The organism is Micromonospora taraxaci, from assembly GCF_007830095.1.
GTDB classification, from domain to species: Bacteria; Actinomycetota; Actinomycetes; order Mycobacteriales; family Micromonosporaceae; genus Micromonospora; species Micromonospora taraxaci.
The window spans coordinates 5,708,403-5,820,037 of the sequence record NZ_VIWZ01000001.1 but is presented as its reverse complement, the minus strand read 5'-3'; the positions used below and the strand labels follow the sequence as shown (position 1 = coordinate 5,820,037).

Below are 111,635 nucleotides of genomic sequence, written 5' to 3'. Positions count from 1 at the left end.
GAGCACGTGAAGCCCGCCGAGACGGTACGCGTGCGGTACACCGTCACCAACAACGGAAGTAGGGCCGAAACGGCCATCGTGGTGGTCGGCGGCGGCTTGCGCTGCACCTCCGGATGCCGGGTCGAGCCGAAGCTCGGGCCGGGCCGGAGCCAGACCTTCGATACGACGCTCGTCGCCCCCGACGCTCGCCCGGGTGAGATCACTGGCCTCAACATCTCGATCGGCGTGCGGCTCGCCGGGCAGAACAGCTATGACCACAGGATGGTCTACGTCCACGGCCCGGGTGCGCCCTCGCCCGGCGGGGACAAGCCGGCTTCCGGGGTGAAGGGGGTCTCCGGTCGGGTCCGCGATGCGGGCGGAAAGGCAATCAGCGGCGTCGCCCTGACCATCCAGGACAGCGCCGGCCACGAATACCGGACGACCAGTAGCCGCACCGGCCAGTTCTCGATCACGGCGAGCGCCGCTAAGACGATCGCGGCGGGTCCCATCACCGTCCGCGCATCCAAGGACGGCTACGGCAACGCCCGCACGACAGTACGAGGGGCCGCCGGTGACGTCGCGACAGTGGGGTTGACCCTGACTGCGGTGGCAGCGCCCACCACGGCGTCGGCGTCACCCGCCGAGGAGGCAGAACCTGTCGCCGCGGCGGACGAGGGCACCGCCGAGGCAGCGCCGCCCAGCCTCAAGGCCGTCAGCGACGAGGGAGGCAGTTCGGTGCCGTTCCTCCTGGGCGGCTTGCTGGTCGCCGTCGGCCTGGGCGCGCTCGCACTGGTGGTGATGCGCCTGAGGAACACACCGGGCGCGGTGGCGGCGACGGATGTTCCCTCGACGCCCCAGCCGTGGGCGCCGGCCGGGGGGAGCATGACCGACGCTCCGACCGCGGTACTGCGCGTCGTGCCGGAGGGCGGGTACCCGGGCTCGTACGGCGCGCACCCGCAGGGTGGTGTCGACCAGAACGGCTACCGAGGCTGACCGTCGCCCTACCCGCCGTGTTCGCTCCGGTGCCGGCCCCTCCCTAGACTGCGGCGGTGACCGGAGAGCGGAAACCCCTGGCCGGCCGGCCGCTCACCGAGCCGCACCCGTCCCGGCTGTCGCCGGAGCACCCCGACCGGGCCCGGATCCTCGCCGCGCACGACGCCGCGCTCGCCGCCGGCGAGGCCGGTTACCTCGACCCGGCGAGCGGGTTGTTCGTGCTCAGCGCCGGATTCCTGGCCCGTCGAGGCACGTGCTGCGGGCGGGGTTGCCGACACTGCCCGTACGTGGACGATCCACCGTCCGGATAGGCGTGCACGAGGACTTCCGCCCGACCCGGACACCCCGTACGGTTTCCGACGGACATCCGGCGGGCGCCTACCGCCGTTGGTCGGCGAGAGGGTGGAACGTGCGCGGGCTGATCGTGGTCGCCGGGATGGCGGGGCTGCTGGTGAGCGGGTGCGCCGCCGAGGCCGAGCCGGTGGCGGTGCCGCCGCCGGTGCCGATCGCGGTCGAGGTGGCGGCCGCCTCCTCGGGTGGGGCCTGCCGACTGCTGGACTTCGCGGTGATCGAACAGCTGTTCAAGGTGCGCTTCGACGTGGCCGCGGCCAGCGAACAGGGCGACACGTACACCTGCGTGGTCCGGGCGGCGGGCCCGGCCCTGCCGGACCTGACGTTGAGTGTGTCCAAGACCACGATCGACAAGGCCACCTTCGCCGCGGAGGTGGTGCCCGACAAGGCGGCGAAGGTCACCGGGCTGGGCCAGCAGGCGTACCGGCGTACCCTCGCTGCCGCGAGCGGGCGCGGACCGGTCGCCGAGGTGGGCTGGCTGGCCGCCGACGGGCGCTTGGCCACGGTGAGCTGGACCTCGGCCCGGGGCAGCGAACGCTCGGTGGTGGAGAAACTGACCGGCGACCTCACCACACTGGCGAAGAAGGTGAACACCCGGGCGTTGTGACGCCCGGGTGTTCGCTTGGTCAGTTGGCGGCGACGAAGACCCGCGAGGCGACCTCGCGGGGCAGCCGCACCCGGTCCCCGGAGCGGTCGATGGACACCCCGTCGCGCTCCTGCGCCACGGTCACCGTCGCGCCGGGGTCGACACCGGCGGCGTGCAGTTGACGCAGCACGTCACCGTCGGTCTGCACGCTCTCGCAGATCCGGCGGACGACGACCGGCCCGGAGAGGCCCGGGAAGGCCAGGTTGCGCTCACCCTCGGCGACCTCGGTGGCTTCCGCCTCCGGTGAGCCCAGCTCTTCCAGACCCGGGATCGGATTGCCGTACGGGGAGCGGGTCGGCCGGTTGAGCAGGTCGTAGACCCGCTTCTCCACGGCGTCGCTCATCACGTGCTCCCAGCGGCAGGCCTCCTCGTGGGCCTCCTCGTAGGGCATCCCGATGACGTTGACCAGCAGCAGCTCGGCGAGGCGGTGCTTGCGCATCACGGACACGGCGGTGCCGCGACCCAGTGCGGTGAGGGTGAGGTGTCGGTCACCTTCGACGGTGAGCAGGCCGTCGCGCTCCATCCGGGCGACGGTCTGGCTCACTGTGGGACCGCTCTGCCGTAGCCGCTCGGCGATGCGGGCACGCAGCGGCGGCACCCCCTCCTCTTCGAGTTCGAGGATGGTGCGCAGGTACATTTCGGTCGTGTCGACCAGGTCGTGAGACTTCATAACGTCAGCGGCCCTCCGATGCACGATGTTACCTCGGTGAACGACTGACGACCGCCGCCGAACCGCGTGCCGTCGACACGGATGGTGTTTGATGGTCGCCATGTCCGGTCCCCAGGAGCCGTTGGTCGAGGTCGACCGGCTCGCCGCCGCGCTCGACGACGTCGATCCGCCCACCCTGCTCGATGTTCGCTGGCGGCTCGTCGGCGCGCCCGGCCGTGACGACTACCTCGCCGGTCACCTGCCCGGCGCGGTCTTCGTCGACCTGGACACCGCGCTCTGCGGCGCGCCGGGTGCCGGAGGTCGGCACCCGCTGCCCGACCCGGCGGCGTTGCAGGCCGCGCTCCGGGCTGCCGGCGTCCGTGCCGATCACCCCGTGGTGGTGTACGACGGCGGCGACGGCATGGCCGCCGCGCGGGCCTGGTGGACGTTGCGCTGGGCGGGGCACCGGTCGGTGCGTGTGCTGCACGGCGGCTACCCGGCCTGGGTCGCCGCCGGTCTGCCCGTCTCCACCGACGCGCAGTCCCCGACCACCGGCGACGTCGTGGTGCGGCCCGGTGGGCTTCCGGTCCTCGACGCGGGGCAGGCCGCCGCCCTGGCCGCCGTGGACGACGCCGTGCTGCTCGACGTACGGACTGCTCCCCGCTACCGGGGCGAGGTGGAGCCGATCGACCCGGTCGCCGGGCACGTGCCGGGCGCGGTCAACCTGCCCGCCGGCGAGTACGTCGGCCCGGACGGGCGCTTCCCGGCCGCCGACGTGTTGAGCGAGCGGTTCGCTGCCGCCGGGGTGACCGAGGCGGGTGCCGTCGGGGCGTACTGCGGCTCCGGAGTGACCGCCGCGCAGGCGGTGCTGGCGCTGCACCTGGCGGGCCGCACGGACGCGGCGCTCTACGTTGGATCGTGGAGCAACTGGGTGGTCGATCCGGTCCGTCCGGTCGCCGTCGGGGAGACACCTGGCCGTTGACCAGCGCGTGCGGTGGGCCGGCGGCGGTCCCCGTGCGACGATGGGCTCATGTCCGACGACACGGTGGTGGTGTGGGACGAGTCGCTGCTCGCCTACGACATGGGTGACCATCCGCTCGACCCGGTCCGGGTGGAGTTGACGTTCGCGCTCGCCCGCGAGCTGGGCGTCCTGGACCGTCCCGGGGTGCGCATGGTCAAGCCGGAGATCGCCGACGACTCGGTGCTCACCCGGGTGCACGACAGTGCCTACCTGGCCGCGGTGCGGGCCGCGCCCCGTGACCCGCTCTTCGCCGGTTACGGGCTGGGCACCTCGGACAACCCGGTGTTCGAGGGGATGCACGAGTCCAGCGCGTTGATCGCCGGGGCGACGGTTGCCGCCGCCGAGGCGGTCTGGCGCGGGGACGCGCGGCGAGCGGTGAACGTGGCCGGCGGCCTGCACCACGCGATGCCCGCCCGGGCCTCCGGCTTCTGTGTCTACAACGACCCCGCGGTGGCCATCGCCCGCCTGCTCGACCTGGGTGCCGAGCGGATCGCGTACGTGGATGTCGACGTGCACCACGGCGACGGGGTGCAGCAGATCTTCTGGGACGACCCGAGGGTGCTGACGGTCAGCCTGCACGAGACTCCGCTGGCGCTCTTCCCGGGCACCGGCTTCCCGGACGAGACGGGTGGGCCGGGCGCGCAGGGCACCGCCGTCAACATGCCGCTGCCACCGGGTGTCGACGACAGCGGCTGGCAGCGGGCCTTCCACGCGATCGTGCCATCGGTGTTGCGTGCGTTCCGGCCGCAGGTGCTGGTCAGCCAGTGCGGCGCGGACGGGCACCGACTGGACCCGCTCGCCGACCTGAACCTGACGGTGGACGGGCAGCGGGCAACCTACCTGGCAATGCGGGCACTCGCCGACGAGCTGTGCGACGGTCGTTGGGTGGCCACCGGCGGCGGTGGGTACGCGCTGGTCGAGGTGGTGCCCCGGGCCTGGAGCCACCTGCTGGCCGTGGCCACCGGAGCCCCGATCGATCCGGCCACGCTCACCCCGCCCGGGTGGCGGGACCTGGTCGCCTCCCGCCGTCTGGGCCGGGAGGTGCCGTTGCGGATGACCGACGACGCCGACCCGTCGTACGAGCCGTGGCAGCCGACCGGTGAGCCCAACGCGGTGGACCGGGCGATCGCGGCCACCCGCAAGACGGTCTTCCCGTTGCTCGGGCTCGACCCGCACGATCCGCGGGACTGAGCCGGGCCGTTCCGGTGACGACCGTGGACCAGCCGGTGGACGTGCTGCTCAGCGACGGCAGCACCGTCCAGTTGCGACCGATCGACCCGGCCGACGCGCCGGGCATCGTGGCGATGCACAGTCGCTTCTCCGAGCGCACCCGCTACCTGCGCTACTTCTCGCCGTACCCGCGCATCCCGGAACGGGATCTGATCCGTTTCGTCACCGTCGACCACCGCGACCGGGAGGCGTTCGTGGTGTTGGCCGCCGGGCAGATCGTCGCGGTCGGCCGGTACGAGCGGCTGGGCCCGCAGGCCCCGGAGGCGGAGGTGGCCTTCGTCGTGGAGGACGCCTACCAGGGCCGGGGCATCGGCTCGGTGCTGATGGAGCACCTGGCCGACGCGGCCCGCCGCAACGACATCATGAGCTTCGTCGCCGAGGTGTTACCTGCCAACGGGACGATGCTGCGCGTCTTCGCCGACTTCGGCTACCAGGTCCAGCGCGAGTACGCCGACGGCGTGGTGCACCTGAGCTTTCCGATCGCGCCCACCGAGGCGACCCTCGAAGTGCAACGCGGCCGGGAGCACCGCACCGAGGCCCGCTCGATCGCCCGGCTGCTCGCCCCACGGGGCATCGCCGTCTACGGCGCCAGCGCCACCGGTCAGGGTGTCGGCGCGGCGGTGCTCGGGCACCTGCGGGACGGCGGCTTCACCGGCTCGGTGGTGCCCGTGCACCCGAGCGCGTCGACAGTGGCGGGCCTGCCCGCGTACCCCTCGGCTGTCGACGCCGGCACACCGGTGGACCTGGCGGTGGTGGCGGTGCCCCCGGAGGCGGCGACCGCTGTGGTCGCCGACGCGGCCACGGCGGGGGCGCACGGCCTGGTGGTCATCTCGGCCGGCTTCGCCGAGGCCGGGGCGGAGGGCGCGGCCACGCAACGGGCGCTGGTCCGCGCGGCACACGCCGCCGGCATGCGGGTGATCGGCCCGAACTGCCTGGGCGTGGCCAACACCGATCCGACGGTACGCCTCAACGCCACCCTCTCCCCGGCACTGCCGCCGGCCGGACGGGTGGGCATCTTCAGCCAGTCCGGCGCGTTCGGGGTGGCGTTGCTCGCCGAGGCGGACCGGCGTGGCCTCGGGCTGTCCAGTTTCGTGTCGGCCGGTAACCGGGCCGACGTCTCCGGCAACGACCTCCTCCAGTACTGGCAGGACGACCCCGGCACCGACGTGATCATGTTGTACCTGGAGACCTTCGGTAACCCGCGCAAGTTCGCCCGGCTGGCCCGGCGGATCGGTCGCGCCAAACCGGTCGTCGCGCTCGCCTCGCCGGCCCGCCCGGTCGGGGTCGGTGACACCGCCGGGCCGGACGAGGTGGCGGTGGCCGCCCTCTTCGCCCAGTCCGGGGTGATCCGGGTGGACACCGTGCCGGAGCTGCTCGACGTGGGTGTGCTGCTGGCCAACCAGCCGCTGCCGGCCGGCGGTCGGGTCGGCGTGGTCGGCAACTCCTCGGCCCTGACCGGCCTCGCCGCCACCGCCTGCGTCGGGCAGGGCCTCACCGTGGCCGACGGCTATCCCCGCGACGTCGGGCCGAGCGCCGGTGCCACCGAGTTCGCCGCCGCTCTCGCTGAGACGGCCGGCGACGAGCGGGTGGACGCCCTGGTGGTGGTCTTCGCCCCGCCGCTGCCCGGGCAACTGACCGCTGTGGACGCCGACGTGACCGCCGCGCTACCGGCCGCTCTGGCACTGGGCAAGCCGACCGTGGCGACGTTCCTGGTCGGACGGCTGCCACCGGGCGTGCCCGCGTACGGCGGCGTGGAGGAGGCGGTACGCGCCCTCGCCCGGGTGCACCGGTACGCCGAGTGGTTACGCCGTCCGCCCGGCATCGCGCCCGAGCTGCCCGACGTCGACCGGGCCGCCGCCCAGGCCGCGCTCCGCGCCGACGGCGCCGACCCGGGCGCGCTGCTGGCCGCGTACGGCATCGAGGTGGTGGCCTCGGTGACTGTCGACTCGGCCGACGCGGCGGTCGACGCGGCGGCGCGGCTGGGCTTCCCGGTGGCGCTCAAGGCGGCCGCCCCCGGGCTGCGGCACCGGCTCGACCTCGGCGCGGTCCGCCTCGACCTGCCCGACGAGCCGACGCTGCGTCGCGCGTACGCCGAGCTGGCGGCGACCTTCGGAGCGGAGGCGCTGGTCCAGCCGATGGTGCCGCCCGGCGTGGCCTGCGTGGTGGAGTTGGTGGAGGATCCGGCGTTCGGGCCGGTGGTCGGCTTCGGCCTCGGTGGGGTCGCCACCGAGTTGCTGGGCGATCGGGCCTGGCGGGCGGTGCCGCTGACCGACACCGACGCCGCCGAACTGGTCGACGAGCCCCGGGCGGCGCCGTTGCTGCGCGGACACCGGGGTGCCGCACCGGTCGACCGGGCCGCCCTGGCGGACCTGCTGCTGCGGGTGGGTCAGCTCGCCGACGAGCAGCCCCGGGTGCGTTCGTTGACCCTCAACCCGGTGCTGGCCCGTCCGGGCGGCATCTCCGTCCTGCACGCCCAGGTGCGGGTGGGTGGCGTCGCCGCCCGCCCGGACACCGGCCCCCGCCGCCTCTGAACGCGGCCGGTCAGGCCCGGCTGGAGATCTGTTGGACGGCCCAGGAGTTGCCGTCCGGGTCACTGAAGAAGACGAAGCCGACGTTGTCGAGCGGGTGCGGTACGGGTCGCGGGTTGACGCCCAGCACCTGGACGTCGCTGACCTGCACGCCACGGTCGACCAACTCCGCGTGGGCCTGCTCGATGTCGGGCACCACCAGTTGCAGGCCCTTGAGCGAGCCCGGTGGCATCTCCGGGACGGCACCCTTACCGATCACGATCGAGCAGCCGGAGCCGGGCGGAGTGAACTGGACGATGCGCGCCTCGTCGCTGATCACCGTGTCGTGATCGACGGTGAAGCCGAGCTGGTCGGCGTAGAACGCCTTGGCCCGGTCCAGGTCGGTGACCGGCACGATCACCACTTCCAAGGTCCAGTTCATCGTTGCTCTCCTCCTGTCGTCGTTGTCGATCGCAGCAGCTCGGCGAGGCGCGTGAAGCTCTGCCCGACGCCCCGGGTCATCGGGTAGCGCAGCACGACGTCCCGGCCCGCCGGGGTGGCGTAGCGCAGCGTGGTGGTGACCGTCGTCCGGCCGGCCAGTTCGCTGAACTCGTGGCTCACCAGCGTCTCGCCCGGGTAGGACTGGTCGTCGAACAGTTCGGTGCAGACCAGCCGGTGCGGTGGCTCGATCTGCCGGTAGGCCCCAGCCTGGACCATCCGCGTGCCCTCCGGGCCCCGCGACACGAACCGCCACCGCCCGCCGACCCGCAGGTCGACGTCGCACTCCACAAGGCTCCAGCCGCGCGCGCCGTACCACCGCATCAGCAGTTCGGGTTGGGTGAAGGCGGCGAACACCAGCCGCGCCGGTGCCTCGAACAGTCGGCTCAACACGATCTCCCGATCACCCGGAGTGTGGACGACGAGCGGGTCGTCGATGCCACTCACCCGCGCGACCCGTCCGGGTGGGAGTGTCGACCGGCGGTGTCGGTCTGGTTGACGGCCTGGATCTCGTCGAGCAGCGCGTCGAGGCGCTGATAGCTCTCCGCCCAGTAGCCGCGGTAGTCGGCGAGCCACGCTGTCGCCTCCCGCAGCGGGCGGGCCTCCAAGCGGCAGGGGCGACGCTGGGCGTCCCGCCCCCGGCTGACGAGGCCGGCGCGTTCCAGCACCTTGAGGTGCTTGGAGATGGCCGGTTGACTCATCGCGAAGGGTTCTGCCAGCTCCGTCACGCTCGCCTCCCCGGCTGCGAGCCGCGCGAGGATGGCCCGTCGGGTCGGGTCGGCCAGCGCCGCGAACGTCGCATCCAGCAGTTCGGTGCTCGCCACGTATAACCTCCTGGTTGTATAACCATGTGGTTTCTATCGTGGATCGACGTCACGGTCAAGAACCCTGGCAGCATGAAAGGCCCCAGCGAACCGCCAGGGCCTTCCATGGGAACCGGATGCGTCAGCAGGCGTACGCCTCCAGGCGCTGGGCCCGCTCCGGTGCGCGCAGCTTCAGCAGCGTCACCTTCTCGATCTGCCGGATCCGCTCCCGGGACAGCCCGAACTCGCGGCCGACCTCGTCCAGCGTGCGCTGCCGGCCGTCGTCAAGACCGAACCGGAGCCGGATGACCGCCTGCTCGCGCTGGGACAGGGTGGCCAGCACGACGCTGACCTCGTTGCGCAGCTCACCCTGGGCGGCGGCGTCACCCGGCTCGGTACGCGGGTCCACCGAGGCCACGAAGTCACCGAGGGCGCTCTCGCCGTCGTCGCCGACAGCCTGGTCCAGGCTGACCGGCTCCCGGTCGTAGGAGATCAGCTCGATGACCTGGATCTCGGGGATCTCCAGGGCCCGGGCGACCTCGGCGACAGTGGGTTCGCGGCCCAGCGTCACCGCCAGCTCGCGGCGGGCACGGACCATCCGGTTGACCTGCTCGACCATGTGCACCGGGATGCGGATGGTGCGGGCCTGGTCGGCCATCGCGCGGGTGATCGCCTGGCGGATCCACCACGTCGCGTACGTGGAGAACTTGTAGCCCTTGGCGTAGTCGAACTTCTCCACCGCGCGGATCAGACCCAGGTTGCCCTCCTGGATGAGGTCCAGGAACGCCATGCCGCGACCGGTGTAGCGCTTGGCGATGCTGACGACCAGCCGCAGGTTCGCCTCCAACAGGTGGTCCTTCGCGGCGCGGCCCTCCGCGACGATCAGCTCCAGGTCGGCCCGCAGCTCGGCGGAGACCGGGGTGCAGGTCGCGAGCTTCTCGTCGGCGAACAACCCGGCCTCGATGCGCCGGGCCAGGTCGACCTCCTGCGCGGCGGTCAGCAGCTTCGTCCGACCGATCCCGTTGAGGTACGCCCGGACCAGGTCGGTGGAGATGCCACGCTCGTCGGTGGCGTCCAGGTCGGTGAGGACCTCGGAGGTCCCGTCGGGGTCGGTCGTGGTGGCCGGACGCGTCCGGTGTTCCGTCATCTGCAGGACCATCTCTGTCTCTCCCCGTTTCCACGTCTGTGCCGTGTCTCCGGCCCAGCGGTGCCGGTGTGAGACACAGCTTGGCGGGCGGGGCGTAAAACGGGAGTGAGGCGATCGGGCACCCGACAGGAATTGGGTCGGGTCGCTGGTGCGGTGTGTCGTCCGGGTGTGCGGTTGCCCGCCCCGGTTACGTTGCGGACGGTCGGCCAGCTCGGGTCGGCGAGGACGAGAATTGGAGGACGGCGTGGTCTTCAAGCGGCTCATGAAGGCGATGGGCGTCGGCGGCCCGTCGGTGGAGACGGTGCTGGCCAACCCGAACTGCCGCCCGGGTGGCCAGTTGGAGGGGCGCATCCAGGTGGTCGGCGGCGACCATCAGGTCGACATCGACCAGGTGAGCCTCGGCCTGGTCACCCGGGTCGAGGTGGAGAGTGGCGACAACGACTACGACACCACCCAGGAGTTCCACCGCCAGCAGATCACCGGCGCGTTCCGGCTGGAGCCGGGGCAACGCCACGACATCCCGTTCCGCTTCGCCGTGCCCTGGGAGACACCGGTCACCGAGCTGTACGGGCAGCACCTGCACGGCATGACGATGGGTCTGCGTACCGAGTTGGAGGTCGCCCGCGCCGTCGACAAGGGTGACCTGGACGCCGTGTCGGTGCATCCACTGCCCGCGCAGGAGCGACTGCTGGACGCGTTGCTGCGACTGGGCTTCCGGTTCGCCCGCGCTGATGTGGAACGTGGGCACATCTACGGCGTACGACAGACGTTGCCGTTCTACCAGGAGATCGAGTTCAACCCGGCGCCGCAGTACGCCCGCTCGATCAACCAGTTGGAGGTCACCTTCGTTGCCGACGCGCAGCAGATGCAGGTGGTCCTGGAGGTCGACAAGCGCGGCGGCGTCTTCAGCGAGGGCCGGGATGCCTTCGGCCGCTTCACGGTGGACCACGCCACCGCCGACCGCACCGACTGGACCGCCGAACTCGACAACTGGCTCCGCCAGTCCCTGTCCCGCCGAGGCCTCTTCTCGTAACCCAACCCACCCGGCGGGGGAGGAGGGCTGGGGTTAGAGGTCTAGGAGGAGGGTTTGGGGGCCTACGTTGACGCTTTCCACGAGCATGTGGGCGCGGAAGCGGCCGGTCTCGACAGGTGCTCCGCGCTCGCGCAGGGCGTCGACCACAGCGGTCACCAGTGGTTCGGCCAGCTCGGCGGGGGCGGCCGCCGTCCAGCTTGGACGGCGCCCCTTGCGGGCGTCGCCGTAGAGGGTGAACTGACTGACCACCAGGATCGGCGCGCCGGTGTCGGCGGCGGACCGCTCGCCGTCCAGGATGCGCAGCTCGTGCACCTTGCGGGCCATCGTCTGAGCGGTCTGATCGGTATCGGTGTGGGTCACCCCGAGCAGCACGAGCAGGCCGTTCTCGATCGCGCCGACCACCTCGTCGTCCACTGTCACGCTGGCCCGCCCGACGGTCTGCACCACGGCCCGCATCAGGCGGGCACCCGCTCGATGAAGCCGCGCTCCACCAGGTGCGCCACGATCGGGCCGGCGGCCTCAGCCATCTCGTCGGGCTCGACGTCGTGTGCGGCGGCGAGCAGGGCGAGCTGGTCGCGCAGGGGCAACCGGCCGTCGGCGCCACCGACCAGCGCCAGCACCAGCGGGTCGATCTCCTCGGTCCAGCGCAGGCCGTTCGGCATCGCGAGGACCTGCCGGTCCACCCCCCAACCCTCATCGCCCATGGTGGCCTCCTGCCGCAGCTGGAGGCCCTCGGCGGCCCGGTAGCGCTCGGCGAGCAGCGCCTCGGTGTCGCGTACCCGGAGAAAGTCCTGGCGGTCGAACCAGGCCGCGATCTGGTCGCCCAGCGGTGGCTGCACCCGCTGGCGCAGGTCCTCCACCCGGACCACCGGGTCGGCGTGACCGCCCCGGCGCAGCGAGACGATGCCGAAGCCGATCCCCTCCACCTTGTGCGCGTCGAACCAGTCCAGCCAGGCGGCCATCCGCTGCGGGTCGGCGGTCTCGCCCACGTCGGTGAGCCACAGGTCGACGTACGCCATGGGGTCGGCCACCTCACGCTGGATGACCCAGGCGTCCAGGCCGGTCCCGGCGAACCAGCCGGCCACCCGCTCGTCCCACTCCTCACCGGCGACGTGCACCCAGTTCGCCAGGTACTGCATGGTGCCGCCCTCGGTGAGCAGATCCGGGGCGGCGGCGGCCAGCTCGGCGCCGATCGCGTCACCGACCCGGCCGGAGTCGCGGTAGACGTGCGTGGTCGTACCCGGGCCGACCACGAACGGCGGGTTGCTCACCACCAGATCGAAGCGCCGGCCCGCGACCGGGGCGACCAGGTCGCCGCGCAGCAGCTCCCAGTCCTGACCGTTGAGGGCGGCGGTGGTCGCGGCGAAGCGCAGGGCCCGCTCGGAGAGGTCGGTGGCGGTCACCGAGGCGGCATGGGTGGCCAGGTGCAGGGCCTGGACGCCGGAGCCGGTCCCCAGGTCCAGCGCGGTGCCGACCGGCCGGCGCATGGTGGCGCCGATCAGGGTGTGGGTCGCCCCGCCGATGCCGAGCACGTGCTCGGCGTGCAACGGGCGACCCGGGCGGGCGCTGGACGGCACGTCGGCGAGCACCCACCAGTCGTCCCCGTACGGTTCCAGGTCGACGCCGGCACGCAGGCCGTCGCCGTACCGCTCGACCAGCCCGCCGGCCAGCGCCTCCTCCAGGCTCAGCGGCGTCAGCGCGGCGGCCACCGCGGCCTCCGACTCGGTCTGGTCGCAGATGAACACCCGGATCAGGGTGCCGAGCGGGTCGCCGTCCTCGGTGGCGCGCAACGCGGCGCGATAGTCGTTGCGGGCGACCGCGGCGGTTGCCTGCGCGCCCAGCCTCTCGGCGATGCCGTGGCTGGTGAACCCGGTCCGGGCCAGCGCGGTCCGCAGCGCGTCGACACCGGCGGGGGAGAGCAGCATGTCGTGTTCGTCCACGCAGCCATCCTGCCTTCCGCCGCGACGTCGGGCGCGGCCACCCGCCGGATCGAACCCGGAGCGTCGGTGGTCGTCCGCAACAGGCGGCCGGGCAGGATGGAGCCATGACGCTCGTACTCCCCATCGACCCCGAGGCCAACCGGTTGCTGGAGCGCAGCCCGCTGGCCCTGCTCCTCGGCATGGTCCTCGACCAGCAGGTGCCGATGGAGAAGGCGTTCTCCTCGCCGTACGTGCTGACCCAGCGGCTCGGTCATGACCTGGACGCGGCGGAGCTGGCCGGGTACGACCCGGAGGCTCTCGTCGCGCTCTTCGCCCAGCCGCCCGCGTTGCACCGGTTCCCGAAGGCGATGGCGGCCCGGGTGCAGGAGGTCTGCCGGGTGCTGGTGGAGCGCTACGACGGTGACGCGGCGTTGCTCTGGTCCGACGTCGCCGACGGGCCGGAGCTGCTGCGCCGGGTTTCCGGGCTGCCCGGCTTCGGTAAGCAGAAGGCGCAGATCTTCGTGGCCCTGCTCGGCAAGCGGTTCGGGGTGACCCCGCAGGACTGGCGACAGGCTGCCGGCGGCTACGGCGATCCGGGCGCGTACCGGTCCGTGGCCGACGTCACCGACGTCGATTCGCTGCGCCAGGTGCGGGAGTACAAGCAGCAGATGAAGGCCGCGGCCAAGGCTGCGGGGGGATAGATCAGGCGGCGGTGGGGTGCGCCAGGGAGGCCAGCGCGCGCCGGACGTCGGCGAGCGAGACTGTCGCCGAGTCGTCCAGGTCGGCCAGGCCGGCCTCGATCCACTGGCGCATCAGGGTGGTGACCCCGATGCCTCGGGCGTCGGCGGCGGAGCGCACCCGCTCGTAGGTCTCCAGCGGCAGCCGGACCGACCTGCTGACCATCGGCACGTCGGTGTCGGGGGTGGGAAGGTCCACCGCCGGGCTCTCGTCGATCAGCTCGGCGATCCGGTCGTCGCCGCTGTGGAACTGCTTGGTCGCGTCGTTCCGGTGCATCGTCACGGCCTCCTCATCGGCGAGATCTCCGCACGGCCTCGTCGTAGCGCTTGGACTCGGCGTCGCTCAGCTCACGAGCGGAGAGGATGTCCCAGTCGTTGTCGGTGCCATCGGCCTCGGCGAGCAGCACCGCCAGTCGGCGGCCCCGACGGGCGGCGGCGTAGACCACCATCACGTCGTCGCCCAGATGGCGGATGACCCGTCGGGCGCTGTGCAGCGCCTCCCAGACTTCCCCGGGCGTGACGTCGTAGACCCTCAGGTTGGCCAACGCCTCGTCGGTGAAGCTGAACCTGCTGCCCACGCTGGCGAGCGTACCACGCACGTAACACGTGGCGTGATGACTCGAAGTTCGCTGATCACGGCCTCGCGGTGACAGGATGAGGGGTAATCCCCTCGTAGGAGGTCCATGGTGAAGCGTCAGGCGTACCAGCCGATTCTCATCACCGACGCCTCGCGCAGCCAGGACGATCAGCTCAACAGTCGCCAGCGCCGCTATGTCCTGATGATGGGCATCCGGGTGCTGTGCATCATCGTCGGCGCGATCCTGGTCGGTGCGAACGCCCCACTGCTCTGGCTCTGGCTGCCGCTGTGCGGCCTCGGCATGGTGCTCATCCCCTGGCTGGCCGTGCTGCTGGCCAATGACAGGCCGCCCAAGGAGGAGCACCGGCTCGCCAACCGGTTCCACCCCCGCCGGCAGGACGACACGCCGCCGATGAGCCTCACCGCCGAGGAACGCCCGCACAAGGTCATCGACGCCGAACCCTGACCCGCGAACGGGCCAGGGTTCGTAACCGTCAGGGCTGCGGACGTGCGCCGGCGGTGGAGACGGCCATCGCCCCCAGGTCGGTGGCGCGGCTCAGCGCCGCGGCCGGGGTGGCACCCGCGAGCCACGCGGTGAGCAGGCCAGCCGCGAAGGCGTCGCCGGCCCCCGTGACATCCACCACCGCCGTCCGGCGGGCTGAAGCCACGTGGACCGCCCCGGTGCGGTCCACCCAGACCGCGCCGGCCGCCCCGCGCTTGACCACCACCCGCCGGGCCGTCGCCGACAACACCCGCCCCTGCGCCGCCGGGTCCAGCCCGCCGGCCAGCGCCGTCGCCTCGTCCGCGTTGACCAGCAGCAGGTCGATGTCGCGTACCCAACTCAGGAACACCGCCGCGCCGACCCGCCGCAGCGGCGCCGCGGACGCCGCGTCGACGCTGATGGTGAGCCCACGCTCGCGCGCCGCGGCCAACGCCCGCAGCCCCGCGCCGCGCGACCCGGCGTCCAGCAGGGTGTACGCGGACAGGTGCAGATGCCCGGCGTCGGGCGCCCCAGCGACGGCCCGCTCGACGTGCGCGCCGCTCAGCCGCAGGTTCGCGCCCCGCTGGCTGACCATGGTCCGCTCGTCGTCGGCCGCCAACACGATCACCGTGCCGGTGGGTACGCCCTCGATCCGCTCGACCGCGCAGTCGACGCCCGCCCGGGTCAGTTCGGCCACCCGGTCCCGCCCCGCGTCGTCGTCACCGACCGCGCCGACGAGCGTGACGTCCACCCGTTGTGCGGCGACCCAGGCAGCGGTGTTGGCCGCCTGACCGCCACCGCCGAGACTGATCTCCGCCCCGGTGTCCGAGCCGGCCGCGAGGGGCCCGGACAGCACGGCGACCACGTCGGTGATCACGTCGCCGACGACGACCACCCGGGCCGGTCGCGTCACGCCGGGGCGGTGGTGCTGCGGGCCGCCGCGGCGACCGCGATCCGCGCGGCCAGGTCGGCGTTACGCAGGATGATCCGGACGTTCACCGCCAGGCTCGCACCCTCGGTGGCCGAGTGGAAGTGCGCCAGCAGGTACGGCGTGACGGCCTTCCCGGTGATGCCGTCCCGATCCAGCAGGGCCAGGCCCTCGGCGAGAGTCCGGTCGTGCAGCTCCGGGTCGAGCTGCTCGTCGACCGGCAGCGGGTTGGCGACGAGCAGTCCGCCGGTGTGCACGGCGTGCTCGTCCCGGGCGGCCAGCACGGCGGCGACCTGCTCCGGCGAGTCCACCGACCAGTCCAGGTCGAAACCGGCGTCGGTGAGGTAGAAACCGGGGAACCGGCGCGTGCGGTAACCGACCACGGCGACGCCGAGGGTCTCCAGGCGCTCCAGCGTCGCGCCCACGTCGAGGATCGACTTGACTCCGGCGCAGACCACAGCGATCGGGGTCTGGGCCAGGGTGGTCAGGTCCGCCGACTCGTCGAAGGTGTGCGCTGCCTCCCGGTGCACCCCACCCAGCCCGCCGGTGGCGAACACCCCGATCCCGGCCGCGGCGGCCACCGCGCTGGTCGCTGCCACTGTCGTCGCGCCGTCCGCGCCTGTCGCCGCCGCCACCGCGAGGTCGCGGACCGAGAGCTTGGTCACTCCGTCGACGGTGGCGAGGCGGGTCAGCTGCGCGTCGTCGAGGCCGACCACCACCTCGCCGCGGATCATCCCGATCGTGGCCGGAACGGCCCCGGCGTCCCGAACCGCCTGCTCGATCTCCCTGGCCACCCGCAGGTTCTCCGGCCGGGGCAGGCCGTGCGAGACGATGGTGCTCTCCAGGGCGACGACGGGTCGGGCGTCGCGGAGGGCTTCGGCGACCTCGGTGCCGTAGCTGATGCGAAATTCAGTCACATTGGCACCGTACGGGGTCGGGTGTCCGCCGGCCTCAAGTGGACCCGGCCGTCATGACCTGCCAAACTTGTCGGTCGGAGGTGCAGACGTGAGCACAGAGGTTCTCGAGCGTCCGGAGCTGAAGGACGCCGACACCGGTCCTGAGATGTTCCACTACGTCCGCAAGGAGAAGATCGCCGAGAGTGCCGTCATGGGCACCTTCGTCGTCGCGCTCTGCGGCGAGACGTTCCCGGTCACCAAGGCGGCCAAGCCGGGTTCGCCGGTCTGCCCCAAGTGCAAGGAGATCTACGACTCGTACCGCTCGTGAACGCGGGCCGGCATCCCGGCCCGCGACGTAGCCTGCGGCGGTGACCACCTCCACCGCCCTGCTCCTCGCCGACCTGACCGGGGTGGCGGTCTTCGCCGCGTCGGGTGCCTCGGCGGCGGTGGCGAAGCGACTGGACCTCTTCGGCGTCGCCTTCGTCGGCTTCGTGGCCGCCCTCGGCGGTGGGATCCTGCGGGACCTGGTCATCGATGAGGTCCCGCCGCTGGCCTTCGCCGACTGGCGGTACGCGGCCACCGCCGCGATCACCGCGCTCGCCGTCTTCTGGCTGCACCCCCAACTGGCCCGACTGCGCACCGTAGTCCTGGTGCTGGACGCGGCCGGTCTGGCGCTGTTCACCGTCACCGGCACGCTCAAGGCGCTCGACGCCCAGGTGCCGGCAGTCGGCGCCTGCCTGATCGGCATGCTCACCGCGATCGGCGGCGGGCTCGGCCGCGACCTGCTCACCGCCGAGATCCCGGTGGTGCTGCGCCGGGAGATCTACGCGGTGGCCGCGCTGGCCGGCTCGATCCTGGTGGTGGTCCTGTACGCCACCGACCAGACCGGGCCGGTGCCGCTCACCGCCGCCGCCGTCCTGGTGTTCGGGCTACGCCTGATCGCACTACGACGACGGTGGTCCGCCCCGGTGGCGACGCTGCGCCCGCCACGCACCGGTGACCCTGAGTGGTGAGGCCCCTTCCGCCGGGGTGACAGATGTGACCAGCGTGGCGTCGCCTGGGACGTCGGGCCGGCGCTGGTTATGCTGAGTCGGCCTTCGCGGCAGCTTCTGCGCGGAGGCGTTTTCATGGGCGGCGGTCACCGTGGCCCTCGCCCCGGATCCGCCGTCGTGCGGTCGGAGAGGAGCTTCGCGTGGCAGCCCGGACGCCGGTGCTCGAGACGTTCCCGGCGCTGCGCGCCTGGCAGCGTAAGGCCCTGGTCGAATACCTGCGCCGGCGTACCGAGGACTTCACCGCGGTCGCCACCCCCGGCGCCGGTAAGACCACCTTCGCCCTGCGGATCGCGGCCGAACTGCTCGGTGACGGCACCGTCGAGGCGGTCACCGTTGTCGCGCCGACCGAGCACCTGAAGAACCAGTGGGCCGAAGCCGCGGCCCGGGTGGGCATCCAGCTCGACGCGGCGTTCCGCAACGCCGACGTGCACTCCGCGGCCGACTTCCACGGGGCGGTGGTCACCTACGCGCAGGTGGGAATGGCCCCGCAGGTGCACCGGCGGCGCACCATGACCCGACGCACCCTGGTCATCCTCGACGAGATCCACCACGCGGGTGACTCCCGATCCTGGGGCGACGGGGTCAAGAACGCCTTCGAACCCGCCGTACGCCGGCTGATGCTCACCGGCACCCCGTTCCGCTCCGACGACAACCCGATCCCGTTCGTCAGCTACGAACGGGGCGGGGACGGGCTGCTGCGCTCCCGCGCCGACTCGGTGTACGGCTACTCCGACGCCCTCCGCGACGGCGTGGTCCGGCCCGTGCTCTTCCTGGCGTACTCCGGGGAGACCCGCTGGCGAACCAACGCGGGGGAGGAACTGGCCGCCCGCCTCGGTGAACCCATGACGCAGGATCTGGTGGCGCAGGCCTGGCGCACCGCCCTGGACCCTGCCGGCGACTGGATGCCGCAGGTCCTGCGGGCCGCCGACGCCCGACTCACCGTGCTGCGCAACGCCGGCATGGCCGACGCCGGCGGGCTGATCATCGCCACCGACCAACAGACCGCCCGCTCGTACGCCAAGCTGATCGAGCAGGTGACGGGCGAGAAGGCCGCCGTGGTGCTCTCCGACGACCAGGGCGCTTCCGCGCGGATCGCGACCTTCGCGGCGTCCGACCAGCGGTGGTTGGTCGCGGTGCGGATGGTGTCCGAAGGGGTCGACATCCCGAGACTTGCGGTCGGGGTCTACGCCACAAGTGCCAGCACGCCGCTCTACTTCGCCCAGGCGATCGGCCGGTTCGTCCGGGCCCGCCGGCCCGGGGAGACCGCGTCGGTGTTCCTGCCCAGCGTGCCGCACCTGCTCGGGCTGGCCAGCGAGATGGAGACCGAGCGGGATCACGTACTCGGCAAACCAAAAGAATCCGATGGCTTCGACGACGACCTGCTGGAACGAGCGCAGCGCGACGACCAGGCCAGCGGCGAGTTGGAGAAGCGCTTTGCCGCGCTCTCGGCCACCGCCGAGCTGGACCAGGTGATCTTCGACGGCGCGTCGTTCGGCACCGCGGCGCAGGCCGGCACCCCCGAGGAAGAGGAATACCTCGGCCTGCCCGGTCTGCTCACCGCCGATCAGGTGTCGCTGCTGCTGACCAAGCGGCAAGCCGCACAACTCGCCGCCCAGCGCCGCCGTACCGCCGACGGGCCCGCTCAGCCGGCCGCTGCGCCCACCGCAGCGCCGCCGGCACCCATGAGCGCCGCCCAGCGCCGCGTGGCGCTACGGCGCCAACTGAACGCTCTGGTGGCGGCCCGGCACCACCGCACCGGCCAGCCGCACGGCAAGATCCATGCCGAGTTGCGCCGCCTCTGCGGCGGCCCGCCCAGCGCCCAGGCCACCATCGAGCAACTCGAGGAACGCATCGCCACCGTTCAGACCCTCTAGACCCACCGACACCATCCGCCCCCCGCCCGACGCGCCCGCTCGCCTCTGCGCCCCGGGCCCGGGCCAAGATCGTGCTCGAACATGGTTGTCGTGGTGTCGGCGCGCCTGTGAGGCCACTACTTCCTGGTTCAAGCGCGACCTTCGGCGCGGAGCGCTCAAGATCCGCACAACGTCGGTGATGTTGCTGCCTCGGAGACCCGGGAGGCAGCAACATCCGGGAAAGTGCGCGGATTTTGGCGGACGTTCCGGCCCCGTGACCCGGGCGTGTGCGGAGTGCCCCGGCACCGAGCACGCCGGGGCGAAGGGTTCGGGTCTGGGCACGGAAAAGCCGGCCGGAGACACCCTCGGGGTGCCTCCGGCCGGCTATGTCGGTTTGCGGATTTAGTTCGCCATCAGATCGGCGCCACGCCAGCTGAAATCGGGCTCCGTCGCGAACCGCTCGGTGATCTTCACGAGATCCTCCGCGTACTTGTTCGCATGGTGCCCGCAGAACACCAGCTCGCTCCCACCCGCCAGAGTGATCCGGAGCTTCCCGGCAGCATTGCAGCGGTCGCACCGTTCATCGGCGGCTGGGGGCGCCACCGTCTCGGGCGGCGGCGTGAGGGTCGGGGTCATCGCCTTCCTCCTCTGGTCGTCACCGATGAACAATCTCTTCGGTCGTTGCTCACCTATCGTGCAACACCCTTACTAGGCACTGCCTTCCCTGTGTGCCCGCGGGGGACCGAGGTCACACCTGGCAGGGACAGTGTGCCGTGCACCCAGGGTGCCACGTCAACGATCACATTCGTGCATCCGGACGATCACCATCTGGTGTTGCACACCAGGTGGTCAAAACGACACGTTCGGTTGACGAAACCCGGTCAGTCCAGGTAATCCCTGAGGACCTGCGAGCGGGACGGGTGGCGCAGCTTGGACATCGTCTTGGACTCGATCTGCCGGATCCGCTCCCGGGTCACCCCGTAGACCTGGCCGATCTCGTCCAACGTCCGTGGCTGGCCGTCGGTCAGGCCGAAGCGCAGACGTACCACACCCGCCTCACGCTCGGAGAGCGTCTGCAGCACCTGCTGGAGCTGGTCCTGCAGGAGCGAGAACGAGACCGCGTCCACCGCGACCACGGCCTCGGAGTCCTCGATGAAGTCACCGAGCTGGCTGTCGCCCTCGTCACCGATGGTCTGGTCCAGCGAGATGGGCTCCCGGGCGTACTGCTGGATCTCCAGCACCTTCTCCGGTGTGATGTCCATCTCCTTGGCCAGCTCCTCCGGAGTGGGCTCACGGCCCAGGTCCTGGAGCAACTCGCGCTGTATGCGGCCGAGCTTGTTGATGACCTCGACCATGTGCACCGGGATGCGGATGGTGCGGGCCTGGTCGGCCATCGCGCGGGTGATCGCCTGCCGGATCCACCAGGTCGCGTACGTGGAGAACTTGTAGCCCTTGGTGTAGTCGAACTTCTCCACCGCGCGGATCAGACCGAGGTTGCCCTCCTGGATGAGGTCCAGGAACGCCATGCCGCGACCCGTGTACCTCTTCGCGAGGGACACCACCAGTCGGAGGTTCGCCTCCAGGAGGTGGTTCTTGGCCCGCTCGCCGTCGCGGGAGATCCAGCCCAGGTCACGGACCATGTCCCGGACGAGCTTCTCCTCGCCCTCGTCGGCGGCCCGCAGTCGCTCGGCGGCGTAGAGCCCGGCCTCGATCCGCTTGGCCAGCTCCACCTCCTGCTCGGCGTTGAGCAGCGGAACCTTGCCGATCTGCTTCAGGTACGCACGGACCGAGTCGGCGGAGGCGGTGAGCTCGGCGTCTCGCCGGGCCTGCTTGAGGGCCTCGGACTCCTCGTCGTCCCATTCGAAGTCGTTGTCGGTCGCCGAAGCGGCCGCGTCGGTCTCGGCAGCCTGGGTCAGCTCGGCCGGCTCCTCGACCACCACGTCCTCGATGGCCGCGGCCAGCTCCTCCGGGTCGATCTCGCCCTCGGCGCCCTCACCCTTGGCCTTGGTGCCGGCCTTGGCGCCAGCGGCGGCGACCGTCGCCTTGGTGGCCCGGGTCGACTTGGTGGCCTTCGCCGCGGCAGCGCCGTCGGCGGGGGTGCCGGTGGCCTTGCGTGCGGCCACCTTGCGTGGGGCCGGCGCGGACGGCGTGTCGTCGGAGGCGGGCGCCTGCTTCGGGGCGGGCGCGGCGGCCTTCTTGGTGGTCTTGGCGGTGGTGGCCCGGGATGCCGGCGTGGTCGAGCGGGCCGCGGCGACGCGGCGGCGGGTGCTCGCCGAGCCGTCGACCACCACTGTCACCCCCGCCTCGGAGAGTGCCCGCAGAATCTTCTTGGCCTGGGCCGGAGTCACCTCGGCGGACTCGACGGTGCGCGCGAGCTGGGCCGACGTGAGCTGACCGCCGGCGCTCTGCGCGTGGGCGATCAGGGTGTCGGTGAGCGAGCGAACGTCGGCGCCGGTCTGGCGGGGTTCTGTCACGAATGACCTTCCGGAGGCGAAGAGCGGGCACGGCCGGGTTGTCCGGCACAGCGAGGGGCAACCGGGCCGGGCGATGTGGTTGAGGGACCCTCGTGTCTCGGGCCGGCCGGTGGTCGGCGGTCCGTGGCGCGTGGGCAGGGGTGAATTGTAACGCCGTCTGCGGCGATCATCCTGCGCCGCACTGCGTAACGGCAGTAGGACCGCCGATTCGGCGCTGATGTGGACTTTGTAAGGATGATACTCGCGCGGGGCCCCGAACGCCCCGGTCGTGCGGGAAGGGGACGTTGGGATGGACCGTTCGGCGCCGTCACCTCGGGAACTTCTGGCGGTCGCGCTCGGCGTCGCCCGGGACGCGGCGGCCACCGCGTACCGGATGCGGGTCGAGGGTGTTTCCGTGGCGGCGACCAAGAGCACCGTCACCGACGTGGTCACCGCGGCCGACCGGGCGGTCGAGCGGCAGGTGCTGGACGCGTTGCGGGAGTTGCGACCCGACGACGCGGTGCTCGGCGAGGAATACGGTACCCGCGACACCGGGCCGGTCGCCCCGGGCGGGGTGCGATGGATCGTCGATCCGATCGACGGGACCGTCAACTACCTCTACGGGCTGCCGCACAGCGCGGTGTCGTTGGCGGCCGAGGTGGACGGGGTGGTGGTCGCCGGGGTGGTGCGCAACGTGCACACCGGCGAGGAGTGGACAGCCACGGTCGGGGGCGGGGCCTGGCGCGACGGTGTCCGGTTGCGTTGCTCCGGCGAGGTCGATCTGGGGCAGGCGCTGGTCGGCACCGGCTTCGGATACGACGCCGGTCGTCGCGCGCACCAGGGCCAGGTGGTCGCCGGGCTGATCGCTCACGTACGGGACATCCGCCGGTTGGGTGCCGCCGCCCTGGACCTGTGTCTGGTCGCGGAGGGCCGGCTCGACGCGTACTTCGAAAAGGGCCTCGCGGCCTGGGACCTGGCGGCGGGCGGGCTGGTGGCCGCGGAGGCGGGGGTGCGGGTCGGCGGCCTGTCCGGTGCGCCGCCGGGGCCGGACCTGGTCGTCGCGGCCCCGCCGGCGCTCTTCGGGCCGCTGCACGACCGGCTCGCGAAGCTGGACGCCGCAGGTGGCCCCTGACCGGCTGGTCAGACCGGCCCGGCCGTCACTTGGCGACCGGGGAGGGGCAGGAGCCCTTGGGTGCGCGGGGCGCGCCGATGTCGCCCAGGGACTGGTTGACCTCGGTCGTGGTGGCGAGCTGCTGGAAGCCGCTGCCCAGCACCACGTCCACGGTGTCGTCGGTGCGCTTCGGGTCGTAGCCCGGCACGGCGTTGTTCAGGAAGTACGCCTGGAGCAGGTGCGCGGAGCCGACACCCTTCGGGCCGTACCGCAGCACCGCCACGTCGTCGATCCCCTTGCGTTCGTTGCCGACCTTCTTGACCTGGAACTTGCGGTTGCGGAAGTCGTCCGCGACGGTGCCGGCCCGGCCGGGCTCGTCGGTCGCGTTGAACACGTTGATCTTGACGTCCTTGGGCTCGTGCAGAGTCACGTCGGCCAGCGGCCAACCCTCCGGGCAGCCCTCGGCCGTGCCGGCCTTCCCCTGGGTGTCCCGGATGATCGCGGTCACCACGAATGCCAGAGCCAGCACCCCCAGCAGGCCGACGACGACGAGTGCTCGCACCCGCGCAAAACTCATCTGAGCACTCCCGGGACCTCAGGTGGATGACGGCGGCCGGCAGCGATCGGACTGGCCGCCGGCCGTCGAATACGCCGCTGAGGTTAACGGTTGTCCGGCCGTCGCGTGGAAACAGCCCGACATGCCGGCGCGCCGACCGCGAACCGGGTACTACTACCCCTATCTTCGTGTCGCCTGAATCACATTGGGAACAACTTCGCGTGCGGGGGCGTACATCTCAGCCGCAAGGGCGGTATACATGCCTCGCCCAAGGGGGGGGTAAGGTTCCGCGCTCGCAGGGGAGTCGCCCCAGCGAGCTCGACCCGTTCGGTCCTCGGGTCGGGTGCCCGACACAAGTGGTGGCCGGCCAGCGGAACCGAAACAGCGTCGTCCGGCGTTACAACCGGAAGCGACAACATCGATATGGGAGAGTGAAACCGATGGCCACCGACTACGACGCCCCGCGTCGCGACGAGGTCGACCTCGGCGAGGACAGCCTGGAAGAGCTCAAGGCACGGCGCGTCGACTCACAGTCGGGCGCGGTGGACGTCGACGAGGCCGAGGTCGCCGAGAGCTTCGAGCTGCCTGGTGCCGATCTGGCCGACGAGGAGCTCACGGTCAAGGTGCTTCCGATGCAGCAGGACGAGTTCCGGTGCGCCCGCTGCTTCCTGGTCCACCACCGTAGCCAGCTGGCAGTCGAGCGAAACGGCGAGTTGATCTGCCGCGAGTGCGTCTGACAATCACGACATCGGCGGCGGCCTCCTGAACGGGGCCGCCGCTGCCGGTGTAGGCATGCGCCACCGGTGGGTACCTGCTTGACTCGTAACGGGTACCCACAGCACCGGGAGGTCCGATGAGCGATCGAGGCGGCACCACCGACGGCAGCGCGGGCGACCTCGGTGCCGGCGGCGCGGACGACCTCGGTGCCACCGTCGCGGCGTTGACCGCGGACGACATCGCACCGGCCCGACGCCGTCAACTGCTGACCCGGATGGTCGGGCAGGCCCGCGCGCGGGGCATCTCCGACCTGTTCAAGCCGCGTGCCGCCGTACGCTGGATGGTCGACACCGTCGCCGAGATCGCCCCGCACGTCCCGGTACGCGACCTGGACACCCTGCGTCGGCATTTTCCCGGTCTGGACGACGCGGCCCTGGCCGACCGGCTCGTCCGTAACGCGTCCCGGACCACCGCTGCGATCGGCGCGGCCGGAGGGGGAGTCGCCGCCGTCGAGTGGACTGTCGCACCGACCCTGCTCTCCGCGCCGGTGCTGCTCGCCGCCGAGACCGTCGCCGTGGTGGCGGTGGAGCTGAAACTGGTCGGCGAGCTGCACGAGATCCACGGGGTGGCGCTGCCGGACGCCGGCAGCCAGCGGGCGGTCGCCCTGGTGCACTCCTGGGCCACCCAGCGGGGGGTCAACCCGATGGTGCCCGGCGTCGGAGTGGGCGCGGTGCTCGGCACCGCGGCGCGCAAGGAGCTGCGGGAGATGCTGCTGCGACGGTTCGGGCGCAACCTGACCACACTCGGGCCGTTCCTGACCGGCGCGGCGGTGGCGAGCTTCCTCAACCGGCGGGCCACCCAGCAGATGGCCGAGCAGCTTCAGGTGGACCTGCGGCGGCGGGGCATCGCCCGGCCCGCGCCACCGACTGCCCTGCCGGGCCCACCGACGGGCACCTGAGCGGGTCGGGTCAGCCCTGCTCGTTGGCCGGGCCGGAGAACGCCAGCGCGTCCCGCGCGGCCAGCACGGCCTCGGCCAGCTCGACGGGATGCCGCGTGCTCACCACCCAGAACGGGGTCGGGTCGGCCGGGTCGTCGAGCACCACCTGCACGGCGCCGCCGATCCACGGGCGCTGCACCACGAACGCGAGCGGGTCCGCGCCGACCCCGAGCACCTCACGACGGCCGGCCACGTCCAGCGGCACCACGTCGGCCACGAAGCGGACCGGCAGGCGGGCGTCGTCCACCCGCAGCTCGGAGCCGACGACCGCGACCCGGATCCGGCCCAGCCACCACAACCCGACCGCGGTGAGTGGCAGCAGCACGGCGAACGGCAGCCAGGAGCGGACGCCGGGGGCGCCCATCCAGATCTCGACGGCCAGCAGCGCGGCGGCCACCAGCCCGGCCAGCCACAGCCACCAGGGCAGGTCCAGCCGTTCGGTGTACGCCGTGCGGGCGTCGACCGGCGGCTGATCGGCGGACGGAGAGGGCGACATGCTCACTCCTGCGAGGGTACGGCGCACGGCGGCTCGACGAACCGGCAGGATGGCAGGGTCACCCCGAGAACCGGACGGAAGAGGGGACCCGTGACCGACGTCGTACCCGTGCCCGTGCAGCTGCTCGACTCCGAGCTGCCGCTGCCCACGTACGCCCACCCCGGCGACGCCGGGGCCGACCTGGTGGCGGCCGCGGACGTGGAGCTGCCACCCGGCGGCCGCGCCCTGGTGCCCACCGGTGTGGCCATCGCGTTGCCGGAGGGGTACGTGGGTCTGGTCCACCCCCGTTCCGGTTTGGCGGCCAGGCTCGGCGTGACGGTGCTCAACGCGCCCGGTACGGTCGACGCCGGCTACCGGGGTGAGATTCTGGTCAACCTGATCAACCATGATCGGGATGTGCCGGCGAAGATCTCCCGCGGCGACCGGATCGCACAGCTCGTGATCCAACAGGTCGCGCGGGCGCGGTTCGAGCCGGTGGTCGAGCTGCCCGCATCCCGGCGTGGCACCGGCGGGCACGGTTCCACCGGCGGGCACGCTGGGCTGGTGCCGTCGCCGACGGGCCAGGACCGGGTCGAGCGGCGGCCGGACGAGCCGGGCCGCGGGCAGACGGAAGAGATGGCAGGGTGAGTGTGAACAGCGGAGGGTGGGCGCAGTGATCTTCTCCCGAAAGCGGGCCGATGCCGAGCGGCAGACCCGTGACGAGCGGGCCACCCAGGTCCCGGACCAGGGCGATGCGGCGCCGTCGTTGGAGCGCGGCCCGTACGACATCTCCGAGAGCTACGACGATGTGCAGCGGCTCGATCTGGGCAGCCTGCACATCCCGGCGATCGCCGACGTCGAGGTGCGGGTGCAGGCCGACCCGCAGGGCGTGATCCAGCAGGTCGTGCTGGTGCACGGCGACAACGCCCTCCAGTTGGGCGTGTTCGCCGCCCCCCGGTCCGAGGGGATCTGGGACGAGGTGCGCGAGGAGATCCGCCAGTCGCTGCTGCGCGACGGCGCGAGCGCGCAGGAGGTCGACGGCGAGTACGGCCCGGAGCTGCACGCCCAGGTGCGTACCCCGGACGGCCCGACGAACCTGCGATTCGTCGGCGTCGACGGGCCGCGCTGGATGGTCCGCGGCGTGTTCCAGGGCCCGGTGGCCACCGACCCGGCCCTGGCCGGGCCGCTCGTGGAGTGCCTCGACGGCCTGGTGGTCGACCGTGGCCAGGAGGCGAAGCCGGTCCGCGAGCCGCTGCCGCTGCGCCTGCCCCGGGAGGTCGCCGACCAGGCCGCCGACCAGGCGGGCGACGCTGTCGCCGAGCCGCGCCAGGTCTGACCCCGCGCCCACCGGCACGCCGGAACCGGCCTCGTCGGCGTACGCTGGCGGCACGGTTCCGGCGCCGCCGGTGCCGGCCGGGGACGGCGAGCGTGGAGAGGGTGACGCGGAGGTCATGATGACCGACGAGGGCAGGGTGTCGCTGCGGCGACTTCTGCAACGGTTCACCGCCAGCGAAGCCGAGATCGACGCCCAGGAGCTGCGTCGGGAGAGCGCCGAGTGCGGCGGCATCCCGGCCCAGATGTGCTCCCGGGGCCAGTTGGTGTCGGTCGCCGGCCGGCTGCGCACCGTGGTCTACACGCCGCGCACCAATCTGCCCACCCTCGAAGCCGACCTGTACGACGGCACCGACGTGGTGACCCTGGTCTGGTTGGGCCGACGGCACATCGCCGGGATCGAGCCGGGTCGGCACCTGACCGCCCGTGGTCGGGTGGCCGTCCGCGACGACCGCAAGGTCATCTACAACCCCTACTACGAGCTGGACTCGCCGAAGTGACGGCGCTGCGGACGGAAGGCCGGCGATGACGACGGGACAGGACCGGGCGGCGCAGCCGGAGATCGACCCGCAGGACGAGCCGCTGCCGACGATCGCCGAGCAGATGGCCGACCAGCTCGGCGGCTGGCGGGGCCTGGTCGAGTCGAGCATCCCGGTCGTGGTCTTCGTCCTCGCCAACATCATCGGCGAGTTGCGGCCTGCGGTGATCGCCTCGGTCTCCGTCGCGCTGCTGATCGCCGGGGTGCGGCTGGCCCAGCGTCGGCCGATCCGGCACGCCGTCAACGGTCTGTTCGGCGTCGGCGTGGGCGCGGCCATCGCCTGGCGCACCGGCGACGAGCGTGACTTCTACCTTCCCGGCATCCTGTACGGCATCGGGTACGGCATCGCCCTGTTGATCTCGGCGGCGATCCGGCAGCCCCTGGTCGGCTGGATCTGGTCGGTGCTGGTCGCGAAGGGCCGCTCGGAGTGGCGGGCCGACCCGAAGCTGGTGCGCACCTTCACCCAGCTCACCGTGCTGTGGGGGGTGGTCTGGCTGGCCAAGGTGGGCGTGCAGGCCGGGCTCTACCTGGCCCACCAGGACACCGCGCTGGGCGTGGCCCGGCTGGCGCTGGGCTACCCGCCGTACGCGCTGCTGCTGCTGATCACGGTCTGGACGGTCCGCCGGGTCACCCGGGAGGCTCCGCCGACCCCGGTGCCCGGCGCCTGAGCGCGGCGGGGCAGCCGGGGACGGCTGCCTGTCGGGTCAGCGGGAGCTGCGGGTCCGTTCGACGCTGTCCGGCCCGAGGATCACCACGCGGACCTGGTCCTCCACCTCGGCGGTGCAGACGAAGATCAGTTCGTCGCCGGCCTCGATCGGGTCGTCCGGGCTGGGCACCAGGACCCGCTTACCGCGCAGGATCGCCACCAGTGCGGCGTCGCGGGGCAGTGGCACGGCGTGGATGGGCTGACCGACGTACGGCGCGGTCGGCGGCAGAGTGATCTCGACCAGGTTGGCCTCACCCTGGCGGAAGGTCATCAGCCGGACCAGGTCGCCGACGGTCACCGCCTCCTCGACCAGCGCGGCCATCACCCGCGGCTTGCTCACCGCGACGTCGACGCCCCACTGCTCGGTGAACAGCCACTCGTTCTCGGCCCGGTTGACCCGGGCGACCACGCGGGGCACCGCGAACTCGGTCTTGGCCAACAACGACAGCACCAGGTTGGTCTTGTCGTCGCCGGTCGCCGCGACCACCACGTCGCAGCCCGCGACGTTGGCCTCCTCCAGGCTCGCCACCTCGCACGCGTCGGCAAGGACCCACTCGGCGGCCGGCACCCGGTCCGGGCGCAGCATCTTGGGTTGGCGTTCGATCAGCATCACCTGGTGGCCGTTGTCGATCAGCTCCTGGGCGATCGAGCGGCCCACGTTGCCCGCGCCCGCGATGGCGACCCGCATGGCTCAGTGCCCCCCTTCCGGCGGCGCCGCCGCCACCGACGTGACCGTCGCCACGATGTCATCGCTGACCAGCATGAACACCTGGTCACCCTCCTGCACGACGGTGGAGCCGGTGGGCAGCGTGCCGATGCCGAAGCGGATCAGGTAGGCCACCCGGGCGCCGGCCGCGTCCTCCAGGTTGCGCACCGACCGGCCGATCCAGTCCTTGTGCACCGGCACCTCGACGATCGACACCGTGCTGGTGGGGTCACGGAAGATCTCCACGTTGCCCTCCGGCACCAGGTGCCGGAGCATCCGGTCGGCCGTCCAGCGCACCGTCGCGACGGTGGGAATGCCCAGCCGCTCGTAGACCTGCGCACGGCGCTGGTCGTAGATGCGGGCGGCGACCCGGGACACGCCGAACGTCTCGCGCGCCAACCGGGCCGAGATGATGTTGGAGTTGTCGCCGCTGGACACGGCCGCGAAGGCGTCCGCGCGCTCGATGCCGGCCTGTCGGAGCACCTCGCCGTCGAAGCCCGCCCCGGTCACCGTGATCCCGGCGAAGTCGGGGCCGAGCCGGCGGAAGGCGTCGGCGTCCTGGTCGATCACCGCCACCGAGTGCCCTCGGGACTCCAGGCTGTGGGCGAGGGTCGACCCGACCCGGCCACATCCCATGATCACGACGTGCACGCTGTCCCTCCCAAGGTGCGTACCGCCCCCGCTGCCGGTGGCCCTCCGAGTGCGAGCCTGCCACGTTCCGGTGGGGAGCGGGGACCGACCGTACCCCGTCGTCGCGGGCAGCGGTGATCGCCCACCCCCGCGTTCCCGCCGTGGTGGTCGTACTCTTGGCGTTCGTGGCCAGTCCCACCTCGCTGGTGAAGCGACTTCTCCTCGGTCGACCGTTCAGGTCCGACCGGCTCCAGCACACCCTCCTGCCGAAGCGCATCGCGCTGCCCGTGTTCGCCTCCGACGCGCTGTCCAGCGTCGCGTACGCGCCCGACGAGATCCTGCTGACCCTCTCCATCGCCGGGGCCTCCGCGTACGTGTTCTCGCCATGGATCGCCCTTGCGGTGGTCGTGGTGATGCTCACCGTGGTGGCGAGCTACCGGCAGAACGTCCACGCCTACCCCTCCGGTGGCGGCGACTACGAGGTGGCCACTGTCAACCTTGGCCCGAAGTTCGGCGTCGGGGTGGCCAGCGCGCTGCTTGTCGACTACGTGCTCACGGTGGCGGTGTCGGTCTCCTCCGGGGTGGCCAACCTCGGCTCGGTGGTGCCGTTCGTGGCGACCCACAAGGTCCTGATCGCGGTGAGCGCGGTGGTGCTGTTGACCGCTGTCAACCTGCGCGGTCTGCGCGAGTCGGGCACCGCGTTCGCCATCCCCACCTACGGCTTCGTGATCGTGATGGGTGGGATGCTGTTCACCGGGCTGTTCCGGGTGTTCGTGCTGGGCGACGAGCTCCGCGCGCCGAGCGCCGACCTGGTGATCCAGGCCGAGCACAGCGTGACCGGTTTCGCGCTCGTCTTCCTGCTGCTGCGGACGTTCAGCTCGGGTGCCGCCGCGCTCACCGGTGTGGAGGCGATCTCCAACGGAGTGCCGGCGTTCAAGGCGCCGAAGAGCCGCAACGCCGCGACCACCCTGCTGCTGCTCGGCACCATCTCGGTGAGCATGCTGGTCGGGATCATCTGGCTGGCCCGGCTGACCCACCTGCAGTTCGTCGAGGACCCGGGTCTCCAGATCATCTCCGGCCCCGACGGGTACGTGCAGAAGACGGTCACCACCCAGCTCGGCGAGACGGTCTTCGGCTCCGGCTCGATCCTGCTCTACGTGGTGGCCGGAATGACCGCCCTGATCCTCTTCCTGGCCGCGAACACCGCGTTCAACGGGTTCCCGGTGCTCGGCTCGATCCTCGCCCAGGACCGTTACCTGCCCCGCCAGTTCCACACCCGGGGCGACCGGCTGGCCTTCTCCAACGGCATCAGCTTCCTCGCCCTCTTCGCGATCGTGCTGATCGTCGGCTTCCAGGCCGAGGTGACGAAGCTGATCCAGCTCTACATCGTCGGGGTCTTCGTCTCGTTCACCGTCTCCCAGGCCGGCATGATCCGGCACTGGAACCGGCGTCTGCGTACCGAGCGGGACCCGGAGGCGCGCCGCCGGATGTATCGCTCCCGGGCGATCAACACCTTCGGCGCGGGTCTGACCGGTACGGTGCTGGTGATCGTCCTGATCACGAAGTTCCTGCTCGGAGCGTGGATCGCGATCGCCGCGATGGCGGTGATCTACGTGCTGATGCTCGCCATCCGCCGGCACTACGACCGGATCGCCGTCGAGCTGACCCCGCCGGACGAGGGCCGGGCCGTGCTGCCCGCCCGCAACCACGCGATCGTGCTGGTCAGCAAGCTGCACCAGCCGACGCTGCGGGCGATCGCCTACGCCCGGGCCACCCGGCCGGACACGCTGACCGCCGTCACCGTGAACGTGGACGAGAACGACACCCGGGACCTGCAGGCCGACTGGGAGCGGCGGGAGATGGCCATCCCGCTCACCGTGATCGACTCGCCGTACCGGGAGATCACCCGGCCGATCCTGGACTTCGTGGCCTCCACCCGCCGTAAGTCACCCCGGGACGTGGTCACCGTCTTCATCCCCGAGTACGTGGTCGGCCGCTGGTGGGAGAACCTGCTGCACAACCAGAGCGCACTGCGCCTCAAGGGCCGGCTGCTCTTCGAGCCGGGGGTGATGGTGGTCAGTGTGCCGTGGCAGCTGGCGTCGACGGCGAGCAAGAACCTGGACCGGCTCGACGCCACGCTGTCGCGGACACCGGCACGCGGGCCACGCGGCACGGTGCCGCCGGTCTCCGACCCGCCGCCGGTCTCGGCGGCGCCGGTCTCCGCCCCGCCCGGCGAGGGCGGCCCGGCGGGCGGCGGAACGGGAGGCAGTGGCCGTGACTGAGCCCAGCGAGCGTGGACTGGCCGAGGCGGAGCGGGTCGAGCTGACCGTCGACGCGGTCGCCCCCGGCGGGCACTGCGTGGCCCGGGTGGACGGGCAGGTGGTCTTCGTCCGGCACGCGCTGCCCGGTGAACGGGTGATCGCCGAGGTGACCGAGGTGCACCGCGGGTTCGTCCGGGCCGATGCGGTGACAGTGCTGGACCCCTCACCGGATCGGGTCGAGCCGCCCTGCCCGTACGCGAAACCGGGTGCCTGTGGTGGCTGCGACCTGCAACACGTCGCCCCGGACGCGCAACTGGCCTGGAAGACCGCCGTGGTGCGCGAACAGTTGGTCCGCCTCGGCGGGCTGACCGACGTCGAGCTGGACCGGCTCGACGTCCGGGTCCAGGCGTTGCCCGGCGGGCTGCTCGGCTGGCGCTCCCGGGTCCGCTACGCCGTGGACGCCGCGGACCGGGCCGGTCTGCTCAAGCACCGTTCGCACGAGGTGGTGCCCATCGACCGCTGCCGGATCGCCCACCCGGCCATCCAGCAGTTGCCGGTGCTCACCCCGACCGGCGCGCGCTGGTCGGCCGCCGAGGCGGTGGAGACCGTCGCCAGCACCGGCGGCGACGTGACCGTCACGGAGATCCGTGCGGGCGTACCCGCCCCGGTGAGCGGGCCGGCCGAGGTCCGCGAGGTGGCCGCCGGACGGGACTGGACGCTGCCCGCGTCCGCGTTCTGGCAGGTGCACCCGGCCGCGGCGAGCACCCTCTCCACCGCGGTGCTGGACCTGCTGGACCCGCAGCCGGGCGAGATCGCGTGGGACCTGTACGGCGGCGCGGGGCTGTTCGCCGCCGGGTTGGCCGAGCGGGTCGGTGCGACCGGCCGGGTGACACTGGTCGAGGCGGCGGGGCAGGGTGTCGCCGCAGCCCGGGAGAACCTCGCCGACCTGCCCGCCGTCGAGGTCGTGTCGGCCCGGGTGGAGACCGCGCTGGCCCGTCGGCGGATCACCGGCCCGGTCGACGTGGTGGTGCTCGACCCGCCGCGCTCCGGGGCCGGCGCCCCGGTGGTCCGCGCCCTGGCCGCCGCCGGCCCGCGCGCGATCGCGTACGTGGCCTGCGACCCGGCGGCGTTCGCCAGGGACGTGCGTACCTTCGCAGGGTTGGGCTGGCGGTTGGCCGCGTTGCGGGGCTTCGACCTGTTCCCGATGACGCAGCACGTCGAGCAGGTGGGGTTGCTGCTCCCGCCGACCGCCTGACTAGCCTGGCCCGATGAAGATCGTCGGGTTGATGTCCGGGACGTCGTACGACGGGGTGGACGTCGTCGCGGCGGAGTTCGAGGTCGAGGGGGACACCCTCTGGCTGCGGCCGTTGGGGCACCGTGGCCTGGACTACGACGAGGAGTTGCGCGCCGAGATCGCGGCGCTGCTGCCCCCGGCGACCACGACCGTCGAGGCGGTCTGCCGGCTCGACAACCGCCTCGGCGAGGTGTTCGCCGACGCGGCGGCGGTCGGCCTGGAACTGGCCGGTGGGCGGGCCGACGCGGTGGTCTCACCCGGTCAGACGGTGTTCCACTGGGTCGCCGACGGGGTGGCCCTGGGCACTCTGCAACTGGGCGCGGTGGCCCGGGTGGCCGCCCGGGTCGGCGTACCCGTGCTCAGTGATCTGCGCTCGGCGGACATCGCCGTCGGCGGGCAGGGCGCGCCGCTGGTGCCGGCCTTCGACGCGTTGCTGCTCGACGCCGCCGCCGGGCCGCGCGCGGCGCTGAACCTCGGCGGCATCGCCAACCTCACAGTGGTCGCCCCGGGCGCTCCGGTCCTCGGGTACGACGTGGGCCCCGCCAACGCCCTGCTGGACGCTGCCGCCCGGCGTTTCCTCGGCCAACCGTGCGACGTCGACGGCGCGCGGGCCGCGGCCGGTCGGGTGCACCCCGGGTTGCTCGCCGCGCTGCTGGCCGAGCCGTACTACGCGGCGGCGCCGCCCAAGTCCACCGGCAAGGAGCTGTTCCACGCCGGCTACCTGGACCGGCACCTCACCGCGCTCGGTACGCCCGTGCCGGTGGACGACCTGCTGGCCACGCTGACCGAACTGACCGCACGGGTGGTGGCCGCCGAGTGCGACAGGCACGGCGTGGCCGAGGTGATCGCCGCCGGCGGTGGTGTGCGCAACCCCACCCTGCTGCGGCGGCTCGCCGCCCTCGGCGAGGGCCGGTGGCAGCTGCGCGGCACCGACGAGTTGGGCGTACCCGCGCAGGCCAAGGAGGCGTACGCCTTCGCGCTGCTGGGTTGGCTGTCCTGGCACGGGCTGCCCGGGTCGATCCCGTCGGTGACCGGTGCCACCCGGGGTGCGGTGCTCGGGTCGTGGACACCCGCCGGGCCGGCGTACCCGGGCCGCCCGACCGAGCCGCCCCGGCGGCTGCGGATCCGGCCCTGATCAGGCGCTCAGCTCGCGGCCGCGGGTGCGCCGGGCTCGGCCCGGGCTGCGGAGTACCACAGGGCCGATAGACTCTCCGGTCATGAGTGTTGAAGAGGACACGGCCAACCACGGCCGGCTGCTCGGGACGGTACGCGGTCCGCAGGACGTCAAGCGGATGTCCGGCGAGGAGCTGGACGTCCTCGCGGCCGAGATCCGGGACTTCCTGATCGCCAAGGTCTCCCGCACCGGTGGGCACGTCGGGCCCAACCTCGGTGTGGTCGAGCTGACGCTGGCCATGCACCGCGTCTTCGACTCGCCCCGGGACCGGCTCCTGTTCGACACCGGCCACCAGGCGTACGTGCACAAGATCCTCACCGGGCGTCAGGCCGGCTTCGACAAGCTCCGCCAGCGCGGTGGCCTCTCCGGCTACCCCAGCCAGGCCGAGAGTGAGCACGACCTCATCGAGAACTCGCACGCCTCCACCGCGCTCTCCTACGCCGACGGCCTGGCCAAGGCGTACGCCCTGCGGGGTGAGCAGCGCAGCGTCGTGGCCGTGGTCGGCGACGGCGCGCTCACCGGCGGCATGTGCTGGGAGGCGCTGAACAACATCGCCACCGCCGGCAACTCGCTGGTGATCGTGGTCAACGACAACGGCCGTTCCTACTCGCCCACCATCGGCGGGCTGGCCGACCACCTCTCCTCGCTGCGGCTCAACCCGGGCTACGAGAAGGTGCTCGACACGGTCAAGGACGCGCTCGGCTCCACCCCGCTGGTCGGCAAGCCGATGTACGAGGTGCTGCACGCGGTCAAGAAGGGCATCAAGGACGCCGTCGCGCCGCAGGCCATGTTCGAGGACCTCGGCATCAAGTACGTCGGCCCCGTGGACGGGCACGACGTGGCGGCGGTCGAGGCGGCGCTGCGCGCGGCGAAGAACTTCGGCGGCCCGGTGATCGTGCACGCGGTCACCCGCAAGGGCTACGGCTACCGTCCGGCCGAGGAGGACGACGCGGACTGCCTGCACGGCCCGAGCAGCGCCTTCGACGTCGAGACCGGCGCCCTGCTGGCCGCGCCGTCGGTGAAGTGGACGCACGTCTTCGCCGACGAGCTGCTGGCCATCGCCGACGAGCGCCCGGACGTGGTGGGCATCACCGCCGCCATGGCCGAGCCGACCGGCATCGCGAAGCTGGCCCGCAAGTACCCCGAGCGGGTGTACGACGTGGGCATCGCCGAGCAGCACGCCGCCACCTCGGCGGCCGGGCTGGCGCTCGGTGGTCTGCACCCCGTGGTCGCGGTCTACGCCACCTTCCTCAACCGCGCGTTCGACCAGGTCCTGCTGGACGTGGCGATGCACAAGCTGCCGGTGACCTTCGTGCTGGACCGGGCCGGCATCACCGGCCCGGACGGTCCCAGCCACTACGGCATCTGGGACATGTCGGTCTTCGGGGTGGTGCCCGGTCTGCGGATCGCCGCCCCCCGCGACGCCGCCACGCTGCGGGAGGAGCTGCGCGAGGCGATGGCCGTCGACAACGGCCCCACAGTGCTGCGCTTCCCGACCGGTTCGGTCGCCGCGGACCTTCCGGCGCTGCGCCGGGTCGGCACCGTCGACGTGCTGGCCGAGTCGGCGCGTACCGACGTGCTGCTGGTCGCCGTCGGCTCGTTCGGCCAGCTGGGCATGGAGGTGGCCGCCCGGGTCGCCGAGCAGGGCTACGGAGTCACCGTCGTCGACCCGCGCTGGGTGCGTCCGGTCCCGGCGGAGCTGGTTGACCTGGCCGCCCGGCACCGGCTCGTGGTCAGCGTGGAGGACGGCGTGCGGGTCGGCGGGGTGGGCGACGCGCTCGCCCAGGCGATGCGCGACGCCGACGTCCGGGTGCCGCTCAAGGACCTGGGCGTACCGGCCGACTGGCACCCGCACGGCACGCGGGCGCAGATCCTCGCCGACCTGGGCCTGACCGCCCAGGACGTGGCCCGCGACGTCACCGGTTGGATCTCCGGCCTGGACGCCACGCCGGACCGCCTCACGCCGAGCGACGCGGCCGCGCAGAACTGACCCGACAACGACGGCGGGCGCCCCCTCCCGGGGACGCCCGCCGTCGCGTTGTGCGGGTCGGGGTGGGTCAGTTGGCTGGTTCTATTGAGCGGTAGTGGGTCTTGTCGGTGTTGGCGAGGCTGTAGGTCTGGGAACGGGACGGGCTGGGGACGACCGCCAGACCGGGTCGTTCGACCAGCAGGGGAGTCCCCGGCGGCACGGACAGGGAGCTGTCCCGGGTGGGCCGCCAACTGAGCACCACCAGCGGTTGACCGGGTACCGGCAGTTGGTACGCCTGCAACGGGGTGGCCCGGTCGGCGGGCGAGACGACGGGGGCGCCTCCGTCGGCCGGCCGGTAGACCACCGCGGTCATCGCGCCGGCGTCGGTGTCCCAGCTGAGCTGCTGCAACTCGGCCGCCTCGCCACCTCCGAGGGCGACCTCGCCGAGCGAGCGGACGGTGAGCTTCGCCATCGGCCAGGACGTCGGCACCGAACGCGGCGCGTCCCGGTCGCCGATCCGGCGGGGGATGCTGCCGAACGGACCCCGGTCGCCGGCCAGCACGCAGGTGTCCAGGCCGGTGAGTGCCCGCCGTCCCGTGCCCGACTCGTCGCGGACCAGCGGATAGCGCGGATCGACGGTGCCGGTGCCCAGGTCGAGCAGCCGGTCCGCGGCCCGCCCCCGAGGCAGCGACTCGGTGGTGCGCAGGGTCGCTGTCACCCCGACCGCCGTGCACGACGGCACGTCCACCGGCGCGCTGAGGCCGTCCGTGACGGTCAACGTCCGATCCTGTGGCCCGACCAGCGTCTGCACCCGGGCGGAGACCAGGTAGCGCCGGCCGGCGGCGGTCTGCACGGGCAGCACGTCGGAGTAGACGAGGTAACCCGGGTCGGTGTACTCGGTGGCGCGGGTCACCGCGTAGCGGTCGCCGTCGCGGGTGAGTTGCAGCAGCCAGGAGGCGCTCTCGCCGGGCACGTCGGCGGCGACGAGAGCCACCGGGGCGCCGTCGACCCGACCGGAGAAGAGGATGCCGGACGAGGGCAGGTGCGCCCGGTCGTCGTCCGGTGAGCGCCAGTCGCGGACGGCCCGGGTGACAGCTGTCGTCGCCGTGGCGTCAGTCGACAGGTCGCCCCGGGGCGGCCACACGGCCAACGACCCGTCCAGGCTGTCGTACCCGACCCGCAGGTCCTGCGACTTCCTCTCGGCCACAGGACCGCAGGCCGTGCTGGCCAGCAGTGCGCTGAGCAGGACGGGGAGCGCCCTGCCGTACCGACGGCCTGGAGTCACCTGGCCCGCCCCCGATCGCCTCACCGTCGCTGTCGGAAAGCGCCATAGTACGAGATGTCCGACGCGAGGCCCCAGTTGCCCGCCGCTGCACTCACCACATTGGACCACACCGGGGCTTTAGTGCGTTTTCGTTGCTCCGGTAGACTCCGCCGACTGTGACGCCTGCCGAGTCCCGCGCCCTGTCCGCGCCGCACCCGGAGGCCGCAGCCGGCCCCGACGAACTGGTGAGCTATCGCACACCGGTCGGCATCCTCGCCGGCCCCGCCGCCCTGACCGGAAGGTCCACCGCCCCGGCCGACTCCCAGGGCACTGCCGGCGGCGCACCCGTCGCCCCAGCCGAGGCCGCCGCACCGGCCCCCACCAAGACGCCCATCGAGCCGGACGTGCCGGACATGCCGGTCGAGCCGGAAGAGCCGGTCGAGCCGGCTCAGGACGCGGCACCGGTCGAGCCCGAGACGGCTGCCGACGACGCGGAGGCGGCACCGACCAGGCGGTGGTGGCATCGTCTTCCCCGGCGGAGGCAGCACCTCGCGGTGGGCGGGTTGTTCCTGCTCGCCGCACTCTGGGTCACCAGCCGGATCTGGCTGGACCCGTCCGGTCGGGTGGCCTCGCTCTACACCGGTGACCCGGCCCAGGTGCAGTTCTTCCTCGCCCACTCGGTACGCGTGGTGCTGCACGGCGAGTACCCGTTCTACACCGAGCAGTTCAACTATCCGGACGGCGTCAACCTGATGGCCAACACGGCCGTGCTGGCGCTGGGCATTCCGATGGTCCCGGTGACGCTGCTCTTCGGGCCGGCGGTCTCCTTTGTGGTGCTGGTGACGCTCGGCCTCGCCGGCACCGCGATGGCCTGGTACCTCATGCTCTCCCGCCACCTGGTGCGTACCCCGCTCGCGGCGGCGGTGGGCGGCTGGTTCTGCGGTTTCTCGCCCGCGATGCTGTCGCACGCGAGTTGGCACCCGAACATCATCAGCCAGTTCCTGCTGCCGTTCATCGTCTGGCGCGTGCTGGTCCTCACCCGGTCCCGTCGGCCGATCCGGGACGGGGCGTTGCTCGCCCTGCTGGTCACCGCGCAGGCGTTCATCAACGAGGAGATCCTGCTCTTCACGGCCCTGGCCTGCGGGGTGTTCCTGCTGGCGGTGCTCGCTCAGGAGCCGGCCCGCTGGCGGGCGGCGTGGCGACCGCTCGGCGCCGGCGTGGTGACCTGCGCGCTGCTGGCCGGGGCGCTGCTGGCGTATCCGCTGTACGTGCAGTTCGCCGGGCCGATGGCGTACCACGGGCTCAGCGACGCGGTGCGGGACTACGGCAACGACATCGCCGCGTTCTTCGCCCAGGGCTCGCCCACCCTCGGCGGCAACCAGCGGGCCAACATCAACCTGGCGCCGAACTACTCCGAGGAGAACGCCTTCTTCGGCTGGAGCCTGTCCCTGATCGCCATCGGCATCGTGGTCTGGCTGCGCCGGGAGTTGATCGTGCGGGCGCTCGCGGCGACCGGCGTGTTCTTCGCCGTGCTCTCCCTCGGCGAGCGGGTCTCCTGGTGGGACCGGGAGTTGTTCACCGGGCCGTGGCAGTGGCTGGTCCACCTGCCCCTGCTGGACGCGGTGGTGCCCACCCGGTTCGGTCTGATCACCAGCGTGGTGATCGGGTTGCTGCTCGCGCTCGCCGTCGAGCGGGCCTGGGCGCTGCGCCCGGCCGAGCGGAGAACCGTACGGACGCTCACCGCCGCCGGCCTGGCGTTCGCGCTGCTGCCGATCGCTCCGATGCCGCTGCGGATGGTCTCCCGACCGCCGGTGCCGGACTTCATCACTGCCGACCGCTGGCGGGCGTACGTCGGGCCGGACCAGACGCTGGTGCCGATCCCGGTGCCCAGCATGGGCAACACGCACGGCATGCGCTGGGCGGCGGCCACGAACCTCGACTTCAAGATCCCCGGCGGTTACTTCCTCGCCCCCCGCAACGGCAACACCGGTGACGCGGGCCGGTTCGGCGGTCGACCCAGCGGTGTGGGTCAGATGCTGGAGGAGGTGGCGACCACCGGGCGTACGCCGAAGCTCGACGACCGGCAGCGCCGCCGCTTCAGCGACGAACTGCGCCACTGGCGGGCCGCGATCCTGGTGCTCCCGGTCCGTCAGCAGAACTCCGAACCGCTGCGACGTGCCGTCGAGGACCTGGTCGGCCCCGGCCGCCAGGAGTTGGACGTCTGGGTGTGGGACGTCCGGGCGCTGACCGACCGTTCGGTCTGATGACCACCGGGACGACGTCCCCGACCACGTCGCCCCCGCCGACGGTCCGCCCCTCCCGTGCGGGCCGGCTCCGGGACCTGCTGGTGGTGGCCGGTTACCTGGCCCTGGCGGTCGTGCTGACCAGCGCCCAGTGGGGGCACCCGTGGCGGCTGTTCCACCAGGCGGGCGACCAGATCCTCTTCGAGTGGATGCTGGCCCACGCGGCGCACGCCGTCGTCGACGGGCATAACCCGCTCTTCAGTGCCGGGTTGAACGCCCCCGACGGGGTGAACCTGATGGCGAACACCTCGGTGCTCGGTCTGGGTGTCCCGTTGACCCCGGTGACTCTGCTCTTCGGCTCGCAGGTCGCGTTCTGCGTGGCGGTCGTCTGCTGCCTCGCCGGCACGGCCGCGGCCTGGTACGCGTTGCTGCGCCGCCGCCTGGTCACCACCCGGTCCGCAGCCGCGGTCGGTGGCCTGATCTGCGGTTTCGCTCCGGGCATGATCGCCCAGGCGGGCGCGCACCTGCACATCGCCGCGCAGTTCCTGGTGCCCGCGATCCTCGCCCTGGTGTTCCGGCCCGCCCCGGAGGCGGCGCACCGACTCGCCGGAGTGTGGCGACCCGGAGTGGTCCTCGGGCTGCTGCTCGTCTGGCAGGTCTTCATCGGCGAGGAGGCGCTGGTCTTCCTGGCGCTCGCGGCCGGCGTGTTCGCGCTCGGCTACGCGCTCGCCGACCGGGTGGCCGCCCGGCGGCTCGCGCCGGCCCTGTTCGGCCGGCTGGCGGTGGCTGCCGGGGTGGCGGGCGTGCTGCTCGCGTACCCCCTGTGGTTCCAGTTCTATGGCCCGCAGCACTACGCCGGGATGGCGTTCGCCGCGCATGCGTTCCAGTTGGACGCCGCGTCGTTCACCGCGTCGGCACGGCAGACCGTCCTCGGTGACGACTGGTTGCCGGGGTTGCTCTCGCCGAACCCGACCGAGGAGAACTCCTTCTTCGGCCCCGGCTTGCTGGTGCTCGCCGTGGTGATCGTGGTCTGGCTGTGGCGGCGGCCGTTGGTCCGCGCTCTGGCCGGCTGTGGGCTGGTGTTCGCGCTGCTCTCCCTCGGCGTCGAGGTGCGGGTCGACGGCACCGCCACCGGTATCCCCGGGCCGTACCGCCTGGTCGCTGGGCTGCCCCTGCTCGACCTCGCGGTGCCGGCCCGGTTCGCGCTGGTCTGCGTACCGGTGCTGGGGGTGCTGGTGGCGCTCTCCGTGGACCGGGTGTGGGCGGCGCGCAAGCTGTCGGCCGTCGCCGGGGTGCCGGTGCGGTTGCTGTGGGCCGGAGCGGTGGCCGCCGCGTTGCTGCCGCTGGTGCCGACGCCGATCCGGGTGGTACCGGTCATGCCGGTGCCGGGGTTCGTCGCGGACGGCGGGTGGCGGCCCCTGGTGCCGCCGGGCCGGACGGTGGTCGCCGTACCCCCGGTCACCGGTGCGGCGCGCAGCCCGGTGATGCTCTGGTCCGCCCGCACCGGCCTGGCGTTCAGCGCGCCGGGCGGCTACTTCATCGGTCCGAGCGGCCCGGACGACCCGGCCGCCCGCTGGGGCGCGCCGGACCGCCCCACGTCCGTGCTGCTGCGGCGGGTGGCGGAGACCGGTGCGGTGCCGGTGCTGACCGACGCCGACCGCCGCAGCGCGGTCGAGGACCTGCGGCACTGGCGGGCCGCCGTGGTGGTGCTCGGCCCGTTGACGAACGGCGACCCGGTCCGTCGCACCGTCGACGACCTGCTCGGCCCGGGCCGCCCGGTGGACGGCGGTTGGGTGTGGGACGTCCGGGACCAGGTCGGCTGATCAGCCCACCAGGGCGCGGACGTCCCAGACCCAGACGTCGTCGACGCGCTGCGGCGGCCCGATCAGACCGGTGACCAGCTCGCGTAGCACCGCCTCGTCGGGGTGCGCACCGAGCACCACCACTGACGCCCGCCAGAACCGCAGGTCCTCGACGGCTTGACGGCGGTTCTCGTCGGTGAGCGCCGGGACGGCGTCCTTGTCCATCGTGGAGTAGATGAGCGTGCTGGTGGGCCGGTTCGGCGCGCCGAAGACGCCTTCGCCGACCTCGTTCGGGCCGATGAAGTAGCCGCCCGGGATGGGGAACTCCTGCCCGGTCAGCGCGCTCCAGCGCAACGTCGGAAGGCCGTGAACGTTGCTCGGGATCGGCACCGGCACCAGGGTCCGGCCCGCCGGCACGTACGGCCGCCAGCCACCCGCGGTGATGAAGTGCGGTGGCGGGTCGATCTGCTGGGCGGGCAGCGGCCGGGGGAAGAGCGGCAGCACGGCGAGGGCGACCGCCGCGTACCCCACCGGGCGCAGCCAGCGACGACGCGCCGCGACGGGCGCGGGATCGTCCGTCGCCGCCGGCTCGTCGGCGACCGCCGGGGCCGCGTCGCCCGTGCGCTGCGCCGGCACCCGCGGCTGGTCGACCACCGGCCGTCCCTGGCGGTGCGCGGCGTCCCAGGCGAGCGCGAGGAGTACGCCCACCGCGGCGCCCACCACCAGCGTCAACCGGGTCGGCATCATCATCTCGACCAGCGGAAGGTCGTCCGACACGTACGACCACGGGCCAAGCACGCCCGTCTCCACGCCGTTGAACCGGACCCGTGGCCCGATCGAGGCCACGGTGAAGACGACGATCAGCACCGCGGCGATCCGCGCGGGAAGTGAGCGGCGGACGAGCAGCACGAGGGCGACCACCGAGAGCAGCACCAGCGGCCAGCCGAACCAGGTGTTCTGCTCGGTCAGCCCGATCGTCTTCTCCACCGCCGGGTCGCCGGCCCAGGTGTCGCGGGCGAAGGTGACGAAGGCGACCAGGTCCTCACCCCAGTTGTGGAAGACGCCACCCTGTAGGCCCCGGTAGGACTGGGGGCCGTTGAACTGGAACCAGATCGGGTACGCCGCGAGCGCCAGGGCCAGTCCGCCGGCGACGCCGAGCCCGGCCAGGAACGTGCCGGCGGCGGCCCGGGTGGCGGCCGGGCGCTGCACGGCGTACGCCAGCACGATGACCAGGCAGGCCAGGGCGGTGAGGAGCAGCATCTCCTCGTTGATGAAGATCTGGTACGTCACCAGCGCGCCGAGCACGAGCCCGTTGCGCCGCCACCGACCCGGCTCACCGAGGCGCAGCACCCGCACCACGATCAGCGGCAGCAGGAAGTTGGACACGAAGTTGGGTTGGCCGTTGGCGTGGTGGATGATTCCCGGCGCGAAGCCGAGGAACGCGCCGCCGACGAAGGCCGCCGCGCGCGAGCGCACCAGGTGGCGGGAGAGCATCCAGTAGCCGGTGCCGGCGGTGGCGGCCAGCGCCCCACCCAGGTAGAGCGCGTACATCACCTGGGGGCCGAGCAACATGGTCAGCGGGGCCAGCGGCAGGGTCACCCCGAGCAGCGAGGTGTTGGCGATCATGTTCACCCCGTCCGGGGCGTTCTGCCGGGCCGTGAACAGCGGGTTCTCCAGGTGCCGCACCGAGTACGCGCCGTGCGCGAACAGCCATTCGAACCAGCTGTGGTCGGTGGGCAGGTGCGAGGAGACCCGGCCGTTGATGTCACCCCAGTAGTTGAGGCAGACGAATATGCCCAGCAGCACATAGGCTCCGAGGGCCAACAGGTCGGCTCGGGCCGGGCGGCGTCGAGGCCGTCGAGTCGACTCGGCCTCGGCCGGGTCGGCGTCGGTCAGGGAATTCAGCGAAGGGTCTACCACCGGCACGGCCACGACGGGCCATCGTACAGGCGCGGTTCCGTCGCTTTTGCCGGCCCGGTGCACCCACGGCCGGTTTGCCGGACGGTGACCCATCGGTGACGGAAGGACGATCGTTGTCGATCATCGAGCTGGGCGAGGTTCGGGACGAGCCCGCGTCGACGCCTGTGGCTCGTCGACCGCGCGCCGCCGGTCGACCGCTGCGCAGCGCGGCGGTGCTGGTCCTCGCCCTGGTGATGCTGAGCGCTGCGACACCGCAGCCGCGGCGGGCGGTGAGCGTGGTGCCGGCGTCGCCGACGTCCACTGCCTACCTCGGCGGGGACAGCGTCTTCGTGGTCGACCCGCCGGCACCCGAGGGCGACCGGTACCTGACCGCGTACGCCCAGCCGTCCCCGACCCGCACCGGTGTGCGCCGACGGTGGCAGGCCCCGCTGGCCCGCCTCGGTGACTACCTCGACGTCCGGGTCGAGCAGGGGCTGGTGTTGGCGATGGCGGTCAACGCTCCGGGCCGGGTGTTCCAGACGATCGCCTTCGACATCGGTTCGGGCGAGCAACGCTGGCAGCTTCCCGGGGCGCCCCAACCGACCGCCGACGACGGCCTGCTGCTGACCGACGTCCGGGACGACGGGTCGGGCGCGCTGAACCGGATCGAGCCCGACACCGGCCGTGTGCTCTGGTCCGTGCCGATCCCCGCGGCCGCCAACCACTCCTACCACCTCCAGGAAGGCCTGGTCGACAGGTTCGTGCTGCTCCTGGCGACCGGCGAGGTGCAGGTGCACGACGCCGGCACGGGCCGCCTGCTTCGCAGCGTCGACACGCTGCCCGGTGACCGGGAGGCGTACCAGCGGGCACAGGTCGTCGACGACCTGGTGCTGGTCGTCCCACCCGGCAGCACCCGGCTGGTGGGCTACGGGCTGACCGAGCTGGAGCCACTGTGGACGGCCGAGGTGCTGTTGATCTCCTACGTGGTCAGCTGCGCCGGTCTGCTCTGCGCGGTACCGCAGACCGGTGGCCTCCAGGTGCTCGATCCGGCCACCGGCGTCGTACGGTGGTCGGACTCCGGTCCGGACATCCTGGCGGACGTTCGGCAGGGTCAGCTGCTGATGGCCAAGCCCGGCCGAGGGTACGAGGTGTGGGATGCGGCGACCGGTCAGGTGCGCACCGGGTTGGGTGAGTGGGCTCTGATGCAGGTGCTCGGGCCGGGCACCCCCCTGGTCGGGGTGCGGCCGGGTGACGACGGGCGGGTGGTCGTCGCCGAGCTGGATCTCGTCGCCCGCCGGTCGCGGATCGTCGACGTGTTGCCGGCCATCGCCGGCAGCTGCCAGGCGTCCCTGCCGATGCTGCTCTGTCAGCGTCTCGACGGCACCACCGCGCTGTGGCGGTTGACCCGGTGAGCGACTCGGTGATCGACCTCGGTGTGCTGCGGCACGGCCCGGACCCGGACCCGTTGCCCCGCCCACCCCGCGCAGACGGTCGGCAATTGCGTGCCGCGCTGCTCGCGCTGCTTGCGCTGCTCACGCTCGCCGCCGCCGGCGCACCGCCGCCCCGGCGGGCCGTGGTGACGCTACCGGTGCGGTCCGGGGCCGACGTGCTCGTCGACGGCGACCTCGCCGTGGTCATCGAGCCGACCAGCACGTCCAATCCGCAACAGCGACGACTGGCGGCGTATCGGCTGCCCGGCGGCGAGCCGGTCTGGCAGCTGCCACTGTCGGCGGAGGCCCGGTACTGGGGGATCTTCCCGCTGGGTGAGCTGCTGATCCTCACCGGGTACGAGATCGGCCCGCAGGGCCGGGACACGACGACAATCGCGCTGGACCGGGCGACCGGTGCGTACCGGTGGCAGCAACCGGGGAGCGCCAACCGACTGGTCGACGGCAACCTGCTGCTGCGCTCCGGCGGCGAGAGCGAGCCGAGCGTCCTGCGGGTGGTCGACCCCTGCTGCGGCACCGTGCGCTGGCAGTTGCCCGCCACCACAGCCGGAATCAGCCCGCGCGAGACCGAGCGTGGGGTGGATCGGCTGATCCTCAGCCCGACGGACGGGCCGGTCGAGGTACGCGACGCGACCACCGGAATCGTGCTGGCCCGTGCCGACCTGCTACCAGCTGACGGTGGGCGATTCGGGCTGGAGGTGTTGGACGACCTCCTGCTGGTCATCGACCGAGGCTCGGGCACTGTCACCGCGTACGGCCTGGACCAGCTCGACCGGCGCTGGATCCGCCCGAACGTGACCGTCGACTTCGCGCTGGACTGCGGCCTCGTCCTGTGTCTGCGCACCGGTTCCAACGCGTTGCAGGCGCTCGACCCGGCCACCGGCGAGGTGCGCTGGCGCAGCAGTCGCTGGGGGTGGGCGTGGGCGACCGGGGATCGGCTGCTGGCCAACGTGCTGGGCGGCGGGGACTCGCCCGAGCATTTCGTTGCGCTCGACGCGCTCACCGGTCAGGAGGTGGCCGACCTGGGCCGGTGGGACCTGTACCAACTGCGCCAGGGCGGCCTGCTGATCGGCACCCGTAAGCATCCCGACGGCGGGGTGCTCGTCGGCGAGCTGGACGTCCTGGCCGGGGAGGTACGCGTCCTCGACGTGATGCGCGATGCCACCGGGGAGTGTCAGGTGATCGACCGTCGCCTGCTGTGCGTGAACCCCGACGGCACGTACCGGCTGTGGCAGTTGCCCGACTGACTACCAGTTCGCCTGGGCGGGCGGCGGGGGCAGCGGCACCGACGGGGGCCGCAGCACGTACGCCACGCCGCCGCTGCCGCGCTGCCAGACCGCCTCGAACCGCTGCCGGGGCACGGTACGGCGGACCGCGTCGTCGTCCGGGGCGTACGGGTCGTTGAGCACCGGGTCGCCGTCGGCGGTGAAGCCGACCAGGACCATGAGGTGCCCCCGGGTGTCGTAGGCAAGCCCGGGCACCTCGTCGGCGCGGAACGCGGCGGACACGATCAGCGGGATGCCGGCCGCGACGAACGCCTCCGCCTCGGCCAGGGACCGGAGCCGGGTGACGAACGCGTCCACCCCGAACCGACCGGCGTAGGCGGTGTTGAACGGCCAGTTGCCGGCCCCGGCGTACGCGTGGTCGTAGCAGTGCCGGGCGGCGTGCACCACCACCGGGCGCGGGCCGGGCGGCTCCACCCAGGCGTAGTGCTCCTCCGTCGGCCCGAGACCCCAGTAGGCGAGCACCATTGAGGTGCAGGTGGGGCTGCACCAGGAGTCGCCGCCCCCGCCCCACTGCGGGTACTGGCCGGCGTGCAGCCGCTGCGAGTAACGGGGGACCTCCAGCACCCGCCCGCGGGCAGCGGACGAGGCGGGCGCTGGCGCGTCGGTCGGGCCGGTCAGTGCGGGGCCGGTGGCGACAGCGCCGAAACTGCGCAGCACCGGGCCGCTCGGGCTGCCGGTCGGTTGGCACACTGTCACCCGCGCCTGCCAGCCGGTGACCGTCGCCCCGTTCACGATCAGGGTGTCGGTGTCGACAGCGGCGTCGCCGTCGCGCTGCCCGGGTACCGAGGTGCGTTGTACCGCCCGGTCGTCGGCCGCCCAGCGGGCCAGCTGGTACCAGCCGGTGGCGGGGGCGTCGTCGTGCCAGCCGCGCAGCTCGACCTCGATCCAGCAGCCGTCGGGGGTGTCGGCGGTCCAGGACGGCACCACCTCGGCGACGGCGAAGCCCACCGGCACCGGAGGCGACGTCCAGGTGCGCCGCCCGTCGACACCGCCCTCGTCGCTGTCGAACGCGCCGTCGGCCGGCAGGTGGAAACCCCGGTAGGCGATGTCCCGCCGGGTGGGTGGTGCCGCGATGGTCATTCCAGGTCCGTCCGTCGCTCGGTGCCGCCGGACAGCATCGCGTACGCCGACCGGGCCCGCAACGCCGACCGGCGCGGGCGGCGAGGGACGATGGTTGCCGGCCGGCACTAGGTTGTCGGTGGTCAGCAGCGAGGAGGCCGGGATGCGGGTACTGGTGGTCGAGGACGAGCGCAACCTCGCCGACGCGATCGCGCGCGGGTTGCGCAAGCGGGGGATGGCCGTCGACGTGGCGTACGACGGCGACGCCGGCCACGAGGCGGCGTTCGTAACGCGGTACGACGTGGTGGTGCTCGACCGTGACCTGCCGGGCGTGCACGGTGACCAGATCTGCGCCGACCTGGCCGCCTCCGGCGCGCTGACCCGGGTGCTGATGCTCACCGCGAGTGGCACCGTGGCCGACCGGGTGGAGGGGTTGCAGCTCGGCGCTGACGACTACCTGCCCAAACCGTTCGCCTTTGACGAGTTGGTCGCCCGGGTGCAGGCGTTGGGCCGACGGGCCACCCCGGCCGCCCCGCCGGTGCTCGAACTGGCCGACCTGGTGCTCGACCCGGCCCGTCGGGTGGCCACCCGCGCCGGCGTGCCTGTCGACCTCACCAACAAGGAGTTCGGGGTGCTCAGCGAGCTGCTCAAGGCTCGCGGCGCGGTGGTCTCCAGCGAGGAGCTGCTGGAACGGGTGTGGGACGCCAACACCGACCCGTTCACCACGATCGTCCGGGTCACCGTGATGACGCTGCGCAAGAAGCTCGGGGACCCGCCGCTGATTGAGACGGTGGTCGGCGCGGGTTACCGCACCGCCGAGGTGAGCGCATGAGCCGCCGGTTGCGGCCCACCCTGCGGTTGCGGCTGACACTGCTCAACGGGGTGCTGCTGATCGGCGCGGGGGCGATCCTGGTGCTGCTGGCGTGGCTGCTGGTCCGGGACGCGCTGCGCCCCACCGACGAGCTGCTGCCCGGCACCGTCGTGCTGCTCGCCGACGGCGAGTCGATGGACGCCGCCCAGTGGCAGCGGCAACTGGTCGACGCCGCCTCCGGGGAGCTGCTGGCGAAGGGGCTGGTCGCGCTGTTGGCGGTGAGCGTCGTCGGGGTGGCCGGCGCGTACGCCGTGGCCGGTCGGGCGCTGCGCCCGTTGCACCAGGTCACCGCGACCGCGCAGCGGCTCGGTGAGGCGACACTGGACCAGCGGATCGGCTACTCGGGCGCCGACGACGAGGTGGCCGAGCTGGCCAAGACGTTCGACGCCATGTTGGACCGGATCGCGTCCGCCTTCGAGGCGCAGAAACGTTTCGTGGCGAACGCCTCGCATGAGCTGCGTACCCCGCTCGCCGTGATGCGGACCGAGATCGACGTGACGCTCAGCGACGACGACGCGGACGCCGCCGAGTACCGTCGGATGGCGACAGTGGTCCGGGACGCCTCGGAACGCGCCAACGGCCTGGTGGACGCGTTGCTGGTGCTGGCCCGCAGCGAGGCGCAGGCCGGGCGGCAACTGGGTCGGCGGACCGAGTGTGACCTCGCCGCCGGCACTGTCAACGCCTTGTCGGCGATGCGCCGCGAGGTGGAACGGATCGGCCTGCGGGTGCAGACGTCACTGGAGTCCGCGCCGGTCGTCGGTGATCCGGGGTTGCTCGACCGGCTGGCCGGGAACCTCATCGAGAACGCGGTCCGCTACAACCACCTGCACGGCCGGCTGTGGGTGCGTACCGGCACCGACGGCGTCCGGTCCTGGTTGGTGGTGGGCAACACGGGTTTCGAGGTGGACCAGGCCGACGTGCCGGGGCTGTTCGAGCCGTTCCGGCGCGGTGGCCGGGAACGCACCGGCGCCCGCGGCTCCGGGCTGGGTCTGTCCATCGTCCGGGCGGTCTGCACGGCGCACGGCGGGACGGTACGGGTGATCGCGCAGCCCGGGGGTGGTCTGGAGGTGACCGTCACTCTGCCGTCGGCGGACGCCCCGGCGGTGTCCGGGCCGGTGTCGACAGCCAGCTGAACGGGATTGCGTGCGGCGTTCTGCCGATGGCAAGATCACCGGGTCAGCTCGGTGAGTGAAGGGGGGTGCGTCGATGTCCACCAGTCAGGGCTCCGCACCCCGGGTATTCGCAGGCTGACCCCGGGCGGCGGAGCGTCCCCATCCGACCATGGAGGGACCACCCGTGTATCCACGGATCCGCACCATCAGTTTCGACTGCCACGACACGTACACCCTGGCCGGCTTCTGGTCGGCGGTGCTCGCCGAGTGCCGCTTGCTCCGCAGCGCCGGGGAACGTGTCGCCACCACCACTGTGGAGGACCAACCGTGAGTTCGATCATTCACAACATCAGCATCGACTGCCACGACACGTACGCCCTCGCCGGCTTCTGGGCACAGGTCTTCGACTGCCCCCGGCAGCCCGACGACTTCCCCGGCGACCCGGAGGCGATGCTCCTGCCGCCGGGTGGTCCGGAGGTGCTGTTCATCGCGGTGCCCGAGGGCAAGACGGTGAAGAACCGGCTGCACCTCGACCTGCAACCCGCCGACCGTACCCGGGCCGAGGAGGTCGAGCGGCTGCTCGGCATCGGCGCGACCCTCGTCGCCGACCAGGTCAGCCCGACCGGCAGCGGGTGGGTGGTGCTCGCCGACCCGGAGGGCAACGAGTTCTGCGTACTCGGTAACAAGGCTGAGCGCGCGGCGGCAGCGGCGGCGCGGGCCGCGGCGCAGGGCAACGAACCGGCCTGATCGTCGGCACGAGGCCCCGGCCACCTTCGGGTGGTCGGGGCCTCGGTCGTCGACGGTCAGGAGCGCTGCTCGACCTGGCCCCGGATCGTGACGAACTCGGCCTTCGTCTGGTCGGCGGTCTTGAAGTAGATGACCACCATGCCCAGGCTGCCCCGGTCGGCCCACACGCAGACCCCCAGGGGCACGCTCTCGGCCTTGCCGTCGCCGCACTTCGCGTCACCGCCGAGCGGACCAGGATCGACGGTCGCCAGGTTGGTCAGCGTCAGCTCGGTGGAGAGCCCGTTGATCGCGTCGTCCAGCTCCTTCTTCGGGTCCGTCATCAGGCCGGACGCGCCAACGATCATCACGAGGTCCTGCTTGGCCGGGTCGCCGTAGAAGGCGCCGACGGTGCTGGTCTCGTTCTGCACATCCGCCTTCATCTCGGTGACCATCTGGTCGGCGGCCGCCTGCAGGTCCGGCTCCGTGATCTTCGGCCGGCCGGCGAGGGTGGCCGGCGCGACCAGCCGGGTCTTGGTGGCGTCGACGACGTCGCCCACGTCGTCCTTGACCGTGAACCAGATGGCCGCCGCGCCGCCGAGGCAGACCACCAGCAGCACGGCCAGCACGATCAGGACGATCTTGCCGACGTTCGACTTCTTCTTCGCCGGCGGCGGGCCCGCGAACTGGTGGGGATCGCCGTACGGCTGACCCGGCTGTGCGGGCGGGAACCCCTGCTGCTGCGGGGGCGGCCAACCACCGGGCTGCTGCGGCTGGCCCGGCTGGCCGGGCTGCTGCGGCTGGCCCGGCTGGCCGGGCTGCTGCGGCGGGTTGGAGGAATCGTGCGGCGGGCCGTAGGGACTGGCCGGCGGCTGGGACATTCAGTCAGCTCCAAGATGGGGGTGCAAAGCGCGTGATCCTAACCCGCTGAGAAGCCCGGCGTTGTCCCTGCTGAAAGCACCTCCAGCCGTGATTGATCACAAACGGTCGCGGTGGCCGGGCCGCCCACGAGGGACGGTCCGACCACCGCGACCGGTGGTACTGCGATCGGTCAGGCCGGCAGGCTCGCCGCCCCGCGCGGCAGGAACCGCTGACCGGTGACTCGCTCGGACGTGCCGGTCCGGTCCAGGTACGGCGTGACACCACCCAGGTGGAACGGCCAACCGGCGCCGAGGATCATGCACAGGTCGATGTCCTGCGCCTCGGCGACCACACCCTCGTCCAGCATCAGCCGGATCTCCTGCGCGAGCGCGTCCAGCGCGTTCTGTCGTACCTGCTCGGCGGTCAACGGCTGGTCACCGACGACGAGCAGCTTGGCCACCTCGTCGTTGACCTGGTCGTCGACCACGATCGGCTGCCCCGAGTCGGCGATCCGCTTGAGGTTCTCGCTGACCCCGAACCGGTCCGGGTACGCGGCGTGCAGCGTGCCGCCCACGTGGTACGCGACGGCCGGCCCGACCAGTTGGAGCAGGGCGAGCGGGCGCATCGGCAGACCCAGCGGGTCCAGGGCGCTGTTCGCCACGTCCAGCGGCGTGCCCTGGTCGACGGCGGCGAAGACGGTGCCCAGGAACCGGGTGAGCAGGCGGTTCACCACGAACGCCGGGGCGTCCTTCACCAGCACGCTCGACTTCTTGAGCTGCTTGCCTACCGCGAACGCGGTCGCGAGCGTGACGTCGTCGGTGCGCTCACCCCGGACGATCTCCAACAGCGGCAGCACCGCCACCGGGTTGAAGAAGTGGAAGCCGACCACCCGCTCCGGGTGCTCCAGTTCGGCGGCCATCTCGGTGATCGACAGCGAACTGGTGTTGGTGGCGAGCACCGCCTCCGGGGAGACGATCTTCTCCAGTTCGGCCCAGACCTGCTTCTTGACGCCCAGGTCCTCGAAGACCGCCTCGATGACGAAGTCGGCGTCCGCGAAGGCGGTCTTGTCGACCGAGCCGCTGACCAGCCCGTACAGCTTGGCGGCGGTGCCCTTGTCCATCCGGCCCTTGGTGACGGCCTTCTCGATCTGGGTGTGCACGTAGCCGACGCCCTTGTCCACCCGGGACTGGTCGAGGTCGGTCATCACCACCGGCACCTGGAGGCGGCGGGCGAACAGCAGCGCCAACTGGCTGGCCATCAGGCCTGCGCCGACGATGCCGACCTTGGTGATCGTGCGGGCGAGGCCCTTGTCCGGGGCGCCGGCCGGCCGCTTGGCCCGCCGCTGCACCAGGTCGAACGCGTACAGGCCGCTGCGCAGCTCCTCGGAGAAGACCAGGTCCGCGAGGGCCTCGTCCTCGGCGGCGGTGCCGGTCGCGAAGTCCGCGTCCTTCGCCGTCTCCAGCAGGTCCAGAGCCTTGTACGCGGCCGGGACCGCGCCGTGCAACCGCTGGTTGAGGGTCTCGCGGGCGAAGTAGAGCACGCCCGCCCACATGTCCTTGTCGACCTCGGGCCGGGTCACCGTGACCTGACCCCGGACCACCCCGGCGGCCCATTCGAGGGACCGCTCCAGGAAGTCGGCCGGCTCCAGCAGCACGTCCGCGATGCCCAGCTCGGCGGCCTGCTTCGGCTTGAGCATCTTGTTCTGCATCAGCGGGTTCTGGATGATCACCTGAGTGGCGGCGGGGATGCCGATCAGGTTCGGCAGCAGCTGCGTGCCGCCCCAGCCCGGCACCAGACCGAGGGAGACCTCGGGCAGCGCCAGGGCCGCGGCCCCACCGGAGAGCGTCCGGTAGTGGCAGTGCAGGGCCAACTCCAGGCCGCCGCCCATCGCCGCGCCGTTGACGAACGCGAACGTGGGCACGGTGCTGTCCTTGAGTCGGGCGAAGACCCGGTGGCCGAGCCGGCCGATCTCCAGCGCCTGTGCCCGGTCGGCCAGCTGCGGCAGACCGACGATGTCCGCGCCCACACAGAAGATGTACGGCTTGCCGGTCACCGCGATGAACGCCGGGTCGGCGGCGAGCGCGGCGGTGATCGCCTCGTCGAGGCTGGCCAACCCGCCGGGGCCGAAGGTGTTCGGCTTGGTGTGGTCGAAGCCGTTGTCCAGGGTGATCAGGGCAGCGGGCCGGTCCAGGCCGGGCACGTTCACCTGGCGCAGCAGCGCACGGGTGACGACCTCGTTCGGTGCCTTCACTTGTCGCCACCTTCCCAGTTCGGGTTCTCCCAGATGACAGTGCCGCCCATGCCGATGCCGATGCACATCGCAGTGAGGCCGTAGCGGACCTCGGGGTGCTCGGCGAACTGGCGGGCCAACTGCGTCATCAGCCGCACGCCGGACGAGGCGAGGGGGTGACCGATGGCGATCGCGCCGCCCCACGGGTTGACCCGCGCGTCATCGTCGGCGATGCCGAAATGGTCGAGGAACGCGAGCACCTGCACGGCGAACGCCTCGTTCAGCTCGAACAGGCCGATGTCGTCGATGGTGAGCCCGGCGAGGCGGAGCGCCTTCTCGGTGGACGGGATCGGGCCGACACCCATCACCTCCGGCTCCACCCCGACGAACCCGAACGACACCAGCCGCATGGCGATCGGCAGCCCCAGCTCGCGGGCGGTGGCCTCGTCGGCGAGCAGGCTCGCGGTGGCGCCGTCGTTCAGGCCGGCGGCGTTGCCCGCGGTCACCTTGCCGTGCGGGCGGAACGGGGTCTTGAGGGTGCCGAGCTTCTCCAGCGAGGTGTCCCGCGGGGCCTCGTCCACGGTGGCCAGGCCCCAGCCGCCCTCCGCGTCGCGGATCGACATCGGCACCAGGTCGTCCTGGAGCTTGCCGTTGGCGTACGCCTTGGCGGTCTTCTGCTGCGAGGCGAGCGCGAACGCGTCGGTGCGTGCCTTGGTGATGTGCGGGACCAGGTCGTGCAGGTTCTCCGCGGTGGCGCCCATGACCAGCGCGGACGGGTCGACCAGCTTCTCCGCGACGATGCGCGGGTTGGGGTCGACGCCCTCGCCCATCGGGTGACGGCCCATGTGCTCGACGCCGCCGGCGATGGCGACGTCGTACGCGCCCATCGCGATGCCGCTGGCCACAGTGGTGACCGCTGTCATCGCGCCGGCGCACATCCGGTCGATGGCGAAGCCGGGAACGGTCTTGGGCAGGCCGGCCAGCAGCGCGGCGGTGCGGCCGATGGTGAGGCCCTGGTCGCCGATCTGGGTGGTGGCCGCGACGGCGACCTCCTCGACGCGCTCCGGGGGCAGCTGCGGGTTGCGTCGCAGCAGCTCACGGATGCAGCGGATCACCAGGTCGTCGGCGCGGGTGTTGGCGTACATGCCACCCGCCTTGCCGAACGGGGTACGGACGCCGTCGACGAAGACGACATCCCGAACTTCACGGGGCACTTGAGCCTCCTTCTCGACCACCATTCGGCCCGCGCCGCTGGGCGGCGGTCCGGACTGAACGAGGGTCGGCCAACACGGGCATGTTCCCCCGAATGCTACTCGCCAGTAACCAACCCGTCCCGACCCCCCGCTGTGGCCCACCCCACACCGTGACCCCTGGGAGCCCGCACCCCCTAGGGAGTGGGGTCCAGGGCCTCGGTCAGGTCACGGATGAGGAGACCGATCTGCCACTCCCGGGCGTTGAGACCGCGCAGGGTCTCCGCGACCGACTCCTCGGTCACCACCTCGGGTGGGGTCCAGGCCAACCGGCGAACCGAATCCGGCGTGATCAGGTTTTCCGGCGGCAGGTTGTGCTCGCCGGCGATGCGGATGACCACCTCCCGGCACCGGGCCAGCCGGCCGGCGGCCACCGGGTCCCGCTCGGCCCAGCGGTGCGGTGGGGGCGGGCCCTCGACAGTGGGGGAGACCGGCAGCGAATCCTCCGCGAGCTGCCGGGCGTCGTCGAGAGCGGCGAGCCAGGTGCGGGCCAGCCGCCGCACCGACCGCCCGCCGAAACCGGGCAGGGTCAGCAGGGTCTTCTCGTCCTTCGGGTCCAACTCCGCTGCGGCGATGATCGCCGAGTCGGGCAACACCCGACCGGGGGCGGCATCCCGCCGGGCCGCGATCTGGTCCCGGGCGTACCACATCGAGCGCACCCGGGCCTGGGCCCGCGCCCCGCGCAGCCGGTGGATGCCGGACGTGCGCCGCCACGGCTCCGCGCGCACCCGCGGCGGGCGTGCCCCGGTGCGGACCAGCGCGGCGAACTCCTCCGCGGCCCAGGCCGACTTGCCCTGCCGGGTCAACTCGGCGTCGAGCGCGTCGCGCAGGTCGGTGAGCAGCTCCACGTCGAGAGCGGCGTACGTCAACCACGACTCGGGCAGCGGCCGGCTCGACCAGTCGGCGGCCGAATGGTGCTTCTCCAGCGTGAACCCGAGCAACTGCTCGGTGAGCGCCGCCAGCCCGACCCGCTCGAAACCGGCCAGCCGGGCAGCCAGCTCGGTGTCGAACAGCCGGCGTGGGCGCAGCCCCACCTCGGCCAGGCAGGGCAGGTCCTGGCTGGCCGCGTGGAGCACCCACTCGGCCTCGCCGATAGCGGCGTCCAGCGTGCTGAGGTCCGGCAGCGGCAGCGGGTCGATCAGCGCGGTGCCCGCACCGGCGCGGCGGAGCTGCACCAGGTACGCGCGTTGGCTGTAGCGGTAACCGGAGGCCCGCTCGGCGTCCAGGGCGACCGGGCCGGTGCCGCCTGCGAAGCGGGCCACCACCTCGGCGAGCTCGGCCGGGGCGGCCACTGGTTCGGGAGTGCCGTCACGCGGGGCGGTCAGCGGAACGGGCCCACCGTCGGCCGGGTTGGCGCCCTCGCCCACCAGCTGCGGCTGGGCCGACGGCGGGTGCTCGGGTGCGTTTCCCGGAAGGTCTTCGGCGGGCCGACGGCGCAGGGGTGGTTCGTCGGTCACCTGCCAACCCTAGTGCGCGTGGAGATCGAGCGGGTGCAGCCGGTCCGGCGTGTGTCGATCACGTGTCCAGAGGATGTCCGAGCGCACCCGTTCCGGTGCAGTCGATCATGCAGTTGTGGTGTCCGACAAAAGCCGCGCCGAGGAGCAATCCACCCACCACAACTCCATGATCGACCCCTCGAAGGGGTGGGGGGTGGGGTCAGGCCGCGCCGGCGGGGCGGCGGTCGGACAGGGCTGTCACACCGGGTGGGGGGAGGCCGGCCGTGTCGGCGAGGAGCGCGCACCAGCCGAGCAGGTGTGCGGTGAGGTCGTCGTTGACCGGCGTCCAGGAGGCGCGGATCTCGATGTCACCGACGGTCGGTGGGCCGGCGAGGTCGCCGAACCGGGTCGACATGGTCTGCGTGACGGTGCCGCCGATCGCCCGGTGGCCGGCGTCCTGGGCGTCCAACGCGTCGGTCAGCCACGTCCAGCCGACCCCGGGCAGCAGCGGGTCGGCGGCCAGGTCGACCTCCAACTCGGCGGTCACGTAGGTGACCAACCGCAGGGTGCCCTGCCACGCCTCGTGCCCGGCCGGGTCGTGCAGCAGGATCAGCCGCCCGGTCGCGACCTCGTCGCCGTCGCGCAGCACTGTCGCGGCGAGCGCGAACGCGTACGGGGCGAGTCGTTGGGGCGCCCCGACCTCCTCAAGAGTGATCTCCGGGCGGGGCGTCGCCGATCGCAGCCCGGCGACCGCGCGGGCGAACGCTTCCGGGAGCGCGATCGGGGGGGCCATGTCGGCAGCCTATGCCGCCGTCCGTCGCCCGCTTCGACGGCGCGCCGACGCTCATGAAGGGCACCGGGGGTAAGGAACGGTGCCCTTCCTCTCACCCCCACCCGGTTTCCGGTGGTGGGCGTGGCACGATTGCGGCGATGACCACGGACACCACGGGCACTGTCGCCCGAGACGGAGAATCCCGCCCCGGCGGACCGGCCGACTCGCCCTTCATCAGGGCCTGCCGACGCCGACCCGGGCCGCACACCCCGGTCTGGTTCATGCGCCAGGCCGGCCGCTCCCTGCCGGAGTACCGGGAGATCCGGGCGACCGTGCCGATGCTGGAGTCGTGCCGCCGTCCGGACCTGGTCACCGAGATCACCCTCCAGCCGGTGCGTCGGCACGGCGTGGACGCGGCCATCCTGTTCAGCGACATCGTGGTGCCGGTGGCCGCGGCGGGGGTCGACCTGGACATCGTGCCGGGCACCGGCCCGGTCGTCGCCGAGCCGATCCGCACCGCCGCCGACGTGCAGCGGATCCGCCTGATCACCCGCGAGGACGTGTCGTACGTCGACGAGGCCGTCCGGCAGTTGGTGGCCGAGCTGGGCGACACCCCGCTGATCGGTTTCGCCGGCGCGCCGTTCACCCTGGCCAGCTACCTGGTCGAGGGCGGTCCGTCGCGGACCCACGCGAAGACCAAGGCCCTGATGTACGGCAACCCGGAGCTGTGGCACGCGCTCTGCGGCCGGCTGGCCGAGGTGACACTGGCCTTCCTGCGGGTGCAGATCGACGCGGGCGTGTCGGCCGTGCAGCTCTTCGACTCGTGGGCGGGCGCGCTCTCCGAGGCTGACTACCGCCGTTTCGTGCTGCCGCACTCGACCGCCGTGCTGAGCGGGCTCGCCAACGCCGGGGTGCCCCGGATCCACTTCGGGGTGGGCACCGCCGAGTTGCTCGGCGCGATGGGCGAGGCCGGCGCGGACGTGGTCGGCGTCGACTGGCGTACCCCGCTGGACGTGGCCACCGGTCGGATCGGCCCGGACAAGGCGGTGCAGGGCAACCTGGACCCGACAGTGCTGCTCGCGCCGTGGCCGGTGGTCGAGGCCGAGGTGCGTCGGATCCTGGAGCAGGGCAGGGCGGCCCCCGGGCACGTGTTCAACCTCGGCCACGGGGTGCTGCCGGAGACCGACCCGGAGGTGCTGACCCGGGTGGTCGCGCTGGTGCACGAGGTGTCCAGCCGCCGGGCCGACCAGGGCTGACCGGCGATGCGGCGGCCCTGGCGGGTGGCGGTGGTCGGCGGCGGGATCGCCGGGCTGGCCGCCGCGGTCCGCCTGCGCGACGGCGCGCCGGCCGACACCGAGATCACTCTGTACGAGCAGTCCGGCGCGTTGGGCGGCAAGCTGCGTACCGGTGAGGTGGCCGGCCAGCCGGTGGAGTTCGGCGCGGAGTCGTTCCTGATGCGCGACCCGATGGGCGCCGAGAGCGCGGCGGTGGCCCTGATCCGCCGGCTCGGGCTGGCCGAGAAGATCGTGCACCCCACCGTGGGGCAGGCCGCGCTCGTGGTCGACGGGGGGCTGCGCCCCATCCCGGGCGGCACGCTGGTGGGCGTACCCGGGGATCTGGATCGGGTGACCACTGTCGCCCGCCCGCTCGCGGACGCCGACACCGACGGTGGTCGGCCGCTGATCGGGCCCGACGCGGACGTGTCGGTGGGTGCGCTGGTCCGGTCCCGCTTCGGCGACGAGGTGGTCGAGCGGCTGGTCGACCCGATGCTCGGCGGTGTGTACGCGGGCCGCGCCGACGACCTGTCCCTGGTCACCACGATGCCGGCGCTGGCTCGCACGGCCCGGGTGGAGCACACCCTGACCGGCGCGGTCCGGGCCGCCCAAGCCGCTGCGCCACGGGCACCCGGCACTCCCGTCTTCGGCACCCTGGTCGGTGGGCTGAGCAGCCTGGTCGAGGCAGCGGCGGCAGCCAGCGGCGCGACGATCCGGCGCGACGCGGCGGTGCGCGAGGTGACCCCGGCCGGCTCCGGCTGGCGGCTCACCGTCGGCCCGACCCGCGACCCTGCGCTGGTCGACGTGGACGCCGTGGTGTTGGCGGTGCCGGCCCGGCCGGCGGCGCGGTTGCTCGCCGGCCCGGCCCCGGAGGCCGCCGCAGCCGTCGGGGAACTGGACTACGCGAGCGTCGCGTTGGTGACCCTGGCGGTGCCGCAGCCCCGACTGCCCGAGCTGTCCGGCTTCCTGGTGCCCAGCACCGAGGGCCTGCTGACCAAGGCCGCCACGTTCTTCACCACCAAGTGGGGGCACCTGCGCCGGCCGGACGGTATGGCGTTGCTGCGCGCCTCGGTCGGCCGGTACGGCGAGGAGGCGCACCTGCAACGCCCCGACGCGGACCTCGCGGCCACCGTGCACCGGGAGTTGTCGGCGGTGCTCGGCACCCCGCTGCCCGCCCCGGTCGACGGACACGTGCAGCGGTGGGGCGGGGCGCTGCCCCAGTACGCCCCGGGGCACGCCGGCCGGGTCGGCGCCGCACGCGCGGCGTTGCGGGCCGCGTACCCCACAGTGGTCCTCGCGGGCGCCGGTTACGACGGCGTCGGCATCCCGGTCTGCGTCCGCTCCGGCGAGACCGCGGCCGAGGAGATCATCACAGCACTGGGAGGATCGGCGAGATGACCGAGCAGACCAACGCGGCCCGGTTGCGGGAGCTGAACGACAGCATCCGCTACACCATGTGGTCGGTGTTCCGGGCCAACAGCCCTCTGCCGTCGCTGCGGGACAACGTCACCGGCGAGGTCGTCGCCCTCTTCGACGAGCTGGCCGGCAAGGACGTGGTGGTCCGGGGCGTGTACGACCTCTCCGGTCTGCGCGCCGACGCGGACGTGCTGATCTGGTGGCACTCGGCGTCCAGCGACGCGTTGCAGGACGCGTACCTGCGGTTCCGTCGCACCACTCTGGGTCGGGCGATGACCCCGGTCTGGTCGCAGATGGCGTTGCACCGGCCGGCGGAGTTCAACAAGAGCCACATCCCGGCGTTCCTGGCCGGCGAGGAGGCCCGCCCCTACATCTGCGTGTACCCGTTCGTCCGCTCGTACGAGTGGTACCTGCTGCCCGACGCCGAGCGGCGCGAGATGCTCGCCGAGCACGGGAAGATGGCCCGGGGCTATCCCGACGTACGGGCCAACACGGTGGCCTCGTTCGCGCTGGGCGACTACGAGTGGATGCTCGCCTTCGAGGCCGACGAGCTGCACCGGATCGTGGACCTGATGCGGGACCTGCGCGCGTCCTCCGCCCGCAGGCACGTCCGGGAAGAGGTCCCGTTCTACACGGGCCGCCGCCGCTCGGTGGCGGAGATCGTCAACTGCCTGGTCTGAGTCCCGCCGTCCGGCGCCGCACCCCCGCCCGGGTGCGGCGCCGGCCGGGGATCAACTGGTCGTCGTGCAGGTGACCAGCGGAACCGGGTTGCTGCCGTTCCACGAGCCGAGGAACCCGAAGGTGGTGCTCGCTCCGGCGGCAAGGCTGCCGTTGTGGTTGACGTTGCGTGCCGTTACCTGCGTGCCGCTGGTGCTGACGGTGGCGTTCCAGGACGAGGTGACCTGTTGGCCGTTGCCGTAGTTCCAGCTCACCGACCAGCCTCGGGTCGGTGAACCACCAGCGGTCACCTTCACCTCACCCTGGAAGCCGCCGGACCACTGGCCGGTGACCTGGTAGGTAGCCGTGCACGCCCCGGCCGGCGGCGTCGTCGGGGGCGGGGTGGTGGGTGGGGGAGTCGTGGGCGGTGGGGTGGTCGGCGGCGGAGTGGTCGGCGGCGGAGTGCTCGTTCCCCCGCCGAAGTCGACGTCGCTGCACAGGTAGTACGACTGGTCGAAGTGGCTGGCCTGCCAGACGGTGTAGACGATGTGCCGTCCGGTGCGTCCGGGCGCGCTGACCGGGATCTGGATCGAGACGCCGCCGGTGTCCTTGTCCCACTGGGAGGCCGGGGTGTTGCCGATCTGGCCGGCCAGCTCCAGGTTGCCCCAGCCGAGCGGCTGGGTCGCCGCGTTGAAGCCCTGCTTGGTCACGTACACCCGGATGTAGTCGGCGCCGTGGCTGGCCTGGTCGAAGAAGCGGAGCCGGAAGTTGTTCGACACCGCTGTGGTCTTCCAGGCGCCGACGGTGTCCAGCGAGTTGTAGCGAGGGCTCTGGGTGCGGCCGCCGCTGCAGAGCTGGCCGTCGGGAACGGCGCCCTGGTGGTTGCCGCCCACACCCTCACGGAACAGGCCGTTCCAGTTCCACATGGCGGCCGGGTCGGCCTGCCAGGCCTGCCAGCACATCGGGTCCTCGGTGGCCATCCGAGGGTTCTGGAAGTCGCCACCCCAGCGCTGCCAGCAGCTGTAGTTGCGCGAGGCCGGGTCGACGACCGAGCCGTGCGCGGAGGCGGGCTGGGCCACGATCGTGGTCAGCGCTGTGGTCAACAGGAGCACGGCGGCCGTCGCGACGGCGAACAACCAGAACACGCGTCGTGATCGGATGAAAGTGGACATGGAGCCCCCGGGGGGATGAGGTCGGACGACGACACCCGGACCGACGGGAGTTGCCCACTCCCGTGCCTACTCGCTGGCTCCTGCGATGGCTCTACCCGGCACCATGCCAGCTCGATCGTCAGGCGTCAATGGCACCACGCCGCATCGGCGTGTGCGGGATGCCGTCCTCGACGTACTCCGGGCCGCTGACCGCGAAGCCGTGCCGACGGTAGAACCCGACCAGGTGTGACTGGGCATCCAGCACGCTGGGCCGGTCGCCCACCACCTCCAGGGCCGCGGTCATCAGCCGGCCGGCGTGCCCACCGCCACGCGCCTCCGGCGCCACCACCACCCGACCGATCCGGGCGGTGCCGTCCGGGTCGGCCAGGATCCGCAGGTACGCCAGCGGCGCGCCGCCGTCGGTCAGCCAGAGATGCCGCGTGCCCGGCTCGACGTCGCGACCGTCGAGTTCCGGGTACGGGCAGTTCTGTTCGACCACGAACACGTCGATGCGCAGCTTGAGCAGGTCGTGGAAGGTGTGGGTGTCCAGGTCGGCGAAGGAGGACGCCCGGACTTTGGTGGTCTGCGAGGGCATCCGACGATCCTAGGCCGCCTCACCTGGTGCCCGCCCGAGGTGCCAGGTAGGTGGCGGCCACGGCGCTGAGTAGCACGACGCCGCCGACGACCACCGGAAGCGGCAGCGGCTCGTGCAGCAGTGCCACCGCCAGCACCGCGGCGGTGAGCGGTTCGAGCAGGGTCAGTACGGCGGCCACGCTTCCCGGGGTGGTGCGCAGCCCGGCGTTGAACAACGCGTACGCCACCGCTGTGGTGATCACGCCGAGGTGCAGCAGCAGCGCCACGGTGTCGAGGCGTACCGGCACGCCGATCCCGGATACCAGGGCGAACGGCGCCAGGGTGAGCGCGCCGACCGCTGTGGAGATGGTGGTCAGCGTCATCGGTGTGGTGTGCTGCGACGCGTGTCGGCTGATCAGGGTGGTCACCGCGTACCCGAGGCCGGAGCCGGCCGCCGCGAGCAGGCCGAGCAGCGGGGCGGGTGCCGAGGCGCTGGGGTCCGCTGTGGCGGTGGTAATCAGCACGAGACCGGTGACGGCCGCGACCAGCGTGCCGAGGCGCACCGGGCCGGGGATCTGGCGGGCGCGTGCCGACTCCCAGGCGGCGGCGAGCACCGGGGCCACGCCCAGGCTGACGACGGTGGCCACGCTGACGCCGGCCCACGCCACGGCGGCGAAGTAGAGCGCCTGGTACAGGCCGAGGCCGACGCCGGTGAGGAGCAGCGGTACGGGTGCCGCGCGCAGGGCGGCCAGGATCGTGCGGAGTCGACCGGCGGTGCACGCCAGGAGGACGAGCGCGGCGATCGCGAGGCGGTGGAATCCGATGCTCACCGGGCTGAGTCCGGTGCTGTCGCGCAGGAGTTGCACCGCCACACCGGTGGTGCCCCACAGCACTCCGGTGACGGTGATCTGGATCAGGCCGGTGCGGGCCTGGTCGACGACCGGCGCCGGGGCGGCCGGGCGCGCGGTTCGGGAAAGGGACACGAGGGCGCTCCGAGGGTGAGCCGTTGACGGGACGACGTCGACGGAGCGCGTACGGCGGGACGGCCGACGGGGTCAGTCACCCGGTCGGCGAGAGCGCGGCGCTCCGTTCAGGAGCGCGGCGGGGGGAGGACGCCCAGCAGTGGCCGCATGGCGACGACCGTACCGCAGGAGGGCGGCCGGGCCGGGCGGAGCGTTGGCGCGGTCAGGCCGGGCGTGCCCCGACGGCGTCGCGGATCTCGGCACCGACCTCGCCCTCGACGGCGCGGGCGCAGTGGCCGCAGCAGAAGAAGCGGCCGTTGACCTCGACGCCGTGCCCGACGATCTTGATTTGGCAGTGCTCGCAGATCGGTGCCAGCCGGTGGATCGCGCACTCGAACGAGTCGAAGGTGTGCACGTCGCCGCTGACGGTGCGCACCTCGAACGCCATCCAGTAGTCGTTGCCGCAGACCTCGCAGGTTGCCACGAGAAACCCCCATATCAGGACATGTGCCTACAGGTTGCTCTCGATCCGGCACGTTGTGTGGCGGATTGTCGATGTTCGGGCCGGTAGGCGGCGTGTCGGTCCCGGCGTGTTGTCCGTTATGCCGGGTGAACCGCCGCGACCCCCGGAGGATCACATGATCAAGCGCAACAAACTCTTCGGCAATCAGACCCGGGTGACCTTCTGCCTGCCCCGGGACGCCCCGCCCGGCCCGGTGAGCGTCGTCGGTTGCTTCAACGGCTGGGAGCCGGGCCGGCACGAACTGGTGGCCCGCCGCGACGGCACTCGGACGGTGACCGTGAAGTTGTCGCCGGGGGAGTACCGGTTCCGCTATCTCGGCACCGGTGGCGTCTGGCTGGACGACGAGTCGGCCGACCAGGTCGACGATCGGGGCAGCCTGCTGCGCCTCTGACGAAGAAAACTGCCACCATCGATGGATTTATCGATGGGAGTCTTTACTGTTAACAATGTTTAAATTACCTTGAGGGCACCCACCGGACCCCGGAGAAGGAGCTGCCCCCATGCGTCGAAGAATCACCGTCCCGCTGGTGGCGGCAGGTGCTGTCGCCGCCACCCTCACCGTCGCCGCCCCCGCGCAGGCCCACGGCTACGTCTCCGCCCCGCCGAGCCGGCAGGCGCTCTGCGCGCAGGGCCGGGTCCCCGACTGCGGGCAGATCAAGTACGAGCCGCAGAGCGTCGAAGGCCCCAAGGGTCTGCGCAGCTGCAACGCCGGAATCTCCCACTTCGCCGTCCTCAACGACGACAGTCGGGGCTGGCCGGCCACCTCGGTCGGCAGCTCGCTGACCTTCACCTGGGTGAACACCGCCCGGCACGCCACCGCCAACTGGGAGTACTGGATCGGCAACACCCGCGTCGGCGTGGTGAACGGCAACGGCCAGCAGCCGGGTGCCACCGTCTCGCACAACGTCAACCTCGGTGGCTTCTCCGGTCGGCAGAAGATCCTCGCGGTGTGGAACATCTCCGACACGGCGAACGCCTTCTACTCCTGCATCGACGTGCAGATCGGCGGTGGAGGCTCGAACCCGACCCCCACGCCGACCCCGACGGCCACCCCACGACCCACCCCGACCCCCACGCCGACGACTCCGCCCGCACAGGGCGGCACCTGGGCGAGCGGCCGGGCGTACCAGGTCGGCGACCAGGTCACCTACGGCGGAGCCACCTACCGCTGCCGGCAGGCGCACACCGCGATCCCCGGCTGGGAGCCGCCGAACGTGCCGGCGCTCTGGCAGCAGGTCTGACCGTGCGGGTGCGGCCCCTCGGGTCGCACCCGTCGCCGCCCCCCGCGTGAACGGAGCACCGGCATGCCCCGTACCCCTCTGGTGGCAGTGCTCGCGGCCCTGCTGCTCACCAGCGCCTGCGCCGGGTCACCCGACCCGGGCGGGCCGCAACCGGCCCCCGCGCCCCCGGCCGGCTCCACGGCCGTGGGTTCGGCCTCCGTGGGTTCGGCCTCCGTGGGTTCGGCCTCCGTGGGTGAGCTGAGCGGCATCGACGTGGTGTTCCTCAGCACGATGGTCGGGCACAGCGAACGCACCCTGCAGATCGTGCGGTCGTCCCGGGACCGGGTGCGCGACGACGCGCTGCGCACCCTGGCCGCCGCCATCGAGGCCACCGAGGTCGACGAACTGGTCGCCATGCGGGGCTGGTTGCCCACCACCGGGCCGGGCGCCAGCGCGGCCGCGCACCACCACGAGGGGCATGGCGACGACGCGGCGCTCGACCGGCTGCGCAACGCGCCCGCCCCGGACGTCGACCGGGTGCTGCGCGAGGTGCTCGCCGACCACCAGCGGTCGGCCGCCGACCTGGCCCGGGCCCAGGTCGGCGTCGGCCGCAACGAGCGGGTCCGCGACCTGGCCCGGCGGATCGAGCAGTCCCGGACCGCCGAGGTCGAGCTACTCGGGGGTACGCCCTGAGTGGCTCATCGGCTCCGTGGTCAGCTCAGCGGGGTTCGAGGCGGACCGAGATGGAGTTGACGCAGTGCCGGGTGTCCTTCGGGGTGAAGCCCTCACCGTGGAAGACGTGCCCGAGGTGACTGTCGCAGCGGGCGCACCGGATCTCCGTACGCGCCATGCCGAGGCTGCGGTCCTCGATCTCCTTGACCCGGCCCGGGATAGCGTCGTCGAAGCTCGGCCATCCGCAGTGCGAGTCGAACTTGGTGTCGCTGGAGAACAGCTCCAGACCGCAGGCGCGACAGTGGTAGACCCCCTGGGTCTTCGTGTCCACGTACTCGCCGACCCAGGGGCGTTCGGTGCCGTGCTCCCGCAGGACGTGGAACTCCTCGGGGGTCAGTCGGACCCGCCACTCGTCCTCGGTGCGGGGCAGCTCGTTGTCATCAAGACTCACCCGTCAACGGTACGTCGAACGTCGGGGGCGTGGCATATGGTCGCGAGATGGCGGGCACCAAGGCGGCGGTCACCGAGGTCGAGGTGGCCGGGCACAGCGTACGGCTGAGCAGTCCGGACCGGGTGATCTTCCCCGAGCGGGGGTTCACCAAGGCGGACGTCTTCCACTACTACCTCGCGGTCGGCGACGGCATCATGCGCGCCCTGCGGGACAGGCCCACAACGCTGCAACGCTTCCCCGAGGGCATCGGTGGTGAGGCGTTCTTCCAGAAGCGGGTGCCCACCCGGGGGGTGCCACCATGGGTCACCACGGCGGAGATCACCTTTCCGAGCGGTCGGAACGCGGCCGAGCTGTGCCCGGCCGACCTGGCGCACGTGGCCTGGGCGGCGCAGATGGGCACCATCGTCTTCCACCCCTGGCCGGTGCGCGCCACCGACGCCGACCGGCCCGACGAACTGCGCATCGACCTCGACCCGCAGCCCGGCACCGACTTCGCCGACGCGGCGCGGGCCGCCGGTGAGCTCCGGGCGCTCCTCGACGAGCTGGGCGTCACCGGTTGGCCGAAGACCTCCGGCGGTCGGGGCGTGCACGTCTACCTGCGCATCCAGCCCCGCTGGACGTTCACCGAGGTGCGTCGGGCCACCATCGCGCTCGCCCGGGAGGTGGAACGCCGCCACCCCGACCTGGTCACCACCGCCTGGTGGAAGGAGGAGCGCGGCCGCCGGGTCTTCATCGACTTCAACCAGATGGCCCGGGACCGCACGATCGCCTGCGCGTACTCGCTGCGGGCCAACGCGCGGGCCACCGTCTCCACCCCGGTCACCTGGGACGAACTGCCCACCGTCGACCCGGACGACTTCGACCTGCGCAGCGTCCCGGCCCGGCTCGCCGAGCGCGGCGACCCGCACGCCGGCATCGACGACACCCCGTGGGACATCACCCCGCTGCTCGAATGGGCCGAACGCGACGCCGCCGCCGGCCAAGGCGACCTGCCGTACCCGCCGGACCACCCGAAAATGCCCGGCGAGCCGAAGAGGGTGCAGCCCAGCCGCGCCAAGCGCACCCCCGACGGTCCCTGAACGACCTTCCGCGTTCACGGGTACGGCTGGGCGATCACCAGTCACCGGAACGTCCCGGATCCGATGGCCGATCTGGTGCAGGGAAAGGTCTGGCGGACGTCGGACGTCGGACGTCGAGACGCGGGCTCGGGAGCACCGCCCAGAGCGGGCGGGTGATTGACAATCTTCCAGGGGTGGCTCGCCCTGCTGCGGCGGTGCTGGCCGATCACTCGTCAGGCGACGCGCGCACAGTTCGCCCGCCGGCCCCGCTCCGCCTCCCGCTGAGGTCCGCGCCGGACCCCGATGCCACGCCCAAGATTCGGGCAACTTCCCGGATGTTGCTGCCTCCGATGCGTAGGAGGCAGCAACATCGCTGATGTTGTGCAGATCTTGGCGGTGTGTGCTCTCGGTGGGGGGTGGTCGCTTCGGTTTCTGGTTTTGCGCGGCCGAAAGTTGTCGTACACCTGTTCTAGAATTTGCCTGTGATTGATGAGTTGGCGCGGGCGGATCGGGCGGTGGCGAGCTGCGCCGACGCCGCTGCCTGGGTCCTCTCCGAGCACGATCTGATCGCGGCGCTCGACGCCACCCACCGGTTGCAGCAGCGGCTGGCGGCGGTGCAGTTGGCGGTCGTCCGGGAGTTGGACGGGCGGGGCACCGCAATCGCGCAGGGCGCGTCCTCGACGACGGTGTGGCTGCGTCATCGCCTGCGGCTCGACGTCGCCGCCGCCCGTCGGCTGGTCGGGCTCGCGGCCTCGGTCGACGTCGCCCCACCCGCGGTGCGGGAGGCATTGGCGGGCGGGGCGGTCAGCGTGGAGCAGGCTCGGGTCATCGCCGACACGGCCGCCACGGTGACGGCCTCGGCGGGCGCCGAGGTGGCCGACAAGGCGGTTGGCGTGCTGGTCGAGTGGGCGGCGCAGTTCGACCCGTCGTTGCTGCGTCGGATGGGCACCCGGATTCTCGACCACGTCGCGCCCGACCTTGCCGACGCCGCCGCTGCCGCGGCCCTGGCCGCTGAGGCCGCCCGCGCGACCCGTGACCGGCACCTCACCATTTCTGAGCAGACCGACGGTCGGCTGCGGCTCAGCGGCACCCTCGACGCCGAGGCCGCCGCGTTGGTGCGCGCCGCCATCGACCCGCTGAGCGCACCCGCCGGCCCCGACGACACCCGCTGCGCCGGGCAGCGCCGCCACGACGCTCTCGCCGACGTGTGCCGCCTCGCCCTACGCACCGGCGACCTGCCCGACAGTGGCGGTGACCCCGCCCAGATCGTCGTCACGACCAGCTACGACGGGCTGACCCGACAGCTCTCCGCCGGCGCGCTCGACATCGGCCTGCGACTCACCCCCGACACCGTGCGCCGACTGGCCTGCGACGCCACCATCCTGCCCGCCGTCCTCGGCGGCGCAGGCCAGGTCCTCGACGTGGGTCGACAACGCCGGCTCATCACCGGCGCGCTGCGTCGTGCCCTGGTGCTGCGCGACGGCGGATGCGCGTTCCCCGGCTGTGACCGGCCGCCACGCTGGTGCGCCGCCCACCACATCCGCCACTGGGCCGACGGCGGGCCGACCAGCCTCGACAACGCCGTGCTGCTCTGCGGCCACCACCACCGACACGTCCACCGGGGCGAGTGGACGGTGCGGCTCGGCGACGACGACCATCCGGAGTTCATCCCGCCCGCCTGGCTCGACCCCGAGCAACTGCCGCGCCGCAACCACTACCACCGGCGGACGTAGCTCACGTCGTGGCCCCGGCCTTCGCGATCGTTTCGGTGTCCCGCCTTTCGGCGGCCAGCAGCGACCAGACCTCTACGTCGTGTCGCTCGCCGCCGAGCGGGAAGGCCTGCCGCAGAACGTCGTCACGGTGTTCGCGGTGATCGATGCTGTTGACTCCCTCGATACCCTGCGGGGGTCGGTCGGGGAGAGGTCGCTGATGCTCAAGGACGTCACGTCGGTACGTGTGGTCGCCTACTTCCCGTGTCAGCTCTCCGCCGAGACCGGCTCCCAGCCTGACGCGCCGGCCGGCTGGCGCGTCACCGACGGGCTCACCGACCTCGCGTTGCAGCCCTACGGCCAACGGCTCCTCGACGAGCTGCTCGGCAGCATGCCTCGGCCGACCATGGAGATCAGCGGTGGCCCGGAGATCCTGCGGGCAGCCGGCGAGGAGGTCGAACCCTCTCTGCTGCCCACGACGGCCTCTGGCGCGTGGCAGGTGCTCTCTGCCCGGGTCAGCCTCTGGAACGTCGACTGCGGTCTCCTGTGCATCACCTACCAACTGCCGGACGGCATCGTCAGTGGCACCGGGGACGTGGTCGACGAGGTGGCCCCGCCGGTGCAGCGGATGGTGCCCGCGGTGACCCGGCTCCTGCGCGCCATCCTGCCGGCGGCGGTCGGTGAGGACGAGGTGTTCGTGCTCTGGGCCAACACCACCTTCGCCGTCCGAGTGGACCCGGACTGCGATCCGGCGCGGCGGCGCGCCATCGCCGAGGCATTCACCCCGGACGGTGTGGACTGCACGCCCGACGGAGCCCGGGGTGGCGTGCTGCGGGTCGGCTCGCACACCACAGCGGTGGTCAACGACTTCGGGTCGCGTCCGGCCCTGCTGTTGGCGCGGTTGACCGGGGTGCACCACGTCTGCTGGGCTGCGGCCCTGCGCTACGACGCGGTGCTCTCGGCCGAGCTGTCCCAGATCGACCCGGGGCGCGCGGACCTGTCGATGAGTGCTCTCGAAGACCAGGCCAAGCGCATCCTGCGCGGTTACCACCGCATCCGCCTGTTCCGGCTCGGCTATTCGTCGGTGGAGGCGCACCTCGACGCGGCCGGCGGCACCGTCTGGAACGCGCTGGAGCAGCAGTGGAAGTTCCGGCTCGTCCTCACCACGTTGGACGAGCGGCTCGACTTCGTCCGAACGCTGCACCAGCAACTGGTCGGTCGTCTCCAGGACCGTCGTTCCCGCCTGCTCAACGAACTGGTGCTGGGTTTCACCTTCCTCAACATCTTCGCCATCGTGCTCGCCGCACTGACGTTCGTGGCACTGCCGAGCCTCGACGTGGGACTCCTGGCCTCGGTGATCGGGATGGTGATGCTGCTGGTGAACCTGACCGCGTACCTCGCCTTCCGGCGGCAGATCAACGACCCGGGTCGGAACCCGAGGGCGTCGGCCCGCCCGTGACCGGCTGCCGGCATGAAGAGGGTGCGGTACGCCCTGTCACTGCGTCGCCAGGCGGTAGACGATCGCGCCCGAGAAGAGCGCGAACAGTGCGAGCGCCATCCACCAGTCGGGGAATCGGCTGCGAGAGCGGGGTGAGCCTTCGGCGGTCTGCCGCTCGTCGGCGATCGTGCCGAGACGGTCGACCAGGTTCTGACCTCTCGATCCTCGGGTGCCCAGCAGCGAGTCGGCCAGACCCCACGCATGGTCAGGTGCGCGCTTCCGGCCCCGGCCAATGTGGATCATCTCGTACTAGTGTCTGCCGTATGGCTTTGCGACCGGACGAGTTCTACGACCACGCGCTCGCTGCTGCCGACGGCGAACACCGTCTTCCGTTGGCACGCATGACGGGTTGGGACATCAGCCCGTTCGACCCGGACGGACTTCGGGTGGCGCCGTTGCGGCCGCCGGTGCTCCCGGAGCCGGACCGGCACGGCGAGGACCCGTCGGACTGCGATGCCTGCCGCAACCGGAATGAGGGGATCTGGTTCAACGAGCGCTGGCGGCTGATCCGGATCAAGGGCGTCGGCGTACCGCTGGTGCTCATGCTGATGCCGCTCGAACACCACGACATGGAGGATCTGCCCGACGAGTTGGCCGCCGAACTGGGGTTGTTGAGCACCCGGATCGCGCGCCACGTGCAGGCGCTGCCGCACATCTCGCGGGCCCACGTCTACCGCTTCGGGGACGGCGGAGCACACCTGCACATCTGGTTCTTCGCCCGGCCGGAGGGGCAGGCCCAGTTGTTCGGGTCGTGGCTGGTCGTCTGGGACGACCTGCTGCCGGAGTACCCGGCGGACGTGGCCGACGCCGATGCCGACGTCGTGGCGGACGCGTTGGTCGAGTCCCACGGTGGCCACCGGCTGTCGGACCCGGGGGATAGCCTGCCGGCATGACGAGCGCCGAGCTGGCTGAGTTGGTCGTGGCGGATGCCGACGGGTTGCGCACCTGGTTGTCGGCCAACCACACCTCGTCGCCCGGGGTCTGGCTGGCCCTGACCAAGAAGGGCGGCACGGTCACGACGCTGACCTGGCAGCAGGCGGTCGACGAGGGCCTGTGCTTCGGCTGGATCGACGGGCAGGCCCGCAAACGGGACGAGGGGTCCTCGTGGATCCGGTTCACCCCGCGCCGGCCGCGCAGTTCCTGGTCGCAACGCAACGTGGCGAACGTGGCCCGGCTGGAGGAGTCGGGGCGGATGATGCCGGCGGGGCGTGCCGCGGTGGAGGCGGCGAAGGCGGATGGTCGGTGGGCGGCGGCCTACGCCCCTCCGTCGGAGGCCGAGGTGCCGGCCGACCTCCTCGCCGCCATCGCCGCCGAGCCCGCCGCGCAGGCGATGCTCGACGTGCTCACCAAGGCCAACCGGTTCGCCCTCATCCACCGCCTCAACGCGGTGAAGCGGGTGGAGACCCGCGAGCGGAAGATCGTCGAGTTCGTCGCCATGCTGGCCCGGCACGAGACGTTCTACCCGCAGAAGGCGAGACCGTTGCCGGCGGATGACGTCGTCGCGCCAGGGAGGGCCAGCGACCGGACCGATTGACTTTCGATAGGTAACGAGCGAAACTCGATGCATGGTTACAGAGCATCGAGCGGTAGCCGCTCTCAGAGTCTTTCTCGTGGTGCTGTTCGGGGTCCTGGTCGTGTTCCAGACCCTCTCGCTGCCCGGTCAGTTCGCGTACATGGCCGAACAGTCGCCGGAGGACGCGCACCTGCGCTGGCCGGCGACCGCCGTGACGGTGTTCTGGGTGCTGTGCGTCCAGGTGGTCATCGTCGCGACGTGGCAGTTGCTCAGCCTGGTCAAGAACGACCGCATCTTCACCGAGGCGTCGCTGAAGTGGGTGGACGCCATCGTCTGGGCGATCGCCGCCGCCTGGGTGGTGCTCGTGGGGGTCTTCCTCTGGGTCGGCTTCAACGCGGACGACCCGGGAGTGCCGCTCCTGCTGTTCCTCCTGACGGTGGGCGTCACCGTGCTGGGGCTTCTCATGGTGGTGATGCGTGCGCTGCTGCGGCAGGCCACCACGCTGCGCAGCGACATGGAAGCGGTGATCTGATGCCCATCGTCGTCCGCATCGACGTCGAGCTGGCCAAGCGCAAGATGAGCGTCGGAGAGTTCGCCGAGCGCGTCGGGCTCACGCCGGCCAACGTGGCGGTGCTCAAGAACGGCCGCGCCAAGGCGGTCCGCTTCAGCACCCTGGAGGCGATGTGTCGGGTGCTCGACTGCCAGCCCGGAGACCTGCTCGAATGGGTGGAGGAGGAAACCCCATGAGGTACGCCCTGATCGTTGCCGCAGTCCTCGGGGTGGCGCTCGGCATCGCCGCCGTCGTGCTCGGAGGGGCCGACGACTCCCCGGGCCTACAGCTCATCGGCGTCGTGCTGGTGAGTGTTCGGCATCCGCAACCTTCGACGCGGCAGCTAGCCGCCCGGCTTCGGCCGACCCTCCCGTAGTAACGATCAAGTAACGGGCGCGAACCTTTCCCGGTAGGTCGCCTGTCTTGATGGTCGTCGGCCCGCCAGGGCCAGGGGAGGCGTCGGATGAAGCTGGTGTGGAGGCGGGCCCGCGAGGCGCGAGGGCTGTTGGTCGCGGCGGTGATCGCCGCCCTCGTCGCCGTCGCGTTGGTCACCGGGCTGTCTGACTACAACCGGCGGGCGGTGGACGCCGGGCAGCGAGCTCTGGTCGCCGCCTCGCCGGCCGAGGAGCGCGGGCTCCTGGTCAGTGGGTCCGGTGGACGTGACGCGGCGGAGTTCGCCAACCGGGACAAGGCGGTCCGCGCGGAGTTCGCCGACGGGCTGGCGGGTGCCCCGGTCACCGTCGCCGCCGGCCGGTACGGCACCGGCCGGGAGCTGACCGGCGACCTCGGGCAGGTTCCCCGTCCGGACGACGAGCCGGTCTTCGCGAACCTGGCCACGCTCGAGGACCTCGCCGGCCACGCGGAGTTGACCGCCGGAGCCTGGCCCCGCCCCGGCGCGAACCCCGTCGAGGTGAGCCTGCCGGAGCGGGTCGCCGGCACGCTGGGCCTCACCGTCGGCGAACGCATCCCGGTGCGTGACCGGGCCACCGAACGGCGCGGTGAGCTGGTGCTCGCCGGCACCTGGCGGCCCCGCGACCCGACCGACGCGTACTGGCTGCTGGCCCCCGGGGTCGGAGCGGGCAGCGCCGGTTCCGGCACCTCGTACGGGCCGTTCACGCTCGACCCGGCTGACTTCGTCACTACGTTCCCGGGCTCGGTGTCGGCGTCCTGGCTGGCCCAACCGGACCTCGGCGGCGTCGACACCGCCGACCTGCCCGCCGTGCGGAAGGCCCTGACCGAGGCGACCACCGCGGTGCCCGAGGCAGCTCAGCTCGGCAGCTCCGGGCAGGCGGCGACGAAGATGGAGACGCTGCTGGACCGGATCGGCCGCGCCGATCTGGTGGGTCGTTCCTCGCTGGCCACCCCGCTGTTGCTGATCCTGGTGCTCGGTGGGTACGCGCTGGTGCTGGTCGCAGCCCTCCTGCACGAGGACCGCCGCCCGCAGACCGCGCTGCTGCGGGCCCGCGGCGCCGCCCGCCGGCAGTTGGCCGGCCTGGCCGCCCGGGAGGCGACCCTGGTGGTCGCCCCGGCCGCCGTGCTCGGTCCGCTGATCGCCGGTGAGGCGCTGCGGTACATCCGACCCGGCGGGTCGGCGTCCCTCTACACCGCTGGCGGCAACAGCACACTGGTCTGGGCGGCAGCGGCGGCCACCGCAGCCGGCTGCCTGGTCGCCATGGTCCTCCCGACGCTGCGCGGCGCCGGCACGTACGTCGCCGACATGGCGGCCCGATCCCGGCCGAACCGGTCGGCGAGCGTCCAACGCGCGAGCGTCGACCTGGTGCTCGTGGCGCTCGCCGTACTCGCCTGGGTGCAGCTCCGCCGGTACGCCTCGCCGCTGGCCGGCTCGGGTGGCCAGCTCGGGCTCGACCCGCTGCTGGTCGCCGCCCCGACGCTCGGCGTACTGGCCGGTGCCGTGCTGGCGCTGCGGGTGCTCCCGCCGCTCACCCGGTTCGCGGAGCGCTTCGTCGACCGACGCCCCTGGACGGCCACCATGTTCGGCATGTGGCAGGCCGGTCGGCGTCCGCACGCCGGCCCGGTCCTGCTGCTCGCCCTCGCCGTCGGCGGCAGCACCCTGGCCTGGTCGCTGATCAGCACCGGCGAGCGGTCCCAGGTCGAGCAGGCCGGATACACGGTCGGCGCCGACGTCCGGATTACCGAACGGGCCGGCGTCGCCCCGCCGAACAGGGCCGCTCAGCTCGCCACGCTGCCGAGCGTGGACCGGGTGCTGCCGGCGTGGCGGGACGAGGTGCGGGTCGGTCGGCAGAACGTGCCGGCGACCGTGATCGGTGTCGACCCGGCCAACGCACCCGGGACCGTGCGCCTCGCCGACCGCCTCGCCGACGGGCCGGCCTCGGAGCAGTACCAGCGGATGGTCGGCGCGCGGGCAGCAGCCGGGGGCGTCGAGCTACCCGAAGGCACCCGCACGATCACCGGCACGGTCCGTACGCCGGTGGGTAACGCGTACGAACCGCACCAGATCTCGGTGGCGCTGCTGGTCACCAGCACGGAGGGCCTCGCCTTCCGGCTGCCGGCGGTTGCCGCCCCCAGCGACGGGCGGGCCACCCGCTTCACGGTCCAGCTACCCGACGTGGGGGGAGCGCGGCTCCGGGTGGCCGGGTTCGAAGCCGACGGCGGGCGGGTGGCCGGCGACTCGTACGGGTTGCAGGTGAGCGATCTGAAGGTGGTCGACGCGGCCGGTACGGCTCGCCCTGCCGACCTCACCGGTGAGTGGGCGACGACCTGGGCCCGCGGACCGCGCCTACCGGTGACGGTGAGCGGCAGCGGATTCGTGACCACCCGCCCGGCGGAACGGCAGCCGGAGTGGGGGCGCATGGACCAGGAGTCGACCCGGTTCGTTGTCGTGCCGGCCCCGAAGGCGGCCGTACCGGTGCTGATGACCCCTCAGGTACGCGAGGCGCTGAGCCTGCGCGTCGGCGACACCGTCGACCTCACGCTCTCCGGGGCGACGTTGCCGGTGCACCTGGTCGGTGAGCTGAGCGCCGTGCCGACCACCACCGCGGCCGGCGTGCTGCTGGACCTGCCCGCGGCGGTCGACACGCTGATCCGTACCGACGGGACGGTGCGACCGGTGCCGGAATGGTGGATCGGGGCCACCGACCCGACGGCCGTCGCCCGGGCGGCCAGCGAACTGCCGGGCGTCACAGTGCTCAACCGGGAGGCGGTCATGGAGGCGGCCGCCGACGACCCGTACTGGCAGGGTTCGCGTACCGGGATGCTCGCCGCTGCGCTCGGCGCGGTGCTGCTCGCCCTCGTCGGCCTGATGGTGGACGTGTGGGCCACCGCCCGTCGGCGGCTCGGCGAGTTCGCGGTACTGCACACCCTCGGCGCGACGCCCCGGCTGATGGCCCGGGCGCTGCTGGCCGAACAGACCTTCCTTGCCGGCATCGGCGTGGGAGTCGGGTTGCTCCTCGGTGCCGCGGTCGGCGCGACCATGGCTCCACTGGTCATCCTCACCCCGGCCGCCGGCCGACCGATTCCCCCGGCGACGTTCGTGTTGCCCTGGGTTCCGATCGGTCTGACCGCGGTCGGTCTGCTGCTGGCGGCGCTCGCCTTCAGCGCGTTCATCGCCACCGGCATCCGTCAGCGGGTGGCGGCGGTGCAGCTGCGAATCGGGGGAGAACGATGAGCGTCGGCGCGGCCGTCCGGCGGGTCCGGACGTACGGCGGGCAGTTCCTGCTCCTGGCGGTGCTGACCCTGGTGGTCACGCTGCTGATCAGCGGGGTGCCCCGACTGGTCAACCGGCTCGCCGAACAGGGGTTGCGAGCGCAGTTGGTCAGCGAACCGGCTGCCCGCCGGGACCTGTCGTACACCACCGGGGTGGTCGACGCACCCCCCACGGCGACGGTCATGGGCAACGCCCGGGAACGGTTCGACGCCCTGGCCGCGACGATGCCGTCGCAAATTCGCTCGGCCGTGGCCGAGCGGTGGTACAACGCGGACATCACGCCGGCCCGAGTGGTCGGACCGGACCTCAAGGCCCGCAACCTGCTGGTCGACCTGGGCCTACGGACCCAGCCCGACATCCAGAACGCCAGCACACTCGTCGACGGGGCGTGGCCGAGCGAGACGTACGTGCCGGACCGGCCCATCGAGGTGGCGCTCGACGTCGACGTGGCCCGCAAGCTCAACCTGCGGTCCGGCAGCCAACTGCGCATCGGCAACGCCGACGACAAGGGTCGGCTCATCGACGGCGTTCCGCTGGTGGTGGCCGGGCTGTTCCGCCCGGTCGACCGTGCGAACGGCATCTGGGACGGGCTGCCACAGCTGCTGCAGATCATCGAACCGGTCGGGGACGGCCAGCCGTTCACCATCGTCGGCGTTGTCGCACAGTCGACCCTCAACAAGCGGGCCGCCGAGGGCTGGCCGGTCCAGTCGAACTGGCGGTACCGACTGGGTGTCGACCAGATCGACGCACAGAACCTGGACCAGATGATCGACGGTCTGCAGCAGATGCAGCGCGAGAAGCCGGCGGACCTCACGTTGACCCAGGGCGTCGACGTCCCGTTGCGCGCGTTCGCCGCCCAGATCAACGCCGCCCGGACCCTGCTCGCGGTGATCGCGGCCGGCGTACTGGCCACCTTGGCGGGACTGATCGTGCTCGCCGCCAGCCTCGCCATCCGTCGGCGTCGCTCCGAGTTCGTGCTGCTGCGTGCCCGTGGCGGCGCGGCCACCGCCGGAGCCCGCCGCAGCCTCGCCGAATCGGTGCTGGTGGTGCCCATCGCCGCCGCGCTGGGCTGGTGGCTGGGCACCCTGTTCCCCGGTGCCCCGGACCCAACCACGCCGTACGTCATCGCGGCGACAGTGCTCGTCACGCTCGCACTGCCGCTGGCGACGTTGGCCGTACCGGCCGGCGGGGCGTCCCGACGGGACCTGATCCGGGTACGCCCGTCGGCCCGTCGGCTCACCGTCGAGGTCTCCCTGCTGGTGCTGGCCGGGCTCGCCGCGGTGCTGCTGCGCCGACGTGGCCTCACCCTGGGTGAGGTGGACCCGCTGCTGGTGTCGGTGCCGGTGCTGCTCGCGATCGCCGCCGCGGTGCTCGCGCTGCGGGCGTACCCCTGGCCGTTGTTGCTGGTCAGCCGGCTTGCCGCGCGGACCAGGGGCAGCGTCGCCTTCCTCGGCACCGCGCGAGCCGGGCGCGCGGCGGTCGCCGCCCCGCTGGTCGTCGTGGTGCTGGCGATCGGCACCGCCGCGTTCTGCGCGGTCGTCGCCGCCGGAGTCGACGCGAGCCGGGACCGGGCCGCCGAGCGGCTCGTGCCGGCCGACGCGGTGATCCGCGGCGAGCGCTTCGCCCCCGACACGATCGACGAGATGGGTCGCCTGCCCGGGGTCCGGGCCGTCACCCGGGTCGTGTACCAGGAGGACGAGCGGCTGGCATCCGACGAGGTCGGCACCGACGCGCGGCTCGCCCAGACGGACGTGCTGCTGGTCGACGGTTCGGGACTGGACACTGTGGCCCGCGAATCCGATGTGGACCTGTCCGTGCCGGACGCGGTGCGCACCGCTCGGCCCGGCCCGGGGCCGCTGCCCGCGATCGTCTCACCGGCGGTCGCCGCCGACCTGGCCAAGGCCGGGCTGGGCGATTCCGCCTTCATCTCGGTGCAGGGGCAACGGTACGAGTTCCGGGTGGCCGGCACCGAGGACGATTTCCCGCTGGTGTCGGAGAACGCCGATCGTTTCGTGATCCTGCCCTGGCAGGCACTCCCGACGCGGACCACCACACCCGCGCCGTCCAGCCTGCTGATCGCCGGCGACTCGCTGGACGCGGAGGCGCTGCGCCGGGCCGGCGACCAGGGGCAGGAGCGCTATCAGCGCAACGGTGCCTTCAGCGGTCGGGACCGGCTGATCGGGGTCACCGTCGACACCCGGGCGGACGTCCGCCGGGATCTCGGTGACGGCGGGGCGAACGGCGTGTTGGCGTTCGGGTTCGTGGCCGGCGCCGTCGGCGGCAGTGTGCTCGGGCTGCTCGCCATCGCGTTCACGGTGCTGGCCGGGGCGCGCGCCCGGGGTCAGGTGCTGTCCCGGCTGCGGACCCTCGGCCTGTCCCGCCGACAGTGGCGAGGGCTGCTGCTGGTCGAGTTGGCCCCGCTGGTCGCGGTGTCGGTGCTGACCGGTGCGCTGGTCGGCGCGGTGCTGCCCCTGTTGCTCAACCCGGTGCTCGGCCTGTCCGCGTTCACCAGTGGTGTGCCAGTTCAGGTGGCCTTCGAGCCCAGCCTGGTCGCCGCGGTGCTCGCGCTCGGGGCGATCGCCCTCGGCTTCGCGGTCGCCGTCGAGGCTTTGAACAACCGCCGGTTGCGCCTCGGAGAGGTGCTTCGGCTCGGAGAGGAGAGCTGAGATGACCGCTACCGCCCAGACTCCACTGGTGCCGGACCTGGCCGCCCTGCAACAGCGGGCCGCGCAACGCGCCGCCGAGCGGGCCGGCGGGCAGGACCGACTGCGTGGCCACATCGTCTGTGACGGCCTGGTGCGCATCTTCAAGACCGAGGGGGTGGAGGTGGTCGCCCTGCAAGGGCTCGACCTGGTCATCGACCGGGGTGAGCTGGTGGCGATCGTCGGTGCGTCCGGCTCGGGCAAGTCGACCCTGCTGAACATCCTTTCCGGTCTGGACACGCCGACCGCCGGCATCGCCCGGGTGGCCGACTACGACCTGCTCTCGCTGTCCGCCAAGCGGCGGCTGAGCTACCGGCGGGAGCTGGTCGGGTTCGTCTGGCAGCAGACCGGTCGCAACCTGCTGCCGTACCTCAACGCGCGGGAGAACGTGGAGCTGCCGATGGAGCTGGCCGGCAAACTGGGCCGGAAGGCCCGCCGGCAGCGGGCTGACGAACTGCTCGACATGGTCGGCGTGGGCTACTGCGCCGACCGGCGGCCGGGTCAGCTCAGCGGCGGCGAACAGCAGCGGGTCGCGGTGGCGGTGGCAGTGGCCAACGACCCGGAGGTGCTCTTCGCCGACGAGCCGACCGGCGAGTTGGACGAGGCGACCGGCGCGGACGTCTTCGGGGCGCTGCGCACCATCAACGCCGAGCTGGGCGTGACCATCGTGGTCGTCACCCACGACCACGCCGTGGCCACGCAGGTCCGTCGGACCGTCGCGATCCGCGACGGCCGGACCGCCTCCGAGGTACGCCGGACCGCTCGGATCGGCGCGGACGGCAACACCGAGCTGGTCAGCGAGGAGTACGCGGTGCTGGACCGCAACGGCCGGATGCAGCTACCGGCTGCGTTCGTCGACGCGCTCTCGCTGAAGGAACGGGTTCGGCTCGACCTGGAGCCGGACCATGTGCAGGTACGGCCCGGTGACCGGGCTTCGGACGAGCGGGGGGCACGGGCATGAGCCGTCGGGACGTGGTGATGACCGGCGCTGGCGGTTTCGGTGGTGTGCCCTCGGAGCACCCCGGCGAGGTGGTCCGGGTCAGTGGGGTGAGCCGGACCTTCGGCCGGGGCGAACGTGCCGTGCACGCGGTGCGGGACGTCTCGTTCACGGCCAACCGTGGCGAGCTGGTCGCCGTCCGGGGCCGGTCCGGCGCCGGCAAGACCACCCTGCTGAACATGGTCGGCGGGCTGGACCGGCCGGACAGCGGTCAGGTGGTGGTGGCCGGGCACGACGTCACCTCGGCCGGTGAGGCGGAGCTGCTGCGGCTGCGCCGCGGCACTGTCGGGTTCGTGTTCCAGACCTTCGGGCTGGTGCCGATCCTCTCGGCCGCCGAGAACGTGGGCGTGCCGCTGCGACTCGCGCAGGTGCCGGCCGCCGAGCGGGAGGAGCGCGTCGCGGTGCTGCTGGAGCTGGTCGGTCTGGGCGGACACGCGGCGCAACGCCCATACGAACTGTCCGGCGGGCAGCAGCAGCGGGTCGCGGTGGCCCGCGCGTTGGCCAACGAGCCGGACCTGCTCATCGCCGACGAGCCCACCGGTCAGCTCGACTCGGAGACCGGCCGGTCCATCATGGACCTGCTGCGCGCGGTGGTACACGCCCGTGGCATGACGGCGCTGGTCGCCACGCACGATCCGGCCCTGATCGACCTGGCCGACCGGGTGCTGGTTCTGCGCGACGGCCGCCTGGTCGACGGCTGACGGACGGCGCTGGCTGACGGCGGCGGTGTCTGCTGAGGGCGGCGGTGCTGGCTGGTGGCGGCGGTGCTGGCTGGTGGCGGCAGTGCCGACTGAAAGCCGCTGCGCCGGGCTGTCGGCTGGTCGGGCCGGCGAGCGCGCTGACAGGCGCATGATGTCCGCGCTCGCTGTGGAGCTGATGTCGTGAACGAATCGCGGTCGGTGAATCGTTTACGGCATCAGCTCCACAGTGTCCGTGCGAGGGTGCTGCCCTGGGGCCAGCATCGGTGCCGACTCCATCCGGTCAGACCTGGTCGCCCTCAAGCTGGTCTCCCCGGAGATGGTCGCCTCCAAGCTGTGTGGCCGGTTGCCGGTTGTCGGGGAGCGAGCCGGCGAGCGGGATCAGCAGGCAACCCACCAGAGCCAGCAGGGTGCCGGCGCCCGGACCGGTCGACAGCAGCGTCTCGTCGGCGTAGGGCTCGTCGGCCAGGAACAGCCAGAAGACCCCGGTGAGGCTGCCGCAGGCCAGCACGTTGGAGACCAGCATTCCCAGGCTGGCCTGCCGCCACGCCCACCGATGCCGACCACTGTTAACGAGCGACAGCACCGCGAACACGGTGGAGAGGCCCGCGAGCGGGAGTACCGGGATCAGCAGGGACGTGCCGGGGGTGTGATCCGTGCCGCTCGGGTAGACGGAACGCCAGGCGGGCAACGAGAAGGCGCAGGCGACCAGGAGGACACCGACAGCCAGGAGCGCCCCGGCCGCCCGCCGCCGTGTGCGCGTCCGCGCGGTGCCGGGCGACGTCGGCGCGCTCATGGGCCGACACTAATGCCGGCTCTGGTCAGAGAGCGAGCTTCATGCCCTCGTGACTGGCTACGAAGCCCAGGCCCAGGTAGAAGCGGTGCGCGTCCGCGCGGGTCTTGTCGGTGGTGAGCTGCACCAGGGCGCAGCCGCGCTGCCGGGCCTGGTCGATCGCCCACGCCATCAGGTCCCGGCCCAACCCTTGGCCGCGACGGTCGGAGCGGATCCGGACCGACTCGATCAGTGACCGCTCGCTGCCGTGCCGGCCGAGGCCCGGGATGTAGGTGATCTGCAGGCAGCCGACCAGTTCACCGTGCTGTTCGGCCACGATGAGCTGGTTGCGCGGGTCCGCGGTGATGTCGGCGAACGCCTTCTTGTAGGCCTCGTCGACAGCGGTGAAGTCGCGGGCCTTGCCCAGGACGTCGTCGGCGAGCAGGGCGATGACGGCGGGCAGGTCAGCCCGGACCGCCTCCCGGTAGGTCACGTCGGTCATGCGGTGAGCCTGGCACAGCGAACCTGACCGATGGGTCTGCGCCACTTGCGGTCGACGGGCAGCATGGGGCGGCATGGAGCTAGTGCTGCTGCCGTTCCGCTGGACATACCGGGCGTTGGTGTGGTTCGCCAACTCGCCCCGCACGCTGATCACCTCGTACCTGCTGATGATCGTGGTGGCCGGGGTGATCTACGGGGAGGTCGAGCAGCGCAGCCCGGCCGACGCGGTCTGGTGGGCGGTGGTCACCGCCTCGACCGTCGGGTACGGCGACATCTCCCCGACGACCTGGGCAGGCCGTACGCTGGCCGCGCTACTCATCTCGACCATGGTTCTGCTGGTTATTCCGCTGATCACCGCACACTTCGCGAGTCGGCTCATCGTCGACGACAACGCGTTCGAGCATGAGGAGCAGGAGCAGCTCAAGGCCGACGTGCGCCAGATGCGGGCGCTGCTGGAGGAGTTGGCCGCCCGGCAGGGGATCGAGGTGCCTCCGTTGCCGCCGGCCCAGCCGGTCAGCGGGCCGGGCAGCGTAGGCCCTCGCGGGGGACGGTCAGGTCGAGCAGGTACGCGTCGACCGCGTTGGTGATGCAGGAGGTCTGCGGGTAGGCGGTGTGCCCCTCGCCCTCCCAGGTGAGCACCCGGCCGACGCCCAGCATCGACGCCAGGCGCGGGGTCTGCTCGTAGGGCGTCGCCGGGTCTCCGGTGGTGCCGACCACCACGATCGGCGGTGCGCCGTTCGCCTTGCCGGTCGGGTACGGGTCACGCCCGCCCGGCCACTCGACGCAGCTCAGCATGCCCACCGCGAGAGCCGGCCCGAACAGCGGATATTTTCCACGCCACTCCGACTGCAACTGCCGGATCTGCTCCCGGCTCGGCTTCTCCGTCTCGTCGGCGCAGTTGATGGCCAGGTTGGCGTCGAACAGGTTCGAGTAGTGGCCGTCGTCCTCCCGGCCGGCGTACGAGTCGGCGAGCCGGAACACGTCCTTCGGGTCGCCCTCGCCCAGCCGGTCGATCGCCTGGGCCAGCTCCTGCCAGCCGGACTCGGTGTAGAGCGACGAGATGACCGCGTAGAACACCCAACCGGCGGTGGCCTCCCGGCCGTCGCTTCCGCGTACCGGAGAGACTTTGGCCTTGTCGATGGCCGAGGTCACCGCGGCGCGCGCGTCCGGCGCGACCGGGCAGCGGCCGGCGTTCGCCGCGCACCAGCGGGTGAAGTTGGTGAAGGCCCGTTCGAAGCCGCGGGCCTGGCTCTCCGAACCCTCCACCAGCCGCTGCTGCGGGTCGACCGCGCCGTCGAGCACCAGCGCCCGCACCCGCTGCGGATAGAGCTGGGCGTACGTGGCGCCGAGCAGGGTGCCGTACGAGTAACCGAGGTAGGTGAGCTTGTCGTCGCCCACTGCGGCACGCACCGCGTCCATGTCGCGGGCGGCCTGCTCGGTGCCGTACAGCGGCAACTGGTCGCCGTACCGGTCGCCGCAGCCGCGCCCGATCCGCTGACTCAAACCGACGAAGTCGTCGAACGCCGTCTGGCTGGACGGGTCCGGGTCGAAGCCGAAGCTGGCGTCCAGGTCGGCGTCGGAGATGCACTTCACCGGGCTGGACCGGGAAACCCCACGCGGGTCGAAGCCGACGATGTCGAAGCGGTCGGTGATCGAGGTGGGCAGCCCGCCGAACTGGGTGCCGAAGGACAGGTAGACGGCGGTGTCGACCCCGGACCCGCCCGGGCCGCCCGGGTTGACCACCAACGAGCCGACCCGGTCGCGCTGCTTGGTGGACCGGGCGCGCAGCAGGGCGATCTCGAAGGTCTGCCCGGCACCCGGGCCGGCCGTCGCCCCGGCGCCGGTGCCCCAGTCGCGCGGCACCGCGATCCTTGCGCACTCGTAGCGCATGTCCGGAGCACCACGCCCGACCAGCTCCTCGGGCACCTCCGGGCAGGGCCGCCAGGTCGGCGTGCTGCCGGTCGGCGCGGCTTCGCCCTGCGCCTCGGTGCGCGGGGCGAACGCCGGCAGAGTGCAGCCGGCGGTGAGGAGCGCGGCGACGACGAAGGCGGCAAGGGTGCGCCGGGCCCGGCGACGGGACGCCATCCGAGAGCGGTCGGCGGTGCGGGTCACGTGATCCTCCGAGGTCGGGTCGACGGCCAGGCTACGCCGCGCCGGTGGCGGCCTGGTCCACGGTGGCCGTCGGATCGCCGCGCAGCACCTGGTCCACATCGAAGCGGATCGGGCGGTCGAGCTGGTCGTAGCGGCAGGATCGGGGATCGCGGTCCGGGCGCCAGCGGACGAACTGGGCGGTGTGCCGGAACCGCTCGCCCTCCATCGCGTCGTAGCCCACCTCGACCACCAGCTCCGGGCGCACCGGCTCCCACTCCAGGTTCTTCGTGCCGGTCCACCTGCTCACGCCACCCGGGATGCGTTGGCCGCGTTCGTGATCGCCGTGCACCCACGGGTGCTCGCCGCCGATGTCCCGGTAGGGCGCCAACTCGTCGAGCAACTCGGCCCGGCGAGCCATGCTGAACGACGCGCTGACCCCCACGTGGTGCAGGACCCCGGAGTCGTCGTAGAGGCCGAGCAGCAGCGAGCCCACCACCGGGCCGGACTTGTGCCAGCGGAAACCGGCCACCACGGCGTCGGCGGTGCGGGCGTGCTTGACCTTGAACATGAGCCGTTTGCCCGGCTCGTACGGCAGGTCGGCCGGCTTGACGATCAACCCGTCCAGCCCGGCGCCCTCGAAGACGTCGAACCACCGACGGGCAGTGTCCGGATCGGTGGTGACCTGGGTGACGTGCACCGGCGGCCGCACCCCGGCCAGCGCCTCGACCAACCGCTCCCGGCGGCGCGGGTAGGGTTGGTCGAGCAGGGCCTCGTCACCGATCGCCAACAGGTCGAACGCCACGAAGTCGGCCGGAGTGGTCTCGGCCAGCATCTTGACGCGGGACGCGGCCGGGTGCACGCGCTGGGCGAGCAGCTCGAAATCCAGTCGGGGCTGACCGCTCGGCCCGTCGCGGCGGATCACGATCAGCTCACCGTCGACAGCGCACCGCTCGGGCAGCTGCCGTCGGGCCTGCTCGACGACCTCGGGGAAGTAACGGGTCATCGACTTGCCGCCCCGGCTGGCCAGCTCGACCTCGTCGCCGTCGCGGAACACGATGCACCGGAAACCGTCCCACTTGGGCTCGTAGGTCACCCCGGGCGTGGTGGGCAGCTTGGGAACGCTCTTGGCCAGCATCGGCTCGACCGGAGGGTTGATCGGCAGGTCCACGGCGACCAGTCAATCAGACGGTACCGACAGCCGTGAGGCAGATCACCGTGGGTCGCGGGGTGGCGTGTCCGCCGCTGCGCCTCCTCGTCCTGACCGACCGAATCGAATAACCGCAGGTCAGAGCTACTTTCGCGAGGTGTCCGAGTGGGTTTGTGACTGCTGTGGGCGGTGGCGGGTGAGCGTCGAGCTGATCCGGGGCCGCTACCGCTACCGGCTGACCCGCCGTTACCCGGAGCGGTTCGGCGGCGGGCGCAACGTGCTCGGCGAGGTCGGTTCGGTGCCGGAGCTGGAGGAACTGCTGCGTCGGCGTACCCCGTTGAGCCTGGCCGACCTGCGCGAAGCCGCCTGATCTCACCCGCCAGCGGTCAGACGGCCCGGAGGATGACCGACCACCCGGCGGATTCCGGCGTCACGATCCACCCGGCAGCCTCGTCTGCATGCGTGGCGGACGCCGGACGGCGCCGCCGGGGAGGGGACGCGATGCGGTTCGAGGCCGATACGGAGATCGACGCCGACGTCGAACAGGTCTGGGCGGTGCTCGTCGACGTGCCACGCTGGCCGGAGTGGACGGCCTCGGTGTCCCGCGCCGAGCGTGGCGAGCCGGGACCGCTCGCCGTCGGCGCGACCGCACGACTGACGCAGCCGAAGCTGCGGCCGGCGGTGTGGCGGGTCACCGAGCTGACCGAGCGGCAGGGGTTCGTCTGGGTCTCCGACACGGCGGGCGTGCGGACCACGGCGGAGCACCGATTGGTGCCGCTGCCCGGCGGGCGCACCCGCGTCGAACTTGCCTTCGACCAGTCCGGGCTGCTGGCCGGCCTGATCGGCTGGCTGTACGGCGGGATGCTCCGCCGCTACGTGCGGATGGAGGCCGACGGGCTCAGGCGTCGGAGCGAGCAGGGCTGACCGCCGGCTTCTCCAGCACGGCCAACGGGACACCGTTCGGGTCCGGCCGGTGTGCCACGATCCGGTAGCCGTGCCGCTGGTACAGCCGCAGGTTTCGGGCGCTGTCCGCGCCGGTGAACAGGGTGAACCAGGCCACCTGCGCGGCGCACGCCTCCTCGATCGCCGTGAGCAGCCGGGCGCCGACACCCCGACCCTGCTGGTCCGGGGCAACCGAGAGACGCCCCACGTGCGCGGTGTCCTCGACCAGGTGGGCCCGCACCGAGCCGACCAGCCGGTGCCCCCGCCGGGCGGCGAGGACGACGTCCGGGCCGGTCAACACCGCCACCACCTCGTCCAACGTCTCGGTCAACGGCGGCAGGAACGGGTCCGCGTAGTGCTGCGCCTCGGTCAGGTACGCGGCCCGCTGCACGGTGAGGATCTCACCGGCGTCCGCGACACCGGCCCTGTCGATGATCGCCTCGACGCTCATCGACGTAGCACACCACAACCGCCGTCAGCGCCGACCGGCGGCCCGGCCACGCCGACCGTACGCTGGCGGTGTCCGGTCGAGGTCGAGGGGGAGTGGTGGCCGAGCTGACGTACCCGCAGGTGGGGGCGACCCGGCACGGGCCACTGCCCGGCGGCTACCACCACCTGCGCCACCGGTCCCCGTTGCCGGCCGGCTGCTTCGAGACCGCGGCGGAGGCGGTGCTGAGCTGGCGGCTGCATCGCGCCGCCGGCGTCCGGATGCGTACCGACGCCCCGCGAGCCACCGAGGGAGTGCTGGTGACCGCCGGTCTGGGCCTCGGCCCGGCCCGCCTCTGGGGGGCGTGCCAGGTGGTCTGGAGCGAGGACTCGGCCACGCTCGCCGGCTTCGGCTACGGCACACTGCCCGGACACCCGGAGCGGGGCGAGGAGGCGTTCGTGGTCGGCCGCGAGGACGACGGCGCGGTCTGGTTCGAGGTACGCGCGTTCAGCGTGCCGGACCGCTGGTTCACCCGTGCCGGGGGTCCGGCGGTCCGGTTCGTGCAGCACACGTACGCGTGGTGGCTCGGCCGTACCCTGCGCCGACTCTGCTCGGGCCGCTGACGCACCACGCCGGGACGCCCGCCGTTCGCGTCAGTAGCGGGCGAACGAGCGGATCGGGGCACGGGGGCCGTACTTCGGGGCCTGGATGCCGGCGGCCTCCAGCAGCAGACACACCCGGCCCCGGTGGCCCCGGAACGGCTCCAGCAGGGCCACCATCCGGGCGTCGTCGCCCCTCGGTTCGCCGGCGAGCGCCCAAGCGACAGTGTTCGGGATGTGGAAGTCGCCGACGCTCACCGCGTCCGGATCCCCGTACGCGATCCGGACCACCTCGGCGGCCGTCCACGGCCCGATGCCCGGGATGGCGGTCAGCCGACGGGTGGCGTCGGCGGCGTCGGCGCTGCGCTCCAACCGGTCGGCGAGCGCTGCGGCGCGCCGCAGCGTGTCCGCCCGGCGCTGCTCGACTCCGAACGGGTGGAACACCCAGTACGGGGTGGCGGCCACCGCGGCGGCCTCGGGTGGCAGGAGCAGCGGCTGCAACGGACCCGGTGCCGGTTCCCGGAAGTGCCGCACGGTCGCCGAGTACGCCCGGTACGCCTCCTTGCCGGTGACCTTCTGCTCGAAGATCGCGCGCAGCAGCCGGGGGAAGACCTGCCCGGTCGTCGGCATCCGTAGCCCTCGGTGCTCGCGGGCCAGCCGGGCGACCAGGGGATGTGCCGCGGCCAGTTCGGCGAAGCCGGTCAGGTCGTCACGAAGCCCGGCGATCGCGTCGGCGCGGTCCAGCACGTGCTCGGCGCCCGGCCCGTAGGCCTCCGCCAGCAACTCGCCACCGGCGGACCGCAGGGCGAGGGTCGCCGGGCCGTCCGGGGTGCGGGTGGCCCACCAGAAGGTGCCGGCGGCGACACGGGCGCACGGGTCGTACGGGCTGAACGTGAGCGCACGGACCGAGGCCGCCAGCCGGTATCCGACCGGGGGATGAAACACCCTGGTCGCGGCGGGTTCGGTAGCGGTCACCCGCCCACTCTGCCACGTGCCGGACGGGACGTCGGCACCACCGGTGTGCCGACGTCCCGCGTACGACCGGTGGTCGGCCGCGCCCTCCCCGGCGACGACCGACCACCGTGACTCGTGGTGTGGGTTCTAGTACGAGTAGCCCGAACCCCCGGAGTCGCTCGCGCCGCTGTCCGACGGCGGGGCGACCGGCTTCGGCGTGGAGGTGGGCAGGCAGCTCAGGTTCTTCTTGCCGTCCGGCTGGACCACGAACCAGGTGCCACCGACGGCCTGGCCCTTCCACTGGCCGGGCTTCTTGTCACCGATGTAGCGGTACACGGGCCACCCACCGATGGTCAGCTGCCGGGTGCCGTCCTGGCGGGTCACGCTGCTGACCTTGTCGTCGGAGACGCCGGTGAGCTGCGGGTTGCCATCGGTCAGCGCCGGGGGCCACACCTCGGCGCACTTGTCGACGCAGTTCGACGACGGCGGGTCGGCGGTGTCCTTGTCGAAGCGGTAGAGGATCCAGCCGTCCTCGTCGGTGACCACCTTGCCCATCCGGGCGACGCTCTTGCCGGTCAACTTCTCGGTCAGTTCGACGTTCGCGGGCGGCGCGTCGGCGGCCGGCGCCTCCGCGGACGCCGAGGCCTCCGGTACGACCGACGCGGTGGGCTCGGCCGCGGCGACGGCGACCGGCTCGACCGCGCTTGAGTTCGCGGGGTCGTAACCTGCGGGAGCGCAGGCCGTAAGTGCGACCATCGCGCTCGCGACGATGACGGACCGCTTCATCTGTGCCACGTGCCCTCCTCATTCTTGGCAGTTCACCCATAGGTACGGGATCTGGGCTGTCAAGGTTGAAGAAGTAACAGTGGTCAATTTCACGTTCTTTGATTGAACCGAATCGGGTGGAAATCCGTACGCCCCTGCACGGCGATCTTCCCACAACGACAGATCGGCACCGGTCATTGTGATAATGACCGGTGCCGATACGGTACGCGAGACTACATGGGCACGGTGACCAGCGGACTCGCCACACCGTTGGCGTCGACCGACTGCACCTGGAGTTGCTTGATGTCAGCCACCACAGCAGACGTCGAGGCGCTCAACTCAAGACCCTGCGGGCGGGCATTGGTGCCGTAGCCACCATCCGGAACCGACCAGGTCGAAATCACCTCGGGGTCGGCGTTCTTGCGCACCACCACCAGCCGGCAGACACGCGGGCCGGGCAACTTCCGCAGGCTGAAATTGATCCGGGTGCCGTAGTCCCGCTTCACCAGGAACACGGTGGTCTGGACACCAGTCGTCGGGTCGGTCGCGTCGACCTGGTCACCCTCCTCCTCGGTGCCACCCACACCCGGCCCACTCGGCGGAGCCGTCGGCCCACCCGTCTGCGGGTCGCTCGGAGCACTCGGCGTCGAATCGGCGAGCACCCCCGGCGCCGGATCGTTGCCCGTCACGCTGACGAACCCGTACCCGGTCAGACCGCCGAAGACCACCACCGCGGCGGCGGTCGCCAACATCTGACGGAACCGGGTACGCCGACGGTCAGCCCGGACCGCGCCCAACGTCCGGTTCAACAGCGCCGGGTCGGTGGCGGTCTGCTCCATCGCCATCATCGTCTCGCCGTCGATGTCGGAGAGCAGCCCCACCACCGGAACCATCGTCTCCAACTCCGCCGCGCACGCCCAGCAGGTAGCGAGATGCTCCTCGAACCGCTCGGTGTCCTGCTCGTCGAGCACGCCGAGCGCGTACGCCGCGACGTCCATGTGGTCCGGCCGGCTCATTCTGTCACCCCCCGCTCCTGCAGAGCCGTACGCAGCGCGCGCAGCGCGTAGTAGACCCTCGACTTGGCCGTGCCGAGCGGCAGCCCCAACTCCTCGGCGGCCTCCGGCACCGTCCGCCCCCGGAAGTACGTCGAGATCAGGATCTCCCGGTGCGACTGACTGAGCGTACGCAGGGCGTCCGCCACCGTCATCGTGCGTAGCACCCGGTCGGTGCTGTCCGCCTCGGCGAACGCGGTGAGGTCCCGGTCGTACGTCTCCGGCGGCCGGGCCTCCTGGCTGCGGTGCTCGTCGATGGCGATCCGTCGGGCCACCGTGACGAGCCACGGTCGCAACGAGCCCTGCCCCTGGGTGCCCAGGCGGTGCGCGTTGCGCCAGGCCCGCAGCAGCGTCTCCTGGACGATGTCCTCCGCGCGCTGCCGGTCCCCCCCGGTGAGACGCATGACGAACATCAGTAGTGGACCAGCGTGCTCCGCGTAGAGCAGCTTGATCAGTTGGTCGGAATGGCTGGCCTCGGTTGTCGTCGCCTGATGGCGTCCGGGCGCCGGTCGCGGCGTCACCGGACCATTCTGGCGAGACGTCGCGCGCGCGTCGACCCCCCGGGCAGACGAGGTCGGCCGCGACGAGGACCGCGCCGACAACCAGTCAGCGCGTACCGCGTCGCCATGCCAGCCGGCCGCCACCGCATGCATGCAGACCTCCGGGGGTTTCCGTCACCAACGTCGGCCCACGAGGCGGGCCGCCCGGTGGTACGCACCGCCGCCCCGAACGGATCAACGAACCGCGGAAAAAAATTCTGCGTCGCTGCCGGAGCGCACAGTCAGTGCGCGGCGGACGGTCAGCGGCGTACCGAGAACAGCCCCGGCGGAGGGGGATCGGACCCTGTGGCGTCGGCGTCCCGGACGACCTGCGCACCGCCGGCGAAGCGCTCCAACTCGTCGCCGGCCACCACCCGACCCGGGAACCAGTCGCCGGCAGCGCGCCGGGTCAGCTCCGGCACCGGCGGTGTGGTCCGCCCGGCGACCAGCACCAGGTTCCCGTACCGGCGGCCACGCAGCACCGCCGCGTCCCCCACCAGACATGCCTGCGGCAGCACCGAGCGGACCGTGGCGACCTGCCCGCGCGCGTGCCGCAGCGGCGGACCGTCGGCCAGATTCGCCAGATACCAACCCGCGGGGCGGAGCACCCGGGCCACCTCCGCCGCGTACTCCACCGACGTGAGATGAGCCGGGGTACGCGCACCGGCGAACACGTCGGCGACCACCACGTCGAAGCTGGCATCCCGGGTGGAGGCCAGCACGGCCCGGGCGTCCTGCACCCGGACCCGCAGCCGCGCGTCGGACGGCCACGGCAACGCCCGGCGCACCAACTCCACCAATGCACCGTCCACCTCGGACACCCGCTGGGTCGATCCGGGCCGGGTGGCGGACACGTACCGGGGCAGGGTCAGGGCCCCGCCACCCAGGTGCAGCACCCGCAACGGCTCACCGGCCGGCGCGATCAGATCCACTGCGGCGGCGAGCCGCCGGACGTACTCGAACTCCAGATGGGTGGGATCGGTCAGGTCCACATGCGACTGCGGCGCGCCGTCCAGCAGCAGCGTCCACGAACCCGCCCGGTCCGGGTCCGGAACGAGTTCCGCCTGCCCGGTGTCCACCTGCTCGACCACCCGGTCAGCCGCCCGTTTACGTCCCATCGCGACAGGTGCCCGTCTACCGCGCCGCGCGGGCCGCGGCGGTCAACGCGCGGTGCAGCAGCCGGGAGTCGCCGAGCAGGGCACGCAACCGTCGTTCCAGACCGGCGATCGGGATCAGGTTCTGTGGAGCCCGCGGATCCTTGTACGGCGTGGAGGCGAAACGCGGCAGGGTGACCAGCGACAGATCGGCCAGCTCGATCGCCGCCTCGACGGGCAGGTCGGCCGAGCACTCCACCCGGACGATGCCCGCCCACGGCGCGCCGATCGCCACCGGCAGCCGCAAATACCACGACCAACCACCCCAGGCGGTGCCGAGCCGGAACACCGGCGAGCGCTCACCCGACGCCAGCCCGACCACCACCGCCGTCAGCCGCGCATCGAGGTACTGGCTGTGCTGGGTCTTGATGTAGCCCAACGTGCGCGGCAACTGCCGGCGACTCCGCAACGGGCCGTCCACCACCAGCAGGTCACCGTCGACCCGGGCGGCGTCGGACACGGCCACCTCCAACGCCGTCAGCGGACCCTGCACCGCCGCCGGCAACTTCCCCAGCTCACCGGTGCCACCCACCCGGTGCACCGGATAGCGGATCGCACCCGCCACCACGTCCTGCGCCGACGGGCTCGCCGTGAACAGACCCCGACCGACCCGGGTGCCGGCCAGCTGCGCCGCCCCCCGGCCCAGGTCGCACCGCACCACCCCGGCCGCGTACGAGGCGGCCAGCCCGGGGAACGACAGGCCGTCCGCCTCCGCCGTCCAGATGCTCGCGTCGATCCGGCGAACCCCGTCGACCAGCAGCACCACGTCGGGCGCGCGGACCCCCTGGCGTACCCCGATCGCCCGCCAGTCCACAGCGGGCAGCTCCGCGTCCGCGTCGACCTGCGCGCTGCTCGGCGCGGCAGGCCCGGCGGCGGACGCCTCGAACGACGCCCCGTACGCCGGATCCCACGAGTCGACGAAGAACGCGGCGTCGCCCCGCACGCTCACCGGCCCGTCCGTTCGATCCGCGACGAACGCGCGTCCTTACGCACCTCGAAGCGGACCGGAATCCGCTCGGCCAGCGCCGGCACGTGGGTGACCACACCGACCATCCGGTCGCCCCGCGCGGCCAGGTTCTCCAGGGTGGCGGCCACCGTGTCCAGGGTGGCCGCGTCGAGCGTGCCGAAGCCCTCGTCCAGGACGATCGACTCCAGACTCGCCGCCGTTGTCGACATCCCGGCGAGCTGCTCGGAGAGCGCCAACGCCAACGCCAACGACGCCTGGAACGTCTCACCGCCGGACAGGGTGCGCACGCCCCGGCGCAACCCCGCGTCGTGGTGGTCGACCACGAGGAACTCGCCCTTGTCGTGCACCAGCTCGTACTGGCCGGACGACAGCTCCCGCAGGATCCCCGACGCGCCGTCGACGAGCAGGTCCAACGCCTCCGCCAGCAACCAGCGCTCGAAGTTGTTGGCCCGCAGGTGCCCGGCCAGCGCACGGGCCACCTGCGCCTCCCGCTCGTGCACGGACCGCTGCTCGCGCAGCGCCCCGGCCTGCTCGCGCCGCTCGCGCAGCCGTCGCCGGTCGGCGTCGGCCCGCTCCACAGCGACCGTCGCGGCGTGCACCGGATCGTCACCGACCGGCACGTCGACGGCCGCGAACCGGTCGGCGATGTCGCGCTGCACGGCGCCGGCCACCGCCTCGGCCTCGGTCACCGCCAACGCCCGACCGGCCCGGTCGGCGCGGCGGCGGTCCGCCTCGGTGGTCGCCCATCCCGTCAACGCGGCCCACGCGGCGGCAACGTCCTCCCGATCGGTCGCCGGCGGGCCGAACCGGGCCAACCCGTCTCGGGAGGTGTCGAAGGCCCGCCACGCCGCCCGCAACCGCTCCTCGGCGGCGTCCACCCCCGCCCGCGCCTGACGCGCGGCCTCACGGCCGGACCGAACCGCTGTCGCCGCCTCCTCCAACGCGCCCCGCAACCTGGCGTGCTCGGCCAACACCCGGCGCAACACGGCCGGCTCCGCCGCGCCGTCGAGCTGACCGTCCAGCTCGGCCAACCGGGCGTCCACCTGCTCCTGCCGGGCCCGCGCCTGCACCAGCAGCCGCTCCAGGTCACGCGCCGCCGCGTCGCGCTGCTGCACCGTCGCCTGCGCCGCCTTGGTCGCGGCCCGCGCCGCCTTGCCCGCCGCCGTCGCGGCCGCCACCGCCGAGTCGGCCGGCACGTCCGGCACCCGCGTCACCGGCTGCTCGCAGACCGGGCAGGGCGCGCCGGCATGCAGGTGCACCCGCAAGCTGACCGCCAGGTCGGTGGCCTTGGCCTCCTCGTGCGCCCGGAACGCCGCCTCCAACTCGGCGTCGGCCCGCTCGGACGCCACGCGGGCCTCGGCCAGCGCGGCCACCGCCGTGGCATGCTCGTCGTTCGCCGCGCCCACCGCCGCGCGGACCGTGTCCGCCTCGCCGGACAACCGGTCCCGATCGTCGTACGCCCGCAGGAGCAGCCGCGCCGCGCTCTCGTCGCCGGCACCGGCCAGCTCCCCGCGCAGCTTCTCCTCCCGCTCCTCCGCCAACGACACAGCGGTCGCCGCGGCCTCGGCCTCCGCCCGCGCCGCGGTGACCGCGCGCGCCACCTCGGCCACCCCGCCCGGCGCGCGCACCCCGGTCAGCACCCGCAACTCGTCGTCGAGGGCGGTCAGCGCCGCCGCCGCCTCCCGCGCGGCGGCCCGAGCCGCCGTCAGCTCCGGCACCGCCGCCGTCACCGCCGCCGCCAGCCCCGCCATCCGCTCGACCCGCGCATCGGCCTCGGCCAACGCCTCGTCGTCCACGCCGGTGAGCCCGGCGAGCACCTGGTCGACCGCGTCGAGTTTGGCGTCCGCCTGCGTGGCCCGCGCCGTCGCCCGCTTCTGCACGTCCTCGTAGACGCCCAGGCCCAGCAGGTTGACCAGGATCTGCTGCCGCGTCGCCGGCTTCGCGTGCAGGAAATCGGCGAACTGCCCCTGCGGCAGCACCACGCAGCTGGTGAACTGCTCGTACGGCAGCCCCACCGCGTCCAGCACCGCCTGCTCCATCTCGGCGGGGGTGCCCGCCACCACCTCACCGAGGTCGTCCGGGCTCAGACCGGTGTCCAGTTTGGTGACGTCGAAGCCCGCCGGCATCAACTGCAACCCGGCGTTCGCGGTCTTGACGTTGCCCCGGCCGTCCCGGCGGACCACCCGGGTCGCGACGTAGCGGGCCCCACCGGACTCGAAGACCAACCGCACCCGCGCCTCGGTCGCCGACGGCGCGAGGGCGTTGGCCAACCCCCGTGCGCCACCCCAGCGGGGCACCATGCCGTAGAGCGCGAAGCAGATCGCGTCCAGCACCGTGGACTTGCCCGAACCGGTCGGGCCGATCAGGGCGAAGAAGTCGGCGTCCGTGAAGTCGACTGTCGTCTCGTCCCGGAAGACCGTGAAGCCGGCCATGTCCAAGCGCATCGGACGCATCAGTGCTCGACCTCCTCGAAGAGCTCGTCGAAGAGTTCCTGGACCCCCTCGTCGGCGTGACCCCGACTGTCCAGATAGTCGGCGAACAACTCCCGGGGCGAACGCCCCGACCGCTGTGCGATGCGGGCGCCGCTGCCCGGCGCGGCCAACAGCTCCGGGTCGATCCGGATCTCCAACGCCCGGGGCAGCAACTCCTGCACCTCCTCGCGCAGGCCGGCGCGGGGTTGCTCCCGCACGTACACCCGCAGCCAGGCGTCCGGCGCCTCGATCTCGGCGAGCTGGGCCAGGGTGCCCCGCACCGTCCGCAGCGCGCTCGCCGCCGTCACCGGCACCTCCCGCACCCGGGCGGCCGTGCTGGCCGTCACCTCGACGATCGTCACCGACGGGACGTTCTCCTGCTCGCCGAAGTCGACAGCCAGAGGGCTGCCGCTGTAGCGCACCGGGCAGGGGCCGATCACCCGCTGCGCCCGGTGCAGGTGGCCCAACGCCACGTAGTGCGCTGTCGCCGGGAAGACGGTGGCCGGCACGGCGTAGCCCAGCACCGTGTGCGCGTCGCGTTCGCCGCCGCCGGTGGACGCGCCCGTCACCGTCAGGTGCGCGGTGACCAGGTGCACCCGGTCCGGTTCGGTGAAACCCTCGGTCAGTCGCCCCAGCACCCGGCCCAGGTGGTCGGCGTACGTCTGGTTGGTCTCCGCCGCGGTCAGCTCGTACATCTCCAGCGCGCGCACCGCGTACCGCTGGGACAGGAACGGCAGCGCGGCCAGCCGCCACCGCTCGCCGCCGGCGGTGGTGCCATCGATGACGTGCTCATCCGGGTTTTCCCGCACCCCGCCGCGCAGCGTGATGCCGGCGGCCTCGGCCCACGGGCGGAGCGCGTCCAACGCGGGCCCGTTGTCGTGGTTGCCACCGATCGCCACCACGTCCGCGCCGGTGCGGCGCAGCGCCGTCAACGCCCGGGTGACCAGCCGGGTCGCCTCCGAGGTGGGCGCGGCGGTGTCGTAGAGGTCACCGGCGACGATCACCAGATCCGGCTGCTCGGCACGGGCGATATCGATCACCCCGGCCAGCACCGCCTTGTGCTCCTCGGCCCGGGACTGCCCCTTGAGCACCTTTCCCACGTGCCAGTCGGAGGTGTGCAGGATCTTCATGGCTGTTGCCGGCCCCTACCTAGAACGGGATGTCGTCGTCGGAGCTGCCACCGCCGGAGCCCACCACGGCGAACGGGTCGGCGGACTGGGTGATCGAGCGCAGCGTCTCCGATGGCGCCCGACCCGCCTCGGAAACCCGGGTGGCCCAGGCCGGGAACGGAAACTCCAGACAGAGCGGCACCGGGATGTCCGGCTGGTTGACGAACATGGTGCCCGGCTTGGCCAGCAGCGCCCGCTGGCGCTGGGCGGGCGGGAGGAAACCGTACTCCGGGCGGGACGCCTCGGCCGGGTCGAGCCGGCCGACCACCCGGATCGCCGAGTTCGTGACGATCCGCCGTTCCACCTCGCTCGCCGTCTGCTGCGCGCCGATCAGGATCACCCCGAGCGAGCGGCCCCGCTCGGCGATGTCGAGCAGCACCTCCTTGATGGGGGAGGAGCCCTCCCGGGGGGCGTACTTGTTGAGCTCGTCGAGGACGACGAAGAGCAGCGGCTTCGCGGTGCCGGCCTTCTCCTTGCGCTCGAACTCGCTCTTCAGCGTCACACCGACCACGAACCGCTGCGCCCGGTCCGGAAGGTTGTGCAGGTCGACCACTGTGACCTGCGCGGACTCGCTGGTGTTGATCGAGTGCGGGCGGCGGGTCGCCAGGTCGCCACGGATCAGCCGGGCGAGGTCCTTCTTACTGCCGATCAGCCGCCGGGCGAACGCGTTGACGGTGCCCAGACCGACAGCGCTGCCCGCCCAGTCGGAGCGGGTCTCGTCGTCGTTGAGCTGGTCGACGATGTGGTCCACCAGATCGCCGTAGGAGCCGAGCCGGACCCCGTCGATGCTCACCCCGCCGTCGGCCGGCTGGGCGTAACGGGCCAGGTGGGCCGCCACCGAGTGCACCACCATCGTGTACTGCTGGCGTTCGTCGTCGGCGTCGGCGAAGACGTACGGCAGCAGGCGGTCGGTGCAGAACTCGGCGAGCGTCCAGTAGAAGCTGTCGACCCCGGTGAGCCGGCTGCTCACGTCGGGAGTGCCCGACGAGTCGCCGGGACGCGGCGGGGCGTACACCCGCACGTCGGGGAACGCGCCGGCGCTCAGCCCCAGCTTCGCGTACGCGGCGCGGGTGGGCTCGTCCAGGCGGGTGTTGGGGTGGTCGAGGAAGAGCAGGTCCTCGCCCTTGACGTTGAAGATCAGCGCCTTGGCGTTGACCGCGTCGCCACCCAGCACCCCGGAGCGGAACACCGAGTAGAGCAGGAAGGTGGCGAAGCTGGTCTTGGTGGCGACACCGGAGATGCCGGAGATGGAGACGTGCGCGCCCCGGCTGCCGTCCAGGAAGTCGGCGTTGAGGTAGACCGGGACGCCGTCGCGGCCCATCCCCATCGGGATGCGCCGCTCCATCCGGTCGAAGTGCAGCGCGCGCGCCCGGGCGTCGCCCTCGGCCCGGTGCACCACCGCGCCCGGGGTCGGCGGAACGTACAGCTCCGGGTCGACGCGCGTGGTGGTGACCTCGGCCGCCTCCTGCACCTGCGCGGGCAGCGTGCCGTCGGCGATGGCGAACACGTCCGAGTCGAACTGGGCGCCCTCGTGCCGGGCGCGGACCTGGGTGACCACCCCGGCGATGGTGACCGGCTCCCGGTCCGGCAGCTCCCGGCGGGTGACCACCACGTCGTCGAGCTGGAGGTAGCTGCCGGGCGCCACGGCCGTCCAGAACTGCAGCGGGGTGGCGTCGGCGGTGCCCAGCACCCGCCCGACCGCCTCGCCAGGGCTGTCGAGGTCGGCTTCGGTCATCGGGCGACTCGGGTCGCTCGGGCAGCACGGTCGGGAAGCATGCTGTGCATCCTGCCCGAGGAGTACGACAGGTCGCCACGCGACGCGGCGGACGACACCATGCGCCGTCACACTCATGACGCTGGGTGCTCGACCGGACGCGCGTGGTGGAAGGGAATCAAGTCGGCGAGCCACGCGCGGAGAGCAGCGCCCGGACGCCCAGTCTGCGCACCGGTTGAGTCGGCGCGTCTTGTCCGATACCTGCTTCGGATTCGGCCGGACCCTCATGGTCCGATCGGCCGTCAGTTCGGGTGATGCCTCGCAGTGGGATGCCCGATTCGCCAGCCATCGCAGGACGATCGTCGCGCTGTGTTGGATCGCTGCCCTGGGGGCTCTGACCGTCATCGTCACCGTGCTTCCCGATTCGACACTCTTCGCCCCGCTGCCGTTCCGGTAGCCGTCGTCGTGGGTCAGTTGCCGCTCCGAGCAACTGGCCCACGGCTCGAGAGTTCGAGGGCAATCGCTGACCGCCGGGACTCAACTTCCCAGGCGGCGATCGCGTTACTTAGGTATGGAGCACGTATGAATGACGACTTCGGCACTTTCGTCGCGACGAGCGGCCCTCGACTGCTCCGCTTCGCCGTTCTGATCACCGGGCAGCGGGCCGATGCCGAGGATCTGCTGCAGGAGGTGTTGGAGCAGGCATACCCCCGCTGGCGGGCGGTCCGGCAGCGGCAGCCGGAAGCCTATCTGCGCCGTGCCATGACCAACCGGCTGGCCAGCCGATGGCGCTCACCGTGGAACCGACGTCGGGTGGCGCACCTGCCGGATGCGGCGGCGCAGCAGGACGAGATGGCTCGGGTCGATGACCGGGAGGTGCTTCTGGCGGCGATGCGGGAGCTTCCGCCGCGGATGCGGGCCGTTGTGGTGTTGCGGTACTGGCTGGGTCTCTCCGAGGCGGAGGTAGCCGCCGAATTGGACTGTTCCACGGGCTCGGTGAAGAGCCAGGCTTCCCGCGGTCTGCACCGCTTGCGAGCTCGACTGGAAGCTGCCGGTGTCACCCCACTCGACCTCGACCTTGCGGAGGACAACCATGCGTGATCACGAGGTGGCTGACCTGCTCGACCGCGCTGTCGCGACTGTCGAACTGCCGTCCGGTCTCGCCGGACGGGTCGTTGCCGGAAGCCGGGCGCGTCGACGCCGACGTCTGCTGGCGGTCGGTGCGGTGGCGGTGGTGGCCGCTGCGGGGGCACTGCTGCTTCCGCAGGTGGACCCGCTCGGCCGCGATGGCGGCAGCGACGTCGGGGGCGCCGAGCCCGGCGCGGCTGCCGACGTCCCGACCGGGATCCTCGGTCCCGACGGTCGAGCGGTGACAGAGACGCAGATTGTCGCTGTCGGTCGGGCCGGGTCGGAGACGCTTGTACTGGTCAACCGGGAGCCGCACGCCGAGGAGCGGGCCGTCGGGGGGAAAGCGGCCGAGGTGTGGGTCGCCCCGGACGGGGGCGGTGCGCGACGGTTGCACGACTACCTCTCGTACGATCTCGCGTGCATCGACGGTGACGCGGTCTGTGCAGCTGTCCGGTCCACTGGCAGCGGGCTGGGCGTGGCCGTGGCCCGGCGCTCAGGTGGCCGGCTCTACGTGCTGGTCCAGGCACCGCAGGGGCGTACCGTCGAGGTCGTGGCCGATGGCGTGCCGCACTCGCTCGGCCCGGCCCCGCGCGGCGCGGTGACGGAGGTGGTCGCCATCGAGCCGTACGACGAGGTGCAGGTCTGGGCGAGCACTGCGGACGGCCAGCGCTACCGGATCCCGTGGGCTCCCGGCGCGGTCCTGAACGACTGAGCCCTCCGCACACGGGACCGCCTGCCGCAGCCCTCGCCGACCCGAGCGCCGCAGCCTGTGCGGGCGCGGTGGGCGGGTGGTGTCGATGTCAGTCGCCCTTTGACGAGCGGTCCTACCGGCGGGCGTGGCGCAGCATGAGGACGCCGTCGTCGGCGGCGAGCACGTGGCGCAGCGGCAGGTGTCGGGGCGGGGCGGTGTCGCCGGCGGTGATCCGGCCCGGTCCGGGGCCCGCGAGCAGGGGGGAGACGGTCAGGCACAACTCGTCCACGAGGTCGGCGGCGGTGAGCGCGCCGAACAGGTGCGGGCCGCCCTCGCAGAGCAGTTGGGTGAGCCGGCGCCCGTGCAGCGCGGCAAGGCCGGCGGCCAGGTCGACCCGGTCGGTGCCGCAGCGCAGCAGATCGGCGACGTCGGTGAGGCCGGGCGGCGGGTCGGCGTCGGCGTGGGTGAGGACGATCGGGCGGGTCGGCGCGTCGGCGAAGGCGGCCTGCGCCGGGTCCAGGTCGAGGGAGCCGGAGACGACCACGAGCGTCGGGTACTCCGCCAGCCCGTTGGCCCGACGCCAGGCGCGGCGGGCCTCGTTCAGACGGACCGCCCGGTACGCCTCGTGGCGAAGCGTGCCGGCGGCGACCACCAGCGCGTCGCAGACCATCCGCAGCAGGCCGAACACCCGCTTGTCCGGCTCCCCGGAGAGCCCGGCGGAGTAGCCGTCCACGGTGACGGCGCCGTCCAGGCTGGAGACGAAGTTGACCCGCAGTCGGGGCTGGTCGGAGCGGCCGTAGAGGGCGGTCAACGCGGCGTTGTCGAGCGGCTGTGCCGACGGCTCGGGCCAGAGCCGTCGGATCGGAATTCCGACCGTCATTCGCCGGCCGGACCAGTGACCGGAGGGGTCGGTTCGGCGGTACGGTGCTGACAGTCGCACCAGTTCCGGCCCGGGCAGTCGTCGTGTCGCCGGGCCCGGCACGCGCGGCAGATCATGCTCGCAGCCTAAGCCGCGGGAGGACAGGACAGCATGCCGCGTCAGATCTTCCAGCTGAAGATGTCCCTGGCCAGCATCCGCCCACCGGTGTGGCGGCGGGTCCTCGTGCCGGCCGGTTACACGCTGGACCGGCTGCACCGGGTGGTGCAGCACGCAATGGGGTGGCGGGACTGCCACCTGCACTCGTTCGAGATCGACGCCGTGCAGTACGGCGAGCCCGACCCGGACGGCGAGTTGGGGCTGCACGACGAGTTGGACGCGCGGTTGGACGCGGTGCTCGGTAAGGGCAGCCGGTTCTCCTACACGTACGACTTCGGCGACTGGTGGGAGCATGACCTGGTCGTGGAAGACGCGCTGACCGTCGACCCCGAGGAGCGGTACCCGGTCTGTCTGGCCGGCGAGCGGGCCTGCCCGCCGGAGGGCATCGGTGGGCCGCTGGGTTACCGCGCGCTTCTGGTGGCCATGGACGACCAGGCCGCGCCGGCCGATCTCGCCGACCCGCGGCTGGCGTTGCTGCGCGACTGGGCGGGCGCCAGCTTCGACCCGTCCCGCTTCGATCCCGACCGGGCGACCACCCTCCTCCGCCGCTTCTGCTGATCACGCCCTCGCGCCGCCCGCCCTGTCGATCAAGAGATTTGCGTCAGCGGCACGGCGATTTCTGACCGAAATCTCTTGATCACCATGGGTTGAAGAGGTGGTCAGGGTGGGTGTGGGCTGGGACGGAAGGGGCTGTCGGGGCGTGCGGTAACGATCTGGGAACGCTCCCATCGCCCTATTGACACTCCCGTTACCCGACGGCAATCTCATGGGAGCGCTCCCGAGGTGGCATGGGTCACTCACGCATCCCCGGCCTGGCGCGATGAAACACCCCCCACCACAACCACCCAGCCTCACCACCGGAAAGAGGGGTCAGCGCATGAGTGTCACCACGCGGCGTACCCGCCTGGCGGCCGCTGCCCTGGCCGCGATCACCGCAATCGGCGGTCTCGCGGCCTGCGGCAAGGACGACGACAAGCCGGCTGCCGGCGAGAAGCCGACCAAGTTGGTCGTCGACACCTTCAGCGAGTTCGGCTACGACGAGCTCGTCAAGCAGTACGAGAAGGACACCGGCATCAAGGTCGAGCTGCGCAAGACCGCACAGCTCAGCGAGTACCGGCCGAAGCTGGTCCGCTACCTGGCGACCGGCAAGGGCGCGGCGGACGTCACCGCTCTGGAAGAGGGCATCCTCAACGAGTTCAAGACCAACCCGCGTAACTGGGTTGACCTCAACCCGCTGATCGCCGACCACTCCAAGGAATACCTGCCCTGGAAGTGGGAGCTGGGCAAGTCGCAGGACGGCCGGCTGGTCGGCCTGCCGACCGACGTCGGCAGCCTCGCCGTCTGCTACCGCAAGGACCTGTTCCAGGCGGCCGGCCTGCCCACCGAGCGCGACCAGGTGTCGGCGCTCTGGCCGGACTGGAAGGGCTTCCACGACGCCGGCCTGAAGTACAAGCAGGGCAGCGGCGGCAAGGCGTTCGTCGACTCGATCACCGCCGTCTCCAACGGTGTCATGTTCCAGGGCAACGGTGATCTGTTCTACGACAAGGAGAACAACATCATCGCGGACACCAGCCCCGCGGTGAAGAACGCCTGGGACACCGCCACCTCGATGGTGGACATCTCCGCCAAGACGTCCACCTGGTCGCCGGAGTGGTCGGGTGGCTTCAAGCAGGGCACCTTCGCTGTCACCTTCTGCCCGTCCTGGATGCTCGGCATCGTGTCGGACAACTCCGGTCCGGCGAACAAGGGCAAGTGGGATGTCGCGGCCGTGCCGGGTGGCGGCGGCAACTGGGGTGGCTCGTGGCTCGCGGTTCCGGAGCAGAGCAAGTACCCGAAGGAGGCGGCGAAGCTCGCCGAGTACCTCACCAACGCGAAGAGCCAGGTGGACGCCTTCAAGCTCAAGGGCCCGCTGCCCACCAACCTGGAAGCGCTGAAGAACGAGGCGTTCCTCAGCTACACCAACGAGTACTTCAGCAACGCGCCGACCGGCAAGATCTTCGGTGAGAGCGTCGCCAAGATCCAGCCGACCCACCTGGGTCCGAAGCACCAGGCGGTGAAGGAGAACGCGTTCGAGCCGGCACTGCGGGCGTTCGAGAACGGGCAGGCCGACAAGGCGAAGGCCTGGGAGCAGTTCACGAAGGACGCCAAGACTCAGGGTGCCTTCTGAGTGATTCCCTGCCGGTGGCGTTCGGGGTTTCCCGGACGCCACCGGCCGGTCCCCTCCGCGTAGCGCCCTGCGCGAGGGCCCCCGGGCCTCGCCGGAAAAGGAATTTCGCATGAGCCTGTCGGCCACGACGGCACCGCCGTCGCCAGCAGCACCGCCCTCTCCCGACGTCTCTTCCCGACGTAACCGGGGAAGGTTACTCAACCGCCTCGACGTCAAGTACTCGCCGTACCTCTACATCGCACCGTTCTTCCTGATCTTCGGTGTGTTCGGGCTGTACCCGATGCTGCGTACCGCCTGGATGTCGCTGCACGACTGGGACATGATCGGCGACCACTCGTTCATCGGCTTCGACAACTACACCCGGCTGGTGTCGGACGAGTACTTCTGGAACGCGCTGGTCAACACGTTCGGCATCTTCGCCCTGTCGACCATCCCGCAGCTGTTGCTCGCCCTCTTCCTGGCGAATCTGCTCAACCGGACCTTCCTGCGCGCCAAGACCTTCTTCCGGATGGCCATCTTCGTGCCGAACGTGGTGTCGGTGGCCGCTGTCGCGATCGTCTTCGGGATGCTGTTCCAGCGGGAGTTCGGCCTGTTCAACTGGCTGCTTAGCCTCGTTGGTGTCGACGCGGTCGACTGGGACTCGCAGCGGTGGAGTTCCTGGACCGCCATCTCCACGATGGTCAACTGGCGGTGGACCGGGTACAACACCCTGATCCTGCTCGCCGGGATGCAGGCCATCCCGAAGGACCTCTACGAGGCCGCGGAGATCGACGGCGCGAGCCCGTGGCGGCAGTTCTGGCAGATCACCCTGCCCATGCTCAAGCCCACCTTCATCTTCGTGGTCATCCTGTCCACGATCGGCGGCATGCAGCTCTTCACCGAGCCGCTGCTCTTCGGTAACGGCAACATCCTCGGCGGCGACCAGCGGGAGTTCCAGACGCTGGCTATGTACATGTACGAGATGGGAATCGAAAACCTGAGCACCGCCGGCTACGGAGCCGCGGTCGCCTGGGCGATCTTCATGATCATCGTCCTGGTGTCGCTGTTCAACTTCCTACTCGTCCGCCGCTCGGCGAAGTGAGGAGAGATCGATGATCTCGGCTTCCCAGCGCCTGTGGCGCACCAGCCCACTGACCTACGTGGCGCTCGTCCTGGCGGCGCTGCTGTCCATCTACCCGTTCTACTACATGCTGGTGATCGGCACCCGCAGTCTGGACAACATCAACGACGTGCCGCCACCGGTAACCCCCGGCGGAGCGTTCGGTGACAACTTCGGGCGGGTGCTCGACAACGACGCCGCCAACTTCCTCACCGGCATGATGAACTCGATCATCGTCTCCTCGGTGGTCACCGTGTCGGTGGTGCTCACCGGTTCGCTGGCCGGGTTCGCCTTCGCCAAACTGCGGTTCAAGGGCAGCAACGCACTCCTGCTGATGATCATCATCACCATGATGATCCCGACCCAGATGGGGCTCATCCCGCTCTGGAGCATGATGCAGGACCTGGGGTGGTACGACACCCTCTACGCGGTCACCGTGCCGTTCCTGGTCAGCGCCTTCGGCGTGTTCATGATGCGGCAGTACGCCAGCCAGGCGATCTCCGACGAGCTGATCGAGGCCGGTCGGGTCGACGGCGCCAGCACGTTCCGGATCTACTGGAACATCGTGCTGCCCGCGCTGCGTCCCGCCGCCGGTGTCCTCGGTCTGCTGACCTTCATGGAGACCTGGAACTCGTTCATCTGGCCGTACGCCGTCCTCACCCCGGAGAACCCGACCCTGCAGGTCTCGCTCTCCTTCCTCTCGTACGCCTACTACACCGACTACTCCCAGGTGTTCGCCGCCACGGCGATCGGCACCATCCCCCTGGTCATCGTGTTTCTCGTGTTCGGCCGCCAGATCATCGGCGGGATCATGGAAGGTGCCGTCAAGTCGTGAGCAACCCCGCCAGCCCGCCCTCCGTCGACGTCCTCGACGAGCGCCCCGGGCTGACCTTCCCACCCGGATTCCTGTGGGGAGCCGCGACCGCGGCATACCAGATCGAGGGGGCGGCGGCCGAGGACGGCCGCACCCCGTCGATCTGGGACACCTTCAGCCACACCGACGGTCGCGTCGTCGCCGGGCACACCGGCGACGTCGCGTGCGACCACTACCACCGGCTCGGCGGCGACGTCGCGTTGATGGCCGAGCTGGGCCTCAAGTCGTACCGTTTCTCGGTTTCCTGGTCCCGGGTGCAGCCCGGCGGCGTCGGCGCGGCCAACCCGCAGGGGTTGGACTTCTACCGGCGACTCGTCGACGAGCTGCTGGCCAACGGCATCGAGCCGTGGCTGACCCTCTACCACTGGGACCTGCCGCAGCCGCTGGAGGACGCCGGCGGCTGGCCGGCCCGGGACACCGCGGCCCGCTTCGCCGACTACACCACCCTGGTGGCCGATGCGCTCGGTGACCGGGTGCGCTACTGGACCACGCTGAACGAGCCGTGGTGCTCGGCGTTCCTCGGCTACGGGTCCGGCGTACACGCGCCGGGCCGCACCGACGGGGCGGACGCGGTTCGCGCCGGGCACCACCTGATGCTCGGTCACGGCCTGGCCGTGCAGGCGTTGCGGGCGGCCCGACCGGGCGCCGAGGTGGGCGTGACCGTCAACCTCTACCCGGTCGATCCGGCCACCGACGCCCCCGCCGACGTGGACGCGGCGCGGCGCATCGACGGGCTGGCCAACCGGTTCTTCCTGGACCCGCTGCTGCGCGGGTCGTACCCGGAGGACCTGGTGGCCGACCTCGCCACTGTGACGGACTTCGACCACGTGCGGGACGGCGACCTGGCGACCATCTCCGCGCCGCTGGACCTGGTCGGGGTCAACTACTACAGCCGGCACGTCGTCGCCGCGGCGGTCGAGGGCGACCCGGTCGACCCGTCCCCGTCGTGCTGGCCGGGCAGCGAGGACGTCCGGTTCGTCACCCGGGGCGTCCCGGTCACCGACATGGGCTGGGAGATCGACGCCCCGGGCCTGCGCGAGACCCTGCGTCGGGTGCACGGCTACACCGACCTGCCGCTGTACGTCACCGAGAACGGCTCCGCGTTCGTCGACTCGGTGGTCGACGGGGAGGTCGACGACGTCGACCGGCTGGCCTACTTTGACGCGCACCTGCGCGCCGCGCACGAAGCGATCGACGACGGGGTGCCCCTGCGGGGATACTTCGCCTGGTCGTTGATGGATAATTTCGAGTGGGCCTGGGGTTACACGAAGCGGTTCGGCATGATCCACGTCGACTACGACAGCCAGGTTCGCATCCCCAAGTCCAGCGCCAAGTGGTACGCCTCGGTGATCCGGCGCAACGGTCTGGCCGCACAATAGGCTCGGGCCAGCCATCAGGACGGGTCCCGGCGTCCACCTCACGCAGGTGGCGCCGGGTCCGCCCGCCGTCGGAGGAGCACACCATGACAACGCAGCGCACCCGGTCGCTCGGGCGCCCGACCCTCGACGCGGTCGCGGCGCGTGCCGGCGTCGGCCGGGGCACGGTCTCCCGCGTCGTCAACGGCTCGCCCCAGGTCAGCCCGGAGGCCCGGGCCGCGGTCCAACAGGCCATCGCCGAGCTGGGGTACGTGCCGAACCGGGCCGCCCGTGCGCTCGTCACCCAGCGCACCGACTCCGTCGCGCTGGTGGTGTCCGAGTCCGGCGAGCGGGTTTTCACCGAACCGTTCTTCGCCTCGATCGTGCGGGGGATCAGCTCCGGGCTGCTGGAGACGCCGATGCAGCTCTGGCTGGCCATGGCGCAGTCGCCGGTGGAGCGGGAGCGGGTCGAGCACCACCTGACCAACCAGCACGTCGACGGCGTACTGCTGCTGTCGCTGCACGACTCCGACCCGCTGCCGACGTTGCTGGAGGAGCGTGGGCTGCCCGCCGTGCTCGGTGGTCGGCCCGCCCGGATGCTGCAACCGGGCGCACAACCGGCGTGGTTCGTCGACGTGGACAACGTTGGCGGGGCCCGGCAGGCGGTCGAGTACCTGACCGGGCTGGGGCGCCGGCGGATCGCCACCATCGCCGGACCGCAGGACATGGGTGCCGGCCTGGCCCGTCTGGCCGGCTACACCGAGGCGGTCAAGGCCACCGGGGTCGGGGTCAACCCCGACCTGATCGCGTACGGCGACTTCAGCGAGGGCAGCGGCACGGCCTGCATGCGCCGGCTGTTGGACGCCTGCCCGGACCTGGACGCGGTCTTCGTGGCGTCCGACCTCATGGCGTTCGGCGCGCTGCGGACCCTGCGCGAGGCCGGCCGGCGCGTGCCCGAGGACGTCGCGGTGATCGGCTTCGACGACGCGACGATCGCCCTCCAGTCGGACCCGCCGCTGACCACTGTCTTCCAGCCGGTGGAGGAGATGGGCCGGCAGATGGCACGCCTGCTGGTCGCCCGAATCCGCGGCGAGGAGCTACCCACCTCGCACATCCTCCTGGACACCCAGCTGGTCTACCGAGCCTCCGCCTGACCCCCCACCCCCCGGCCCGGCGGGTGGGGGTCGGTCAGGGGGTCCAGCGGCGGAGTTCGCGCTTGGCCAGGGAGTTGCGGTGGACCTCGTCGGGGCCGTCGGCCAGGCGCAGGGTTCGGGTCTGCGCCCAGAGGGCGGCCAGTGGGGTGTCCTGGCTGACGCCGGCGCCGCCGTACCCCTGGATGGCCTTGTCGATGACCCACTCCGCCATCGCCGGGGTGCCGATCTTGATGGCCTGGATCTCGGTGTGTGCGCCCTTGTTGCCGACGGTGTCCATCAGCCAGGCCGTCTTGAGCACCAGCAACCGGGCCTGCTCGATGCGGACCCGCGACTCGGCGATCCACTCCCGGACAACGCCCTGCTCGGCGAGCGGACGGCCGAACGCGATCCGCTCGTTGGCCCGGCGGCAGAGCAATTCCAAGGCCCGCTCAGCCATTCCGATCAACCGCATGCAGTGGTGGATCCGGCCCGGACCGAGCCGGGCCTGGGCGATGGCGAAGCCGGTGCCCTCGGCGCCGATCAGGTTCTCCGCCGGCACCCGGACGTCGGTGAAGTCGATCTCGGCGTGCCCGCCGTGGGAGCCGTCGGTGTAGCCGAAGACGGTCATGCCCCGGCGCACTGTCACGCCGGGCGTGTCCCGGGGGACCAGCACCATGCTCTGCTGACGGTGCCGGTCGGCCGACGGGTCGGTCTTGCCCATCACGATGAAGATCTCGCAGCGCGGGTCCATCGCGCCGGACGACCACCACTTGCGCCCGTTGATCACGTACTCGTCGCCGTCACGGGTGATCCGGGTGGCGATGTTGGTGGCGTCGGAGGATGCGACGTCCGGCTCCGTCATGCAGAACGCGGACCGGATCTCGCCCTCCAGCAGGGGCATGAGCCAACGCTGCCGCTGCGCCTCCGAGCCGAACTCGGCCAGCAGCTCCATGTTGCCGGTGTCTGGTGCCGCGCAGTTGACCGCCTCCGGCGCCAGGTGCGGGCTGCGCCCGGTCAGTTCGGCGAGCGGAGCGTACTGGAGGTTGGTCAGGCCGGCGCCGTAGCGCGGATCGGGCAGGAACAGGTTCCACAGACCGCGCTTGCGGGCCTCCGCCTTCAGCTCCGCCAACACCGGGGTACGCGACCACGGGTCACCAGCGGCCACCTGCTCGGCGTGCACGGCCTCGGCCGGGTAGACGTGCTCGGTCAGGAACCGGGTCAGCTCGTCGCGCAGCTCTTCGGTCCGGCTGTCGTATGAGAAGTCCATCACCGCTCCCTGGCGGCGGTCAGCCCGTGCGCGACCAGCGGTGCCACCATCTCGCCGATCCGGTCGAAGCCCTCGCCGAGCGTCTGCCCGAGCGCGTGCCGGTAGTGGATGCCCTCACAGATGACCGCGAGCTTGAAACAGCCCAGCGCCACGTGCCAGTGCAGTGGCCCGACGTCCACGTCGCTGCGCCCGGCGTACCTGTCGATCAGCTCGGCGCCGGTGGGGAAGCCGGCGCGCGGGCCGAGCCCGTCGGCGACCGGGTTGCCCGCCGCGGTGTCGCTGTCGCCCAGCACGTCCCAGTACGTCAACAGCAGCCCGAGGTCGGCGAGGGGGTCGCCGAGGGTCGCCATCTCCCAGTCGAGCACCGCGTGCACGGCCACCGGGTCGGCCGAGGCGAGGAGATTGTCCAGCCGGTAGTCGCCGTGCACGATCCGGCCGGCGTTCGCGCCTTCCGGGGCGGTCGCCGCGAGCAGGTCACGCAGCTCGTCGATGCCGGGCAGTGGGCGGCTGCGCGAACGGTCGAGCTGCCCGGCCCAGCGGCGAACCTGCCGAGCCAGGTAGCCCTCCGGCCGGCCGAAGTCGCTCAGCCCGACACGTGACGGTTCGACGCTGTGCAGCGCGGCGAGAGTGTCCATCATCGCCATGGCGAGGGCCCGACGGCGCTCGTCGCCCAGCGGGTCGGTCTGCGCGCGGGTGCGGAACACCTCGCCGGGCATCCGTTCCATCAGGTAGAACGGCGCGCCGATCACCTCCGGGTCGGTGCAGAGCAGCAGCGCGCCCGGGACCGGCACCTCGGTCGACGCCAGCGCCGAGATGACCCGGAACTCGCGGGCCATGTCGTGCGCGGTCGCCAGCACGTGCCCCAGCGGGGGACGGCGGAGCACGACCTCGCGGTCGCCGACGCGCAGCAGGTAGGTCAGGTTGGACTTGCCGCCCGCGATCAGGTGCGCCCGCGGCGGCCCGACGGCCAGCTCGGGGCGGTGCTCCGCGAGATAGTCGCCGAGGCGGTCCAGGGCCAGCCCGGCGGGGGAGGTGGAAACGGCCTCCGGCCGCGACGCATCGAGGGCCGGATCGCTCATCCGACTAGTTGATGGCAGCCCGCTCACGTTGTCAAGGTCAGATTTTGCCCTCGGGACATGGCCCTGCAACAGGGACGAAATGGTCATCTACCAGGCTGTGACCAGCCTGCCGGCCGCGTTTGGGCCGGCCCGCCGAGCGGAGGGACAGACATGTTGCTGCGAGTTCGGGTCACCCTGCCGGACCGTCCGGGCACGCTCGGCCAGGTCGCCCGCACGCTGGGCGTCTCCGGCGCGGACATCGTCCAGGTGGTGGTTCTCGAACGTCTCGGCGGGCGCGCGGTGGACGACTTCACAGTGGTCTGGCCGGGCGCGGCCCGGGTGGAGCGGCTGCTGGCCGGCCTGGCGGCGATTCCGGGGGTGCGGGTGGACGGTGTGTGGCGGGCGATCGGCGCGCCCACCACCACCGGCCAGGACGCGGAGCTGCTGGCGCAGGTCGCGGCCAACCCGGCCGACGGGCTCGCCACCCTCGTCGATGCGGTGCCCGGGCTGCTGGCAGCCGACTGGGCCGTCGCCGCCGTGGTGCCTGTCGACTGGGCCTCGCGGACCGGAGGTGGCGGGGCGACAGTGGGTCACGCGAGCTGGCGTACCCCGGTGCCGCTGCGGTTGCCGGAGGTGACCCCGCTGCGCGGCCGGTCGATGACCACGCCCGACGGCACCCACCACGCGATCGCGCCGTTCGGCCGGGCGGGCCTGGTGCTGGTCGTGGCCCGCGAACACACCGAGACCCTCTCCGCCGCCGCGTTCCACAGCACCGAGGTGGACCGGCTCAGCCAGCTCGTTCGGGCCAGCACGGTGATCCTCGGTGACCGGCTCGACCTGGTCGGCGCACCACCGGTGGTCGCCGGCCCCTGAACGGCCCGAGGAGTTCCCGGCTCGACACCGCCGAGCAACCGGGCGGCAACAGGCGGGGGTGAGGCTCTTACCGGGGAAGGGAGCCAACCATGACGTTGTGGCGGATCCGAGCGACAGTGGACGACCGGCCGGGTTACCTGTCGGTGCTCACGGCCAGCCTCGCGCTGCGCGGGGTCAACATCCTCACCGTGCAGGTGCAGCCCACCGAACAGGGCGCGGTGGACGACTTCCTGGTCGACGCGCCGGACACACTCGACGAGGCCGAGCTGGTCGCCGCCGTCGAGCGGGGCCGGGGCCGGGACTGCTGGGTGGCGCGCAGCGAGGCGCGTGGCCTGGCCGATCAGCCCACCCGGGTGCTCGGGCTGGCCAACCGGCTGGTGCGTGACCCGGACGCGACCGGCGAGGCGCTGCGGGCGCTGCTCGGTGCCGACTCGGTCAGCTGGCGGCCGGCGTCGGTCGGCGTCGATCGGGGGATCGCCGGCGCGAGCATGGCGTTGGCGGACCCGGCGGGCGGCTCGTTCGCGCTCCGCCGGGCCGCGCCCGCGTTCACCCCGGCGGAGTACGCCCGGGCGCAGGCCCTGGTCGAGTTGGCCGCCACCGTGGTCCGTCGGGCCGCCGAGCAGGTCACTCTGGTGCTGCCCGACGGTGCCGAGGTGGCCGTGCGACCGGCCTGCGCCGACGACCTGCCCGGCGTACGGGAGCTGCACGAGTTGTGTTCACCGCGCAGCCGGCACCGGCGATACCTGGGTGGGGCGGCGCTGCCGCGGCCGGATCGGCTGCGTCGGCTGCTGGAGCCGAGTCGAGGGCTGACGCTGATCGCCAGCACCACCGCCACCGACGGCATCGCCGAGTCGGTGGTCGCCATGGCGAACCTGCTCGGCGAGGGCGACGAGGCCGAGGCGGCGCTGCTGGTGCGCGACGACTGGCAGCGGCGCGGTCTCGGTACGGCGTTGCTGCGCCGGCTGGTCAAGCACGCCGACGAGGCCGGGTACGCCGCGCTGGTGCTGCACGTCCAGGCCGAGAACGCCCCGATGCTGCGTACCCTGCGCCGGCTGGGGCGGCCGGACACGACCGAGCGCGACGGCGCGTTGCTCACGGTGACCGTCCCGCTCACCCCGCAGAGGAAGGGCTCCCTGCTGACGCCGAGGGTGTAGCAGGGGCCCTTCCGCGCCTCCCGTCAGGTAGCGGGGTAGCTGCTGTAGTCGGGGAAGTTGCCGTAGAGACGACCGCTGCCGCCGACGGTGACGGCCTGGACGAGGAGGTCCCCGCCGACGAACGCGCCCTTCCAGGAGGCGCCCCGACCGCCGAACGGTTCGTCCCGGTCACCGCGTGAGCGCGGCTTGTTGATGCCCACCTTGAAGGCCTGCAGGTCCACGGCGAGCTTGGCGGCCTCCTCGGTGTCGTCGCAGGCCAGCGACGCGACCAGCGCGCCGTTGGAGGCGTTCATCGCGGCCAGCAGTTCGTCGGTGGTGTCCACCACGACGATCGTGTCGACCGGCCCGAACGGCTCGGCGTGCATCAACCGGGACCGGCCGGGCGGGGCGAGCAGCACCGATGGTGCCACGTACGCCGAGGTGTCCTGCCCGGGCAGGAACGGCGCGCCGGTGAGCTTGCCCCGGTGCAGGGGCACCGCGCCGCCGCGTACCGCCTCGTCGACCTTGCGGTGCAGTTCGTCGGCCTTGGCCGCGCTGATGAGTGGCCCGAAGTCCAGCTCGGGCAGCGGGTCGCCGGCCGCCCAGTCGTCGCCGACGGCGAGCGGGTGGCCGAATCGGACCGAGCGGACGACCGGCAGGTACATGTCGAGGAACTCGTCGACGAGGTCGCGCTGCACGACGAAGCGGGGGTACGCGGTGCAGCGCTGCTTGCCGTACTCGAAGCCCTTCCTGAGGTGGGCGGCGAGCACGTC

At 72.1% G+C, this 111,635-nt stretch carries 112 protein-coding genes (2 of these 112 cut by a window edge); 63 read left to right on the top strand and 49 right to left on the bottom strand.

The features are described from left to right. The 3 genes from FHU34_RS26380 to FHU34_RS26370 all read left to right on the top strand — a co-directional run. On the top strand, positions 1–972 hold the 3' portion of the coding sequence (locus FHU34_RS26380; protein WP_244311839.1) for a carboxypeptidase-like regulatory domain-containing protein. The gene continues 75 nt to the left of window position 1, outside the view; 972 of the gene's 1,047 nt are visible here — the last part of the coding sequence; the start codon falls outside the window, past its left edge; it ends in the stop codon at positions 970–972. A gap of 56 nt (positions 973–1,028) precedes the next feature. Next, positions 1,029–1,283 (top strand): DUF5522 domain-containing protein, encoded by a 255-nt coding sequence (locus FHU34_RS26375; protein ID WP_145784917.1) that lies wholly within the window; start codon positions 1,029–1,031, stop codon positions 1,281–1,283. 98 nt (positions 1,284–1,381) lie between these two features. Continuing rightward, complete coding sequence (locus tag FHU34_RS26370) at positions 1,382–1,930, top strand: hypothetical protein (protein WP_145784916.1); 549 nt, start codon at positions 1,382–1,384, stop codon at positions 1,928–1,930. Positions 1,931–1,949: 19 nt separating this feature from the next. On the opposite strand, the gene FHU34_RS26365 is transcribed toward FHU34_RS26370, so the two are convergent. Further along, entirely contained in the window at positions 1,950–2,639 is a 690-nt protein-coding gene (locus FHU34_RS26365; protein ID WP_145784915.1) for an iron-dependent transcriptional repressor DtxR, read from the bottom strand. Positions 2,640–2,739: 100 nt separating this feature from the next. On the opposite strand from FHU34_RS26365, the gene FHU34_RS26360 reads away from it, so the two are divergent. The 3 genes from FHU34_RS26360 to FHU34_RS26350 are packed head-to-tail and all read left to right on the top strand — an operon-like array spanning position 2,740 to position 7,400. Beyond that, positions 2,740–3,600, top strand: coding sequence for a sulfurtransferase (locus FHU34_RS26360; protein WP_145784914.1), 861 nt, complete (start codon positions 2,740–2,742; stop codon positions 3,598–3,600). A gap of 48 nt (positions 3,601–3,648) precedes the next feature. Beyond that, positions 3,649–4,830: an acetoin utilization protein AcuC gene (locus FHU34_RS26355; RefSeq protein ID WP_145784913.1), complete on the top strand. Its 1,182-nt coding sequence runs from the start codon at positions 3,649–3,651 to the stop codon at positions 4,828–4,830. Positions 4,831–4,844: 14 nt separating this feature from the next. Further along, positions 4,845–7,400 (top strand): bifunctional acetate--CoA ligase family protein/GNAT family N-acetyltransferase, encoded by a 2,556-nt coding sequence (locus FHU34_RS26350; RefSeq protein WP_145784912.1) that lies wholly within the window; start codon positions 4,845–4,847, stop codon positions 7,398–7,400. A gap of 10 nt (positions 7,401–7,410) precedes the next feature. On the opposite strand, the gene FHU34_RS26345 is transcribed toward FHU34_RS26350, so the two are convergent. The 4 genes from FHU34_RS26345 to sigB form a co-directional block, all read right to left on the bottom strand. Further along, positions 7,411–7,818, bottom strand: coding sequence for a VOC family protein (locus tag FHU34_RS26345; protein ID WP_145784911.1), 408 nt, complete (start codon positions 7,816–7,818; stop codon positions 7,411–7,413). Next, a complete protein-coding gene (locus FHU34_RS26340; RefSeq protein ID WP_145785816.1) occupies positions 7,815–8,312 on the bottom strand; it encodes an SRPBCC family protein in 498 nt (165 codons plus the stop codon). Before FHU34_RS26340 ends, FHU34_RS26345 begins: the two co-directional genes overlap by 4 nt. A gap of 5 nt (positions 8,313–8,317) precedes the next feature. Then, positions 8,318–8,698, bottom strand: coding sequence for an ArsR/SmtB family transcription factor (locus tag FHU34_RS26335; RefSeq protein ID WP_145784910.1), 381 nt, complete (start codon positions 8,696–8,698; stop codon positions 8,318–8,320). Between the two features lie 121 nt (positions 8,699–8,819). Further along, on the bottom strand, positions 8,820–9,836 hold the full coding sequence (gene sigB, locus FHU34_RS26330) for an RNA polymerase sigma factor SigB (RefSeq protein WP_425280553.1): 1,017 nt from the start codon (positions 9,834–9,836) through the stop codon (positions 8,820–8,822). Between the two features lie 232 nt (positions 9,837–10,068). Here sigB and FHU34_RS26325 point away from each other — a divergent pair, with 232 nt between their 5' ends. Further along, on the top strand, positions 10,069–10,857 hold the full coding sequence (locus FHU34_RS26325) for a sporulation protein (RefSeq protein ID WP_145785815.1): 789 nt from the start codon (positions 10,069–10,071) through the stop codon (positions 10,855–10,857). A 33-nt stretch (positions 10,858–10,890) separates the two neighbouring features. Here the strand turns inward: FHU34_RS26325 and dtd are convergent, their stop codons facing one another. Both dtd and FHU34_RS26315 read right to left on the bottom strand, forming a co-directional pair. Further along, positions 10,891–11,313, bottom strand: coding sequence for a D-aminoacyl-tRNA deacylase (gene dtd / locus FHU34_RS26320; protein WP_145784908.1), 423 nt, complete (start codon positions 11,311–11,313; stop codon positions 10,891–10,893). Next, positions 11,313–12,797, bottom strand: a complete 1,485-nt coding sequence (locus FHU34_RS26315) for a DUF7782 domain-containing protein (protein ID WP_208745081.1) — start codon at positions 12,795–12,797, stop codon at positions 11,313–11,315. Before FHU34_RS26315 ends, dtd begins: the two co-directional genes overlap by 1 nt. Positions 12,798–12,901: 104 nt before the next feature. On the opposite strand from FHU34_RS26315, the gene FHU34_RS26310 reads away from it, so the two are divergent. Continuing rightward, a complete protein-coding gene (locus FHU34_RS26310; RefSeq protein WP_145784907.1) occupies positions 12,902–13,477 on the top strand; it encodes an HhH-GPD-type base excision DNA repair protein in 576 nt (191 codons plus the stop codon). A gap of 1 nt (position 13,478) precedes the next feature. Here the strand turns inward: FHU34_RS26310 and FHU34_RS26305 are convergent, their stop codons facing one another. Further along, positions 13,479–13,790, bottom strand: coding sequence for a hypothetical protein (locus FHU34_RS26305; RefSeq protein ID WP_145785813.1), 312 nt, complete (start codon positions 13,788–13,790; stop codon positions 13,479–13,481). Between the two features lie 13 nt (positions 13,791–13,803). Further along, positions 13,804–14,091 (bottom strand): hypothetical protein, encoded by a 288-nt coding sequence (locus FHU34_RS26300; RefSeq protein WP_088946797.1) that lies wholly within the window; start codon positions 14,089–14,091, stop codon positions 13,804–13,806. Between the two features lie 105 nt (positions 14,092–14,196). Here FHU34_RS26300 and FHU34_RS26295 point away from each other — a divergent pair, with 105 nt between their 5' ends. Then, positions 14,197–14,556, top strand: coding sequence for a DUF3099 domain-containing protein (locus FHU34_RS26295; RefSeq protein ID WP_208745080.1), 360 nt, complete (start codon positions 14,197–14,199; stop codon positions 14,554–14,556). A 28-nt stretch (positions 14,557–14,584) separates the two neighbouring features. Here FHU34_RS26295 and FHU34_RS26290 read toward each other — a convergent pair whose 3' ends face one another. Both FHU34_RS26290 and FHU34_RS26285 read right to left on the bottom strand, forming a co-directional pair. Continuing rightward, the gene (locus FHU34_RS26290) at positions 14,585–15,484 is read right to left on the bottom strand and encodes a carbohydrate kinase family protein (RefSeq protein ID WP_145784905.1); all 900 of its coding nucleotides are present in this window, start codon (positions 15,482–15,484) and stop codon (positions 14,585–14,587) included. Further along, positions 15,481–16,416, bottom strand: a complete 936-nt coding sequence (locus FHU34_RS26285; protein WP_145784904.1) for a pseudouridine-5'-phosphate glycosidase — start codon at positions 16,414–16,416, stop codon at positions 15,481–15,483. Before FHU34_RS26285 ends, FHU34_RS26290 begins: the two co-directional genes overlap by 4 nt. 88 nt (positions 16,417–16,504) lie before the next feature. On the opposite strand from FHU34_RS26285, the gene FHU34_RS26280 reads away from it, so the two are divergent. From FHU34_RS26280 to FHU34_RS26270, 3 genes are all read left to right on the top strand, one after another. Beyond that, entirely contained in the window at positions 16,505–16,723 is a 219-nt protein-coding gene (locus FHU34_RS26280; RefSeq protein ID WP_145784903.1) for a DUF3039 domain-containing protein, read from the top strand. A 40-nt stretch (positions 16,724–16,763) separates the two neighbouring features. Further along, the gene (locus FHU34_RS26275) at positions 16,764–17,408 is read left to right on the top strand and encodes a trimeric intracellular cation channel family protein (RefSeq protein WP_145784902.1); all 645 of its coding nucleotides are present in this window, start codon (positions 16,764–16,766) and stop codon (positions 17,406–17,408) included. A 179-nt stretch (positions 17,409–17,587) separates the two neighbouring features. Next, positions 17,588–19,321, top strand: a complete 1,734-nt coding sequence (locus FHU34_RS26270) for a DEAD/DEAH box helicase (RefSeq protein ID WP_145784901.1) — start codon at positions 17,588–17,590, stop codon at positions 19,319–19,321. Between the two features lie 381 nt (positions 19,322–19,702). Here FHU34_RS26270 and FHU34_RS26265 read toward each other — a convergent pair whose 3' ends face one another. Further along, positions 19,703–19,936, bottom strand: a complete 234-nt coding sequence (locus FHU34_RS26265) for a DUF7455 domain-containing protein (RefSeq protein WP_030337431.1) — start codon at positions 19,934–19,936, stop codon at positions 19,703–19,705. 245 nt (positions 19,937–20,181) lie between these two features. Beyond that, a complete protein-coding gene (locus FHU34_RS26260; RefSeq protein ID WP_145784900.1) occupies positions 20,182–21,774 on the bottom strand; it encodes an RNA polymerase sigma factor in 1,593 nt (530 codons plus the stop codon). 289 nt (positions 21,775–22,063) lie between these two features. On the opposite strand from FHU34_RS26260, the gene FHU34_RS26255 reads away from it, so the two are divergent. After that, entirely contained in the window at positions 22,064–22,885 is an 822-nt protein-coding gene (locus tag FHU34_RS26255; protein WP_145784899.1) for an inositol monophosphatase family protein, read from the top strand. 25 nt (positions 22,886–22,910) lie between these two features. Here the strand turns inward: FHU34_RS26255 and FHU34_RS26250 are convergent, their stop codons facing one another. After that, positions 22,911–23,426 carry a LytR C-terminal domain-containing protein gene (locus FHU34_RS26250; RefSeq protein WP_208745210.1) on the bottom strand — a complete coding sequence of 172 codons (516 nt, stop codon included), beginning with the start codon at positions 23,424–23,426 and terminating at the stop codon, positions 22,911–22,913. A gap of 434 nt (positions 23,427–23,860) precedes the next feature. On the opposite strand from FHU34_RS26250, the gene FHU34_RS26245 reads away from it, so the two are divergent. Next, complete coding sequence (locus FHU34_RS26245) at positions 23,861–24,157, top strand: DUF4193 domain-containing protein (protein ID WP_007075406.1); 297 nt, start codon at positions 23,861–23,863, stop codon at positions 24,155–24,157. 116 nt (positions 24,158–24,273) lie between these two features. Beyond that, entirely contained in the window at positions 24,274–25,095 is an 822-nt protein-coding gene (locus FHU34_RS26240; RefSeq protein ID WP_145784897.1) for a hypothetical protein, read from the top strand. Positions 25,096–25,105: 10 nt separating this feature from the next. Here FHU34_RS26240 and FHU34_RS26235 read toward each other — a convergent pair whose 3' ends face one another. Beyond that, complete coding sequence (locus tag FHU34_RS26235) at positions 25,106–25,636, bottom strand: DUF3093 domain-containing protein (RefSeq protein WP_423436821.1); 531 nt, start codon at positions 25,634–25,636, stop codon at positions 25,106–25,108. An 84-nt stretch (positions 25,637–25,720) separates the two neighbouring features. Here FHU34_RS26235 and dut point away from each other — a divergent pair, with 84 nt between their 5' ends. The 4 genes from dut (at position 25,721) to FHU34_RS26215 (ending at position 28,147) form a co-directional block, all read left to right on the top strand. Then, complete coding sequence (gene dut, locus FHU34_RS26230; RefSeq protein WP_145784895.1) at positions 25,721–26,257, top strand: dUTP diphosphatase; 537 nt, start codon at positions 25,721–25,723, stop codon at positions 26,255–26,257. A gap of 25 nt (positions 26,258–26,282) precedes the next feature. Then, positions 26,283–26,945 carry a DUF3710 domain-containing protein gene (locus FHU34_RS26225; protein WP_145784894.1) on the top strand — a complete coding sequence of 221 codons (663 nt, stop codon included), beginning with the start codon at positions 26,283–26,285 and terminating at the stop codon, positions 26,943–26,945. Between the two features lie 115 nt (positions 26,946–27,060). Further along, on the top strand, positions 27,061–27,441 hold the full coding sequence (locus tag FHU34_RS26220) for an OB-fold nucleic acid binding domain-containing protein (protein ID WP_145784893.1): 381 nt from the start codon (positions 27,061–27,063) through the stop codon (positions 27,439–27,441). Positions 27,442–27,466: 25 nt separating this feature from the next. Beyond that, positions 27,467–28,147, top strand: a complete 681-nt coding sequence (locus FHU34_RS26215) for a DUF3159 domain-containing protein (protein WP_145784892.1) — start codon at positions 27,467–27,469, stop codon at positions 28,145–28,147. A gap of 36 nt (positions 28,148–28,183) precedes the next feature. Here FHU34_RS26215 and FHU34_RS26210 read toward each other — a convergent pair whose 3' ends face one another. Both FHU34_RS26210 and FHU34_RS26205 read right to left on the bottom strand, forming a co-directional pair. Then, positions 28,184–28,873 (bottom strand): potassium channel family protein, encoded by a 690-nt coding sequence (locus FHU34_RS26210; RefSeq protein WP_088990863.1) that lies wholly within the window; start codon positions 28,871–28,873, stop codon positions 28,184–28,186. Between the two features lie 3 nt (positions 28,874–28,876). Beyond that, entirely contained in the window at positions 28,877–29,542 is a 666-nt protein-coding gene (locus FHU34_RS26205; RefSeq protein ID WP_145784891.1) for a potassium channel family protein, read from the bottom strand. A 164-nt stretch (positions 29,543–29,706) separates the two neighbouring features. Here FHU34_RS26205 and FHU34_RS26200 point away from each other — a divergent pair, with 164 nt between their 5' ends. The 4 genes from FHU34_RS26200 (at position 29,707) to dxs (ending at position 36,240) form a co-directional block, all read left to right on the top strand. Continuing rightward, positions 29,707–31,803, top strand: coding sequence for an APC family permease (locus tag FHU34_RS26200; protein ID WP_145784890.1), 2,097 nt, complete (start codon positions 29,707–29,709; stop codon positions 31,801–31,803). After that, on the top strand, positions 31,790–33,037 hold the full coding sequence (locus FHU34_RS26195) for a class I SAM-dependent RNA methyltransferase (RefSeq protein WP_425280552.1): 1,248 nt from the start codon (positions 31,790–31,792) through the stop codon (positions 33,035–33,037). Before FHU34_RS26200 ends, FHU34_RS26195 begins: the two co-directional genes overlap by 14 nt. Before the next feature lie 13 nt (positions 33,038–33,050). Beyond that, complete coding sequence (locus FHU34_RS26190; protein ID WP_145784888.1) at positions 33,051–34,211, top strand: anhydro-N-acetylmuramic acid kinase; 1,161 nt, start codon at positions 33,051–33,053, stop codon at positions 34,209–34,211. Between the two features lie 82 nt (positions 34,212–34,293). Continuing rightward, entirely contained in the window at positions 34,294–36,240 is a 1,947-nt protein-coding gene (dxs, locus tag FHU34_RS26185; RefSeq protein WP_088990859.1) for a 1-deoxy-D-xylulose-5-phosphate synthase, read from the top strand. Positions 36,241–36,307: 67 nt separating this feature from the next. Here dxs and FHU34_RS26180 read toward each other — a convergent pair whose 3' ends face one another. Further along, positions 36,308–37,504 carry a hypothetical protein gene (locus tag FHU34_RS26180; RefSeq protein WP_145784887.1) on the bottom strand — a complete coding sequence of 399 codons (1,197 nt, stop codon included), beginning with the start codon at positions 37,502–37,504 and terminating at the stop codon, positions 36,308–36,310. 392 nt (positions 37,505–37,896) lie between these two features. Here FHU34_RS26180 and FHU34_RS26175 point away from each other — a divergent pair, with 392 nt between their 5' ends. Beyond that, on the top strand, positions 37,897–39,747 hold the full coding sequence (locus FHU34_RS26175) for a DUF6311 domain-containing protein (RefSeq protein WP_425280586.1): 1,851 nt from the start codon (positions 37,897–37,899) through the stop codon (positions 39,745–39,747). Further along, positions 39,747–41,549, top strand: a complete 1,803-nt coding sequence (locus FHU34_RS26170) for a DUF6311 domain-containing protein (RefSeq protein ID WP_244311837.1) — start codon at positions 39,747–39,749, stop codon at positions 41,547–41,549. The genes FHU34_RS26175 and FHU34_RS26170 overlap by 1 nt, the downstream gene beginning before the upstream one ends. On the opposite strand, the gene FHU34_RS26165 is transcribed toward FHU34_RS26170, so the two are convergent. Beyond that, positions 41,550–43,460 carry a DUF6311 domain-containing protein gene (locus tag FHU34_RS26165; protein WP_145784885.1) on the bottom strand — a complete coding sequence of 637 codons (1,911 nt, stop codon included), beginning with the start codon at positions 43,458–43,460 and terminating at the stop codon, positions 41,550–41,552. A gap of 83 nt (positions 43,461–43,543) precedes the next feature. Here FHU34_RS26165 and FHU34_RS26160 point away from each other — a divergent pair, with 83 nt between their 5' ends. Together FHU34_RS26160 and FHU34_RS26155 are read left to right on the top strand one after the other, a co-directional pair. Further along, positions 43,544–44,839, top strand: coding sequence for an outer membrane protein assembly factor BamB family protein (locus FHU34_RS26160; protein WP_167524907.1), 1,296 nt, complete (start codon positions 43,544–43,546; stop codon positions 44,837–44,839). Continuing rightward, entirely contained in the window at positions 44,836–46,122 is a 1,287-nt protein-coding gene (locus FHU34_RS26155; RefSeq protein ID WP_167524906.1) for an outer membrane protein assembly factor BamB family protein, read from the top strand. Before FHU34_RS26160 ends, FHU34_RS26155 begins: the two co-directional genes overlap by 4 nt. On the opposite strand, the gene FHU34_RS26150 is transcribed toward FHU34_RS26155, so the two are convergent. Beyond that, positions 46,123–47,241, bottom strand: coding sequence for a peptidase C39 family protein (locus tag FHU34_RS26150; protein WP_145784882.1), 1,119 nt, complete (start codon positions 47,239–47,241; stop codon positions 46,123–46,125). 142 nt (positions 47,242–47,383) lie between these two features. Here FHU34_RS26150 and FHU34_RS26145 point away from each other — a divergent pair, with 142 nt between their 5' ends. From FHU34_RS26145 to FHU34_RS26130, 4 genes are all read left to right on the top strand, one after another. Beyond that, positions 47,384–48,052 (top strand): response regulator transcription factor, encoded by a 669-nt coding sequence (locus FHU34_RS26145; protein ID WP_139586209.1) that lies wholly within the window; start codon positions 47,384–47,386, stop codon positions 48,050–48,052. Beyond that, a complete protein-coding gene (locus FHU34_RS26140; protein ID WP_145784881.1) occupies positions 48,049–49,224 on the top strand; it encodes a sensor histidine kinase in 1,176 nt (391 codons plus the stop codon). Before FHU34_RS26145 ends, FHU34_RS26140 begins: the two co-directional genes overlap by 4 nt. 163 nt (positions 49,225–49,387) lie before the next feature. Further along, positions 49,388–49,534, top strand: a complete 147-nt coding sequence (locus FHU34_RS33425) for a hypothetical protein (protein WP_208745079.1) — start codon at positions 49,388–49,390, stop codon at positions 49,532–49,534. Then, positions 49,531–49,950 carry a VOC family protein gene (locus FHU34_RS26130; protein ID WP_145784880.1) on the top strand — a complete coding sequence of 140 codons (420 nt, stop codon included), beginning with the start codon at positions 49,531–49,533 and terminating at the stop codon, positions 49,948–49,950. Before FHU34_RS33425 ends, FHU34_RS26130 begins: the two co-directional genes overlap by 4 nt. A gap of 56 nt (positions 49,951–50,006) precedes the next feature. Here FHU34_RS26130 and FHU34_RS26125 read toward each other — a convergent pair whose 3' ends face one another. From FHU34_RS26125 to FHU34_RS26105, 5 genes are all read right to left on the bottom strand, one after another. Next, a complete protein-coding gene (locus tag FHU34_RS26125) occupies positions 50,007–50,807 on the bottom strand; it encodes a hypothetical protein (RefSeq protein WP_145784879.1) in 801 nt (266 codons plus the stop codon). 170 nt (positions 50,808–50,977) lie between these two features. Next, positions 50,978–53,038 (bottom strand): 3-hydroxyacyl-CoA dehydrogenase NAD-binding domain-containing protein, encoded by a 2,061-nt coding sequence (locus FHU34_RS26120; RefSeq protein WP_145784878.1) that lies wholly within the window; start codon positions 53,036–53,038, stop codon positions 50,978–50,980. Then, positions 53,035–54,231 (bottom strand): thiolase family protein, encoded by a 1,197-nt coding sequence (locus tag FHU34_RS26115; RefSeq protein WP_145784877.1) that lies wholly within the window; start codon positions 54,229–54,231, stop codon positions 53,035–53,037. The genes FHU34_RS26120 and FHU34_RS26115 overlap by 4 nt, the downstream gene beginning before the upstream one ends. A 173-nt stretch (positions 54,232–54,404) precedes the next feature. Continuing rightward, entirely contained in the window at positions 54,405–55,724 is a 1,320-nt protein-coding gene (locus FHU34_RS26110) for a ribonuclease D (protein WP_145784876.1), read from the bottom strand. 199 nt (positions 55,725–55,923) lie between these two features. Beyond that, entirely contained in the window at positions 55,924–56,496 is a 573-nt protein-coding gene (locus FHU34_RS26105; RefSeq protein ID WP_145784875.1) for a DUF3000 domain-containing protein, read from the bottom strand. 137 nt (positions 56,497–56,633) lie between these two features. On the opposite strand from FHU34_RS26105, the gene hemE reads away from it, so the two are divergent. From hemE to hemQ, 3 genes are read left to right on the top strand one after another with little or no spacing between them, the layout of a single operon-like run. After that, the gene (gene hemE, locus FHU34_RS26100; protein WP_145784874.1) at positions 56,634–57,731 is read left to right on the top strand and encodes a uroporphyrinogen decarboxylase; all 1,098 of its coding nucleotides are present in this window, start codon (positions 56,634–56,636) and stop codon (positions 57,729–57,731) included. A gap of 6 nt (positions 57,732–57,737) precedes the next feature. Beyond that, a complete protein-coding gene (gene hemG, locus FHU34_RS26095; RefSeq protein ID WP_145784873.1) occupies positions 57,738–59,147 on the top strand; it encodes a protoporphyrinogen oxidase in 1,410 nt (469 codons plus the stop codon). Continuing rightward, entirely contained in the window at positions 59,144–59,845 is a 702-nt protein-coding gene (gene hemQ / locus FHU34_RS26090; RefSeq protein ID WP_145784872.1) for a hydrogen peroxide-dependent heme synthase, read from the top strand. Before hemG ends, hemQ begins: the two co-directional genes overlap by 4 nt. 51 nt (positions 59,846–59,896) lie before the next feature. Here hemQ and FHU34_RS26085 read toward each other — a convergent pair whose 3' ends face one another. The 4 genes from FHU34_RS26085 to FHU34_RS26070 form a co-directional block, all read right to left on the bottom strand. Next, on the bottom strand, positions 59,897–60,994 hold the full coding sequence (locus FHU34_RS26085; protein WP_145784871.1) for a lytic polysaccharide monooxygenase auxiliary activity family 9 protein: 1,098 nt from the start codon (positions 60,992–60,994) through the stop codon (positions 59,897–59,899). 118 nt (positions 60,995–61,112) lie between these two features. Continuing rightward, entirely contained in the window at positions 61,113–61,568 is a 456-nt protein-coding gene (locus tag FHU34_RS26080; protein ID WP_145784870.1) for a GNAT family N-acetyltransferase, read from the bottom strand. Positions 61,569–61,587: 19 nt separating this feature from the next. Further along, positions 61,588–62,529: a DMT family transporter gene (locus FHU34_RS26075; protein WP_145784869.1), complete on the bottom strand. Its 942-nt coding sequence runs from the start codon at positions 62,527–62,529 to the stop codon at positions 61,588–61,590. A 202-nt stretch (positions 62,530–62,731) separates the two neighbouring features. Next, a complete protein-coding gene (locus tag FHU34_RS26070) occupies positions 62,732–62,992 on the bottom strand; it encodes a Prokaryotic metallothionein (RefSeq protein WP_145784868.1) in 261 nt (86 codons plus the stop codon). Positions 62,993–63,146: 154 nt separating this feature from the next. On the opposite strand from FHU34_RS26070, the gene FHU34_RS26065 reads away from it, so the two are divergent. The 3 genes from FHU34_RS26065 to FHU34_RS26055 all read left to right on the top strand — a co-directional run bounded on the left by FHU34_RS26065 (position 63,147) and on the right by FHU34_RS26055 (position 64,944). Further along, complete coding sequence (locus FHU34_RS26065; protein WP_145784867.1) at positions 63,147–63,422, top strand: isoamylase early set domain-containing protein; 276 nt, start codon at positions 63,147–63,149, stop codon at positions 63,420–63,422. Between the two features lie 109 nt (positions 63,423–63,531). Further along, entirely contained in the window at positions 63,532–64,272 is a 741-nt protein-coding gene (locus FHU34_RS26060) for a lytic polysaccharide monooxygenase (protein WP_145784866.1), read from the top strand. Between the two features lie 63 nt (positions 64,273–64,335). Then, on the top strand, positions 64,336–64,944 hold the full coding sequence (locus FHU34_RS26055; RefSeq protein WP_167524905.1) for a DUF305 domain-containing protein: 609 nt from the start codon (positions 64,336–64,338) through the stop codon (positions 64,942–64,944). Between the two features lie 25 nt (positions 64,945–64,969). On the opposite strand, the gene msrB is transcribed toward FHU34_RS26055, so the two are convergent. Then, positions 64,970–65,374: a peptide-methionine (R)-S-oxide reductase MsrB gene (gene msrB / locus FHU34_RS26050; protein ID WP_145784865.1), complete on the bottom strand. Its 405-nt coding sequence runs from the start codon at positions 65,372–65,374 to the stop codon at positions 64,970–64,972. 47 nt (positions 65,375–65,421) lie between these two features. Between msrB and ligD the strand changes: the two genes are divergently transcribed. The 3 genes from ligD to FHU34_RS26035 all read left to right on the top strand — a co-directional run bounded on the left by ligD (position 65,422) and on the right by FHU34_RS26035 (position 69,600). After that, positions 65,422–66,453, top strand: a complete 1,032-nt coding sequence (gene ligD, locus FHU34_RS26045) for a non-homologous end-joining DNA ligase (protein ID WP_145784864.1) — start codon at positions 65,422–65,424, stop codon at positions 66,451–66,453. Between the two features lie 461 nt (positions 66,454–66,914). Continuing rightward, the gene (locus FHU34_RS26040) at positions 66,915–68,165 is read left to right on the top strand and encodes an HNH endonuclease signature motif containing protein (protein ID WP_145784863.1); all 1,251 of its coding nucleotides are present in this window, start codon (positions 66,915–66,917) and stop codon (positions 68,163–68,165) included. Positions 68,166–68,244: 79 nt separating this feature from the next. Then, positions 68,245–69,600: a hypothetical protein gene (locus FHU34_RS26035; RefSeq protein ID WP_145784862.1), complete on the top strand. Its 1,356-nt coding sequence runs from the start codon at positions 68,245–68,247 to the stop codon at positions 69,598–69,600. A 36-nt stretch (positions 69,601–69,636) separates the two neighbouring features. On the opposite strand, the gene FHU34_RS26030 is transcribed toward FHU34_RS26035, so the two are convergent. Beyond that, positions 69,637–69,882 carry a hypothetical protein gene (locus FHU34_RS26030; protein ID WP_145784861.1) on the bottom strand — a complete coding sequence of 82 codons (246 nt, stop codon included), beginning with the start codon at positions 69,880–69,882 and terminating at the stop codon, positions 69,637–69,639. 20 nt (positions 69,883–69,902) lie between these two features. Between FHU34_RS26030 and FHU34_RS26025 the strand changes: the two genes are divergently transcribed. The 9 genes from FHU34_RS26025 to FHU34_RS25985 all read left to right on the top strand — a co-directional run bounded on the left by FHU34_RS26025 (position 69,903) and on the right by FHU34_RS25985 (position 79,787). Then, on the top strand, positions 69,903–70,532 hold the full coding sequence (locus tag FHU34_RS26025) for an HIT family protein (protein WP_145784860.1): 630 nt from the start codon (positions 69,903–69,905) through the stop codon (positions 70,530–70,532). Beyond that, positions 70,529–71,173 carry a YdeI/OmpD-associated family protein gene (locus tag FHU34_RS26020; RefSeq protein ID WP_145784859.1) on the top strand — a complete coding sequence of 215 codons (645 nt, stop codon included), beginning with the start codon at positions 70,529–70,531 and terminating at the stop codon, positions 71,171–71,173. The genes FHU34_RS26025 and FHU34_RS26020 overlap by 4 nt, the downstream gene beginning before the upstream one ends. Before the next feature lie 76 nt (positions 71,174–71,249). After that, positions 71,250–71,684: a DUF2975 domain-containing protein gene (locus FHU34_RS26015; protein ID WP_244311836.1), complete on the top strand. Its 435-nt coding sequence runs from the start codon at positions 71,250–71,252 to the stop codon at positions 71,682–71,684. After that, positions 71,684–71,899 (top strand): helix-turn-helix domain-containing protein, encoded by a 216-nt coding sequence (locus FHU34_RS26010; RefSeq protein WP_030336216.1) that lies wholly within the window; start codon positions 71,684–71,686, stop codon positions 71,897–71,899. Before FHU34_RS26015 ends, FHU34_RS26010 begins: the two co-directional genes overlap by 1 nt. Beyond that, positions 71,896–72,078: a hypothetical protein gene (locus FHU34_RS26005; protein ID WP_145784857.1), complete on the top strand. Its 183-nt coding sequence runs from the start codon at positions 71,896–71,898 to the stop codon at positions 72,076–72,078. Before FHU34_RS26010 ends, FHU34_RS26005 begins: the two co-directional genes overlap by 4 nt. Positions 72,079–72,165: 87 nt before the next feature. After that, positions 72,166–75,348 carry an ABC transporter permease gene (locus FHU34_RS26000; RefSeq protein WP_145784856.1) on the top strand — a complete coding sequence of 1,061 codons (3,183 nt, stop codon included), beginning with the start codon at positions 72,166–72,168 and terminating at the stop codon, positions 75,346–75,348. Then, positions 75,345–78,053 (top strand): ABC transporter permease, encoded by a 2,709-nt coding sequence (locus FHU34_RS25995; RefSeq protein ID WP_145784855.1) that lies wholly within the window; start codon positions 75,345–75,347, stop codon positions 78,051–78,053. The genes FHU34_RS26000 and FHU34_RS25995 overlap by 4 nt, the downstream gene beginning before the upstream one ends. A gap of 1 nt (position 78,054) precedes the next feature. Further along, positions 78,055–79,050, top strand: coding sequence for an ABC transporter ATP-binding protein (locus tag FHU34_RS25990; protein WP_145784854.1), 996 nt, complete (start codon positions 78,055–78,057; stop codon positions 79,048–79,050). Positions 79,051–79,067: 17 nt separating this feature from the next. After that, positions 79,068–79,787 carry an ABC transporter ATP-binding protein gene (locus FHU34_RS25985; protein ID WP_145785810.1) on the top strand — a complete coding sequence of 240 codons (720 nt, stop codon included), beginning with the start codon at positions 79,068–79,070 and terminating at the stop codon, positions 79,785–79,787. 280 nt (positions 79,788–80,067) lie between these two features. On the opposite strand, the gene FHU34_RS25980 is transcribed toward FHU34_RS25985, so the two are convergent. Both FHU34_RS25980 and FHU34_RS25975 read right to left on the bottom strand, forming a co-directional pair. Then, positions 80,068–80,580, bottom strand: coding sequence for a hypothetical protein (locus FHU34_RS25980; protein WP_145784853.1), 513 nt, complete (start codon positions 80,578–80,580; stop codon positions 80,068–80,070). 25 nt (positions 80,581–80,605) lie between these two features. After that, a complete protein-coding gene (locus FHU34_RS25975) occupies positions 80,606–81,058 on the bottom strand; it encodes a GNAT family N-acetyltransferase (RefSeq protein WP_145784852.1) in 453 nt (150 codons plus the stop codon). 73 nt (positions 81,059–81,131) lie between these two features. Here FHU34_RS25975 and FHU34_RS25970 point away from each other — a divergent pair, with 73 nt between their 5' ends. After that, positions 81,132–81,644 (top strand): potassium channel family protein, encoded by a 513-nt coding sequence (locus FHU34_RS25970; protein WP_145784851.1) that lies wholly within the window; start codon positions 81,132–81,134, stop codon positions 81,642–81,644. Here FHU34_RS25970 and FHU34_RS25965 read toward each other — a convergent pair. After that, positions 81,571–83,142, bottom strand: coding sequence for an alpha/beta hydrolase (locus FHU34_RS25965; protein ID WP_145785809.1), 1,572 nt, complete (start codon positions 83,140–83,142; stop codon positions 81,571–81,573). The two genes, FHU34_RS25970 and FHU34_RS25965, sit on opposite strands and share 74 nt — an antisense overlap. A 58-nt stretch (positions 83,143–83,200) precedes the next feature. After that, the gene (locus FHU34_RS25960; protein WP_145784850.1) at positions 83,201–84,316 is read right to left on the bottom strand and encodes an ATP-dependent DNA ligase; all 1,116 of its coding nucleotides are present in this window, start codon (positions 84,314–84,316) and stop codon (positions 83,201–83,203) included. A 136-nt stretch (positions 84,317–84,452) separates the two neighbouring features. Between FHU34_RS25960 and FHU34_RS25955 the strand changes: the two genes are divergently transcribed. Both FHU34_RS25955 and FHU34_RS25950 read left to right on the top strand, forming a co-directional pair. Further along, positions 84,453–84,665: a hypothetical protein gene (locus FHU34_RS25955; protein WP_099851492.1), complete on the top strand. Its 213-nt coding sequence runs from the start codon at positions 84,453–84,455 to the stop codon at positions 84,663–84,665. Between the two features lie 131 nt (positions 84,666–84,796). Continuing rightward, complete coding sequence (locus FHU34_RS25950) at positions 84,797–85,219, top strand: SRPBCC family protein (RefSeq protein WP_145784849.1); 423 nt, start codon at positions 84,797–84,799, stop codon at positions 85,217–85,219. Here the strand turns inward: FHU34_RS25950 and FHU34_RS25945 are convergent. After that, on the bottom strand, positions 85,194–85,688 hold the full coding sequence (locus FHU34_RS25945; RefSeq protein ID WP_145784848.1) for a GNAT family N-acetyltransferase: 495 nt from the start codon (positions 85,686–85,688) through the stop codon (positions 85,194–85,196). The genes FHU34_RS25950 and FHU34_RS25945 overlap by 26 nt on opposite strands. A gap of 95 nt (positions 85,689–85,783) precedes the next feature. Between FHU34_RS25945 and FHU34_RS25940 the strand changes: the two genes are divergently transcribed. Next, positions 85,784–86,287, top strand: a complete 504-nt coding sequence (locus FHU34_RS25940; RefSeq protein WP_145784847.1) for a DUF1990 family protein — start codon at positions 85,784–85,786, stop codon at positions 86,285–86,287. Positions 86,288–86,317: 30 nt separating this feature from the next. Here FHU34_RS25940 and FHU34_RS25935 read toward each other — a convergent pair whose 3' ends face one another. The 9 genes from FHU34_RS25935 to FHU34_RS25895 all read right to left on the bottom strand — a co-directional run bounded on the left by FHU34_RS25935 (position 86,318) and on the right by FHU34_RS25895 (position 97,069). Beyond that, positions 86,318–87,238 (bottom strand): DNA-3-methyladenine glycosylase family protein, encoded by a 921-nt coding sequence (locus FHU34_RS25935; RefSeq protein WP_145784846.1) that lies wholly within the window; start codon positions 87,236–87,238, stop codon positions 86,318–86,320. A 126-nt stretch (positions 87,239–87,364) separates the two neighbouring features. After that, positions 87,365–88,012, bottom strand: a complete 648-nt coding sequence (locus FHU34_RS25930; RefSeq protein WP_145784845.1) for a hypothetical protein — start codon at positions 88,010–88,012, stop codon at positions 87,365–87,367. A 203-nt stretch (positions 88,013–88,215) separates the two neighbouring features. Beyond that, positions 88,216–88,998, bottom strand: a complete 783-nt coding sequence (locus FHU34_RS25925) for an anti-sigma factor family protein (protein ID WP_145784844.1) — start codon at positions 88,996–88,998, stop codon at positions 88,216–88,218. Beyond that, positions 88,995–89,687, bottom strand: coding sequence for a sigma-70 family RNA polymerase sigma factor (locus tag FHU34_RS25920; RefSeq protein WP_088990817.1), 693 nt, complete (start codon positions 89,685–89,687; stop codon positions 88,995–88,997). The genes FHU34_RS25925 and FHU34_RS25920 overlap by 4 nt, the downstream gene beginning before the upstream one ends. Before the next feature lie 146 nt (positions 89,688–89,833). Beyond that, positions 89,834–90,691, bottom strand: a complete 858-nt coding sequence (locus FHU34_RS25915; RefSeq protein WP_145784843.1) for a spermidine synthase — start codon at positions 90,689–90,691, stop codon at positions 89,834–89,836. Positions 90,692–90,707: 16 nt separating this feature from the next. After that, a complete protein-coding gene (locus FHU34_RS25910; protein WP_208745078.1) occupies positions 90,708–91,676 on the bottom strand; it encodes a hypothetical protein in 969 nt (322 codons plus the stop codon). Then, a complete protein-coding gene (locus tag FHU34_RS25905; protein WP_145784842.1) occupies positions 91,673–94,147 on the bottom strand; it encodes an AAA family ATPase in 2,475 nt (824 codons plus the stop codon). Before FHU34_RS25905 ends, FHU34_RS25910 begins: the two co-directional genes overlap by 4 nt. Beyond that, positions 94,147–95,295, bottom strand: coding sequence for an exonuclease SbcCD subunit D (locus FHU34_RS25900; RefSeq protein WP_088990813.1), 1,149 nt, complete (start codon positions 95,293–95,295; stop codon positions 94,147–94,149). Before FHU34_RS25900 ends, FHU34_RS25905 begins: the two co-directional genes overlap by 1 nt. A gap of 19 nt (positions 95,296–95,314) precedes the next feature. Continuing rightward, positions 95,315–97,069, bottom strand: coding sequence for an ATP-binding protein (locus FHU34_RS25895; RefSeq protein WP_145784841.1), 1,755 nt, complete (start codon positions 97,067–97,069; stop codon positions 95,315–95,317). A gap of 561 nt (positions 97,070–97,630) precedes the next feature. Here FHU34_RS25895 and FHU34_RS25890 point away from each other — a divergent pair. Together FHU34_RS25890 and FHU34_RS25885 are read left to right on the top strand one after the other, a co-directional pair. Beyond that, positions 97,631–98,149, top strand: a complete 519-nt coding sequence (locus tag FHU34_RS25890) for a SigE family RNA polymerase sigma factor (RefSeq protein WP_145784840.1) — start codon at positions 97,631–97,633, stop codon at positions 98,147–98,149. Beyond that, positions 98,142–98,888, top strand: a complete 747-nt coding sequence (locus FHU34_RS25885; protein WP_145784839.1) for a hypothetical protein — start codon at positions 98,142–98,144, stop codon at positions 98,886–98,888. The genes FHU34_RS25890 and FHU34_RS25885 overlap by 8 nt, the downstream gene beginning before the upstream one ends. A gap of 112 nt (positions 98,889–99,000) precedes the next feature. Here FHU34_RS25885 and FHU34_RS25880 read toward each other — a convergent pair whose 3' ends face one another. After that, complete coding sequence (locus FHU34_RS25880; RefSeq protein WP_145784838.1) at positions 99,001–99,747, bottom strand: pyrimidine reductase family protein; 747 nt, start codon at positions 99,745–99,747, stop codon at positions 99,001–99,003. Positions 99,748–99,897: 150 nt separating this feature from the next. Here FHU34_RS25880 and FHU34_RS25875 point away from each other — a divergent pair, with 150 nt between their 5' ends. The 6 genes from FHU34_RS25875 (at position 99,898) to FHU34_RS25850 (ending at position 106,552) form a co-directional block, all read left to right on the top strand. Continuing rightward, positions 99,898–100,461 (top strand): plasmid pRiA4b ORF-3 family protein, encoded by a 564-nt coding sequence (locus FHU34_RS25875; protein WP_145784837.1) that lies wholly within the window; start codon positions 99,898–99,900, stop codon positions 100,459–100,461. 319 nt (positions 100,462–100,780) lie between these two features. After that, positions 100,781–102,070: an ABC transporter substrate-binding protein gene (locus FHU34_RS25870; RefSeq protein WP_145784836.1), complete on the top strand. Its 1,290-nt coding sequence runs from the start codon at positions 100,781–100,783 to the stop codon at positions 102,068–102,070. A gap of 109 nt (positions 102,071–102,179) precedes the next feature. Further along, positions 102,180–103,151 carry a carbohydrate ABC transporter permease gene (locus tag FHU34_RS25865; protein ID WP_145784835.1) on the top strand — a complete coding sequence of 324 codons (972 nt, stop codon included), beginning with the start codon at positions 102,180–102,182 and terminating at the stop codon, positions 103,149–103,151. A 10-nt stretch (positions 103,152–103,161) separates the two neighbouring features. Next, positions 103,162–104,004: a carbohydrate ABC transporter permease gene (locus tag FHU34_RS25860; protein WP_145784834.1), complete on the top strand. Its 843-nt coding sequence runs from the start codon at positions 103,162–103,164 to the stop codon at positions 104,002–104,004. Further along, positions 104,001–105,422 (top strand): GH1 family beta-glucosidase, encoded by a 1,422-nt coding sequence (locus FHU34_RS25855; RefSeq protein ID WP_145784833.1) that lies wholly within the window; start codon positions 104,001–104,003, stop codon positions 105,420–105,422. The genes FHU34_RS25860 and FHU34_RS25855 overlap by 4 nt, the downstream gene beginning before the upstream one ends. An 83-nt stretch (positions 105,423–105,505) precedes the next feature. Continuing rightward, the gene (locus FHU34_RS25850) at positions 105,506–106,552 is read left to right on the top strand and encodes a LacI family DNA-binding transcriptional regulator (protein ID WP_145784832.1); all 1,047 of its coding nucleotides are present in this window, start codon (positions 105,506–105,508) and stop codon (positions 106,550–106,552) included. 34 nt (positions 106,553–106,586) lie between these two features. Here the strand turns inward: FHU34_RS25850 and FHU34_RS25845 are convergent, their stop codons facing one another. Beyond that, complete coding sequence (locus tag FHU34_RS25845; protein WP_145784831.1) at positions 106,587–107,798, bottom strand: acyl-CoA dehydrogenase family protein; 1,212 nt, start codon at positions 107,796–107,798, stop codon at positions 106,587–106,589. Further along, positions 107,798–108,877, bottom strand: a complete 1,080-nt coding sequence (locus FHU34_RS25840; protein ID WP_145784830.1) for a phosphotransferase family protein — start codon at positions 108,875–108,877, stop codon at positions 107,798–107,800. Before FHU34_RS25840 ends, FHU34_RS25845 begins: the two co-directional genes overlap by 1 nt. 150 nt (positions 108,878–109,027) lie before the next feature. On the opposite strand from FHU34_RS25840, the gene FHU34_RS25835 reads away from it, so the two are divergent. Continuing rightward, the gene (locus tag FHU34_RS25835) at positions 109,028–109,729 is read left to right on the top strand and encodes an ACT domain-containing protein (RefSeq protein WP_145784829.1); all 702 of its coding nucleotides are present in this window, start codon (positions 109,028–109,030) and stop codon (positions 109,727–109,729) included. A gap of 89 nt (positions 109,730–109,818) precedes the next feature. After that, positions 109,819–110,883 (top strand): GNAT family N-acetyltransferase, encoded by a 1,065-nt coding sequence (locus FHU34_RS25830; RefSeq protein ID WP_145784828.1) that lies wholly within the window; start codon positions 109,819–109,821, stop codon positions 110,881–110,883. Between the two features lie 23 nt (positions 110,884–110,906). Here the strand turns inward: FHU34_RS25830 and FHU34_RS25825 are convergent, their stop codons facing one another. After that, positions 110,907–111,635, bottom strand: partial view of an aldehyde dehydrogenase family protein gene (locus FHU34_RS25825; RefSeq protein WP_145784827.1) — the 3' end only. Its footprint extends 837 nt past the window's final position; only the last 729 of its 1,566 coding nucleotides appear in the window; the start codon falls outside the window, past its right edge; the stop codon is at positions 110,907–110,909.

Bases quoted from the DNA above. Each gene is read 5' to 3' on its own strand.
- FHU34_RS25870 (WP_145784836.1), top strand. From the start codon at position 100,781: ATGAGTGTCACCACGCGGCGTACCCGCCTGGCGGCCGCTGCCCTGGCC.
- FHU34_RS25885 (WP_145784839.1), top strand. From the start codon at position 98,142: ATGCGTGATCACGAGGTGGCTGACCTGCTCGACCGCGCTGTCGCGACT.
- FHU34_RS25840 (WP_145784830.1), bottom strand. From the start codon at position 108,877: ATGAGCGATCCGGCCCTCGATGCGTCGCGGCCGGAGGCCGTTTCCACC.
- FHU34_RS25850 (WP_145784832.1), top strand. From the start codon at position 105,506: ATGACAACGCAGCGCACCCGGTCGCTCGGGCGCCCGACCCTCGACGCG.
- FHU34_RS26345 (WP_145784911.1), bottom strand. From the start codon at position 7,818: ATGAACTGGACCTTGGAAGTGGTGATCGTGCCGGTCACCGACCTGGAC.
- FHU34_RS26005 (WP_145784857.1), top strand. From the start codon at position 71,896: ATGAGGTACGCCCTGATCGTTGCCGCAGTCCTCGGGGTGGCGCTCGGC.
- FHU34_RS26170 (WP_244311837.1), top strand. From the start codon at position 39,747: ATGACCACCGGGACGACGTCCCCGACCACGTCGCCCCCGCCGACGGTC.
- hemQ (WP_145784872.1), top strand. From the start codon at position 59,144: ATGACCGAGCAGACCAACGCGGCCCGGTTGCGGGAGCTGAACGACAGC.
- FHU34_RS25835 (WP_145784829.1), top strand. From the start codon at position 109,028: ATGTTGCTGCGAGTTCGGGTCACCCTGCCGGACCGTCCGGGCACGCTC.
- FHU34_RS25990 (WP_145784854.1), top strand. From the start codon at position 78,055: ATGACCGCTACCGCCCAGACTCCACTGGTGCCGGACCTGGCCGCCCTG.
- FHU34_RS26105 (WP_145784875.1), bottom strand. From the start codon at position 56,496: ATGGCCCCCCCGATCGCGCTCCCGGAAGCGTTCGCCCGCGCGGTCGCC.
- ligD (WP_145784864.1), top strand. From the start codon at position 65,422: ATGGCGGGCACCAAGGCGGCGGTCACCGAGGTCGAGGTGGCCGGGCAC.
- FHU34_RS25920 (WP_088990817.1), bottom strand. From the start codon at position 89,687: ATGCATGCGGTGGCGGCCGGCTGGCATGGCGACGCGGTACGCGCTGAC.
- FHU34_RS26125 (WP_145784879.1), bottom strand. From the start codon at position 50,807: ATGTCCCAGCCGCCGGCCAGTCCCTACGGCCCGCCGCACGATTCCTCC.
- FHU34_RS26085 (WP_145784871.1), bottom strand. From the start codon at position 60,994: ATGTCCACTTTCATCCGATCACGACGCGTGTTCTGGTTGTTCGCCGTC.
- FHU34_RS25860 (WP_145784834.1), top strand. From the start codon at position 103,162: ATGATCTCGGCTTCCCAGCGCCTGTGGCGCACCAGCCCACTGACCTAC.
- FHU34_RS25845 (WP_145784831.1), bottom strand. From the start codon at position 107,798: ATGGACTTCTCATACGACAGCCGGACCGAAGAGCTGCGCGACGAGCTG.
- FHU34_RS26305 (WP_145785813.1), bottom strand. From the start codon at position 13,790: ATGCACCGGAACGACGCGACCAAGCAGTTCCACAGCGGCGACGACCGG.
- FHU34_RS25995 (WP_145784855.1), top strand. From the start codon at position 75,345: ATGAGCGTCGGCGCGGCCGTCCGGCGGGTCCGGACGTACGGCGGGCAG.
- FHU34_RS25985 (WP_145785810.1), top strand. From the start codon at position 79,068: ATGACCGGCGCTGGCGGTTTCGGTGGTGTGCCCTCGGAGCACCCCGGC.
- FHU34_RS26000 (WP_145784856.1), top strand. From the start codon at position 72,166: ATGAAGCTGGTGTGGAGGCGGGCCCGCGAGGCGCGAGGGCTGTTGGTC.
- FHU34_RS26140 (WP_145784881.1), top strand. From the start codon at position 48,049: ATGAGCCGCCGGTTGCGGCCCACCCTGCGGTTGCGGCTGACACTGCTC.
- FHU34_RS25890 (WP_145784840.1), top strand. From the start codon at position 97,631: ATGAATGACGACTTCGGCACTTTCGTCGCGACGAGCGGCCCTCGACTG.
- sigB (WP_425280553.1), bottom strand. From the start codon at position 9,836: ATGGTCCTGCAGATGACGGAACACCGGACGCGTCCGGCCACCACGACC.
- FHU34_RS25905 (WP_145784842.1), bottom strand. From the start codon at position 94,147: ATGCGTCCGATGCGCTTGGACATGGCCGGCTTCACGGTCTTCCGGGAC.
- FHU34_RS25950 (WP_145784849.1), top strand. From the start codon at position 84,797: ATGCGGTTCGAGGCCGATACGGAGATCGACGCCGACGTCGAACAGGTC.
- FHU34_RS26080 (WP_145784870.1), bottom strand. From the start codon at position 61,568: ATGCCCTCGCAGACCACCAAAGTCCGGGCGTCCTCCTTCGCCGACCTG.
- FHU34_RS25975 (WP_145784852.1), bottom strand. From the start codon at position 81,058: ATGACCGACGTGACCTACCGGGAGGCGGTCCGGGCTGACCTGCCCGCC.
- FHU34_RS25900 (WP_088990813.1), bottom strand. From the start codon at position 95,295: ATGAAGATCCTGCACACCTCCGACTGGCACGTGGGAAAGGTGCTCAAG.
- hemE (WP_145784874.1), top strand. From the start codon at position 56,634: ATGACCACGGACACCACGGGCACTGTCGCCCGAGACGGAGAATCCCGC.
- FHU34_RS25925 (WP_145784844.1), bottom strand. From the start codon at position 88,998: ATGAGCCGGCCGGACCACATGGACGTCGCGGCGTACGCGCTCGGCGTG.
- dxs (WP_088990859.1), top strand. From the start codon at position 34,294: ATGAGTGTTGAAGAGGACACGGCCAACCACGGCCGGCTGCTCGGGACG.
- FHU34_RS25865 (WP_145784835.1), top strand. From the start codon at position 102,180: ATGAGCCTGTCGGCCACGACGGCACCGCCGTCGCCAGCAGCACCGCCC.
- FHU34_RS26175 (WP_425280586.1), top strand. From the start codon at position 37,897: ATGCCGGTCGAGCCGGAAGAGCCGGTCGAGCCGGCTCAGGACGCGGCA.
- FHU34_RS25830 (WP_145784828.1), top strand. From the start codon at position 109,819: ATGACGTTGTGGCGGATCCGAGCGACAGTGGACGACCGGCCGGGTTAC.
- FHU34_RS26255 (WP_145784899.1), top strand. From the start codon at position 22,064: ATGGACCGTTCGGCGCCGTCACCTCGGGAACTTCTGGCGGTCGCGCTC.
- FHU34_RS26055 (WP_167524905.1), top strand. From the start codon at position 64,336: ATGCCCCGTACCCCTCTGGTGGCAGTGCTCGCGGCCCTGCTGCTCACC.
- FHU34_RS25875 (WP_145784837.1), top strand. From the start codon at position 99,898: ATGCCGCGTCAGATCTTCCAGCTGAAGATGTCCCTGGCCAGCATCCGC.
- FHU34_RS26030 (WP_145784861.1), bottom strand. From the start codon at position 69,882: ATGATCCACATTGGCCGGGGCCGGAAGCGCGCACCTGACCATGCGTGG.
- hemG (WP_145784873.1), top strand. From the start codon at position 57,738: ATGCGGCGGCCCTGGCGGGTGGCGGTGGTCGGCGGCGGGATCGCCGGG.
- FHU34_RS26265 (WP_030337431.1), bottom strand. From the start codon at position 19,936: ATGACCCCGACCCTCACGCCGCCGCCCGAGACGGTGGCGCCCCCAGCC.
- FHU34_RS25965 (WP_145785809.1), bottom strand. From the start codon at position 83,142: ATGGCGTCCCGTCGCCGGGCCCGGCGCACCCTTGCCGCCTTCGTCGTC.
- FHU34_RS25970 (WP_145784851.1), top strand. From the start codon at position 81,132: ATGGAGCTAGTGCTGCTGCCGTTCCGCTGGACATACCGGGCGTTGGTG.
- FHU34_RS26310 (WP_145784907.1), top strand. From the start codon at position 12,902: ATGACGCTCGTACTCCCCATCGACCCCGAGGCCAACCGGTTGCTGGAG.
- FHU34_RS26190 (WP_145784888.1), top strand. From the start codon at position 33,051: ATGAAGATCGTCGGGTTGATGTCCGGGACGTCGTACGACGGGGTGGAC.
- FHU34_RS26025 (WP_145784860.1), top strand. From the start codon at position 69,903: ATGGCTTTGCGACCGGACGAGTTCTACGACCACGCGCTCGCTGCTGCC.
- FHU34_RS25895 (WP_145784841.1), bottom strand. From the start codon at position 97,069: ATGACCGAAGCCGACCTCGACAGCCCTGGCGAGGCGGTCGGGCGGGTG.
- FHU34_RS25980 (WP_145784853.1), bottom strand. From the start codon at position 80,580: ATGAGCGCGCCGACGTCGCCCGGCACCGCGCGGACGCGCACACGGCGG.
- dtd (WP_145784908.1), bottom strand. From the start codon at position 11,313: ATGCGGGCCGTGGTGCAGACCGTCGGGCGGGCCAGCGTGACAGTGGAC.
- FHU34_RS26245 (WP_007075406.1), top strand. From the start codon at position 23,861: ATGGCCACCGACTACGACGCCCCGCGTCGCGACGAGGTCGACCTCGGC.
- FHU34_RS26020 (WP_145784859.1), top strand. From the start codon at position 70,529: ATGACGAGCGCCGAGCTGGCTGAGTTGGTCGTGGCGGATGCCGACGGG.
- FHU34_RS26150 (WP_145784882.1), bottom strand. From the start codon at position 47,241: ATGACCATCGCGGCACCACCCACCCGGCGGGACATCGCCTACCGGGGT.
- FHU34_RS25915 (WP_145784843.1), bottom strand. From the start codon at position 90,691: ATGGGACGTAAACGGGCGGCTGACCGGGTGGTCGAGCAGGTGGACACC.
- FHU34_RS26215 (WP_145784892.1), top strand. From the start codon at position 27,467: ATGACGACGGGACAGGACCGGGCGGCGCAGCCGGAGATCGACCCGCAG.
- FHU34_RS26240 (WP_145784897.1), top strand. From the start codon at position 24,274: ATGAGCGATCGAGGCGGCACCACCGACGGCAGCGCGGGCGACCTCGGT.
- FHU34_RS26010 (WP_030336216.1), top strand. From the start codon at position 71,684: ATGCCCATCGTCGTCCGCATCGACGTCGAGCTGGCCAAGCGCAAGATG.
- FHU34_RS25945 (WP_145784848.1), bottom strand. From the start codon at position 85,688: ATGAGCGTCGAGGCGATCATCGACAGGGCCGGTGTCGCGGACGCCGGT.
- FHU34_RS26295 (WP_208745080.1), top strand. From the start codon at position 14,197: ATGGTGAAGCGTCAGGCGTACCAGCCGATTCTCATCACCGACGCCTCG.
- FHU34_RS26060 (WP_145784866.1), top strand. From the start codon at position 63,532: ATGCGTCGAAGAATCACCGTCCCGCTGGTGGCGGCAGGTGCTGTCGCC.
- FHU34_RS26360 (WP_145784914.1), top strand. From the start codon at position 2,740: ATGTCCGGTCCCCAGGAGCCGTTGGTCGAGGTCGACCGGCTCGCCGCC.
- FHU34_RS26210 (WP_088990863.1), bottom strand. From the start codon at position 28,873: ATGCGGGTCGCCATCGCGGGCGCGGGCAACGTGGGCCGCTCGATCGCC.
- FHU34_RS26355 (WP_145784913.1), top strand. From the start codon at position 3,649: ATGTCCGACGACACGGTGGTGGTGTGGGACGAGTCGCTGCTCGCCTAC.
- FHU34_RS26145 (WP_139586209.1), top strand. From the start codon at position 47,384: ATGCGGGTACTGGTGGTCGAGGACGAGCGCAACCTCGCCGACGCGATC.
- FHU34_RS25880 (WP_145784838.1), bottom strand. From the start codon at position 99,747: ATGACGGTCGGAATTCCGATCCGACGGCTCTGGCCCGAGCCGTCGGCA.
- FHU34_RS26065 (WP_145784867.1), top strand. From the start codon at position 63,147: ATGATCAAGCGCAACAAACTCTTCGGCAATCAGACCCGGGTGACCTTC.
- FHU34_RS26220 (WP_145784893.1), top strand. From the start codon at position 27,061: ATGATGACCGACGAGGGCAGGGTGTCGCTGCGGCGACTTCTGCAACGG.
- FHU34_RS26365 (WP_145784915.1), bottom strand. From the start codon at position 2,639: ATGAAGTCTCACGACCTGGTCGACACGACCGAAATGTACCTGCGCACC.